Origin of the sequence: Agromyces sp. NPDC052230, from assembly GCF_040679595.1 — a bacterium.
Taxonomy (GTDB): Bacteria; Actinomycetota; Actinomycetes; order Actinomycetales; family Microbacteriaceae; genus Agromyces.
The window spans coordinates 227575-342917 of sequence record NZ_JBFAVC010000004.1 but is presented as its reverse complement, the minus strand read 5'-3'; the positions used below and the strand labels follow the sequence as shown (position 1 = coordinate 342917).

At 69.8% G+C, this 115343-nt stretch carries 101 protein-coding genes (2 of these 101 only partly in view); 38 read left to right on the top strand and 63 right to left on the bottom strand.

Features of this window, described 5'->3' with window-relative positions; all coding sequences use genetic code 11:
* Positions 1-621, bottom strand: the 5' portion of a protein-coding gene (locus AB0K73_RS11565; protein ID WP_360512408.1) for an SAF domain-containing protein. The gene continues 9 nt to the left of window position 1, outside the view; 621 of the gene's 630 nt are visible here — the first part of the coding sequence; it begins with the start codon at positions 619-621; its stop codon lies beyond the left edge, outside the window.
* Between the two features lie 120 nt (positions 622-741).
* On the opposite strand from AB0K73_RS11565, the gene AB0K73_RS11560 reads away from it, so the two are divergent.
* Positions 742-1035, top strand: a complete 294-nt coding sequence (locus AB0K73_RS11560; protein ID WP_360512410.1) for a helix-turn-helix domain-containing protein — start codon at positions 742-744, stop codon at positions 1033-1035.
* Positions 1036-1093: 58 nt separating this feature from the next.
* On the opposite strand, the gene AB0K73_RS11555 is transcribed toward AB0K73_RS11560, so the two are convergent.
* Complete coding sequence (locus AB0K73_RS11555; RefSeq protein ID WP_360512412.1) at positions 1094-1693, bottom strand: hypothetical protein; 600 nt, start codon at positions 1691-1693, stop codon at positions 1094-1096.
* 178 nt (positions 1694-1871) lie between these two features.
* Between AB0K73_RS11555 and AB0K73_RS11550 the strand changes: the two genes are divergently transcribed.
* A complete protein-coding gene (locus tag AB0K73_RS11550) occupies positions 1872-2318 on the top strand; it encodes an Rv3235 family protein (protein ID WP_360512414.1) in 447 nt (148 codons plus the stop codon).
* Positions 2319-2408: 90 nt separating this feature from the next.
* Here the strand turns inward: AB0K73_RS11550 and secA are convergent, their stop codons facing one another.
* From secA to mtrA, 6 genes are all read right to left on the bottom strand, one after another.
* Positions 2409-5213 (bottom strand): preprotein translocase subunit SecA, encoded by a 2805-nt coding sequence (secA, locus tag AB0K73_RS11545; RefSeq protein WP_360512416.1) that lies wholly within the window; start codon positions 5211-5213, stop codon positions 2409-2411.
* 219 nt (positions 5214-5432) lie between these two features.
* On the bottom strand, positions 5433-6137 hold the full coding sequence (gene raiA, locus AB0K73_RS11540; RefSeq protein WP_360512418.1) for a ribosome-associated translation inhibitor RaiA: 705 nt from the start codon (positions 6135-6137) through the stop codon (positions 5433-5435).
* A gap of 91 nt (positions 6138-6228) precedes the next feature.
* Positions 6229-6936: a phosphoribosyltransferase family protein gene (locus AB0K73_RS11535; RefSeq protein ID WP_360512420.1), complete on the bottom strand. Its 708-nt coding sequence runs from the start codon at positions 6934-6936 to the stop codon at positions 6229-6231.
* A 95-nt stretch (positions 6937-7031) separates the two neighbouring features.
* Positions 7032-8705 carry a GerMN domain-containing protein gene (locus tag AB0K73_RS11530; RefSeq protein WP_360512422.1) on the bottom strand — a complete coding sequence of 558 codons (1674 nt, stop codon included), beginning with the start codon at positions 8703-8705 and terminating at the stop codon, positions 7032-7034.
* Positions 8698-10398, bottom strand: a complete 1701-nt coding sequence (gene mtrB / locus AB0K73_RS11525) for an MtrAB system histidine kinase MtrB (RefSeq protein ID WP_360512424.1) — start codon at positions 10396-10398, stop codon at positions 8698-8700. Before mtrB ends, AB0K73_RS11530 begins: the two co-directional genes overlap by 8 nt.
* Positions 10399-10406: 8 nt before the next feature.
* Positions 10407-11087, bottom strand: coding sequence for an MtrAB system response regulator MtrA (gene mtrA, locus AB0K73_RS11520; RefSeq protein WP_360512426.1), 681 nt, complete (start codon positions 11085-11087; stop codon positions 10407-10409).
* Positions 11088-11266: 179 nt separating this feature from the next.
* Between mtrA and AB0K73_RS11515 the strand changes: the two genes are divergently transcribed.
* Genes AB0K73_RS11515 through AB0K73_RS11495 form a run of 5 tightly spaced genes read left to right on the top strand, consistent with a single transcriptional unit; the run spans position 11267 to position 16775 of the window.
* Positions 11267-12508, top strand: coding sequence for a hypothetical protein (locus AB0K73_RS11515; protein ID WP_360512428.1), 1242 nt, complete (start codon positions 11267-11269; stop codon positions 12506-12508).
* The gene (locus tag AB0K73_RS11510; RefSeq protein ID WP_360512430.1) at positions 12499-13197 is read left to right on the top strand and encodes a DUF4129 domain-containing protein; all 699 of its coding nucleotides are present in this window, start codon (positions 12499-12501) and stop codon (positions 13195-13197) included. The genes AB0K73_RS11515 and AB0K73_RS11510 overlap by 10 nt, the downstream gene beginning before the upstream one ends.
* Positions 13194-14465: a DUF4350 domain-containing protein gene (locus AB0K73_RS11505; RefSeq protein ID WP_360512432.1), complete on the top strand. Its 1272-nt coding sequence runs from the start codon at positions 13194-13196 to the stop codon at positions 14463-14465. The genes AB0K73_RS11510 and AB0K73_RS11505 overlap by 4 nt, the downstream gene beginning before the upstream one ends.
* Positions 14462-15436, top strand: coding sequence for an AAA family ATPase (locus tag AB0K73_RS11500; protein WP_360512434.1), 975 nt, complete (start codon positions 14462-14464; stop codon positions 15434-15436). The genes AB0K73_RS11505 and AB0K73_RS11500 overlap by 4 nt, the downstream gene beginning before the upstream one ends.
* A 1-nt stretch (position 15437) precedes the next feature.
* Complete coding sequence (locus AB0K73_RS11495) at positions 15438-16775, top strand: DUF58 domain-containing protein (RefSeq protein ID WP_360512436.1); 1338 nt, start codon at positions 15438-15440, stop codon at positions 16773-16775.
* 241 nt (positions 16776-17016) lie between these two features.
* Here AB0K73_RS11495 and AB0K73_RS11490 read toward each other — a convergent pair whose 3' ends face one another.
* Complete coding sequence (locus AB0K73_RS11490; protein WP_360512438.1) at positions 17017-18012, bottom strand: stage II sporulation protein M; 996 nt, start codon at positions 18010-18012, stop codon at positions 17017-17019.
* A 17-nt stretch (positions 18013-18029) separates the two neighbouring features.
* Here AB0K73_RS11490 and AB0K73_RS11485 point away from each other — a divergent pair, with 17 nt between their 5' ends.
* Positions 18030-18872 (top strand): RDD family protein, encoded by an 843-nt coding sequence (locus AB0K73_RS11485; RefSeq protein WP_360512440.1) that lies wholly within the window; start codon positions 18030-18032, stop codon positions 18870-18872.
* A 27-nt stretch (positions 18873-18899) separates the two neighbouring features.
* On the opposite strand, the gene ahcY is transcribed toward AB0K73_RS11485, so the two are convergent.
* The 3 genes from ahcY to AB0K73_RS11470 all read right to left on the bottom strand — a co-directional run bounded on the left by ahcY (position 18900) and on the right by AB0K73_RS11470 (position 22181).
* The gene (gene ahcY, locus AB0K73_RS11480; RefSeq protein WP_360512442.1) at positions 18900-20378 is read right to left on the bottom strand and encodes an adenosylhomocysteinase; all 1479 of its coding nucleotides are present in this window, start codon (positions 20376-20378) and stop codon (positions 18900-18902) included.
* Positions 20379-20535: 157 nt separating this feature from the next.
* Positions 20536-21969, bottom strand: coding sequence for a phosphomannomutase/phosphoglucomutase (locus tag AB0K73_RS11475; RefSeq protein WP_360512444.1), 1434 nt, complete (start codon positions 21967-21969; stop codon positions 20536-20538).
* The gene (locus AB0K73_RS11470) at positions 21966-22181 is read right to left on the bottom strand and encodes a DUF3499 family protein (RefSeq protein WP_360512446.1); all 216 of its coding nucleotides are present in this window, start codon (positions 22179-22181) and stop codon (positions 21966-21968) included. Before AB0K73_RS11470 ends, AB0K73_RS11475 begins: the two co-directional genes overlap by 4 nt.
* Positions 22182-22226: 45 nt before the next feature.
* On the opposite strand from AB0K73_RS11470, the gene AB0K73_RS11465 reads away from it, so the two are divergent.
* Positions 22227-22667 carry a hypothetical protein gene (locus tag AB0K73_RS11465; RefSeq protein ID WP_360512448.1) on the top strand — a complete coding sequence of 147 codons (441 nt, stop codon included), beginning with the start codon at positions 22227-22229 and terminating at the stop codon, positions 22665-22667.
* A 49-nt stretch (positions 22668-22716) separates the two neighbouring features.
* Here AB0K73_RS11465 and AB0K73_RS11460 read toward each other — a convergent pair whose 3' ends face one another.
* The 5 genes from AB0K73_RS11460 to AB0K73_RS11440 all read right to left on the bottom strand — a co-directional run bounded on the left by AB0K73_RS11460 (position 22717) and on the right by AB0K73_RS11440 (position 29157).
* Positions 22717-24168 carry a DUF5719 family protein gene (locus tag AB0K73_RS11460; RefSeq protein ID WP_360512450.1) on the bottom strand — a complete coding sequence of 484 codons (1452 nt, stop codon included), beginning with the start codon at positions 24166-24168 and terminating at the stop codon, positions 22717-22719.
* Positions 24158-27223: a glycosyltransferase gene (locus AB0K73_RS11455; protein WP_360512452.1), complete on the bottom strand. Its 3066-nt coding sequence runs from the start codon at positions 27221-27223 to the stop codon at positions 24158-24160. The genes AB0K73_RS11460 and AB0K73_RS11455 overlap by 11 nt, the downstream gene beginning before the upstream one ends.
* Before the next feature lie 161 nt (positions 27224-27384).
* Entirely contained in the window at positions 27385-27705 is a 321-nt protein-coding gene (locus tag AB0K73_RS11450) for a WhiB family transcriptional regulator (RefSeq protein WP_360512454.1), read from the bottom strand.
* A gap of 237 nt (positions 27706-27942) precedes the next feature.
* A complete protein-coding gene (galE, locus tag AB0K73_RS11445) occupies positions 27943-28911 on the bottom strand; it encodes a UDP-glucose 4-epimerase GalE (protein ID WP_360512456.1) in 969 nt (322 codons plus the stop codon).
* A gap of 96 nt (positions 28912-29007) precedes the next feature.
* On the bottom strand, positions 29008-29157 hold the full coding sequence (locus AB0K73_RS11440; protein WP_360512458.1) for a hypothetical protein: 150 nt from the start codon (positions 29155-29157) through the stop codon (positions 29008-29010).
* Positions 29158-29242: 85 nt separating this feature from the next.
* Between AB0K73_RS11440 and AB0K73_RS11435 the strand changes: the two genes are divergently transcribed.
* Positions 29243-30199 (top strand): helix-turn-helix domain-containing protein, encoded by a 957-nt coding sequence (locus AB0K73_RS11435; RefSeq protein WP_360512460.1) that lies wholly within the window; start codon positions 29243-29245, stop codon positions 30197-30199.
* Positions 30200-30240: 41 nt separating this feature from the next.
* Here the strand turns inward: AB0K73_RS11435 and manA are convergent, their stop codons facing one another.
* Positions 30241-31494, bottom strand: a complete 1254-nt coding sequence (gene manA, locus AB0K73_RS11430) for a mannose-6-phosphate isomerase, class I (protein WP_360512462.1) — start codon at positions 31492-31494, stop codon at positions 30241-30243.
* A 115-nt stretch (positions 31495-31609) separates the two neighbouring features.
* Here manA and AB0K73_RS11425 point away from each other — a divergent pair, with 115 nt between their 5' ends.
* The 6 genes from AB0K73_RS11425 to AB0K73_RS11400 all read left to right on the top strand — a co-directional run bounded on the left by AB0K73_RS11425 (position 31610) and on the right by AB0K73_RS11400 (position 38362).
* On the top strand, positions 31610-32971 hold the full coding sequence (locus AB0K73_RS11425) for an O-antigen ligase family protein (RefSeq protein WP_360512464.1): 1362 nt from the start codon (positions 31610-31612) through the stop codon (positions 32969-32971).
* On the top strand, positions 32968-34269 hold the full coding sequence (locus tag AB0K73_RS11420; RefSeq protein WP_360512466.1) for an O-antigen ligase family protein: 1302 nt from the start codon (positions 32968-32970) through the stop codon (positions 34267-34269). Before AB0K73_RS11425 ends, AB0K73_RS11420 begins: the two co-directional genes overlap by 4 nt.
* Positions 34270-34357: 88 nt before the next feature.
* Entirely contained in the window at positions 34358-34966 is a 609-nt protein-coding gene (locus AB0K73_RS11415; protein ID WP_360513012.1) for an acyltransferase, read from the top strand.
* Complete coding sequence (locus tag AB0K73_RS11410; protein ID WP_360512468.1) at positions 34967-36043, top strand: DegT/DnrJ/EryC1/StrS family aminotransferase; 1077 nt, start codon at positions 34967-34969, stop codon at positions 36041-36043.
* Positions 36043-37023 carry a Gfo/Idh/MocA family oxidoreductase gene (locus AB0K73_RS11405; protein ID WP_360512470.1) on the top strand — a complete coding sequence of 327 codons (981 nt, stop codon included), beginning with the start codon at positions 36043-36045 and terminating at the stop codon, positions 37021-37023. The genes AB0K73_RS11410 and AB0K73_RS11405 overlap by 1 nt, the downstream gene beginning before the upstream one ends.
* 22 nt (positions 37024-37045) lie before the next feature.
* A complete protein-coding gene (locus AB0K73_RS11400; RefSeq protein WP_360512472.1) occupies positions 37046-38362 on the top strand; it encodes a nucleotide sugar dehydrogenase in 1317 nt (438 codons plus the stop codon).
* A gap of 25 nt (positions 38363-38387) precedes the next feature.
* Here the strand turns inward: AB0K73_RS11400 and AB0K73_RS11395 are convergent, their stop codons facing one another.
* From AB0K73_RS11395 to AB0K73_RS11380, 4 genes are all read right to left on the bottom strand, one after another.
* Positions 38388-40484: an acyltransferase family protein gene (locus AB0K73_RS11395; RefSeq protein WP_360512474.1), complete on the bottom strand. Its 2097-nt coding sequence runs from the start codon at positions 40482-40484 to the stop codon at positions 38388-38390.
* A 56-nt stretch (positions 40485-40540) separates the two neighbouring features.
* Entirely contained in the window at positions 40541-41683 is a 1143-nt protein-coding gene (locus AB0K73_RS11390; protein WP_360512476.1) for a glycosyltransferase, read from the bottom strand.
* A gap of 196 nt (positions 41684-41879) precedes the next feature.
* Positions 41880-42662, bottom strand: a complete 783-nt coding sequence (locus AB0K73_RS11385) for a class I SAM-dependent methyltransferase (protein ID WP_360512478.1) — start codon at positions 42660-42662, stop codon at positions 41880-41882.
* A 10-nt stretch (positions 42663-42672) separates the two neighbouring features.
* Positions 42673-43980, bottom strand: coding sequence for a hypothetical protein (locus tag AB0K73_RS11380; RefSeq protein WP_360512480.1), 1308 nt, complete (start codon positions 43978-43980; stop codon positions 42673-42675).
* Positions 43981-44117: 137 nt separating this feature from the next.
* Between AB0K73_RS11380 and AB0K73_RS11375 the strand changes: the two genes are divergently transcribed.
* Positions 44118-45320 carry a glycosyltransferase gene (locus AB0K73_RS11375; RefSeq protein ID WP_360512482.1) on the top strand — a complete coding sequence of 401 codons (1203 nt, stop codon included), beginning with the start codon at positions 44118-44120 and terminating at the stop codon, positions 45318-45320.
* The gene (gene wecB / locus AB0K73_RS11370; protein ID WP_360512484.1) at positions 45317-46390 is read left to right on the top strand and encodes a UDP-N-acetylglucosamine 2-epimerase (non-hydrolyzing); all 1074 of its coding nucleotides are present in this window, start codon (positions 45317-45319) and stop codon (positions 46388-46390) included. The genes AB0K73_RS11375 and wecB overlap by 4 nt, the downstream gene beginning before the upstream one ends.
* 21 nt (positions 46391-46411) lie before the next feature.
* Here the strand turns inward: wecB and AB0K73_RS11365 are convergent, their stop codons facing one another.
* Genes AB0K73_RS11365 through AB0K73_RS11350 form a run of 4 tightly spaced genes read right to left on the bottom strand, consistent with a single transcriptional unit; the run spans position 46412 to position 51598 of the window.
* A complete protein-coding gene (locus AB0K73_RS11365) occupies positions 46412-47596 on the bottom strand; it encodes a hypothetical protein (protein ID WP_360512486.1) in 1185 nt (394 codons plus the stop codon).
* Entirely contained in the window at positions 47593-49476 is a 1884-nt protein-coding gene (gene asnB, locus AB0K73_RS11360; RefSeq protein ID WP_360512488.1) for an asparagine synthase (glutamine-hydrolyzing), read from the bottom strand. Before asnB ends, AB0K73_RS11365 begins: the two co-directional genes overlap by 4 nt.
* Positions 49477-49517: 41 nt before the next feature.
* A complete protein-coding gene (locus AB0K73_RS11355; protein ID WP_364775257.1) occupies positions 49518-50636 on the bottom strand; it encodes a DegT/DnrJ/EryC1/StrS family aminotransferase in 1119 nt (372 codons plus the stop codon).
* Complete coding sequence (locus AB0K73_RS11350) at positions 50633-51598, bottom strand: NAD-dependent epimerase/dehydratase family protein (protein WP_360512492.1); 966 nt, start codon at positions 51596-51598, stop codon at positions 50633-50635. The genes AB0K73_RS11355 and AB0K73_RS11350 overlap by 4 nt, the downstream gene beginning before the upstream one ends.
* Before the next feature lie 97 nt (positions 51599-51695).
* Here AB0K73_RS11350 and AB0K73_RS11345 point away from each other — a divergent pair, with 97 nt between their 5' ends.
* Positions 51696-52130, top strand: a complete 435-nt coding sequence (locus AB0K73_RS11345; protein WP_360512494.1) for an acyltransferase — start codon at positions 51696-51698, stop codon at positions 52128-52130.
* Entirely contained in the window at positions 52127-53155 is a 1029-nt protein-coding gene (locus AB0K73_RS11340) for a hypothetical protein (RefSeq protein ID WP_360512496.1), read from the top strand. The genes AB0K73_RS11345 and AB0K73_RS11340 overlap by 4 nt, the downstream gene beginning before the upstream one ends.
* On the opposite strand, the gene AB0K73_RS11335 is transcribed toward AB0K73_RS11340, so the two are convergent.
* The 4 genes from AB0K73_RS11335 to gmd are packed head-to-tail and all read right to left on the bottom strand — an operon-like array spanning position 53120 to position 57689.
* Complete coding sequence (locus tag AB0K73_RS11335; RefSeq protein ID WP_360512498.1) at positions 53120-53590, bottom strand: FdtA/QdtA family cupin domain-containing protein; 471 nt, start codon at positions 53588-53590, stop codon at positions 53120-53122. The two genes, AB0K73_RS11340 and AB0K73_RS11335, sit on opposite strands and share 36 nt — an antisense overlap.
* 26 nt (positions 53591-53616) lie before the next feature.
* On the bottom strand, positions 53617-54723 hold the full coding sequence (locus tag AB0K73_RS11330; RefSeq protein WP_360512500.1) for a DegT/DnrJ/EryC1/StrS family aminotransferase: 1107 nt from the start codon (positions 54721-54723) through the stop codon (positions 53617-53619).
* Between the two features lie 58 nt (positions 54724-54781).
* The gene (locus AB0K73_RS11325) at positions 54782-56623 is read right to left on the bottom strand and encodes an ABC transporter ATP-binding protein (protein ID WP_360512502.1); all 1842 of its coding nucleotides are present in this window, start codon (positions 56621-56623) and stop codon (positions 54782-54784) included.
* 34 nt (positions 56624-56657) lie between these two features.
* Positions 56658-57689: a GDP-mannose 4,6-dehydratase gene (gene gmd, locus AB0K73_RS11320; protein WP_360512504.1), complete on the bottom strand. Its 1032-nt coding sequence runs from the start codon at positions 57687-57689 to the stop codon at positions 56658-56660.
* Positions 57690-57819: 130 nt separating this feature from the next.
* Between gmd and AB0K73_RS11315 the strand changes: the two genes are divergently transcribed.
* Positions 57820-58554, top strand: a complete 735-nt coding sequence (locus tag AB0K73_RS11315) for a glycosyltransferase family 2 protein (protein WP_360512506.1) — start codon at positions 57820-57822, stop codon at positions 58552-58554.
* Entirely contained in the window at positions 58551-58949 is a 399-nt protein-coding gene (locus AB0K73_RS11310) for a DUF2304 domain-containing protein (RefSeq protein WP_360512508.1), read from the top strand. The genes AB0K73_RS11315 and AB0K73_RS11310 overlap by 4 nt, the downstream gene beginning before the upstream one ends.
* A 37-nt stretch (positions 58950-58986) precedes the next feature.
* Here the strand turns inward: AB0K73_RS11310 and AB0K73_RS11305 are convergent, their stop codons facing one another.
* The 3 genes from AB0K73_RS11305 to AB0K73_RS11295 are packed head-to-tail and all read right to left on the bottom strand — an operon-like array spanning position 58987 to position 62518.
* The gene (locus AB0K73_RS11305) at positions 58987-60207 is read right to left on the bottom strand and encodes a hypothetical protein (RefSeq protein ID WP_360512510.1); all 1221 of its coding nucleotides are present in this window, start codon (positions 60205-60207) and stop codon (positions 58987-58989) included.
* Positions 60207-61811, bottom strand: coding sequence for a DUF2142 domain-containing protein (locus AB0K73_RS11300; RefSeq protein ID WP_360512512.1), 1605 nt, complete (start codon positions 61809-61811; stop codon positions 60207-60209). The genes AB0K73_RS11305 and AB0K73_RS11300 overlap by 1 nt, the downstream gene beginning before the upstream one ends.
* The gene (locus AB0K73_RS11295; protein ID WP_360512514.1) at positions 61742-62518 is read right to left on the bottom strand and encodes a glycosyltransferase; all 777 of its coding nucleotides are present in this window, start codon (positions 62516-62518) and stop codon (positions 61742-61744) included. The genes AB0K73_RS11300 and AB0K73_RS11295 overlap by 70 nt, the downstream gene beginning before the upstream one ends.
* 102 nt (positions 62519-62620) lie before the next feature.
* Between AB0K73_RS11295 and AB0K73_RS11290 the strand changes: the two genes are divergently transcribed.
* Both AB0K73_RS11290 and AB0K73_RS11285 read left to right on the top strand, forming a co-directional pair.
* On the top strand, positions 62621-63598 hold the full coding sequence (locus AB0K73_RS11290) for a GDP-L-fucose synthase (protein ID WP_360512516.1): 978 nt from the start codon (positions 62621-62623) through the stop codon (positions 63596-63598).
* A 92-nt stretch (positions 63599-63690) separates the two neighbouring features.
* The gene (locus tag AB0K73_RS11285) at positions 63691-66660 is read left to right on the top strand and encodes a hypothetical protein (RefSeq protein ID WP_360512518.1); all 2970 of its coding nucleotides are present in this window, start codon (positions 63691-63693) and stop codon (positions 66658-66660) included.
* 35 nt (positions 66661-66695) lie between these two features.
* On the opposite strand, the gene AB0K73_RS11280 is transcribed toward AB0K73_RS11285, so the two are convergent.
* Genes AB0K73_RS11280 through AB0K73_RS11270 form a run of 3 tightly spaced genes read right to left on the bottom strand, consistent with a single transcriptional unit; the run spans position 66696 to position 72193 of the window.
* Positions 66696-68702: a glycosyltransferase gene (locus AB0K73_RS11280; protein WP_360512520.1), complete on the bottom strand. Its 2007-nt coding sequence runs from the start codon at positions 68700-68702 to the stop codon at positions 66696-66698.
* Entirely contained in the window at positions 68702-69850 is a 1149-nt protein-coding gene (gene glf, locus AB0K73_RS11275; protein WP_360512522.1) for a UDP-galactopyranose mutase, read from the bottom strand. The genes AB0K73_RS11280 and glf overlap by 1 nt, the downstream gene beginning before the upstream one ends.
* 42 nt (positions 69851-69892) lie before the next feature.
* Positions 69893-72193, bottom strand: a complete 2301-nt coding sequence (locus tag AB0K73_RS11270; RefSeq protein ID WP_360512524.1) for a hypothetical protein — start codon at positions 72191-72193, stop codon at positions 69893-69895.
* A 119-nt stretch (positions 72194-72312) separates the two neighbouring features.
* Between AB0K73_RS11270 and AB0K73_RS11265 the strand changes: the two genes are divergently transcribed.
* The 3 genes from AB0K73_RS11265 to AB0K73_RS11255 all read left to right on the top strand — a co-directional run bounded on the left by AB0K73_RS11265 (position 72313) and on the right by AB0K73_RS11255 (position 75792).
* Positions 72313-73680 (top strand): glycosyltransferase, encoded by a 1368-nt coding sequence (locus AB0K73_RS11265; protein WP_360512526.1) that lies wholly within the window; start codon positions 72313-72315, stop codon positions 73678-73680.
* Positions 73681-73783: 103 nt separating this feature from the next.
* Positions 73784-74827 carry a glycosyltransferase gene (locus AB0K73_RS11260; protein WP_360512528.1) on the top strand — a complete coding sequence of 348 codons (1044 nt, stop codon included), beginning with the start codon at positions 73784-73786 and terminating at the stop codon, positions 74825-74827.
* Positions 74824-75792 (top strand): NAD-dependent epimerase/dehydratase family protein, encoded by a 969-nt coding sequence (locus AB0K73_RS11255; protein ID WP_360512530.1) that lies wholly within the window; start codon positions 74824-74826, stop codon positions 75790-75792. The genes AB0K73_RS11260 and AB0K73_RS11255 overlap by 4 nt, the downstream gene beginning before the upstream one ends.
* Before the next feature lie 6 nt (positions 75793-75798).
* Here AB0K73_RS11255 and rfbA read toward each other — a convergent pair whose 3' ends face one another.
* Together rfbA and rfbC are read right to left on the bottom strand one after the other, a co-directional pair.
* On the bottom strand, positions 75799-76662 hold the full coding sequence (gene rfbA, locus AB0K73_RS11250) for a glucose-1-phosphate thymidylyltransferase RfbA (protein WP_360512532.1): 864 nt from the start codon (positions 76660-76662) through the stop codon (positions 75799-75801).
* 1 nt (position 76663) lies between these two features.
* Complete coding sequence (rfbC, locus tag AB0K73_RS11245) at positions 76664-77278, bottom strand: dTDP-4-dehydrorhamnose 3,5-epimerase (RefSeq protein WP_360512534.1); 615 nt, start codon at positions 77276-77278, stop codon at positions 76664-76666.
* Between the two features lie 73 nt (positions 77279-77351).
* On the opposite strand from rfbC, the gene rfbB reads away from it, so the two are divergent.
* Entirely contained in the window at positions 77352-78347 is a 996-nt protein-coding gene (rfbB, locus tag AB0K73_RS11240) for a dTDP-glucose 4,6-dehydratase (RefSeq protein ID WP_360512536.1), read from the top strand.
* Between the two features lie 5 nt (positions 78348-78352).
* Complete coding sequence (gene rfbD / locus AB0K73_RS11235) at positions 78353-79201, top strand: dTDP-4-dehydrorhamnose reductase (RefSeq protein WP_360512539.1); 849 nt, start codon at positions 78353-78355, stop codon at positions 79199-79201.
* Between the two features lie 7 nt (positions 79202-79208).
* On the opposite strand, the gene AB0K73_RS11230 is transcribed toward rfbD, so the two are convergent.
* The 4 genes from AB0K73_RS11230 to purE form a co-directional block, all read right to left on the bottom strand.
* On the bottom strand, positions 79209-80048 hold the full coding sequence (locus tag AB0K73_RS11230) for a glycosyltransferase (RefSeq protein WP_360512541.1): 840 nt from the start codon (positions 80046-80048) through the stop codon (positions 79209-79211).
* Entirely contained in the window at positions 80045-80995 is a 951-nt protein-coding gene (locus AB0K73_RS11225) for a glycosyltransferase (RefSeq protein ID WP_360512543.1), read from the bottom strand. Before AB0K73_RS11225 ends, AB0K73_RS11230 begins: the two co-directional genes overlap by 4 nt.
* Positions 80996-81082: 87 nt before the next feature.
* The gene (locus tag AB0K73_RS11220; RefSeq protein ID WP_360512545.1) at positions 81083-82453 is read right to left on the bottom strand and encodes an LCP family protein; all 1371 of its coding nucleotides are present in this window, start codon (positions 82451-82453) and stop codon (positions 81083-81085) included.
* A complete protein-coding gene (purE, locus tag AB0K73_RS11215) occupies positions 82450-82953 on the bottom strand; it encodes a 5-(carboxyamino)imidazole ribonucleotide mutase (protein WP_360512547.1) in 504 nt (167 codons plus the stop codon). Before purE ends, AB0K73_RS11220 begins: the two co-directional genes overlap by 4 nt.
* Before the next feature lie 132 nt (positions 82954-83085).
* On the opposite strand from purE, the gene AB0K73_RS11210 reads away from it, so the two are divergent.
* On the top strand, positions 83086-84225 hold the full coding sequence (locus AB0K73_RS11210; protein ID WP_360512549.1) for a glycosyltransferase family 1 protein: 1140 nt from the start codon (positions 83086-83088) through the stop codon (positions 84223-84225).
* 46 nt (positions 84226-84271) lie between these two features.
* Here AB0K73_RS11210 and AB0K73_RS11205 read toward each other — a convergent pair whose 3' ends face one another.
* Positions 84272-85447: a 5-(carboxyamino)imidazole ribonucleotide synthase gene (locus AB0K73_RS11205; RefSeq protein ID WP_360513014.1), complete on the bottom strand. Its 1176-nt coding sequence runs from the start codon at positions 85445-85447 to the stop codon at positions 84272-84274.
* Positions 85448-85487: 40 nt separating this feature from the next.
* Here AB0K73_RS11205 and AB0K73_RS11200 point away from each other — a divergent pair, with 40 nt between their 5' ends.
* Complete coding sequence (locus AB0K73_RS11200) at positions 85488-86177, top strand: GtrA family protein (RefSeq protein ID WP_360512552.1); 690 nt, start codon at positions 85488-85490, stop codon at positions 86175-86177.
* Here the strand turns inward: AB0K73_RS11200 and AB0K73_RS11195 are convergent.
* The 3 genes from AB0K73_RS11195 to AB0K73_RS11185 form a co-directional block, all read right to left on the bottom strand.
* Positions 86113-86970 carry a DarT ssDNA thymidine ADP-ribosyltransferase family protein gene (locus tag AB0K73_RS11195; protein ID WP_360512554.1) on the bottom strand — a complete coding sequence of 286 codons (858 nt, stop codon included), beginning with the start codon at positions 86968-86970 and terminating at the stop codon, positions 86113-86115. The genes AB0K73_RS11200 and AB0K73_RS11195 overlap by 65 nt on opposite strands.
* Positions 86971-87065: 95 nt before the next feature.
* Positions 87066-87623, bottom strand: coding sequence for a PH domain-containing protein (locus AB0K73_RS11190; protein ID WP_360512556.1), 558 nt, complete (start codon positions 87621-87623; stop codon positions 87066-87068).
* Between the two features lie 7 nt (positions 87624-87630).
* Positions 87631-88488 carry a biotin--[acetyl-CoA-carboxylase] ligase gene (locus tag AB0K73_RS11185; protein ID WP_360512558.1) on the bottom strand — a complete coding sequence of 286 codons (858 nt, stop codon included), beginning with the start codon at positions 88486-88488 and terminating at the stop codon, positions 87631-87633.
* A gap of 110 nt (positions 88489-88598) precedes the next feature.
* Between AB0K73_RS11185 and AB0K73_RS11180 the strand changes: the two genes are divergently transcribed.
* Together AB0K73_RS11180 and AB0K73_RS11175 are read left to right on the top strand one after the other, a co-directional pair.
* Positions 88599-90197, top strand: a complete 1599-nt coding sequence (locus AB0K73_RS11180; protein ID WP_360512560.1) for an acyl-CoA carboxylase subunit beta — start codon at positions 88599-88601, stop codon at positions 90195-90197.
* Positions 90198-90205: 8 nt separating this feature from the next.
* Positions 90206-90478, top strand: coding sequence for an acyl-CoA carboxylase subunit epsilon (locus tag AB0K73_RS11175; RefSeq protein WP_360512562.1), 273 nt, complete (start codon positions 90206-90208; stop codon positions 90476-90478).
* A 284-nt stretch (positions 90479-90762) separates the two neighbouring features.
* Here AB0K73_RS11175 and AB0K73_RS11170 read toward each other — a convergent pair whose 3' ends face one another.
* From AB0K73_RS11170 to AB0K73_RS11155, 4 genes are read right to left on the bottom strand one after another with little or no spacing between them, the layout of a single operon-like run.
* Positions 90763-91773 (bottom strand): hypothetical protein, encoded by a 1011-nt coding sequence (locus AB0K73_RS11170; RefSeq protein ID WP_360512564.1) that lies wholly within the window; start codon positions 91771-91773, stop codon positions 90763-90765.
* A complete protein-coding gene (locus AB0K73_RS11165; protein WP_360512566.1) occupies positions 91770-93005 on the bottom strand; it encodes an ATP-binding protein in 1236 nt (411 codons plus the stop codon). Before AB0K73_RS11165 ends, AB0K73_RS11170 begins: the two co-directional genes overlap by 4 nt.
* Positions 92992-93678 carry a response regulator transcription factor gene (locus AB0K73_RS11160; RefSeq protein ID WP_360512568.1) on the bottom strand — a complete coding sequence of 229 codons (687 nt, stop codon included), beginning with the start codon at positions 93676-93678 and terminating at the stop codon, positions 92992-92994. Before AB0K73_RS11160 ends, AB0K73_RS11165 begins: the two co-directional genes overlap by 14 nt.
* Before the next feature lie 21 nt (positions 93679-93699).
* Positions 93700-95070 carry a TRAM domain-containing protein gene (locus AB0K73_RS11155; RefSeq protein ID WP_360512570.1) on the bottom strand — a complete coding sequence of 457 codons (1371 nt, stop codon included), beginning with the start codon at positions 95068-95070 and terminating at the stop codon, positions 93700-93702.
* A 46-nt stretch (positions 95071-95116) separates the two neighbouring features.
* Between AB0K73_RS11155 and AB0K73_RS11150 the strand changes: the two genes are divergently transcribed.
* Together AB0K73_RS11150 and AB0K73_RS11145 are read left to right on the top strand one after the other, a co-directional pair.
* Entirely contained in the window at positions 95117-95755 is a 639-nt protein-coding gene (locus tag AB0K73_RS11150; RefSeq protein ID WP_360512572.1) for a Maf family nucleotide pyrophosphatase, read from the top strand.
* 110 nt (positions 95756-95865) lie between these two features.
* Positions 95866-97635 (top strand): biotin carboxylase N-terminal domain-containing protein, encoded by a 1770-nt coding sequence (locus AB0K73_RS11145; protein ID WP_360512574.1) that lies wholly within the window; start codon positions 95866-95868, stop codon positions 97633-97635.
* 337 nt (positions 97636-97972) lie between these two features.
* On the opposite strand, the gene AB0K73_RS11140 is transcribed toward AB0K73_RS11145, so the two are convergent.
* Together AB0K73_RS11140 and AB0K73_RS11135 are read right to left on the bottom strand one after the other, a co-directional pair.
* Positions 97973-98872 (bottom strand): type IV toxin-antitoxin system AbiEi family antitoxin domain-containing protein, encoded by a 900-nt coding sequence (locus AB0K73_RS11140; protein ID WP_360512576.1) that lies wholly within the window; start codon positions 98870-98872, stop codon positions 97973-97975.
* Positions 98873-99213: 341 nt separating this feature from the next.
* Positions 99214-100644 (bottom strand): NAD(P)H-quinone dehydrogenase, encoded by a 1431-nt coding sequence (locus AB0K73_RS11135; RefSeq protein ID WP_360512578.1) that lies wholly within the window; start codon positions 100642-100644, stop codon positions 99214-99216.
* Between the two features lie 85 nt (positions 100645-100729).
* Between AB0K73_RS11135 and AB0K73_RS11130 the strand changes: the two genes are divergently transcribed.
* Positions 100730-101557 carry a purine-nucleoside phosphorylase gene (locus AB0K73_RS11130; RefSeq protein WP_360512580.1) on the top strand — a complete coding sequence of 276 codons (828 nt, stop codon included), beginning with the start codon at positions 100730-100732 and terminating at the stop codon, positions 101555-101557.
* Positions 101558-101567: 10 nt separating this feature from the next.
* On the top strand, positions 101568-103289 hold the full coding sequence (locus tag AB0K73_RS11125) for a phospho-sugar mutase (RefSeq protein ID WP_360512582.1): 1722 nt from the start codon (positions 101568-101570) through the stop codon (positions 103287-103289).
* Positions 103290-103311: 22 nt separating this feature from the next.
* Here AB0K73_RS11125 and AB0K73_RS11120 read toward each other — a convergent pair whose 3' ends face one another.
* From AB0K73_RS11120 to AB0K73_RS11070, 11 genes are all read right to left on the bottom strand, one after another.
* Positions 103312-103596, bottom strand: coding sequence for a PTS sugar transporter subunit IIB (locus tag AB0K73_RS11120; RefSeq protein WP_360512584.1), 285 nt, complete (start codon positions 103594-103596; stop codon positions 103312-103314).
* Complete coding sequence (locus AB0K73_RS11115; protein ID WP_360512586.1) at positions 103593-104069, bottom strand: PTS sugar transporter subunit IIA; 477 nt, start codon at positions 104067-104069, stop codon at positions 103593-103595. The genes AB0K73_RS11120 and AB0K73_RS11115 overlap by 4 nt, the downstream gene beginning before the upstream one ends.
* A 46-nt stretch (positions 104070-104115) precedes the next feature.
* The gene (locus AB0K73_RS11110; RefSeq protein WP_360512588.1) at positions 104116-105237 is read right to left on the bottom strand and encodes an adenosine deaminase; all 1122 of its coding nucleotides are present in this window, start codon (positions 105235-105237) and stop codon (positions 104116-104118) included.
* Between the two features lie 97 nt (positions 105238-105334).
* The gene (locus tag AB0K73_RS11105; RefSeq protein WP_360512590.1) at positions 105335-106636 is read right to left on the bottom strand and encodes a thymidine phosphorylase; all 1302 of its coding nucleotides are present in this window, start codon (positions 106634-106636) and stop codon (positions 105335-105337) included.
* On the bottom strand, positions 106633-107052 hold the full coding sequence (locus tag AB0K73_RS11100; protein WP_360512592.1) for a cytidine deaminase: 420 nt from the start codon (positions 107050-107052) through the stop codon (positions 106633-106635). The genes AB0K73_RS11105 and AB0K73_RS11100 overlap by 4 nt, the downstream gene beginning before the upstream one ends.
* Positions 107053-107086: 34 nt before the next feature.
* Positions 107087-108376 carry an ABC transporter permease gene (locus AB0K73_RS11095; protein ID WP_360512594.1) on the bottom strand — a complete coding sequence of 430 codons (1290 nt, stop codon included), beginning with the start codon at positions 108374-108376 and terminating at the stop codon, positions 107087-107089.
* Entirely contained in the window at positions 108373-109758 is a 1386-nt protein-coding gene (locus AB0K73_RS11090; RefSeq protein ID WP_360512596.1) for an ABC transporter permease, read from the bottom strand. Before AB0K73_RS11090 ends, AB0K73_RS11095 begins: the two co-directional genes overlap by 4 nt.
* Positions 109755-111272 (bottom strand): ABC transporter ATP-binding protein, encoded by a 1518-nt coding sequence (locus AB0K73_RS11085; RefSeq protein ID WP_360512598.1) that lies wholly within the window; start codon positions 111270-111272, stop codon positions 109755-109757. The genes AB0K73_RS11090 and AB0K73_RS11085 overlap by 4 nt, the downstream gene beginning before the upstream one ends.
* Before the next feature lie 167 nt (positions 111273-111439).
* Positions 111440-112525, bottom strand: a complete 1086-nt coding sequence (locus AB0K73_RS11080) for a BMP family ABC transporter substrate-binding protein (protein ID WP_360512600.1) — start codon at positions 112523-112525, stop codon at positions 111440-111442.
* A 182-nt stretch (positions 112526-112707) separates the two neighbouring features.
* A complete protein-coding gene (locus tag AB0K73_RS11075; RefSeq protein ID WP_360512602.1) occupies positions 112708-113721 on the bottom strand; it encodes a BMP family ABC transporter substrate-binding protein in 1014 nt (337 codons plus the stop codon).
* 74 nt (positions 113722-113795) lie between these two features.
* Positions 113796-114920: a mannose-1-phosphate guanylyltransferase gene (locus AB0K73_RS11070; protein ID WP_360512604.1), complete on the bottom strand. Its 1125-nt coding sequence runs from the start codon at positions 114918-114920 to the stop codon at positions 113796-113798.
* A 207-nt stretch (positions 114921-115127) separates the two neighbouring features.
* Here AB0K73_RS11070 and sdhC point away from each other — a divergent pair, with 207 nt between their 5' ends.
* On the top strand, positions 115128-115343 hold the 5' portion of the coding sequence (sdhC, locus tag AB0K73_RS11065; RefSeq protein WP_360512606.1) for a succinate dehydrogenase, cytochrome b556 subunit. It continues 207 nt past the right edge of the window; only the first 216 of its 423 coding nucleotides appear in the window; it begins with the start codon at positions 115128-115130; the stop codon falls past the right edge of the window.

Sequence of the window (115343 nt, the reverse complement as noted above, 5' to 3'; positions counted from 1 at the left end):
GCCCACGCGAGCCGGGACGAGGTCGATCACGTCTCCCGCCGCAAGGGCCTCGAGCAGCGCCGCCACCTTCTCGCGAGGGACGAGGAGCTCGACCGACGGGCCGCCGGCGTCCACCATGCCCTCGGGCTCCTGCACAGCCGCGATCTCGGCGTCGGCGACGAGGACGGTGGGCGGTTCGTACGTGTCGCGGTCGGCACGATGCGCCGCCCACACGTCCACCGTCGCGCCCGGTCCCAGGCTGCCCGGCAGGGCGGCCCGGCTCGACACCACGACGGTCGCGAGTCCGGCTCGGTCGACCGTGTCGACCGCGGACTCGGGGATGAGCTCACCGGCCTCGATCGTGCGCACGACCACGAGGCCGCCGTCGGGTAGGTCATCGGGCGTCAGGTATTCGCCGGCGTGCGCGCCGAGCCGCACCGATGCGACCTCGAGATCGTCGGCATCGATGCGCGTGCCGGGCGTCAACGTGTCTCGCGTTGCATACGTCGCTGCCGAATCGTCGAGACCGTCGACCAGTGCCCAGACGCCGGTCGTGGATGCCGCGATGAGGACGATGCCGATGAGCAACCTCGGGTCGAGCCGAATGGCGCCGCGGTCGGTTCGCTCGGGTCGACGCGCCATCCTGCTCCCTCCAGACGGCGCCGGGTCGCGCCGGGCTCAATCGTGACGCGAAACCGAAAGGATGCCTCGAAGTTATCCACACCCGTGATCGCCTTTCCATCCCGGGTCGATAATCGACACATGACCCCACACGGCCCTGGCGACGAGATCGGCCGGTTCCTCACCGTCGCCGACGCGGCGGAGTTGCTCGCCGTCGATGTCCAGACCGTGGACGACCTCATCCGGTCGGGCGAGCTCCCGGCCATCCGCGTGGGCAGCACCGGCCCCTGGCGGGTCGAGCGCACCCAGCTCGAGGTCTGGATCGAGGAGCAGTACGAGCAGACCCGCCGGCAGGCCCTCTGGCACCAGGGCGAGTTCGCGAGCATCCTCGAGCTGTCGGGCGCCAGGTCGGGCCGGCTCCGCCCGGTCGACTGAGCCGGGCACGTCTCACCCGAAGTCGAGGGCACGCCTCACCCGAAGTCGACGGCACGCCTCACCCGAAGTCGACCACGAGCACTCGTTCGAGTGGGATGATCCGGTAGCCACGCACCTCTCGGTCGCGGCGAGGCACGCCGGGTTCGTGGAGCGCGAGGTCGACATGGTCGCGGGCCACGCGATCGAGCGTTCCATGCAGACGGCCGTCTTCCGTGGTGACATGCACCGGCATCCGGCGTCGGCACAGGTCGCGCAGCACGAAGGTGAGCCCGATGCGCTCGGCGAGGCGGGTGGAGGGCTCGACCGCCGGCAGGAGGCTCGTCTCGAGCTGCGCGGGCGTGGGGAGGAGCGCGGCGATCGCGGCGAGCGGCACGATGCACTGACCTCGACCTCTCCCCGCCCCGTGGACCGTAGCGCTCATCCAGTCGCGCCCGAAGGAGAGCGGCCTGAGCTCGAGCATGCGACCGCCACGGAGCTCCACGCGGACGATGTCGGTGGGGTCCTCCCCTGCCGCGGCGGCCATGGCTGCGAGACGATCGCGCAGCACGAGCCGACCCAGCCGAAGCCGTTCCTCCTCGAGCGCCAGCGCGCGCTCCTCGTCGCGCTGCTCCTGGTCCAGCTGCGATTCGAGGTCGTCGAACAGCAGATCCCAGCGCATGCGGGCACGTTACCCCGGGTCTCCACACCGGGAGTTCGTTGTCCACAGGTGACGAATTTCCTTGACACCGTTCCGGCCCCCTGAATACCGTTCACTCAGGGATCGCCCGAACGTCCCCCGATCGGGGGTGATCCCGTCGTCGGCCGAACAGCCGTCGCTCACCCCTCATGGAGCACAGATGACCGCACGCCCTGCTCTTGCACGCCCGATCGCGCGAGGTTCCAGCCTGCAGTACCTCGACGACGAAGACGACTACTTCGGCCGACAGCCTGCACGCCGCAGCGAGCTGCCCGACCCCGAGCCGCTGCTGCGCAACCTCACGCATTGCGTCATCGAAGTCCTCGCAGGGGCCCGCGATCTCGACCAGCTGGCGCGCTGGGTGACCGACGACGTCTACCGCAACCTGTCGAAGCGCGTCGTGCTCGCGGCCCGGGCACGACGGGTGAAGGGGCAGGCGCCGCGTCGGCCTGCGTTCACGATCGGCCACGTCCTGACCTGCGAGCCGGCCGACGGCATCCTCGAGGCGGTCGTCATGGTCCACCAGCGGCCGAGGTCTCGAGCCGTCGCGATCCGCCTCGAGGGGTTCGACCAGCGCTGGCGCGCGAGCGCGATCAGCGTGCTCTGACCCGCGGCGAAGCCCCCGACCACGCCGCAGAGACGGCACTCGAGGGCTCAGCGGGCGTGTGGCCCCTGCCTGAGCTCCTCGAATGCGTCGTCAGCGGCCTTTGCGCTCCTGTGCCCGGCGCTCCGCCCGGTTCTGCGGTGCCGGTTGCACCGCGCCGCCGTCCGTGCGCTGTCCGAAGGCCCCGCGCGACGGCTCGGCCTGGGGCGCCGCTGCCGGCGCCTGGGCCTGCGCGACGGCGCGTCGTGCGCGTTCGGTTGCGGCCTGCTGCACCTGGCCGCGCTGGTTGCGCACCTCGACGCCGCCGGAATCACTCGGCGCGGAGTAGCTGAGTCGATCGTCGGGAGCAGCCTGACGCCCGAGCCCCTTCGCCTCGATCGTGGCCCCGGCTCCGGCTTGCGGAGCGACCTCGACCTCGAGGTTGAAGAGGAACCCGATGGTCTCTTCGCGAATCGATCCCATCATCTGCTGGAACATCGCGTAGCCCTCGCGCTGGTACTCGACCAGCGGGTCGCGCTGGGCCATGGCGCGAAGGCCGATGCCGTCCTTCAGGTAGTCCATCTCATAGAGGTGGTCGCGCCAGCGACGGTCGATGACCGAGAGCACCACCCGGCGCTCGAGTTCGCGCATCGCCGGGCTTCCGAGCTGCTGCTCGCGGCGCTGGTAGGCGAGCCTCGCGTCGGAGAGGATCTCGCGGCGGATGAAGTCACGGTTCACGCGACCCTTCTCGCCGGCCTCGGCCACCACCTCGTCGATCGTGATGCCGATCGGGTAGAGCGTCTTCAGCTCGGTCCACAGGGCGTCGAAGTCCCACTCGTCGGGGCTGCCCTCAGCCGTGTGCGCGTCGAGCACCTCGTCGACGACGTTCTCGAGGAACGTCTGCGTGCGCTCGTGCAGGTCGTCGCCCTGGAGGATGTGGCGGCGGTCGCTGTAGATCGCCTCGCGCTGACGGTTGAGGACGTCATCGTACTTCAGCACGTTCTTGCGGATCTCGGCGTTGCGCGCCTCGACCTGCGACTGCGCCGAGCGGATGGCACGAGTGACGACCTTCGACTCGATGGCCACGTCGTCGGGAACCCCGCGGGACATGATGCTCTCGGCGGCGCCGGCATTGAACAGGCGCATGAGGTCGTCGGTGAGCGACAGGTAGAACCGGCTCTCACCCGGGTCTCCCTGACGTCCGGAGCGACCGCGCAGCTGGTTGTCGATCCGACGGGACTCATGCCGTTCGGTGCCGAGCACGTACAGCCCGCCCGCGGAAAGGACCTTCTCGGCCTCGGAGGCGGTCTCGGCCTTGGTCTGCTCGAACACCGCGTCCCACGCCGCTTCGTACTCCTCGGGCGTGTCGACCGGGCTGAGGCCGCGCTCGTGCATCCGCTGCACCGCGATGAACTCGGCATTGCCGCCCAGCATGATGTCGGTGCCTCGACCGGCCATGTTCGTCGCGACGGTGACCGCGCCATGACGGCCGGCCTGCGCGACGATCGCCGCCTCACGGGCGTGGTTCTTGGCGTTCAGCACCTCGTGCCGCACGCCCTTCTTGGCGAGGAGACGTGAGAGGTACTCGCTCTTCTCGACGCTCGTCGTGCCGACGAGCACGGGCTGGCCCTTGCGATGGCGCTCCACGATGTCCTCGACGACCTGGGCGAACTTCGACTCCTCGTTCTTGTACACGAGGTCGGCCTGGTCGATGCGGATCATCGGCTTGTTCGTCGGGATGGCGACGACGCCGAGCTTGTACGTCGACATGAACTCGGCGGCCTCGGTCTCCGCCGTGCCCGTCATGCCCGAGAGCTTGTCGTAGAGGCGGAAGTAGTTCTGCAGCGTGACGGTCGCGAGGGTCTGGTTCTCGGCCTTGACCTGCACGCCCTCCTTCGCCTCGATGGCCTGGTGGATGCCCTCGTTGTAGCGACGGCCCACGAGGATTCGGCCGGTGTGCTCGTCGACGATGAGCACCTCGCCATTCATGACGACGTAGTCCTTGTCGCGCTTGAAGAGGGCCTTCGCCTTGATCGAGTTGTTGAGGAAGGAGATGAGCGGGGTGTTCGCCGCCTCGTAGAGGTTCTCGATGCCGAGGTAGTCCTCGACCTTCTCGATGCCGGGTTCGAGCACGCCGACGGTGCGCTTCTTCTCGTCGACCTCGTAGTCCTCGCCGGGCACGAGCCGCTTGGCGAGGCCCGCGAACTCGGTGAACCAGCGGTTCGCCTCGCCCGAGGCCGGGCCCGAGATGATGAGCGGGGTGCGAGCCTCGTCGATGAGGATCGAGTCGACCTCGTCGACGATGGCGAAGTTGTGTCCGCGCTGCACCATGTCGGAGGACTGCCATGCCATGTTGTCGCGCAGGTAGTCGAAGCCGAACTCGTTGTTCGTGCCGTAGGTGATGTCGGCGGCGTACTGCTCCCGGCGCACGGCCGGGGTCTGGCCGGCAACGATGCATCCGGTGGTCATGCCGAGGGCACGGAAGACGCGACCCATGAGCTCCGACTGGTAGCTGGCAAGGAAGTCGTTGACCGTGACGATGTGCACGCCTCGGCTGGTGAGGGCGTTGAGGTAGGCCGCCGTCGTCGCGACGAGGGTCTTGCCCTCGCCGGTCTTCATCTCGGCGATGTTGCCGAGATGGAGCGCGGCCCCACCCATGAGCTGCACGTCGAAGTGCCGGAGGCCAAGCGTACGACGGCTCGCCTCGCGCACCGCGGCGAATGCCTCGGGCAGCAGGTCGTCGAGCGACTCACCGTTCCCGTAGCGCTCGCGGAGCTCCACGGTCTCGTGCTTCAGCTCCTCGTCGCTGAGGGCGTGGAAGTCGTCTTCGAGGGCGTTCACCGCCGCGGCGTAGTTCTCCAGTCGCCTGAGGGTTCGGCCCTCGCCGACGCGGAGGACCTTTTCCAGAATCGAAGCCACGAATGTTCTCCTGTAGTCGTCGGGCGCCACGTCCCTTGGGTGGTACGTCCTCGGTGGAACGCCCGGGCACACCCGGTACCGCCGTGCAGACGGTCATCATAGCCATGCTAGCGGCCAGCAGGCTGGGCAGGGGCGGCGAGAAGACTGGGTGGAACCGGCATGCCGGTGGGCACGGACCGACGTCCGTGCCCACCGGTGAACCGAGCGGATGCCGCGGCGTCAGGCCGTGACGCGCTCGAGTCGCGGCTCCGAGGGGCCGGACTCCGCGTCGGTCTGCTCGTCGAGGCCGATGAGGCCGTAATCCCATCCCTTGCGTCGGTACACGACGCTCGGCCGGCCGGTCTCGGAATCCACGAAGAGGTAGAAGTCATGTCCGACGAGCTCCATGTAGTAGAGCGCGTCGTCGACGGTCATCGGGTTCGAGGCGAACACCTTGCGGCGGATGACCACGGGGCAGTAGTCATCCTCCTCCTCGGCCGCGGGCTGCTGCTCCTCGATGACCGGGATGCTGCCGGTGCGCACCCGCTCGATCACCTCGGGGGCTGCGGCCTGGACCCCCACCTCGTTGAATCCGAGGTCGGTCGCCTCGCGCAGCGAGGTGGGGCGGCGCTGGCCGCGGTGGACCTTGCGACGATCCTTCGCACGGCGGATGCGCTCGAGCATCCGCCCGAGGGCCACGTCGAACGCGGCGTACTTGTCGGTTCCGTCGGCCTCGGCCCGCACCACGGGGCCCTTTCCGACGAGCGTGAGCTCGACGCGATCGAGGCCGTTGTTGTTCCCGTTCTTCTCATTGTGACGGGTGACTTTCACGTCGAGGGAGATGGCTCGTTCGGCGAGCGTGGCGATCTTCTCCGACTTCTCGGCCGCGTAGGCGCGGAATCGGTCGGTGACCCCCAGGTTGCGTCCGACGATGTTCAATTCCATGACGACCTCCATCTACCGGCGTGTCACCCGGGTCTGGAAGGGTGGATCGACCACGCCTGTCCTGCCACCGTAGCCCCCCGGTCGGGCAATGTCACGGAGAGTTTCCCGTGAGCTTCACGTCCGGCGTCGAGCCCCGCAACGGGGTCTCCGCAAGCACGGCGATCGCGGCGACGGAGCCGCCTGCCGCCGTCACGGCCCGTCGTGCCTCGGCGAGCGTCGAGCCCGTCGTGAGCACGTCGTCGACGAGCAGGAACCGCCGTCCGACGAGCGGCCGCCGCGCCTCGAGCGCACCATCGACGTTCGCCCGGCGGGCGGCCGCCGTGAGCTCGGCCTGGTCCTCGTGCGCCCGTGTGAACTGCAGCACCTTCGACGAGCGGATGCCGCAGCGCGCGAGCAGCAGCTCGACGGGAGCGTAGCCGCGCGCACGCATGGCGGCCGCCGTGGACGGCACGGTGCAGACCTCGATCGTGCCGGGCGGGAGGGGGTCACCGAGCGACGCCGCAATGGCCGCACGGAGGGCTCGAGCGAGCGTCGGCGCGGCATCCGTTCGCCCGCCGTCCTTATACGCGCCGATCGCGCCCGCGACCTCACCCCCGTACCGGAGTGCCGCCCACGCCCCGAGACCAGGCCGATCGACGAGGTACGGGCTGCCGAGGAGGCGCGGGCGGCAGCTGTCGCACACCGACCGGTCGGCTGTCCCGCAGCCGACGCAGGTCACCGGCAGCACCACGCCGAGTGCATCCGCGATGGCGCGCCGCACGGCACGGCCGCCGGCGCGGAGGGTGTCGGACCTCGTCATTCCGCCAGCGTGGCGCACCACGCCCGACGAAGGCGGGGGGTTCCGTCGGTTCGTGGGCCGGTGACACCGCCGGCCGCCGATGAGGACGGGTCGGGTCAGTCGGACTCCTGCGACGCGATGAAGCGGATGCCGGTCGCACGCACCTGCCAGCCGACGCCGCTGCGCACGACGAGCTCGCCGTTGGCGGTGAGCGCCCGCAGGTCGTTGTTCCCGCCGTCGATCGCCACGGCTCCCGCGGGTCCGTCGAACCGGCGCGCGAAGCCGCCGAGCTCCTGCGTGACGATCCGCGTCGTGCCGTCGGCGAGTCGGGTGAGCGACGCGACGGTGCTCGCGTCGAGCCAGGCGACGTCGAGCGGAGTGCCATCGAGGTCGTCGAGGCGCAGCGTGACGGGGCTCAGACCGATGGGCTTCCCGTCGGCATCGCGTTGGATCGACGCCGCGACGAAGTTCGTGCGCAGGCCATCGGCGAGCAGGGCGAGGATGCGGGTGGAGTCGCGCGACACCTCGATCGCCGCGATGGCCGTGCCGGTCCACGGTGCGTCGACCTGCGCGGAGGCTCCATCGGGGGCGTACCACGCGAGCTGGTCGGGCGCGTCGGCCGGAACCGACCAGACGATTCCCTCGCCGTCGATCGCCGGTGTCACGGGGTTCGCTCGCGGATCGAGCACGACCGGGTCCTCGTCGACACGCAGGAGCGACACGCCGTTGGACGTTCGGATGGCCGCCGACTCCCCGGCGGGGCCGAGGGCCGCACCGCTCGGCGCCAGCGCCGCGACCTGTTCGCTGAGCCCGGGAACGGGCTCGATGCCCTCGCCGGAGGTCGCGAGGTGGCCGAACGTCTCACCGTCGAACACGACGGTGCGGGGGTCGACTCGGGGGTTCGACTCGGGCCGCGGGTCGGTGAGGTCGGGAGCGTCGGCGTCGGCGCCGTTCAGTGCCAGGTCGACCTGCTCGATGGTGCGCACGCCGACGAGGCTCTCGTCGAGCTGTGCCTGGATCCGCTGCGCGGTTCGCAGGTCGCCGAGCCCCGCCCCCGCGAGCGAGACGCTCGCCGTGTCGCCTGCGACCGTCACGGCCGCCGGGGTGAGCTGCACCCCCTCGGGGAACGCCGACACGACGCCCGGCGCGAGCCACTCCGCCGGACCGGCGATGAGCGACTGCACCACGCTCGTCTGTGCCGACTCGCGTCCGGCGAACCATCGCACGTCGGGTACCAGGTAGCGGTAACTCGGGTCGAAGAAGTACAGGGTGTACGAGCGGAACACGCCGGTGAAGCTCACCTCGTCGATGACGATGCCGGGTGGCGCGGCCGAGATGCGCCACTCGCCGTCGACCTGCTCGAATCGGTACTCGAGCGAGATCGGCGTGCGCGATTCGGGCTCCTCGTACTGCCCGTTGCTGCCGAGGGATGCGGCCGGCGTCACTTCGAGGCGGAGCATCGTCTCGTCGACCGTCTCGACGTCCCGCTCGCCGAGCACGTCGATGGTCGCCGCCGCATCGGCCTCCCACTCGTCGGCGAATTCGGGAGTGAGATACTCGCGCGCCACCTCGTACCTCCCGCGCGGGCTCTGCGCCGCGGCGATGAAGCCGTCGAGGATGTCCGCCTGCGTGGCACCGTCCGCCGGGCCCTGCACGAGGATGTCGAGGTCGACCGGGTCGGCGGGCGCCGGCTCGCCCCGTTGCACCCCGCCCGAGTCGGGAATGGACGCGCACCCGGTGAGCACGACGCACACGAGCGCCACGGATGCCGCCACCACGCGCCTACGCATCGCGCACCCCCTCGGAGTCGGTCTCGTGGTCGATCTCGACGACCGTCTCGGGCTCGACGGAGCCCATCGACTCCGTGGGCGGCGGCCCCTCGGCGCCGGCGTCCTCGGGCTCGAGCGGGAGGGGCGAGACGAGCGTCGCGACATCCGCCGACCTCGGAAGCGTCAGCCGGAACACGGTGCCCTCACCGGGCCGCGACCAGACGTCGAGCGTGCCGCCATGCGCGACGGCGTCCTCGAGCGAGATCGCGAGGCCGAGTCCGGTGCCGCCGATCGTGCGGGTCCGGCTCGGATCGGCGCGCCAGAACCGGTCGAACACCCGGGCCGCATCCTCCTCGGTCATCCCCATCCCGTAGTCGCGCACCGAGAGCGCGATCGCCGACTCGTTGCTGTCGACGGACACCACGATCGGGCGACCCTCGCCGTGCTCGATGGCGTTGCCCAACAGGTTGCGCACGACCCGCCGGATGCGGCGCGGGTCGACCTCCGCCTCGAGGTGACCGCCCGGGGCGACCAGCCGGAGCTCGCTCCCCCGGTCGCGCGCGAGCTCGTACATCGATTCGATGGCGTCGCCCGCGAGGTGCACGAGGTTGGTGGGCTCGGTCGCGAGGGTGACCGAGCCTGCGTCGTAGCGGCTGATCTCGAGGAGGTCGCCGAGCAGCCGCTCGAACCGATCCGTCTGCGTGTGCAGCAACTCCACGGTGCGCGAGGTCGGCGGCGGGAAGTCCTCCCGCTGCCCGTAGAGCACGTCGCCCGCGAGCCGGATGGTCGTGAGGGGGGTGCGGAGCTCGTGCGAGACGTCGGACACGAAGCGCTGCTGCACGACCGAGAGCTCGGCCAGTTCGCGGATGCGCGCCTGCAGGCTGTCGGCCATGCCGTTGAACGACGCCGCGAGCGTCGCGAGCTCGTCCTCGCCGCGCACGGGCATGCGCACCCCGAGATCCCCGGCGGCCAGCCGACGACTCGTGGCCGCGGTGGTGCGGATCGGCTCGATCACCCAGCGCACGACGATGAGCGTGATGGCGCTGAGCAGGGCGAGGAGCGCGGCCGCGCCCACGATGCCCGTGAGTTGCATGAACGAGAGCGTCTGCTCGGCCTCGGTGAGGTCGTAGCCGATGTAGAGCTCGTAGCGGCCCGCGGCCGGCACGTCGAGCGTGCTGCCGACGATGATGCCGGGCACGGTGTCGTCGTCGGGGTCGGGCAGGGCGACCGACTGCCAGTACTGCCCGTCGGGGTCGCCCTGCACCTGGTCGCGCAGGTCGTCGGTGATGATGGCCCCGCTCAGGCTGGGGCTCCGCCGGCCGGGTGGTGCATTGGGGTTGGCTGGGGCATCCGGGTGGCGGAAGATCGCGAAGTCGGTGCTCCCCGAGACGCTCGAGATGGTGCCGATCACCGAGTTCATGAGCAGCTGCAGCGAACCGGGATCGGACGCGTCGGAGGACTCGACGAGGCCCTGCGCGGCGGCCGTGGCGTTGTTCGAGGCCTCCAGCACGCGCTCGCGCTGGTCCTGGAAGAGGTTCGACGCGATGCTCAACGAGATGTAGAGACCGATCAGCAGAATGGCGAGCCCCGACAGTCCCAGGGTGATGATGACCGTGCGGAACTGCAGCGACCGGCGCCAGAGCGTCGCGAGACGACGCGGGAGCTCACGCCACGAGCCGGCGAAGGGAGAGGGGGCGTCGGCGGCCTGAGACATCCGCTGGCCTACGTCGTCGCGCCGGCCCGGTAGCCGACGCCGCGCACGGTCATCACGATGCGCGGATTGTCGGGGTCGTACTCGACCTTCGCGCGGAGCCGCTGCACGTGCACGTTCACGAGCCGGGTGTCGGCCTTGTAGTGGTAGCCCCACACCTGCTCGAGCAGCATCTCTCGCGTGAACACCTGCTGCGGCTTCGACGCGAGGGTGAGCAGCAGGTCGAATTCGAGGGGCGTGAGGTTGATGCGCTCGTCGCCGCGGCGAACCTCATGGCCGGCGGCGTCGATGGTGAGGTCGCCGATCGCGAGGGTCTCGACGACGGGGTCGGGCGCCGGCCGCAGTCGGGTGCGGATGCGCGCGACGAGCTCCTTCGGGTTGAACGGCTTCACCATGTAGTCGTCGGCGCCCGACTCGAGGCCCTTCACGACGTCGGCGGTGTCGTTCTTCGCGGTGAGCATGATGATCGGGGTGCCGGACTCCGCGCGGATGCGCCCGCAGATCTCGATTCCGTCCATGCCGGGGAGCATGAGGTCGAGCAGCACGAGGTCGGGCCGCGTGTCGCGGAATGCGGCGAGCGCGCTCGTGCCGTCGGTGCAGAACGTCGGATCGAAGCCCTCGGTGCGCAGCACGATGCCGATCATCTCGGCGAGGGCCGTGTCGTCGTCGACGACGAGTACGCGTGGAGTCATCCGTTCATTCCTGTCGACGCCGCGGGCGCGCGGCCGAAATCAGTATGCCAAGCGTAGTCGGTCATGCCGGGAGGGCGGTGGAGGCGTGGAAGCGCTCTCCGACGCGGTGGGGACGGGTCCAGCGGGCGCGAACCGAATGTGAAAGCATGGGGAGACCCCGCACGAAGGAGCACAGCACGGTGTCCGATCACGAGTGGCAGGCGCCCGGTGGAACACCGCAGGTGCCGCGACCGGATGCTGCGCCCGCACCGGGCGGGGCCGCAAACTCGGGTGCGTACGGCCCGCCGCCGCCACCGTTCACTGACGGCTCGGCTCCACCGCCGCCTTCCCCCGTACCGGCCGTGCCAGGTGCCTGGACTCCCCCGCCGAAGCCCGGACTGCTCCCCCTCCGACCGCTCGGGTTCGGGACGCTCCTCTGGGCGCCGTTCCGCACCCTGCGGCGCAATCCCGCCCCGACGTTCGGCAGCGGACTCGTGGTGCAGCTCGTCTCGGTCGTGGCGACCGCGGCGGTCTTCGTGCCGTTCCTCGTGGTGACCTTCAGCCGACTCGAGAGCGCCGCAGAGGCCGACGCCGACGCCATCCTGTCGGGCACGATCGGCGGTCTCCTCCTGCTCATGCTCGTGCCGATCGCGATCTCGATCGTCGCGAGCGCGTTCCTGCAGGGCGTCATGGTCATCGAGGTGGCGACCGGCACGCTGGGCGACCGGCTCGGATTCGCCGCCCTCTGGCGTCGAGCGGCGAAGCGAATCTGGCCGCTCATCGGATGGACCCTGCTCGTCGCCGCGGCGCTCCTCGTCGCCCTCGTGATCATCTTCCTGATCGTGCTCCTCGCCGGATCGATCTCGCCGGTCGGGCTCGCGGTGGGCATCGGCGTCGCCATCCTGCTCGGGGTCGGGCTGCTGGTGCTCGGCGCCTGGCTGGGTGTGAAACTCGCGCTCGTCCCGAGCGTGATCGTGCTCGAGCACGCCGGCATCCGGGCGGCCATGGCTCGCTCGTGGCGGCTCACCGACGGGTTCTACTGGCGCACGTTCGGCACGCTCATCCTCGTCGCGGTCATCCTCAACGTGGCCGCGAACGTCGTCGTGCAGCCCGTGTCGCTCGTCGGCACGCTGCTCGCCGTCATCGTCGACCCCACGGGCACGGGTGCCGCGATCACGATCACCATCATCACCACCGTGGTGACGCTCATCCTCTCGCTCCTCATCGGTTCCATCACTGCGGTCGTGCAGGCGGCGCTCATCGCCGTCATCTACATCGACCTCCGCATGCGCAAGGAGGGGCTCGACCTCGAGCTCGAGCGGCACGTCGAAGCGCGCGGGGCCGGCCTGCCCGTCGGCGACCCGTATACGCCGCCCGCCGACGGTGCGCCCTCCGCCGCCACGCCGACGCCGGGAAGCGAGCGCCCCGCCACGTGGTCGTGATCCCGCACGGCGACGTCCCGGTGGATCCCGATGCGCCCGAGGCGCGGCGGTGGCTGCAGGACGAGCTCTCGAAGCCCGAGTACCAGAGTGCCCAGCCGACCGCGTTCGACCTCGCGATGCAGGCCATCCGCGACTGGATCGCGAGCCTGTTCGAGGGCGCGACCGGCCTCCCGGGGCCGCTGCTCGCCCTGCTCGCGATCGTCGCCGTCGCCGTCCTCGTGGTGATCGGGCTGCTCGTCTTCGGCCTCCCCCGCCTGCGTCGGCGGCGCGCGCCCGCGGCACCGCTCTTCGACGACGCCGACCGACGCGATCTCGCGACGCTTCGCCGAGCCGCCGCCGCGGCAGCGGCCGCGGGTGACTGGCCGCTCGCCATCGAGGAGCGGTTCCGCGCACTCGCCCGCGGGCTCGTCGAGCGGGACCTCATCCGGGTGCATCCCGGCACCACGGCGCGGGGTGTCGCGGATGCCGCGACCGAACGATTCCCCGATCACGATCCCGCGCTTCGCGACGCCGCCGCCGACTTCGACGCCGTGCGGTACCTCGGGCGGGCCCGATCCCCGGAGCGCTACGAGGCGCTGACCTCGCTCGAGCGCACCCTCTCCGACACGGCTCCGGCCGGCTCCGATCCCGACGCCACGGCCGCCGCCGGCACAGCCGGCGACCTCACCGCCGCGGAGCCGCGACGATGACCGTCACGTTACCGGCCGCCGCGCCCCAGGCCCCCTCGCCGAGCTCTTCGCCGTCGGCCGCCACGGCCATCACCCCCACCCTGCGCGCTCACCTGCGGCGGCGGCGGGCGTGGCTCGTCATGGCCGCCGTGCTCGTGCTCGGCGCCATCGTGCTGCTCATCGTGCAGGGCGGCATCCGGGCACCCGGCCCCGCCCTCGGCGCCGAGAACCCCGCCCCGGTCGGGTCGAAGGCGCTCGTCGAGGTGCTCCGCGCCCAGGGCGTGACGGTGACCGAAGCCGCGACCTCCGCCGAGGCGATCGACGCCGCCGGCGGTGGCGCCACCGTGTTCCTGTACGACGAACTCGGACTGCTCGGCGACCGACTCGACGACCTCGCGGCGGCGGCCGACCGGCTGGTCGTCGCCGAACCGGGCTTCTCGGCGCTCGAACGTCTCGCCCCGGGCGTGCGGCTCGCGGGCGCCGCCCGGGGCCCGCTCGACGACGTCGCGTGCGACCTGCCGGCAGCCGAGCGCGCCGACACCCTCTCCGACGGGCAGCGCCTGCTCACGATCGACGATGCGGCGTTCGCCGACGGATGGACCGGCTGCTTCGCCGACGGCGAGCTCGGCTTCGCCGTGACATCCGGGCCGGGAGCGGCCGGCGGCGAGCTCGTCCTCGTCGCCGCGACCACGGTCTTCACGAACGAGCGCATCGACGAGGAGGGCAACGCCGCCCTCGCCCTCGGCCTGCTCGGGACATCCGACGAACTCGTCTGGTACCTGCCCTCTCCCGCCGACGCCGACGAGGCGGCCGCTCCCACGATCGCCGAGCTCACCCCCGGTTGGGTCAGCCCCGTCATGGTGCTCGCCATCGTGGTGGCGATCGTCGCGGGCGTGTGGCGAGGACGCCGGTTCGGTCCGCTCGTCGTCGAACGGCTCCCGGTGCAGGTGCCCGCCGGTGAGACGAGCGAGGGCCGGGCGCGACTGTACGCCCGCAGTGGAGCCCGCACCCATGCGCTCGACCAGCTCCGCATCGGCGCCGTCGAGCGACTCGCGGCGCTGCTCCGGCTCCCGAGGCCGGCCCATGCCAGCGCGGTCGTCGAGGCGGTGGCGACGGCGACGGGGCGCGACGCGGCATCCGTCGCCCACCTGCTCGTCGCCGGCGATGCCGCCCACGATCGCGAGTTCGTCGATCTCGCCGTGGAGCTCGACCGCCTCGAGCAGAATGTGCGCCGCTCGATCCGCCCCGACCCCGACGATCCCACCCGCCACCCAGGAAGGCGACCATGACCGACACCATGCCGAGGACCGACGACGACCTGCGTGCCGCGCTGAACCGCGTGCGCACCGAGGTGGGCAAGGCCGTCGTCGGCCAGGACGGCGCGGTGACCGGCCTCATCATCGCCCTCCTCACGCGCGGTCACGTGCTGCTGGAGGGCGTGCCGGGCGTCGCGAAGACCCTGCTCGTGCGCACCCTCAGCCGCACCCTGCGCCTCGACACCCGGCGGCTGCAATTCACGCCCGACCTCATGCCGGGCGACGTCACGGGGTCCCTCGCGTACGACCCGCGCAGCGGCGAATTCGCCTTCCGCGAAGGGCCGGTGTTCACGAACATCCTGCTCGCCGACGAGATCAACCGCACGCCGCCGAAGACGCAGTCGGCCCTGCTCGAGGCGATGGAGGAGCGGCAGGTCTCGGCCGACGGCGTGACGCGGCCGCTGCCCGACCCGTTCATGGTCGCCGCCACGCAGAACCCCATCGAGTACGAGGGCACCTACGCGCTCCCCGAGGCGCAGCTCGACCGGTTCCTCATGAAGCTCGTGCTCGAGGTGCCCGAGCGCGACGCCGAGATCGACCTGCTGCGCCGTCACGCCGACGGCTTCGATCCGCACGACCTCGCGGCCGCTGGGGTCACGCCCGTGCTCGGGGCCGAGGAGCTCGCCGCCGCACGCGCGGCCGCGGCATCCGTTCGTGTCTCCGACGACGTGCTGGCCTACGTCGTCGACCTCGCCCGGGCGACGCGTCGCAGCCCCTCGATGCGGCTCGGCGTGAGCCCGCGCGCGACCACGGCACTGCTCGCGGCGGCGAAGGCGTGGGCGTGGCTCACGGGCTACGACTCGCTCACGCCCGACCACGTGCAGGCGATGCTGCTGCCCGTGTGGCGGCACCGCGTGCAGCTGCGGCCCGAGGCCGAACTCGAGGGCGTCGCCGTCGACGCCGTGCTGCGCTCGATCGTCCAGCAGGTGCAGGTCCCCCTCTGACATGGCGGTCACCGGTCGGTTCGTGCTCCTGGTCGCGCTCGGCGTCGTCCCCGTCGTCGCCGCGGGACTCTCGGGCGCGGATGCCGCGTGGCTCGCCCTCGTGGGCTGGCTGGTGCTCGCCGTCGGCGCGGGCGCGCTCGACCTCTCGATGGCGGCGTCGCCGCGCCGTGTGGCGCTGACCCGCGAGCTGCCCGACCGCGTGCGGCTCGGCGAGACGGTCACCGCCGAGCTCGCGGTGCAGAACCTCGGCGGGCGGATGCTGCGCGCCGTCGTCCGCGACGGCTGGGAGCCGTCGGCGGGGGTGGCCGGCCCCAACCGCACGTCGCTCCGCATCCCGTCCGGCGAGCGACGACGGATGACCCTGCAGCTCGCGCCATGGCGACGCGGCGACCGCCGAACCGAACAGGTGACGATCCGCTCGGCCGGGCCGCTCGGGCTCTGGGCGCGCCAGGCGACCCTCGCGGCGCCCGGACGGCTGCGCGTGCTGCCGCCCTTCCACTCGCGTGCGCACCTGCCCTCGCGGCTGACCAGGCTCCGCGAGATCGACGGGCGCACGCCGCTCCTCATCCGCGGGCAGGGCACCGAATTCGACTCGATCCGCGAGTACGTGCGGGGCGACGACGTGCGCTCGATCGACTGGCGGGCGACGGCGCGGCATGCCGACCCCGAGGTGCCCGGCAGCATGAAGCTCATGGTGCGCACCTGGCGTCCTGAACGCGACCGGCGCATCGTGATCGTCGCCGACACGTCGCGCACCGCCGCCGCGCGCATCGCCGACGAGCCGCGCCTCGACACGGCGTGGGAGGCGGCGCTCCTGCTCGCGGCGCTCGCTTCACATGCGGGCGATCGCGTCGACTTCCTCGCGTGGGACCGACGCCTGCGCGGCCGGGTGCACGGCGCGAGCGGCGCCGAGCTGCTCGCCCGCATGGTCGACACGATGGCCGACGTCGAGGCCGAGCTCATTGAAGCCGACTGGACCGCCGTGCCCGGCCAGGTGCGCCGTGTCACGAGTCGGCACGCGCTCGTCGTGCTGCTGACGGCGGCCGACTCGCCGGGCAGCGCCCGCGGCCTGCTCTCGGTGCTGCCGCAGCTCACCGCGCGGCACACCGTGATCGTGGCCTCGGTCGCCGACCCGGCGCTCGTCGCCGCCGCGCGGGATCGCGGGTCGCTCGACGACGCCTACCGCGCGGCCGCCGCGGAGCGAGCGCTCCTCGACGCGGAACGCGTCGGCGCGGCCATCCGCCGACTCGGTGCGATGACGGTGTCGGCGGCGCCGCAGGAATTGCCCCCTGCCCTCGCTGATCGCTACCTCGAGCTCAAGGCAACCGGCCGGCTCTGAGGCGCGGACCAGCTGCGTCCAGGGCCCAGCGCCGACCGCGCTCCGGCCCGGCCCCGTACCCGGTCCACCTTCACAGGAGATCGAACGATCTGTCGGACGTTCGATCACTCACGCTCCTGCGAATCCGCCGCTCTCCTGCAAACGGATGCCGCGGGCGCGCCGAGCGGATGCCGCGGGCGCGCCGAACGGATGCCGCAAGGCGCCGTGGGCACCCCAGCGCCGCGGCATCCGGTCGCTCTGGTCAGCCGGCGGCGATGCGCGTCGCGCCGGCGTCGAATTCGACGAGGTCGCCCGTCTCGCCGGCACGTGCCGCCCGGCCGCCGAGCACGAGCATGTAGGCGAGGAATCCGCCGAGCGCGAGCGCGCCGATCCCGATCTTCACGGGCCACGGCCACGGCGCCGGGGTGACGAAGCCCTCGATGAGCCCGGAGACGAAGAGGAAGAAGATCAGGCCGATCGCGACCGAGAAGAGCGAACGGGCGTCCTCGGCGAGCGCGAGCCCGCGGGAGCGCGGGCCGGGTGCGACCCACGCCCAGAAGATGCGGAGGCCTGCGGCGGCGGCCACGAACACGCACGTGAGTTCGAGGAGGCCGTGCGGCGCGATGTAGAGGAAGAAGGTGTCGGCCTCGTCGAAGGCGAACATGACCGCCGCGGTCATCCCGAGGTTCTGCGCGTTCTGCAGCACCACGTACGGCACCCACACGCCCGTGATGCCGAACGCGACGCACTGCGCCGCGATCCAGGCGTTGTTCGTCCACACGGCGCCGGCGAACGACGCGGCGGGGTTCTCGGAGTAGTAGGCCACGAAGCCCTCCTCCGCGAGCTGCCGCAGTTCGCGCTCGCTGCCGAGGGTCGCGAGCACACGCGGGTCTCCGCCGATCCACCAGGCGTAGAGTGCGGCCACCGCGACGGTCGCCACAGCGACGGCGAGGGTGAGCCAGCGCAGTCGGTAGAGAGCGGCGGGGAGACTCACGATCACGAACCTCGTGAACTGCCGGAGCGGGTTCTCGGGCGCCCCGGTGAACCGCAGTCGGGCGCGCGCGAGCGAGATCGACAGGCGATCGCCGAGCGCGGTCGAGCCGGCCGTCGTCTGCACGAGCGAGAGGTCGGATGCCGCGCCCTGATACCGCTCGATGAGCTCATCGGCCCCTGGGCCGTCGAGGCCTCTCGAGCGCGCGAGCACGTCGAGTCGCTCCCAGTCGTCGTGGCGGGCGGTGGCGAGCGCGTCGAGGTCCATCTGCTTGAATACTACCCATGGCCGACGCGACCGGAACCCGGAGCCGGGCCGCCCGATTCGACGACGAGGGCGTCGTCACCGGCGAGGCCGTGACCCTCGATGTCCGCCCCGCGAGCGCCCTCATCCGGGCCGGCGGCGCCGCGATCGACGTGCTCGTCACCGTGGCGCTCATCATCGGGCTCCTCCTCGCGCTGTCGGGCCTGCAGGTCGATGAGGCCGCGGCGCGCGCCATCATCATCGGAGGCCTCGTGTTCTGCGTCGTGGTGCTGCCCACCGCAGTCGAGACCACCTCGCGGGGCCGGTCGCTCGGCAAGCTCGCACTCGGCTTGCGCGTCGTGCGCGACGACGGTGGTGCGATCGGGTTCCGGCACGCGTTCATCCGCGCGCTCACAGGCGTCATCGAGACCTACCTCACGTTCGGCGGCCTCGCGGTGCTCGTCGGATTCCTGAACCCCTCGTCGAAGCGCCTCGGCGACCTGCTCGCGGGCACGCATTCCCAGGTGGAGCGAGTGCCGAGGCTGCCGCAGACCGCGTTCGGCGTGCCGCCAGAGCTCGCGGGCTGGGCGACGGTTGCCGACGTCGGCCGGCTGCCCGACCCCGTGGCGCGGCGCGTCGCCGCGTTCTTCGGCAACGTGCAGCACCTCACGCCCGAGAGCCGCGGACGCGTCGCGGTGTCGCTCGCCGCCGAGGTGACGCCATTCGTGTCCCCGGTTCCGGATGCTCCGCCCGAGCTGTTCCTCGCCGCCGTCGTCGCGCTCCGCCGCGACCGCGATCTCGCCGCCCTCGCGATCGAGGACCGCCGCATGGCCACCCTCGCGCCGCAGCTCACGGCGAAGCCGGTCGGCTTCCCCGAGCGCTGAGGCGCGGCATCCGCCGATACTCGCCGGTCAGTACCGGTAGTGGTCGACCTTGTACGGACCCTCGACCGGCACCCCGATGTACGCGGCCTGCTCGGGGCTGAGCTCGGTGAGCTCCACGCCGAGCGCGTCGAGGTGCAGTCGTGCGACCTTCTCGTCGAGGTGCTTCGGCAGCACGTAGACGCCCACGGGATACGCGTCGGGTCGCGTCCACAGCTCGATCTGCGCGAGCACCTGGTTCGTGAACGAGTTCGACATGACGAACGACGGATGCCCCGTCGCGTTGCCGAGGTTCATGAGCCGCCCCTCGCTCAGTACGAGCACACTGCGACCGGTGGGCAGGCGCCACTCGTGCACCTGCGGCTTGATCTCGATGCGCTCGGCGCCGGGGAGCGACTCCAGCCCGGCCATGTCGATCTCGTTGTCGAAGTGGCCGACGTTCGCGACGACCGCGAGGTGCTTGAGCCCGAGGAGGTGCTCGACGCGCACGACGTCCTTGTTGCCCGTGCCCGTGACGAGGATGTCGATTTCACCGAGGACCGACTCGAGACGCGACACCTGGTAGCCGTCCATGGCCGCCTGCAGTGCGCAGATGGGGTCGACCTCGCTCACGATCACGCGGGCACCCTGCCCGCGGAGCGCCTCGGCGGCACCCTTGCCCACGTCGCCGTAGCCGGCGACGAACGCGACCTTACCGCCCATGAGCACGTCGGTCGCACGGTTCAGCCCGTCGGGCAGCGAGTGGCGGATGCCGTACTTGTTGTCGAACTTCGACTTGGTCACCGAGTCGTTGACGTTGATGGCGGGGAAGAGCAGCTCGCCCTTCGCGTGCAGCTCGTACAGGCGGTGCACGCCCGTGGTGGTCTCCTCGGTGACGCCCTTGAGCTCGGCGGCGATGCGCGTCCACCGGTCTGGGCTGAGCTCGAGGGAACGGCGCAACGTGTCGAGGACGACGCGGAACTCGTGGCTCGTGGCATCCGTCGCCTCGGGCACTTCGCCGGCGGCTTCGAACTCGCGACCCTGGTGCACGAGCAGCGTGGCGTCGCCCCCATCGTCGAGGATCATGTTCGGGCCGATCCAGTCGGCTCCGGATGCCGCGGCCTCCGCGCTCCAGTCGAAGATGCGGTCGGTGCACCACCAGTACTCCTCGAGCGTCTCGCCCTTCCAGGCGAAGACGGGCACGCCCTTGGGATCGTCGACGCTGCCATCGGGGCCGACGACGACGGCCGCGGCCGCTTCGTCCTGCGTCGAGAAGATGTTGCAGCTCGCCCAGCGCACCTGCGCGCCGAGGGCGACGAGCGTCTCGATGAGCACCGCGGTCTGCACGGTCATGTGCAGGCTGCCCGCGATGCGCGCGCCCGCGAGCGGCTTGGACTCGCCGAACTCGGCGCGGAGGGCCATGAGGCCCGGCATCTCGTTCTCGGCCAGCCGCAGCTGGTGGCGGCCCGCCTCGGCGAGCGAGAGGTCGGCGACCTTGTACGGGAGGGCGGTGGTGACGGCGGCATCCATGCCGACCATTCTGTCACTCCCTCCGGATCGCGTCCCTGCGTTCGGACCTGCGGAGATACGATCCGACACCCCGCGCGCGGGCGCGACCGCTCGGCGCGGCGGATTGGATTTCCGCAGAATCGAACCATGCGCGGGCACAGGCCGCGGCGCGCCGAGGTCAGCCGCGGATGAGGGCGAGCACCTCGTCGCGGATCGACGCCATGGTCGCGGCATCCTCACCCTCGACGTTGAGGCGCAGGAGGGGCTCGGTGTTCGACGGCCGCACGTTGAACCACCAGAACGGCTCGTCGCCCGCCGTGATGCCCGTCACCGTGAGCCCGTCGAGCTCGTCGAAGTCGGCGCGGCCCGTGAAGGCCTCGACGATGCGGGTGTAGGCGGCGGGCACGTCGTCGACGGTCGAGTTGAGCTCCCCTGAGAGCGCGTAGGGGTCGAAGCGGGCTGCGAACTCCGACAATGGGGCGTTCTGCGCGCCGAACTCGGCGAGTACGTGCATCGCGGCGAGCATGCCGTTGTCGGCGCCCCAGAAGTCGCGGAAGTAGTAGTGCGCCGAGTGCTCGCCGCCGAAGACTGCACCGGTCTCGGCCATCCGGTCCTTGATGAGCGAGTGCCCGACGCGAGTCCTCACCGCGAGCGCGCCGGCCTCCTCGATCGTCTCGGGCACGATGCGCGAGGTGATGAGGTTGTGGATCACGACGACGTCGTGCTCGCCCGCCGCTCGCACGCGCTCGATCTCGCGAAGCGCCACGATCGCGGCGATCGCCGACGGGGTGACCGCGGCGCCCTGCTCGTCGACGACGAAGCAGCGGTCGGCGTCGCCGTCGAAGGCGAGCCCGAGGTCGGCGCCGTGCTCGACGACCGCGCGCTGCAGGTCGACGAGGTTGGCGGGCTCGAGCGGGTTCGCCTCGTGGTTCGGGAATGTGCCGTCGAGCTCGAAGTAGAGCGGCACGATCTCGAGGGGAAGCGCGGGAAGGCCGGCGGCGTCGCCGAGCACCGCGGGGACCGTGAGCCCGCCCATGCCGTTGCCCGCGTCCACGACGATCTTCAGGGGCCGGATGCCGCTGAGGTCCACGAGCGAGCGGAGGTGCGCCGCGTAGTCGGCCAGCACGTCGGCCTCGACCACCGAACCCGGTGCGGCGGCATCCGCGATGCCCTGCTCGAGGGAGTCGGCGGCACGGTCGCGGATCGCCGCGAGCCCGGTGTCGAGCGAGATGCCCTGGGCGCCGGCGCGAGAGAACTTGATGCCGTTGTACGCGGCGGGATTGTGGCTCGCGGTGAACATGGCGGCGGCCGCGTTCATCGAGCCCGACGCGAAGTACGTCTCGTCGGTCGAGCAGAGGCCGATCGCGACGACGTCGGCTCCCCGCCGGGTGGCGCCACGCGCGAAGGCCGCCGCGAACCCGGGCGACGAGTCGCGCATGTCGTGTCCGACGACGACTCGGCCGCCCGCGGCGCCGACCTCGTCGACGAAGGCCGCACCGAGCGCCTCGACGGTCGCGTCGGTGAAGCCCTCCCCCACGATTCCTCGGACGTCGTAGGCCTTCACGATGGCGTCGAGGCGCGCACGGGCCTCGGAGGGTGCAGCGGGATTCACGCCTTGAAACCTACCCCACCGAGTGAGACGTGCCGCACGACCTGCCAGCCCACCGGTGCCGAGGTGCGCTCGGCGTGCCGGGCGCACAGGTCGTATCCGTGCGGCTCGCGGTTGATGGCGAGGGGGCCCAGCACGGCCATCGAGTCGGCATAGTCGAACGTGAGCGTCGCGACCGCCTCAGCGGCGCATGCGGTGCGCGAACAACGTCTCATGGCTCCACCAGAGTAGCGACGGGCTGGGACATTACGATGGAAGGCATGCCCCGATCCCGTCGTGTCGCGACGCCCCGTTCACCCCGGCGACTCGCTCGGGACCGGCACGGGCGCGGCATGCGCTCGGCCGTGACCGGCCCGCACCTCGAGCCGCTGCGCACGAGGCTCGACGAGTTCGACTTCACCATCGCGACGACCGCCGCCTATCTGCGTGGGCTCTGGCCCGAGCTCGAGGGTGTCGTGTTCGAGGTTGCGCAGGGCCCTGCCGAGGCGATCCACGGCGACCACATCGACCGGTGGAAGGTCTGGCACGACGAGCGTCGCATCACGTTCTACCGCCTCCCGATCGTGCGCTTCCTGCGGCTGCAGGAGGGCGAGGATCGCGACGAGAAGCTCCTCATCGAGAGCTGCGTGTTCCGCGCGGTGGCCGAGCTGCTCGACAAGGACCCCTGGGAGCTCTCACCCGGGCGCTACCGGCACCTCTGAGGACCGCGGCGCACGAAGCGCGCCGCGAATCAGCGCGGCTCGGCGCAGCTCAGCGCGGATACACCTGGATCGGCGAGTCGAGAGGGCTGGGCGGCTGCACGCCGAAGGACGCCAGCTCGTCGTCGCCCGCGAACGACACCGTGCCATGCAGGCCCTCGGTGCCATCGAGCACCACGGATGCCCCGGCGTCGAGCGACACCGAGGCCGCGCCCGCCGGCGGCACCGTGACGACCCGCTCCGAGCCGCCGCTGACGACCCTGACCTCGGCCGCCGTCTCGGCGTCGGGATTCACGAGATGGAGCATGGGAGATGGTCCACGGGGCACCGCGACGACCGCCCCATCGAGCAGCGGCGCGGTGGCGACGGTCCATGCGAGGTCCGACGGCGCCGAGGCATCCGTCTGCCCCTCGGTGCCGCCCACGGTTGTGCGTGCCGCGGCGACGACGGGGGCGTCGGCCTCGATGCGGATCGTGTAGGCCCCGGCGTCGAGCACACCGAGCGGGACATCGACGACCCGGCCGGGCTCGAGGGCCGCCTCGATCGTGGTGCCGCCCGATCCCGACTCGGGGACGACGCCGATGGAGACGGCGACCGGCTCATCGCCGGGCGCCAACAACCGAACGACGGGATGGTCGTCGCCGTCGGCGTGATCCTCGGTCGCCTCGACCCCGCCCGCCTGCGGCACCAGGACGCCGGGGATCACCTGGCGAGTCGACGGGCCGGCCGTCGCGCCCGTGAGCTCGATGCCCGCCGGCGCGAGCCCGACGACGACGGAGTGCTCGAGGCTCGCCGCGATCGCGCCGCCGGCGCTCGTGACGTGGATCACGGGTGAGGTGAGGTTCGGTGCGAGGCCGGCGAGCGAGAGCACCCGCTGCGTCCCGGGCGGCACGATGATGCCGAGGGCCGACGGCGCTTCGACGGCGCCCGTCTCGCCGATCACTCGCACGTCGACGGTCGCTGCGACCGCCGAGGGATTCGAGAGGAGCACGATACCGCTGCGGCCGAGGTTCGTTGCGCCGGCCACGAGCCACGACTCGGCGACGGCCTCGCCGCACGCTGCGGCGGTGAAGCCCGAGAGGGTCTCGCTCTCGACCGACTGCGACTGGGCGGCCGCGAGCAAGCCGGCGTCGACGCCGCCGGGCTCCGCCGCGATCGCGATGGGCGCGCCGTCCTCGGCGGCCCGCGCGTTGGCGGGGGCAGCGAGCGGAACCTGCTCCAGCGCCACTCCCGACGGCTCGGTCGCAGTCACGATCTCGGCCGGCCCGACGGATGACACGGCGGTCGCCGCGGCGGGGTCCTCGCCGATGGCGAACAGCGGCCCGGGGCACACGCGCAGCTGCCGGCTCTCGGCGGGCTGCACCTCCTGCGACGGCACCTCGACCCGGTGCTCGGGCCAGGGCACGAGAGCGGCCGCGGCGACGCTGCCAACGGCCAGTGCGGCCGCAGCAACGAGGGCGAGGACCCGTGCCCCGATCCTGATCAGCTTGGGATCAACGGCCATCGTCGTCTCCTTCCCGAGCATCGGCGGGGCCCGTATCGACGGTGCGGTCGGTCACGGCGGGGATGGGGGTCGGAACGCGGTCATCGGATGCCACGGCCGATGCCCCGACATAGGGTGCCTCGGCCGCCTCGGCGGCCTCGGGGTCCACGGCTGGAGCCTCTGCATCCGTCGCCTCCGCGGGCGTGACCGGTTTGTCGGCCTTGACGGCTTTCGGGCGTCGCCGCCTCGGGAGCCGCCACGCGGGCCGACGGCGCGGTGCCCGCCGTACCGGCCGCCGGTCCGCTTCGCGTCCGGCCCCCGTCGGGATCGAGAGGAGCAGCGTCGCGCCGACGATGACGAGCTGCACGATCGTGATGAGCGTTGCGAGCCACCCTCCGGCACCGGCGGGAATCCGGGCGGCCGCGGCATCCGGCTCGGCGTCGGTGAACCGCCAGAGCGTGCCGAAGTCGGTCTCGCCGACGGGGACGAGCGCCGGGTTGCCGTCGAGCGCGGCGCGCGCGCGTCCCTCGGCCTGCGTCGCCTCGCGGCCGTCGCCTGCGGCAGGTGCGAGCAGCACGAACGCCACGCCGAACTCCTGCACGGCGGCACCCGGGTCGAACCCGCTTCTCGAGGCGAGGTTGCCCGCGACCGTCGCGAGTTCCTCCTCCTCGGCGGTGAGTCGGGCGCGGGTTTGGTGCAGCGTGGACTGGTCATCGAGGGTGGCGCCCGCGCCGTGCTCGAGGGTGGCACGGATGCCGCCGTCGGACTCGGGCTCCATCCTGAGCGTCGTGATGCGCGGATCGGCGTCGGCCTGGGCGATCACATAGGCCGGAAGGTTCCGTTCACCGGCCGGACCGAGCGGTACGGCGCCGGTCGCGATCGCCACGATCGAGGGAACGATGGCGACGATCGTGAAGATCGCCACGACACTCGACACGATGGCCGCGCCACGTCGCAGCGCGTGGAGGAAGGCGACCGCGGCCATGATGAGTCCGAGCCAGGCGAGGCTCAGCCCGGCACCCGACCAGAGGGGCACGGCTTCGAGCCCGACGGTCGCGACGGAGAGCTGCGTGGCGGCGACCGCGGTGGCGAACCCGGCGAGCGCCGTGGCGAGCGTGAGCACGGTGCGCCGGATGTCGGAGGTGAGCACCGCCGCGAGGGCGGCGAGCACGAGCGGTACGAGGAGCGCGGATGCCACGAGCCGGGGATCGAGCGGAGTGACCGCGCGCACGATCTCCTCCCAGCCGCCCCAACCGCCACCGGGGAACCCGAGCGCGAGCTGCCACGCCGACGGCACGGGCCCGACCACCGGAACGCCGGGGTCGGCGAGGAGGCCGAACGGCGTCCCGCGCCGCACCTGCTCGACGACGAGCGGAAACGCGAGTGCGAGCGCGGGGATCGGGAGGCCGACGAGACGCACGGCGGCGCGGCCGCTCACGGCGATGCCGACGAGCCATCCGACCACCAATGCCGGGGCGAGGCTGGGCGCGGCCGCGACGACGCCGGCGAAGAGCAGGGAAGCGGTCGCCGCAGCCGCCCACGACGTGGCGGCACCGAGGACCGCGAACACCAGCCACCCCAGGAGCACGTGGGCGAGGACGGCCCCCGGCCGCCCTTCGGCGAGCGCGCTCAGGAACATCGGCGCCACGGCCCACACGGTGGCGGCGAGCGCCCGGACCGAGCCGCGCTCGGTGAGCCGCGACGCCGCGAACCAGACACCCATCGCCGCGGCCGGCATCGCGACGAACCAGAGCAGCAGCATGGCGAACGACGGGGACCAGAACGTGAGCGAGCCGAGCACGGCGAGGGCTCCCGCGAACGGGTCTGCGGCTCCGACGAATCCGGTGCCGACGTCGCGCCAGCCGTAGGCGGCGTTTCGCCAGAGCTCGGAGAAGCCGGAGAGTGGAAGGAGACCCCCGCCGCCCACGCCGGTGGATCCGATCAGCCAGGAGAACATGCCGATCGACGCGGCAACGGTGGCGAGCAGCACCCAGCCTCCGCCCGCCCCCAGGAACTGGAGTTCCTCGGTTCTGCCACGCGCCCGCACCCGTCTGGCCTCGGCGGCCGCCTGATGTCGCCGGCGCGCCTCGTCGGGCTGCAGCCGGAGCGGGGCGATCGACGACCACCCGGTGGTGCGCGACCCCGCCAGCACCCGACGTGCCCGGCTCACGCTCCCCAGGGCGAACATCGTTCCGATGGCCGCCGCGAACTCGCCGAAGATCGCGCCTGGACGCTTCACGAGCAGGTGCCGGATGGATCGCAGCAGCGCGAGCGGGAGGAAGCTGAGCCAGTGCAGCGGCACCAGGGCAGGCGGCGCGTACACGAGTCGGCGATGGAGCTCGGCGGCTCGCGCCGCTCGGGCCCCTCGGCGCACGGCGCGCCCACGGCCGCCACCCTCGGCTCCGGCGATCCCGTCGGCGGCGAATCGCACCCTGGCCTCTGGCACGACGGCAACGCGGTGCCCGGCCAAACGTGCGCGGACGCCGAGATCGAGGGCGTCGTCCACCGTGGGCAGGCCGGGGTCGAACCCGTCGAGCGCACGCCACACGGTGTGCCGCACCAGGATCGCGGCCGGGTCGAGGCCCAGCACGTCGCTGAGTCGATCGTGCTGGCCCTGGTCCAGCTCGCCGGCGACGACGGGCACGCTGCGGCCGAGGCGGGTCGACGTTCGACCCAACCCGGCGATCCGCTCGGGTTCGTCCCACTGCATGAGCTTCGGCCCCGCGATGGCGACCGATCGGGCGGTCTCGAGGGTGGCGGCGAGGGCGGCGAGCGCACCGGGGTCGGGTGCCGAGTCCTCGGCGAGGAGCCAGAGCGCATCGGCCTCGGAGCCGGGTGCGTCGAGCGCCTGCTCACCGGCGCGGATCGCCTCGCCGAAGCTCAGCGCCTCCTGCAGCTCGACGACCTGCGTCGGTCCCGCCGCGCCGACCTGCTCCTTCGCCTGAGCATCGGCGGCGGTGAGCACGACGACGAGCGCGTCGGGCGTCCGCACCTGCGCGCGGATCCCCTCGAGCGTGCGGTCGAGGTGGTCGCCGCCGTGGCGAACGACGAGGACGGCGGTGACTCTGGGGAACATCGGGGCCAGCCTAAGCGGCCCTCAGCGTGGCATCCGCAACCCGCCGGGCGTGCCACGAATCGGGCCGACTGCGTTCTCGACCCTGCCGACGGACCCCGTGCTCGGCGGTCGGCAGGCGCGACCTCGACCCGGTGCGGGCTGGCACCCGCACCGGGTCGACGTCACACTGCGCGCTTGCGGAGCTTGCGGCGTTCGCGCTCGGAGAGTCCGCCCCAGATGCCGAAGCGCTCGTCGTTGGCGAGTGCGTACTCCAGGCACTCGCCGCGCACTTCGCATCCCGTGCAGATCTTCTTCGCGTCGCGGGTCGACCCACCCTTCTCAGGGAAGAACGCCTCCGGATCGGTCTGTGCACATAATGCGTCGCTCTGCCATGCCAACGGATTCTCGTCGCCCGCCCCCGGACGAACCCCTGGAACGCCGAGCCTCACCGGATCGACGAACCAATCCTCAGGTACTCCAGAACGATATTCAGGATTTCCCATATCGTCTCCCACCCAGTTGTACCGACCACCCAGAGGGTGTGTCATGACCAATTACACCGGTGTAATTCGTGAGAGTCAAGTCGCAGATCGTAAACCCTCAGGCGCCCCTCGAGGCTTCAACCCGCACGCGACACGCCGACGGTGTTCCGGAGACGTTATGTTCCCCGACCGTTCCACTGTCATCCCCCAGTGCGAGGGACACCCGAAACGCCGGGAACGGACTCGATGGCACGGGCATCAGACGACGGATGCCGCGCGCCGCGCTTCCCAGGCACTCGCCACCATGTCCGCCAGCGTGTGCCGCATCTCCCAGTCGAGGTCGCGCGCGGCGAGCTCGCCCGATGCGACGATCCGGGCGGGGTCGCCGGGTCGGCGCGGACCGATCTCGGGCGTGAAGTCGATCCCGGTGACGGCGGCGACGGCGCGCATGATCTCGCCGACCGAGACGCCGTCGCCGGAGCCGAGGTTGTAGACCGGCTCGAGCGGCTCCCCCGCGTCGAGCCGTCTGGCCGCGACGACGTGCGCGGCGGCGAGGTCGGCCACGTGGAGGTAGTCGCGTACGCACGTGCCGTCGGGCGTCGGGTAGTCGTCGCCGTTGATCCGCGGCATCCGGCCCTCGATGAGCGCGTCGAAGACCAGCGGGAAGAGGTTGTGCGGACTGACGTCGAACACCTCGGTCGTTCCCGACCCGACGACATTGAAGTACCGCAGGCTCGTGTGGCGGAGGCCGGCAGCCCGGCCCTGGTCGGCGATCAGCCATTCGCCGATGAGCTTGGATTCTCCGTACGGCGACTCGGGGTGCCGCTCGGTGTCCTCGGTGACGAGGTCGACGTCGGGCGTGCCGTACACGGCGGCGCTCGAGGAGAAGACGATGCGGTCGACCCCGGTGGCCTCCATGGCGGCGAGCAGGGTCGCGGTTCCCGTGACGTTCTGGTGGTAGGTGTGCAGGGGGCGGCTGACGGACACGCCCGCGTACTTGAACCCCGCGAGGTGCACGACGCCCTGCACGTCGTGGCGACGGAAGGCCGTCTCGAGCAATTGTCCGTCGAGAATGGTTCCCTGCACGAACGGGGTGGCCGGCGGGAGGAACGCGTGCCGGCCACTCGAGAGATCGTCGACGACGACCGTGTCGATGCCCTGTTCGGCGAATGCCCGAACCACGTGGGCCCCGATGTATCCGGCGCCTCCGGTGACCAGCCAGCTCATGTTCCCGCTCTCCGCGCGGGGCCGCTCCCCGCGCTCACTCGATCGTAGTGAGCGGGCGCGGGGGCACGATCACGGATGGCGTGGGGCGGGCCTCGCTCAGGCGGACCGGGTCGGCAGCTTCTCCGCGTGCCGGTTGCGGTCGCGGATCTCGGGCCGTCCGTAGCCGTCGCCCTCGAGGCGCAGCACGGTGGCGAGGACGCCCCACACGGCGAGCCCGGCGATGACGAGGAAGACGAGTGTGCTCATGGCAGTTAATGTACGCCTTGCGAGATCCTGCCGCTAGTGGCAGAGTATCGGCAGATCGAATCTTTCCTGCCATTCGGAGGCTCCTGTGCTCCAGACCATCGCCTGCATCGCCATTCCCCAGATGGCGCCATTCGAATTCGGGGTCATCTGCGAGGTGTTCGGCATCGACCGCACCGAGCACGGGGGCCCGACGTTCGACTTCCACGTGGTGGCAGCCGACCCTGGCCCGATCCCCACGAAGCTCGGCTTCGACATCGTCGTCACCGAGGGACTCGAATACGCCTATCAGGCCGACCTCGTGGCCGTGCCGGCCTCGCTCATCGGCACGCCGCCCGACGAGCGGGTGCTCGACGTGGTCCGGCACGCCGTCGACCGTGGCGCCTGGGTGCTCTCCGTCTGCTCGGGCGCCTTCACGCTCGGGCACGCCGGCGTCCTCGACGGGCGACGGGCGACCACGCACTGGATGTACACCGACAAGATGGCGCGCCAGTTCCCGAAGACCGAGGTCGACCCCGACGTCCTCTTCGTGCAGGACGGCAAGGTCGTCACCGGTGCCGGCACCGCCGCGGGCATCGACGCCGCGCTGCACGTCGTGCGCACCGAGCTCGGCGCGAGCGCCGCCAACATCGTGGCGCGCCGCATGGTGGTGCCACCGCAGCGTGACGGCGGCCAGTCGCAGTTCATCCAGACCCCCGTGCCCGACCGCGGCAGCGACTCGTTCGCCAAGGTCACCGAGTGGATGGTGGAGCACCTCGACCAGGACCTCACGGTCGACCTGCTCGCCCGCAAGGCGCTCATGTCGCCGCGAACGTTCGCGAGGCGCTTCCGCGCCGAGACCGGTACCACGCCGAACGCGTGGCTCAACCGCCAGCGCCTGCTGCGCGCGCAGCAGCTGCTCGAGGAGACGTCCTTCACGCTCGAGGAGATCGCCCGCGAGACGGGCTTCGGCGCCGCCGCGGTCATGCGCCACCACTTCCTCAAGGTGCTGCAGACCACGCCCACGCAGTATCGGCGGCTGTTCGGGGTGCGCGCGGCCGGCTGACCGTTCGCGGCATCCCTGCGTTCAGTCGGCGTCCGTGGGCCTCAGTCGGCGGATGCCGCCTCCCCGCCGGTCGTCGCGATCCACGCGATCCCGTCGCCATCGAGGAGGAGCTCGCGCTCCTCGGGCGTGACGTAGACCGCGGCACCCCGAGCGAGACTCGCTTCCCCGGCCGTGCCGCGCACGTGCAGGGCGCCCGCCTCGGCGAGCACGATGGCCGGTCCGTCGATCGCGACGCGCGCGGCATCCGACCCCGGCTCCGCCCGGTAGAGCACGAAGTCGGGCACATCGGGACGGAACGCGACCACGCCGGGCGCAACCGGCTCGGGCGCCAACCGCGGCGGGTCGACGGGCGTGAAGTCGAGCACCTCGACGAGCTCGGTGACGTCGATGTGCTTCGGCGTCAGCCCGCCGCGGAGGACGTTGTCGCTCGCCGCCATGAGCTCGATGCCGAGTCCGTCGAGGTAGGCGTGGATGTTGCCCGCGGCGAGGTAGAGCGCCTCGCCGCGGCGTAACCGCACCCGGTTGAGGAGCAGTGAGATCACGACGCCCGGATCGCCGGGATACGCCTCGGCGAGCGCGCGCACCGTCTCGAACGACAGCTCGTACGGCGAGCGTCGCGCGTCATCCGACCCGGCGAGCGCGGTCACCCGCTCGACCACCCACGCGGCCTCTCCCGTGTCCTCGCCTCTCCCGTCGCGGAGGAGCCACTCGACGGTGTCACGCAGCGGATCGGGGCCCGAGAGGTGCAGCTCGAGCAGGTCGAGGGCGCCGGGCTCGGGCGAGGCGGATGCGGCATCCGCAGCCCTGAGCGCCCCGAGGATGTCGCGGACCTCGCCGAGCGGACGGAACCCCGACAGGGCGTCGAAGGTATCGCTCAGCGCCACGATGAGCTCGGGCTTGTGGTGCCGGTCGCGGTAGTTGCGATCGTAGGCGTCGAGCGGAATACCGTCGGCATCCTCTCGCGCGAAGCCCGCCCGCGCCTGCTCGGTGGTCGGGTGCGCCTGGAGCGACAGTGGCGCCCCCGCCGCGAGCAGCTTCAGGAGGAAGGGCAGCCGCGCACCGCGGGCGGCCAGCTCTGCGCCCAGCGCGCGCTCGGGCTCGGCCGCGATCCACGCTGCCAGGTCGCCATGGTCGACGGATGCCCCGCCCACGACCCGTGCGGGCGAGCCGGCGTGTGCGCCGAGCCAGAGCTCGGCCTCGGGCACGCCCGAGGGCGTCATGCCACGGAACTCCGCGATCGCCGTCGTCGATCCCCACGCGTAGTCGCGCGGGGTGTTGTCGATCGCCACGAACATGCCCCATGGCCCCTTTCCGGTCGTCGGTTCCAACCTAGCAACGGGCTTCTGCGCCCACCGGGGCGCGCGGCATCCGTCAGCTTCCGGCAACCTCGCGCGCGATAGCCTTGGACGCATGACCCCAGGCCGGCGCCGCTCCCTGATCGGTGCGTACGCGACCTTCGCCATCTTCACGGCGCTCGCGGGACAGTTCTGGCGCAACCTGCTCGGCTGGTGGGGCTTCGGCACGATCGCGCTGCTCGCCATCGTCGGGGCGGTGGCGATCGTGATCGCGGTGCGGCCGACGTGGCAGTGGCGGCGGGTGCCGAAGTCGACCATCGCGTTCCTCATCGTCGCCGCGGCCTCGATCGCGTGGTCGGCCTACCCCGCCGAGTCGGCGGTCGCCGTGCTGATCACGCTCGCCACCACGTTCGTCGCCGTGACCCTCGTGTTGGTGCTCGGCTGGACCCGGTTCGTGCGCTGCCTCGGCGGTGCGATCAAGTGGATCCTCGCACTCTCGCTCGCCTTCGAGCTCGTGATCGCGACCTTCGTCCGCCACCCGGTGATCCCCTTCTTCCCCGACTTCGATCCCGACGGCGGCAAGCTGCCCATGGCCTTCTACTGGTCGCGGGGCCTCCTCTTCGAGGGCGGGCCCATCGAGGGCATCGTCGCCAGTCGCAACCTCCTCGCCATGGTGGCACTGCTCGGCCTCATCGTGTTCGGCACGCTGCTCGCCGCCGGAAGCGTGCGTCGCGCTCAGGGCGTGGGCTGGCTGGTGGTCGCCGGCGTCGTCATGCTCCTCACGCGCTCCGCGACCGTCATCCTCGTGGGTGCGGTCGTGCTCATCGCGCTCGGGTTCGTGCTCTGGGCACGCCGGGCCGGGCCCGACCGTCGTCGCGGTGTGTACTGGGCGGCCGGCGGCGCAGTCGTGGCATCCGTCACGCTCCTCACGGTGTTCTGGCAGCAGCTGCTCGCCGTCTTCGGGAAGAGCGAGGACGTCACCGGACGCTTCGACATCTGGGGCGCGGTGATCGGGCTCGCGCTCGAGCGTCCCTGGTTCGGCTGGGGGTGGGTGAGCTACTGGGCGCCATGGGTCGAACCGTTCGACGGACTCGCGGTGCGCAAGGGCGTGCAGTACCTGCAGGCGCACAACGCGTGGCTCGACGTGTGGCTCCAGCTCGGCATCCTCGGCATCGTCGCGTTCGCGTCGATCGTGATCGGGGCGCTCTGGCGTTCCTGGTTCCTCGCCGTCGATCGGCCTGTGGACCCCGCCGGGCAACCGCTCCCCCACTCGGCCGCCGCGCTCGCGCCGCTCCTCCTGCTGGTCGCGCTGGTCGGACAGAGCCTCGCCGAGAGCCGCATCCTCATCGAAGGCGGCTGGCTGCTGCTCATCGTGATCGCCTGGTCGACGAAGCAGCGGCAGTGGATGCACGAACCACTGCCAGCCGAACTGCCTCCGCTGCCCGCACGCCGCCGTCGGCCCGAGGAGGCCCGGTGATCGCGAGCCTGCTGCGCGACTTCGTCGGCTCCGCCCGATTCGCACAGGCGCTCACCCTCCTCGCGGTCGGACTCGCATTCTCCACGCACGCCATCCGAAGCCTCATCGGCTGGCCGGGTCTGCTCGCCGCCCTCGCCGGGCTGCTCGTGCTCTGCGGTCTCTCGCTCGTCGCCCGGTGGCGGGCCGTCGAGTGGTACGGGATCCTGCCCATCACGATCCTCGTCTTCGTCGGCTGGGCCGCGGCATCCGTGCTGTGGAGTGCGCCCGGCGCTGCGGCACCCGGGATCACCGCCACCCGCGTGCTCTACCTCGTCGCCTTCGCGTTCCTCGGGGTGTACGTCGCGCTCATGCGGGACACCATCCAGATCGTGCGGGCCTTCGGCGACGTCATGCGGATGCTCCTCGGAGTCTCCATCGCGCTCGAGGTGCTGTCGGGCGTGCTCCTCGACATGCCCATCGTGTTCCTCGGGATCCAGGGGAACCTCGCCTCGCTTGGCCCCATCCAGGGCCTGTTCGGATCGCGGAACCTCCTCGGCTTCGTCGCGCTCGTCGCCCTGCTCACCTTCATCGTGGAGTGGCGAACCCACATCATGAAACGGGCGGTGGCGGTCGGATCGGTCGTGCTCGCCTCGGCGTGCATCGTGCTGGCGGGCTCCCCCACGACCTGGTCGGCGCTCGGCGCCTCGCTCCTCGCCATGGCCGCCCTCTACGGGTTGCGCCGCGCCACCCCCGCCAATCGTTGGCGGTGGCAGCTGGTACTGCTCGCCGTCGGGGTCGTTGCACTCGCCATGGCCTGGATCTTCCGCATCCGCATCATCGAACTCCTCGACGCCAGGGACGAGTTCGACGTGCGTCTCGACGTGTGGCGCGAGCTCAGCCGGTACCTCAACCACAACCCCCTGCAGGGCTGGGGCTGGGTGGGGACCTGGCCGGATGCCGCGCCCTATACGTGGATCGAGATCGCCACCGGACGACCGCACGCGTCGGCGCTCAGCGGCTACGTCGATGCCTACTTCCAGGTGGGCGTCATCGGGGCGATGGCCTTCGTCGCGCTCATCGGGGTCGCGCTCGTACGCGCCTGGCTGCTGGCGTCGAGCCGACGCAGCGTCGTGTACGTGTGGCCCGCGCTGATGCTCGTGGCGGTCGCGGTCACGAGCTTCGCCGAGAGCTTCGCGCTCGTCGACGGCGGGTGGCTGCTGCTCGTGGTGTGCGCGGTGAAGGCGGCTCGAGACATGAGCTGGCGGGATGCGCTGGCGGCGGGGCGTCCGCCGGCTCCGACCGTGGAGCGGATCGACTGATCCGGCATCCGACGTGGATTGGAAGGGCACGTGGTTAGCGCCTAGGATGATCGGGTTCGTTACCGCAGACCTGAATATCGGAGACTGGATGAACTCGCGTGTCGACCATATCCACGCAACGGCCGACGTCGCAGAATCCGCGTCGATCCCATCGAGTTCGAAGGTCTGGCACTACGCCCAGGTACGTGAAGAGGCCGTGCTCGGCGAAGGGTGCGTGATCGGTCGAGGCGCGTACATCGGAACCGGCGTGCGACTCGGCGACAACTGCAAGGTTCAGAACTACGCCCTCGTGTACGAGCCCGCCGTGCTCGAGGATGGCGTCTTCGTCGGCCCGTCCGCCGTGTTCACCAATGACCAGTACCCACGCGCGGTGAATCCCGACGGATCGCTCAAGTCCGCATCGGATTGGTCGGCCGTCGGCGTTCGTGCGCTGACCGGCGCGTCGATCGGTGCGGCCAGCGTGTGCATCGCTCCCGTCACCATCGGGCGGTGGGCGCTCGTGGGCTCCGGCTCGGTCGTGGTCAAGGATGTCCCCGACTTCGCAGTCGTTGTCGGCAACCCAGCCCGCCGTGTGGCCTGGGTGGGGCGTGCCGGGCGCCCGCTTGAGCGGCAGGCGGACGGACGTTGGCGCTGCCCCGAGACCGGGGAGATGTACGAACAGACCGGTGTTGACACGCTCATCGAGGTGGAGAAGTAGATGATTCCCGCAGCAAGACCCATCATCGGGGACGAGGAGCGCGAGGCCGTCGACCGCGTCATGCGCAGCGGCATGCTGGCTCAGGGCCCCGAAGTGGCCGCCTTCGAGTCCGAGTTCTCGGCCCTGGTCGCAGGCCGCCACAGCATCGCGGTGAACTCCGGCACGTCAGCGCTGCACATGGCGTTCATCGCGGCCGGTGTCGGTGCCGGCGACGAGGTCATCGTGCCATCGTTCAGTTTCGCCGCGACCGCGAACGCGGTGGCCCTCGCCGGGGCCACTCCCGTGTTCGCCGACGTCGAGGAGGACCACTTCTGCCTCGATCCCGCGTCGGTCGAATCGCTGATCACGCCGAAGACCCGGGCGATCATGCCGGTGCACCTGTATGGTCACCCGGCGGACATGCCGGAATTCACGCGCATCGCGGAGCGGCACGGGCTGATCCTCTTCGAGGACGCCGCACAAGCGCACGCCGCGTCGATCGACGGCACTCCCGTCGGCGCGTGGAGCGCCGCCGCGTCGTTCTCGTTCTATCCGACCAAGAACATGACGAGCGGCGAAGGAGGCATGGTCACCACCGCGTCGGAGGAGATCGCACGCCACGTCCGCCTGCTCCGCAATCAGGGCATGGAGAAGCGCTACGCCAACGAGATCATCGGCTTCAACACGCGGATGACCGACCTGCACGCCGCGATCGGTCGAGTCCAGCTCACGAAGCTCGCCGGATGGACCCAGCAGCGACAGCGGAACGCCGCGTTCCTCAGCGAGAACCTGCGCGGCGTCGTGACGCCCCCGACCGCCGCCGGGCGCACGCACGTCTTCCACCAGTACACCGTGCGCGTGGTCGACACCGATCGCGACGCGTTCGCTGCGGAACTCGCGGCGCGTGGCGTCGGCAGCGGCGTGTACTATCCGACCCCCATCCACGAGCTACCGTCGTTCGGGCGGTCGCTCGATCTGCCCGTCACGACCCGTGTGGCCGCCCAGTGCCTCTCGCTCCCCGTGCATCCGGCCCTCAGCGACGGAGACCTCGAGACGATCGTCTCGGTTGTCAACGCCGTGGCCGAGGCGGGTTCCTGATGCTCCGCGCCGGAGTACTCGGGCTCGGCGTGATGGGCCGGCACCACAGCAGGGTGCTCGCCTCGCTCGAAGGGGTCGAGTTCGCAGGCGTGTACGACCCTGCACCCGCCGTACCCTCCACGATCGAGGGTCGGGACGTCATCAAGGAGCTCGAGGCCTTCCTCGATCTCGGTCTCGACTACTGCGTCGTGGCCGCCCCGACCGTCTATCACCTCGATCTCGGCCGTACTCTGGCGGAACGCGGAGTCCATGCGCTGATCGAGAAGCCGGTCGCCTCCGACTCGGATTCCGCGAGAGAACTCGAGCGGGTCTTCAGCGCGGCCGGCCTCATCGGTGGCGTCGGCCACATCGAGCGGTTCAATCCCGCGCTGCAGTCGATGCGGCAGCGGCTCGAAGACGGGCTGCTGGGCGAGATCTACCAGATCGCGACCCGCAGGCAAGGCCCGTTCCCCGGCCGGATCGCCGACGTCGGGGTCGTCAAGGATCTCGCGACCCACGACATCGACCTCACGGCATGGGTGAGCCAGCAGGACTACGTCACGGTGAATGCGCGCACCGCGCACCGCAGCGGGCGCCTGCACGAGGACCTCGTGATCGCCGTCGCGACCCTCAGCAGCGGCACGATCGCCACCCACACCGTCAATTGGCTGAGTCCGTTCAAGGAGCGCACCACCGTCGTGACCGGTGAGAACGGCGCCCTCGTCGCCGACACGCTCACGGCGGACCTGACGTACTTCCAGAACGGGGTCGCCCAGAACTCGTGGGACGGAGTATCGTCCTTTCGCGGCGTGTCCGAGGGCGACGTGGTCCGGTTCGCGCTGAACAAGCGGGAGCCGCTGAGGACGGAACACGAGGCGTTCCGCGACGCCGTCCTCTCCGGCGAAACCTCCGGCATCGTCACCCTCGCCGAGGGCACGAAGGTCGTCGAGATCGCCGAGCAGTTCGTCGCTGACGGACTCAACCACAAGCTCCAGCCCTAAACGCAGAAGCAGGCAAATCGAGATGAAGATCACCGTCGTCGGAATGGGCAAGATCGGGCTCCCGCTGGCCGTCCAGTTCGCCAGCAAGGGCCACACCGTGTATGGGGCCGACGTGAACCAGCGCACGGTCGAGCTCATCAATGCCGGAACGGAGCCCTTCCCGGGCGAGGTTGAACTGGACACCCGACTCGCCGACGTCGTCGGCAGAGGCCTCCTCGAGGCCACACTCGACACCACCGCGGCCGTCGCGCAGAGCGACGCGGTCGTGGTCGTGGTGCCGCTGTTCGTCGATCGGGAGGGCGTGCCCGACTTCGCGTGGATGGACAATGCGACCGAGCGCATCGGGCGTGGCCTGCGCACGGGCACGCTCGTGTCGTACGAGACGACACTGCCCGTGGGCACGACGCGGGATCGGTTCACGCCCGCGCTCGAGTCGTTCTCGGGCCTGGAGGCCGACCGTGACTTCCACGTCGTGTTCAGCCCCGAACGCGTGCTCACCGGCCGCGTGTTCGAAGACCTCCGCAAGTATCCGAAACTCGTCGGAGGCATCACCGAAACCAGCACCGCTGCCGGCATCGACTTCTACGAATCCGTGCTCGATTTCGACGCACGCCCAGACCTTCCCCGCCCGAACGGCGTCTGGAACCTCGGCACCTCCGAGGCGAGCGAACTCGCCAAACTCGCCGAGACGACGTACCGTGACGTCAACATCGGTCTCGCCAACCAGTTCGCGCGATTCGCGGACACCAGGGGCATCGACGTGTATGCCGTGATCGAGGCGTGCAACAGCCAGTTCTTCAGTCACATCCATTCGCCCGGAATCGCCGTGGGCGGGCACTGCATTCCCATCTACCCGCAGATGTACCTGTGGAACGACCCAGAGGCCACCATCGTCCGGGCCGCCCGGGCGGCGAATCGCGCAATGCCGCAGTACGCCGTCTCACTTCTGGAGGAGAAGCACGGCAGCCTCCACGGCCAGCGTGTGGCGGTGCTCGGAGCGGCGTACCGCGGCGGGGTGAAGGAGACGGCCTTCTCGGGGGTGTACGACGTCGTCGCCGCGCTCACGGCCGCGGGCGCGACGCCACTCGTGAACGACCCGATGTACACGAAGTCGGAGATCGAGGCCCTCGGCTTCGCCGACTACGAGTTCGGGCAGACGATCGATGCGGTGATCATCCAGGCCAATCACGACGAGTACCGTCGTGTCCTCCCCGAGCACATCCCGGGCGCGCGCACGATCATCGACGGACGGGGCATTGCGAGCGCGGACTTGCGGGACGCGATCCCCACGTACGTGCTCGGCGCGATCGCCGAGACCTCCTCCGGGGTCCGTCTCTGATTCCGGCCTGACGTCGAGGCCGGGGTCACCCGGTCGACGTCAGCCCGGCGACGACCGCCGCGTCCGAGCCCGACTCGTCGAGCACCGACGCGAGATCCCGCTCGAGGTACGGACTCAGGGTTCGCGCGTACGTCTCGGTGAGATGGTAGGGGTCGGTGTAGAGCGCGACGCCGCCGACCACGGCTTCACAGACCATGGACGTGCAGATTCGATCCGACATGTCCAAACGGACGGCGCCGGGGGTCGTCGCCGCCGCGGCGGCCTGGAGGTCCTTGCGTTCGAACGCCTCGTCGCGCGGGACCGCGCACGAGTCGAAGGAACCCTTCGCCGTGGCGACGCAGACCGTCGTCTCCTGGCGCATGTGGGGGGTGTCGGTGATCGCCACGATGGTGCTGCCGCGGTCGATGAGGGGCTCCCACACCTGGGCGAACCCCTCCATCGCCTCCTCCTCGGAGAGGATCCCGGCATCCACCTCGAGTCCGAGGTTATCGGCGAAGAAGCTCGTGAGCACGAGATCGTACGGCTCCTCGTCGGCCAGCACGCTCTCGAGCTCGTCCGACCAATCCGCACAGGAATCGTACGCGACTCCGCGCTCGGCAGCGGTGAACGCACAGTTCGTCTTGAGATACAGGTCGAGCGACCAATCGTGCCGCTCAGCGATCCCAAGCAGCGCGGGCTGCCACTGGGCGGCATGTGAATCGCCGATCAGGGCCACCCTCACCGTCGAGTCGGGCTGGCCGAAGGCGCAACTGCGGACCCCAGAGTCCTCGGCGAAGCACGGCGGATCCGTGAAGTAGATGCCGGGGCTGTCCTGCGGGGCGAGCGCGGGGTCGGGACTGATGACGTCGAACTCGGCATCGGAGCAATCCAGCGCGGGATCCAGGGATGCCGCCCCGAAGCACGGCACCGACGCGAGCGCCACGCGCTCACGATCGTCTTGGGCGACACGTTCCTGCAGCGCCACGCCCGCGAAGAGCGACGGGACGACGACGAGCGCCATCCCCCCCATGGCCGCGAGCAACGTCCAGCGCGGCTTCCGGGCGGAGAGCAACCTGCCGCTCCGAACCGGGTCCTCCACCCACCGCTTCGTGAACCACGCGAGCACGATCGTGAGCAGGAGCAGCGGCGCCTTCACGACGATCGACAGCTGCGCCTGCCCGATGACGTACGGGGCGATGACGACGAGTGGCCAGTGCCAGAGGTACATCGAGTACGAGACGTCACCGATCCACTGCACGGGTCGCAGTCCGACGAGACGCGTCGGGGCCCACCATCGGTCGGGCGCGCCTGCCCAGATCACGGCCGCGGTCCCGAGGACAGGAACGAGCGCGGCGGATCCCGGGAAGGGTGTGGCCGACGAGTACGTCACCGAGGCGAAGACGATCGCCGCCCAGCCGATCCATGCCGCGACGATACGGATGGTGACGAGGCCGCCGCCGGCAAGGGCCGGGAGGCACGCGAGCAGGCCGCCGAGGCCGAACTCCCACGCTCGGGTCGGGGTTACGAAGTACGCACTCGCAGGGCTCGTCGACGTGGCGATCACGGAGTAGGCGAGACTGGTCGCGGTCACCAGTCCGAGCATGAGCACGATCGCAGGCCGACGGCCGATGCGTTCGGTCCGCGCAGCGATCCAGACGCCTGCAAGGATCAGCAGCGGCCAGACGAGGTAGAACTGCTCCTCGACCGAGAGCGACCAGTAGTGCTGGGCGGCAGTCGCCACGTTGTTCGCTGCGAGGTAATCGACGGAGTCGGCGGCGAGCACCCAGTTCTCGACGTACAACGCCGACGCGACCGCCTCCCGGAAGAACTGCATCCAGAAGACCTGAGGCACCCAGATGAGCACACCGATCGCCGAGACGAGGAGTACGAGGAGCGACGCCGGAAGGAGCCGCCGCGCGCGCCGGGCCCAGAATTTCGGCAGCGCGATCCGCCCGCTCCGATCGACCTCGCGGAGGAGATGGTCGGTGATGAGGAAACCCGAGATGACGAAGAAGACGTCGACGCCGACGAAACCGCCCGTGAGCACCTCGGGCCAGAGGTGGAAGAGGACGACGACCATGACGGCTGCGGCCCGCAGCGCCTGGATCTCCGGTCGGATGAAGCGCGCGCGTGAGTCGGGCATCGGCGCGCTCCAGGACCGGCCCGCGTCGATCACCGGGCTCGAACCGGTGTCAGAGGTCACAGGCGCCCGGCCTCCGCGTCGTCGATGGTCTGCGTGAGGAGCTCCGCCCGGTGTCGGTACGTGTGCTCGGCGAGTGTACGTCGCTGGCCGGCCGCGGCGATCGCGTCCAGACGCACCGGGTCGGCGAGCAGACCCGCAGCGAGCTGCGCCGCGACATCCGGACTGCGATAGCTCAGCACTTCCGTGCCGACGTCGAACAACTCGCCCAGATTGCTCTTCTCCTCCGTGATCAGCGCCGCTCCGCTACCGGTCGTCTCGAACATCCTCATGTTGACGGCGTACGGGCCGGCGACCGACCCGTGCCGGTTGATCACCATCTTGCTGCGAGCGAGCAGGTGGAACATGTCGCGCCCCCATGCCTCACCGCGGTAGTGGGCGTCCAGTCCGGCGTCAGCGAGCACGCCGGGCGCTGCCGGACCGTAGATCTGCAGTCCGGGGACCGCCGCGGCGACCTCGCGCAAGAGCGGCGCGGTGGCCGGCTGCAGGCGCGAGAAGCTGCCCACGAAGATGGCATCGATCTCACGTTCGGAGGCAGGGGTGGGCGCCTCCCAGCGGTCATCGAATGCGAGCGGGATGTACCTGCTGGGGATCCCCCACGCGCGAGCGGTCTCGACGATGGACGGCAGGGCGGAGACGATCAGGTCGTACGAGGTGAGGAATCGCTTCGGTGGGAGGGGCGACGCGATCTCCCCCACGAGCAACCGCGTGTGCGCGCGGACGGCCCGGGCGAGCCCTGGTGGAACGAGGTTGAGGTCCTGGACCATCACCACGTCGGGCTTGGCGTCGACGATCTGATCCAGCAGTACCGAGTGGAGATGCGGGAACTTGTGGAGCAGGTTCCGTGCCACAGGAAGCCGGGACAGGTGCGGACCGTACCGCCATGCGAGCGGAATCGGTGAGGAGGCGCGGTGAGATCTTGCCCAGAGATCCTGCAGGGCGAGCGAGTTCGCGACGGCGATGCGGGCGTCCCACCCCAGGTCCCGCAGGTTCCGCACGTACGCTCCGCCCGTGCCGAACCCGAACCCGAGGGCTTCCTCGAGGCGGCGTTCGTAGTCCGTCGACACCAGCACCTTGTCGAGCCCGAGAGACTCGAGTACCGCGTAGTAGAAGGTGTCGACGAGGAAGATGGAGCGGCTCATCGCCGCGACCTCACCATGTCGGCCACTCAGTCGCCCACCTGCATCGGATGGCGGGGGGCCAGATCCTTCGAAGATGGCAGAGCGGCGCCGGGGGAACGCAACGCGTGGGGAGACGAAGGCGCGATGGTCATCCCTCGATCGTAATCGCACGAGTCGACCGGCTCGCGCATCGCCCTGACCAGCGGCCGCGGACGGGTCACTCCGTCGGAGGGGTCACGTGGGTGAGCACCCAGGTCTCCGAGGTGGACGGGATTCCGAGATACCGCTTCAGGTCGTAGTCGAGTCCCGGTAGCACGGTGGTGAGCTCGAGGCCGTTGGCACGGCACTCCGCGAGGAGCTCATCGCGGGCGAGCACCAGTTCCCGGGTGGGCTGCCCGTAGGCGTACTTGGCGAAGAGCGTCGTGGGTGCGGCATCCGTCAGCGTGAGCCCGTGCAGGATCACGGCGGATGCCGCGACCCGGGAGTACTCGGCGATGGACCGCTTCCAGCGGTCCATGTGGATCAGTGCGACGCCGTCGAACACGACATCGAAACTGGCGTCACCGAACTCGAGCGAATAGGCGGACCCGACGCGGATGTCGCGGTCTGGGTAGGCCTGCCGCGCGACCTCCACCATCGACTCCGAGATGTCGACACCCGTGTAGGCGAGGCCGGGACGGCGCATCGCGATCATCTCGGAGTTGTGCCCTCCACCGCAGCCGACTTCGAGGAGCGCGGTGGCCCGTGCGGCGGGCGGCGTCTCGAGCGCGTCGAACATCGCCTGGACGTCCGCTCGCGGATGGCCGGCTGCGGCGGCGGCGATGATCGGCTGCCACGCGGTCTGCTGGCGCTCGGCGGTCGATCGATCCCAGATGCGGAAGGAGTCGGGGCCACCGAAGCGATCCAGATCGGTGGTGTATCCGGCCGATGCGAGGACTCGGCTCGAGAGGCGCGGCGTGACTTGGGAGGCGATGTACACGAGGACCGACGTCAGCGACATACTGATCCCTTCATCGGTGAGGCGGGAGCGGGGCGGGCGCTCGGCCGAGGTCGTATACGTCCACAGCGGCGGGCCAGTGGAGGCTGCCCACGCCGTATGCGTCGACCAGTGCCGCCACCATGGACTCGACACGATCCCGCCCGACGCCGACTCCCCAACCGTATCGACATCCCGCCGGGTCGACGACCCATTCCGGCGGGACGTCGTCCACCATGAGCCGTAGGTAGTTCCGTGCCACGGTCTCGGGGCTCCATCTCGTCGCGACGAATGCGCTGGCAGCTGCTCCGACGGTACGGGTCGATTCGGGGTCGGCGAGTGCGCCCTCGATGTCGGACTGCAGGGTGTCGGGTGTCGAGAGGATCGTGGGCGGTAGGTCCTCGCTCGTCCAACGGGAGTGCCACTCCGGCCACGCGTAACCCGAGATCACGGTCGCCGTGCCGAGGCTCGCCGCCTCCGTGCCGACCACCGCCATCGGGATGTCGGACCAGAGCTGGTCGACGACGAGCGTGGCCGAGGCCAACGCCTCGAGGACCTCGGCGTGCGGACGATTGCTGACCTCGACGTAGCGGACATTCGGATTCGCGGCCATGATCCGTTCCATGCACGACCGGATGAACACCGTCCCCTTGACCGCCGGGTTGCTCGGTACGTGAACCACCACGAGCTCGCTGTCGACGGACTCTCGCGGGATGCCGTCGCGTTCGCGCTGCGTGGTGGGAAGGCCGAGTCGGTAGAAGTCCACGAAGGGGCGGCGGAAGAACTGCGCCGTGGTCGTCAGTCCGACGGCACGGGTCGACCAGCGCTCGAGACGTCGTACCTTCCTCGCGGTTGCCGCCGTCGCATCACGCAGCGCCCTCAGGTCCGTCTGCGACAACGGCAGTTCGGCAGGCGGAGTGGACATGTACGGAGGGCGAGCTTCCGATCCATGTCCCAGCACCGAGATCACCTGCTTCCGGAACAGGCGGAGCACGGGGATGTCGACGTTCCCGGGGAGGATGCTGATCCCCCAGCCGAACACGAAGACATCGAACCTCGGCAGGGACCAGAGCAGGAGCAGGATGGAGGCGGCGACGTACGCGGCGGCCGCGAGCACGCGGACCACTCCCGACGAACGGCGGTGCAGGAGCACGGCACGCGAAGCCCATGCCGCCGGCCGGGGGTTGGCGCGGGCTTGGGTGTATCCGAACGGGTGCGGGTGCGTGGTGACCAGCCTGGCCCCGACGCCGATCGCGAGGAGACCGGCCTCGAGGCCGCCGTAGTAGCCTGAGATCTCCTGGGTTCCGAGGAATACTCTCGGCGTACGGCTCCGCGTGGTCATGACTCCATCCTGTGGCATCCGAGGGTCGGTGTCCGCAGCGCTCGACATCGACCACCCCTCTGGGCAAGTAAGTTAGTAGACGATCGCGTCCGCGCCGCGGCCGGATCGTCGCCATTCGAACTGAGGAGCACAGCGACTTGAACGACCGCCCCACGAAGGCCGCGCTGGTCGTCTGCTACTCCAACCTCGCGACCGACCCTCGGGTGGTACGACAGATCGACTGGCTGGTCGGAGCTGGATGGCAGGTCGACACGCTCGGGCTCGGGCCGACGCCGCGCCCCGACGTCCGGCACCACTTCCCGATGACGGAGCTGCCTCGTCTCCTCACCTCCTCGCTGATTCGCGGAGTCGTGCACGCCCTGCTCCCGAAGCCGACCCGTTTCGACGTGCTCCTCGGAAGCCGGATTCCCGCCCAGCTGCGACCTCGTCGTGGTGTCCGCGGGTCGGGACCGTACGACCTCGTGCTTGTGAACGACATCGACCTGCTCCCCTGGGCACTCGCCCACGGACCGGCGCTTGTCAGCGACGACCCCGGCGCCCGTATCCATCTCGACGTGCACGAGTACCACCGCTGGGCGCCGTCCCCCGAGACCCCGTTCGCGACGCGCGCACTCATGGGCGGCTACCATCGGTGGACCACGGCGATGATCGGGTCGCCCGCCATCACTTCCCGATCCACCGTCGCCGACGGTATCGCGGACCTCTACGCCGCGGATTTCGGCATCGACCGGCCGTCGATCGTGCGGAACAGTCCCGGTTATGTCGAGCTCGCGCCCCGGGCGGTCGACCCCGAACGGATCGAGTTGGTCTACCACGGGAATGCGGAGATGGCGCGCGGGCTGGACCTGCTCATCGATGCGGTGCGCTTGCTCGACGAGCGGTACCACCTCAACCTCATGCTCACCGGTTCGGCCGACGGTCGCGCGCGGCTGCGAGAGCTCACGCGTGACCTGGGCGATCGCGTCGAGTTTCACGACCCCGTCCCGATGGCGGACGTTCCTGCGAAACTCAACGCGTTCGACCTCGAGGTCATCTTCTACCCACCGACGAGCCCGAACTTCCTCCACTCGTTCCCGAACAAGTTCTTCGAAGCCGTGCAGGGACGCATCGGCGTGGTCATCGGCGGCAGTCCGAGCATGGAGGCGATCGTGCGCCGGTACGGCAATGGGATCATCGTCGACGGCTGGACGGCCGCCGACCTCGCACGGACGTTGAACGAGACGACCGTCGACCGAATCGACGCCGCCAAACGTGCCGCCGATGCCTGTGCGCACGACCTGAACTCCGACGTCGAGGGTGCGGTCTTCCTGCGCGAGGTCACCGGGGAGGTACGGCGATGAAGGTGTTGAGCGTGGTCGGTGCTCGTCCGCAGTTCATCAAGCTCGCGCCCGTCGACCGGGCGCTGCGGGAAGCCGGACACGACCACATCATCGTCCACACCGGACAGCACTACGCGCCCGAACTCAGCGACGCCCTGTTCGCCGACCTCCGGATCCCCGCGCCCGACGTGAACCTGGCCATCGGCTCGGCCACTCACGCGCAGCAGACGGCAGCCATGATGGTCGGCTTGGAACGAGTGTTCGAGGAGGCGGCACCCGACTGGGTACTCGTGTACGGGGACACGAACTCCACCGTTGCCGCGGCGCTCACCGCGGTGAAGATGTTCCTGCCGATCGCGCACCTGGAAGCCGGCCTACGGTCGGGCAATCGTAGGATGCCGGAGGAGCACAACCGGATCGTGACCGACCACGTCGCCGACCTCCTTCTCGCCCCCACCGGCACGGCGATGCGCCACCTCGCGGAGGAGGGGCTGTCGGGCCGCTCGGTCGACGTCGGCGATGTCATGACCGACGTCTGCTTCACGGTCCGCGATCGCGTGCTCGCGTCGGCCCCCACGATGCCCGTCGAGTGGTCGGCAGAGCGCGGAAGCGTGCTCGCCACGATCCATCGGGCCGAGAACACCGACGACCCCCGCCGTCTCGGCCTGATCCTCGACCGACTGGATGCGCTCGGATCCCAGGTGACGCTCGTGGCGCACCCACGGCTGATCGCGCGGGCCGAGGAATTCGATCTCCCGCTCGAACGGGCGAACCTCACGCCGATCGCCTCGCTCGCGTATTCCCAGATGGTCTACGCCATCCTCCGCGCGCGATGCGTCGTCACCGACTCGGGTGGTCTGCAGAAGGAGGCGTTCCTCCTCCGGACCCCATGCATCACCGTGCGCACCGAGACCGAATGGCCCGAGACACTCGTCGACCGTTGGAACGTCATCGACCCCGAACTGCACACGGATCTCGACGAGCACGTTCGGCAGGCACGGTTCGACGGCGATTCGGCTCCGTTCGGCCGAGGGGACGCGGCCGTCCGAACGGTCGCCGCGATGGCGACGCACGAGTCCGATCCCGTCTGAATGCGCCCGCTCCGCAGCGGATCAGGACGCGGGACGGCGAAGCACCTCGTCGAGCGCCGTGACGACGTACTCGGCGGAAGCGGATGCGGATGCGTAGCGCATCGCCCACTCGAATCCCCGCCGCGCCTGCTCCGCAAGCGACTCCGGGTGCTCGAGCAGCGTCCGGGTGTGCTCGTAGACCTCATCGGGTCCGGTGACGACCCACGCGTCATTCGCCCCTGGTCCGAGGATGAGCGGCTCGATACGCTCGTCCGCGCTGCACAGCATGACGCAGCTGGATGCGAGCGCCTCGATGCCGAACACGCCGGGAAGGTACGCATAGAACTGGTTCAGCACGAGGTGAGCACGTGAGAGCACCTGCCGCACCTCGTCGTTCGAGACATCCGTGAACTCGTGGTACTCGAAGTCGTAGCCCTCGCTGCGAAGGCGTTCGATCGCCTCCCTGACGAACTGCGTGCCCTTGAGGACTGGTGCCGAGGGAGCGTGCACGAGGACCAGCCGCTCCGGACGGACGTACTTCTCGAGGTCCAGGCGGAAACGGTCGTCGGGATAGAAGTAGCGGAAGGCGCGCACGTCGGACGTGAGGTATCCCCGCTGGTCGACCGGTGCCGTGAAGATGACATCGGCGAAACGGTCGGCGATCGCTCCGATGCGGCGTTTCAGCGCGTCGTACTCATCACTCTCGAACAACGGATCGAGGGTTCCCACCACCGTGCTCAGGTTCGGACGTCCGTAGACCTGCTCGAGCTCGTGCATCAGTCTCGGCGCTCGGATGTCGTCCCCGGTGAAGTAGCACGCGATCTTCACGCCGTGTCTCCTGAGGAACGCGAACTCGAACTCACGGTCGTCGACCGAGGACACCAGGAACCCGACCGCCCCGACGTACACGACGCCGCCCGCCCTCCTGGACAGGGCGCCGAGGATCCAGGGTCCCGCGATGAGACGCCGCAGGGAGGCGATGCGCGGACCGCCGGCCGACGACAGGAGCCGATCGTACGTGCGCGGGTAGAACCGATGGGGCGAGAGGGACACCGAGTACGACCCGGGCACGGCGTCCGCGATGTTCCCGACCATCGAGGCGAGCTCGTCGGGACCGACGACCCAGGTGATGTCGCGGCGGGTCGTCCGATGCACCGCGTGGCTCACCACGAGGAGCACGCGCTGCACCGCGAAGGCGATGCGCTCGACCCACCCCGCGCGCATCATCGGGCGTCGACGTCGAACACCCGCACCCAGCGTGCGAGATTCAGGAGCCGCCACTGGCCGCCCGCACCGAGGCCGAGCGCCGTCTCCGACATCGTGTGCCAGTCGCGTGAGGCCGTGGCATCGAGGAATCCGATGTTCGCGGAGACGAGCTCGTCGCCGCGGAGTTCCTGCAACCACTCGGCCTCGGGTGTCACGAAGCCGATCTTGTCTCGCCGGTCCAGGACGGCGTCGGGGACCACCCCGCGCATGGCGCTGCGCAGGAGGTTCTTGGTGACGCCGTCGTCCGTCACGAAGAACCGTTCCGGCAGGCGGAACGTGAACTCGGTGAGCGCACGGTCCAGGAACGGGACTCTGCTCTCGACGGAGAACCGCATCGAATTCCGGTCGCCGTGGCGCAGCAGTGACCCGAGGCCGCGCAGGAGGAGGTCGTTCCGGAGTTGGCTCTTCACCCGGATGCCACGGACGGCTCGCTCATCGATCCGCGGGAAATCGACGCGCACCCCCCGCTTCGTGAGCGCGTCCTGATCGAGGATCGGCGATCCGGGCCGGCTCATCCGTCCGGCCATCGATCGGATGCCGCCCGGCACGGTGCGGGCCGCCGCGGCGGCGAGCAGTGCGGGCGCCGAGGCACCATCGACCGACGCTGACCACGAACGAGCGAATGCGGATGCCGCGGGAAGGCGACCCCGATCGAGCAGGCTGTGAAGTCGTTGCACCGGATAGCCGTCGTACCCGGCGAGGAGTTCGTCGGCGCCCTGCCCGTCGAGCGTCACCACCACGCCGTGTTCCCTGGCCAGTCGGAACACCCGGTACTGGGCATAGATGCTCGTGGAACGGAACGGTTCGCCCTGTGTGCGGATGAGGTCGTCGAGGTCGTCGCCGAGGTCCGTCGCGGCGGGCTGGACGTGGTGCGGCTGCGCGCCGATCGCGCCGTTGACGAGATCGATCCACTCGTGTTCCGATTGCGCGAAGCCAGGTGAGACGAAACTGAACGTCCGGATCGGATAGTCGGGCTCGAGCTGCCTGATCGAGCAGGCGATCGCCGAGGAGTCGACACCGCCCGACAGTGCGACACCCACCGGGACGTCGCTGCGCAGGTTCCGGCTGACGCTGTCGAGGAAGAGCTGACGCACGCCGTCCACGGCCTCGGTGAACGTGATCGACTCATCGGTCGCGATCTCGGGCCACCAGTAGCGCGTCTGCGGACCGATCCGCCCCGATCGGAGGTCGAGTTCGACGAGGTGAGCCGGAAGGAGCTGGCGGATGCCCTCGACGAACGTGTCCACGCCGCCGTCGTAGACACCCCAGCGGACGTAGTCGTACGCGGTCTGCCAATCGAGCCGGGGCGACGTCGGCATGACGGTCATGAGGGCAGGGACCTCGCTGCCGTAGTAGAGGTGCCGGCCATCCTCGACCGTGAAGTACAGCGGCTTGATACCGAAGGCATCGCGCACGAGGGTGAGCGTCTCCGCCTGCTTGTCGAGGATCGCGAACGCGAACATGCCCTCGAACCGCCCGAGGGATGCCCGGCCCCACTCCCGCCACGCCGCGAGGAGCACCTCGGTGTCGGTGCCCGAACGGAACACGTGGCCGAGATCGATGAGCTCCCGCCGCAGTTCGAGGTAGTTGGTGACCTCGCCGTTGTAGGCGAGGACGAACCGATCGTCATCCGAGACCATGGGCATGTGGCCCGCAGAGGACAGGTCGAGGACGGCGAGACGAGTCGACCCGAGTCGAACCACCCCACGATCGCCGTGGTCGGACATCACCGCCCCACGATCGTCAGGACCTCGATGCCTGATCTGATCGAGGCTCGCGTGGAGCCGCGGCTCGAATGCTGCGGACGGGCTCCGTTCCCAGCCGCCGGCGATTCCGCACATGCCCGTCGTCCCCTCGGTGTTGGTTGCCGTTCGGTCGCGCTTCAGCTCGAGCGCGCCCCGGATGCCGCGATGGCTTCGACGAGGCGCTCGACGATGAGCTCGAGGTCGGCGGTCCGCAGCTGCGGGTACAGCGGGAGCGTCAGCGCCTGTCGGTGTGCACGAGTCGCGTGCGGCAGGGCCTCGTCGTCGATCGAGAACCGACCGCGGAAATAGGGCTGGAGGTGCATGGAATACGTGCCCAGCGTCGTCTCGATGTCGCGCCGCTTCATCTCGACGATCACGCGATCGCGGTCGATGTCGTCATCGAGCAGCACGACGTACGATTGGAAGCTGTGCGTGTAGCCATCGGGAACGATGGGAGCACGCACGCTCGCCACGTCCGCGAGCAGACTTCCGAGTTCCGCGGCCAGTCGCTGCCGCGCCTCGAAGATCGTGTGGAGCTTGCCCATCTGCGCGATTCCGATCGCGGCATGCACGTCGCTCAGCCGGTAGTTGTAGCCGGCGTCGATGAAGTCCATGTACAACTCGCCCCGGACGGCACCGTGCGTGCGCAGCACGCGGAGCCGATCGGCGAGAGCGCCGTCGTTGGTGGTGATCATCCCGCCCTCCCCCGTCGTGATGATCTTCCGAGGATGGAACGAGAACACCCCGGCGGTGGCCAGGGAGCCTGCCTGTCGTCCGTGGTAGGTGGCGGTCAGCGCGCACGCAGCATCCTCGAGGACCGGCAGGCCGAGCCGGTCCGCGATGGCATTGATCGGTTCCATGTCCGCCGTCAGCCCGAATGCGTGCACCGGCATGATCGCCTTCGTGCGTTCGGTGACCGCCGCCTCGACCAGCGCGGGATCCATGTTGAACGTCTCGATGTCGATGTCGACGAAGACCGGGACCGCGCCGAGCTGTACGACCGCGTTGGCCGTCGCCGGGAAGCTGAAGTCGGGGATGACGACCTCGTCGCCGGCGCGAACGCCGAGGGCGTCGAGGGTGAGGTGGAGCCCCGTCGTCGCGGAACTCACCGCGAAGGCGTGCGACGTGCCGACCTGGGAGGCGACCAGGGACTCGAATTCGGCGGCCCGCGGGCCCTGGGTCAGGAATCCGGACTCGAGGACGCGCTCCACCGCCTCCGCCTCGTCTCTGTCTAGCAGCGGGACATTGAGCCTCACGCGAGGACCTTCAGGTACCACTCGACGGTCTCCGCGAGCTCGTCGTCGGTCAGCACCTTGGGCTGCGAGCCGAGCAATCCGGTCAGCCTGGTGACGTCGGCGAGGTGGCGACGGACGTCGCCCGGCCTCGGGTCGGTGTGCACGACCGGGTGATCGGGCTTGCCGAGCACCGAGAGGAGCCGCGAGACGAGCTCGTTCATCGAGGTCTCGCGGCCGGTGGCCACATTCAGCACCTGGCCACGGCAATCTGGGGAGGCGTGGATGCGCACGGCCATGTCGGCCGTGTCGCGGACCCACGTCAGATCGCGGGTCTGCTCTCCGTCGCCATGGATCTCCACCGGTTCGCCGGCGAGGACCCGCTTGATGACGATCGGCACGATGCCGGCGTACGAACCGGGATTCTGGCGCGGTCCGATGTTGTTGAACGGTCGCACGACCGTGGCGTCGATGCCGAACGTCTTCACGTACGAGGAGATGATGTGGTCCTCCGCCGACTTGCTGGCGGCGTACGGCGTGATCGCGTCGTGCGGATGTCCCTCGTCCATGGGCACGTAGCGCGCCGAGCCGTACGCCTCCGAGCTCGAGAAGTGCACGAGTCGCTCGATCAGGCCGCGACGCGCGATCTCGCAGAAGGTGGTCGCGATGCCGATGTTCGTCTGCACCGTCCACGCCGGGTACGTGAGGGAGGTCGGCAGGGGCACGACTGCGAGGTCGAAGACGGTGTCGATCTCGTGGGTGGTGACCACGTCCTGCATGGCGGCGAGATCGGATGCGTCGAGCCGGATCACCTCGAGATCCGACCGGGCCCCGCGCGCGTCGTCGAGGTTGTGGTTCTCACCGAGGAAGAAGTTGTCGACGACGACGACCTTCTCCGGGTCGTCAAGTATGAGCCGATCTACGAGGTGGCTGCCGATGAACCCGGCTCCACCGGTGACGAGGACCGACTTGGACTTGACTGACATTCGGATTCCCCTGCGTAGAGTTATGTGGGCGCGCCGGACGCGCGCCGTGCAATCGTATCAATCTTCCGATCGCCGGAACCTGACCGCTGGGCAGCGAGTGACAGACGTACCTTTCAACCACGGATTCCCTCCGAACCCCTACAACCCGCACGCCTGGATCGTCGGGGAGCCGACCATCGGGACGGGGGTGTGGATCGGCGCGTTCACGGTGATCGACGGGAGCGGCGGACTGAGCATCGGACCCGATTGCGACATCTCCTCGGGGGTCCACATCTACTCGCACTCCACGGTCGCGCGATGCATCTCGGGTCGACGCCGAGACATCGAACGAGCGGCCACCGAGATCGGGAACAACGTCTACATCGGTGCCAACGCCGTCGTGCTGATGGGGACGACGGTGGGCCACCACAGCGTGATCGGTGCCGGTGCGGTCGTGAAGGAGCACACGAAGATCCCTCCCTACAGCCTGGTCGTCGGGGTTCCTGCTCGCGTGATCCCCGGCGGTGCCTCGCGGCTTGCGGAGGCGGAATGACGTCCTCGTCGTCCGTGGGCGAGCGGATTCCGCACGCCTACGCGACGTATTTCGACAGCGGCTATCTCTCCCGCGGGCTCACGCTCATCGAGGGCCTTCGGGCGTTCGGAGACGACGCCGACGTCTGGGTCATGTGCCTCGACGACGCGAGCCGCGAGTTCCTCGACGGGCTGGACGACCCGTCGATCCACACCCTCGCGATCGCCGACCTCGAGGCATCCGAACCCCGGCTGCTCGACGTCCGGTCGGGCCGCTCTCGTATGGAGTACGTGTTCACGTGCACGCCGTTGCTGCTGCGGCATGTGATGCGCGCGCAAGGTGATACCAGAACCGTGGTCACGTATCTCGACGCCGACCTCGGCTTCTTCGCCGATCCGCTGCTGGTGCACCGCCGTCTCGGGGAGGGGTCGGTCGGGATCATCGAGCATCGCTACCCCCCGCGACTCGCGCGCCGGCTCGGGAAGTACGGACGCTTCAACGTGGGCTGGGTCGGGATCCGAGCGGACGCGGCGGGCTTCGAGTGCGTCGACTGGTGGTCGGAACGGTGCATCGAATGGTGCTTCGACACGCCCAGCGAGGGACGGTACGCCGACCAGGGCTACCTGGACGAGTTCCCCTCGCGCTTCGCCGGCGTCGTCGTGCTCCCGGATGCCGGTTTCGACGTCGCACCGTGGAACACCGGTCGCCACGTCCTCTCCAGGTCTTCGGATGGCACCGTCGTCGTCGACCACGCCGACCCGCTGGTGTTCTTCCACTTCCATGGGATCAAGCGCCGCGGCCGGTGGTTCGTGACGAGCCAGCTCGTGTATCGGAGCCCGATGCGACGGGTGCTGCGACGGGACGTCTACGTGCCGTACCTCGAACGGCTGGACCACTGGGATGCGGTGTTGGCCTCGAAGATCACCCCCGTCGTCGCGCGGCGCGGAAAGGGACTCCGCGGCCTGGCGTTCAACGTCGCCCGCGGACTGCTCGACCTCGGCTCGATCCTCTCAGGCAACGCCATTCGTTCTCGTCGGCCCGGCTGAGTCCCGGCCGGCGACGTCGCTCCCGGGCACCGGGAGGGCGGTTACTCGGGACCGCGGTGCGGCGAGAGCGAGGAACTCCTCGTAGTCGTGGATGTAATCGTCCGCGTCGTACGGGTGCGACGCCAGAACGGCCAGTACGGCATCCGGCGAGTAGTCGTACTGCGTACCCCAGGTGAGCGGCGGCATGTACAACCCAACCGACCGTCGGTCCAGTCTGACGACCTCCCTGCGGTCGCCGTCGTCCACCATGGCCTTCACGCTCCCGCGAAGGCAGATCAGGAACTGGTGGCACTCCCGGTGCGCATGGATGCCGCGGGGCTCGCCCTCTGGCACGTCCGAGATGAAGAACACCCGTTCGACCGCGAACGGTAGCTGGCGAGACGTCTCGGCGATGACCAGGGCGCCGCGTGCGTCGACGACCTCGTGCAGGTCCACGAGGCCCGGCCAGGCGGGACGTCCCGTCACAGCTGCTCCAGTGCACGGCGCACTCGGTCGATCTCGTCGTCGCGCATCTCGGGGAAGATCGGCACCGAGAGCACCTCGGCTGCCGCGGCTTCCGTGACCGGCAGCGGCGGCCCGTCGTAGCCGCCCGGGTATCGCTGCCGGTGGTCGGGGATCGGATAGTGCACGTCGCTTCCGACGCCCGACGCCGACAGCGACTGCTGCGCCGCCGCCCGGTCGGACGTGCGGATCACGCCGAGGTGGGCGATGAAGGACTCCGATGCCCGGTTCAGCAGGGAGAAGCCGGGATGCTCGACCCGTTCGTAGGCCCGGTGGATCTCTCGGCGTCGTTCGTTCCACCGGTCCAGGTACGGGAGCTTCACCCGGAGGATCGCCGCCTGCATCTCATCCATCCGACTGTTCCTGCCGTGAGGGACCGCGATGTCGTACTTCCCCACCCATCCGTACTGCCGCATGCGACGCACGGACTCCGCGACGTCCTCGCGGTCGGTGATCACCGCACCTCCGTCTCCGAGTGCTCCGAGGTTCTTCGTCGGATAGAAGCTGACCGTGGCGGCGTCGCCGAACGTGCCGCCTCGGCGCCCCTCGATCGTGGCGCCGAACGACTGGGCGCAGTCCTCCACCACGGCGATGCCGCGATCGTGCGCGGCCCGGACGATCGATTCGATCGGCGCGAGCGCGCCGTAGAGGTGCGTGACCACCACGGCTCGAGGGGGCCGCGACAGCCGGTCGACGGCGTCTTCGAAGGTGGCGTGGCTCATCAGGAGCGTCGTGGGATCGACGTCGGCGAACACGGGCTCGGCGCCGAGCAGGCGCGCGGCGACGCTCGAGTACGCTCCGGCGTTCGCGACCGTGAGCACGGTGTCGCCGGGCACCACCCCGACGGCCGAGAGCGCCAGTTCGAGGGCGTCCGTACCGTTGCCTACGAGGACCGCGTGGGCGGTGCCCACGTACTCGGCGAGTTCCACCTGCAGTGTGTCGTGCTGCGGGCCCATGACGTACCAGCCGCTCGACACGACGTCGTCGATCGCGGCCGCGAGCTGCGCTCGCAACTCGGGCGCGGTACGTGACAGGTCGTTGAATGGGACGTTGACGGGGTGATTCACGTGGTTGCCGCCTTCGCGTGGCGGACTCCGCGACGGGCGGAGCCGTTGGATGTCGACCTCACGATTGGGCCTCGTCCTTCTGGTCGTCGAACGACATCAGTCTGACGTACTCGGCGACCATCGGGTTGTTGCGCATGAGGTGCTTGAAGGTCCCCTGGGCCACGACCCTTCCGTTGTCCATCAGGTACACGTGATCGGCGTGCTGCACCGTCGACAGGCGGTGGGCGATCACGATGACGGTGACCTGACCGTGCAGGCGCGCCAGGCTCTCGCTGATGAATGCCTCGGAGCCGGCGTCGAGCGCGCTCGTCGCCTCGTCCATGATCAGCAGTCGAGGCCGCGTGTAGAGCGCCCGTGCGAGGCCGATGCGCTGGATCTGGCCGCCGCTGAGGGAGTTGGACTGCTTTCCGACCGAGGTCTCGGCACCCTCGGGGAGCGACTCGATGAAATCGGCGAGGAAGGCCGCATCGATCACCTCCTGGAGCCGCTCTCGATCGATGCGCTCGGCGTCGACGCCGAGTGCGATGTTCTCCGCGATCGTGCCGGCCACCATTCCGGGCCGCTGCGGAACGTATGAGACCACGCCCGGCGAGCTCACCCTGAGATCGAGCGGTCGGCTGTCTCCGATCCGCACATCGCCGCTGTCGGGGGTGAGGAGGCCGAGGAGCAGGTCGACGAGCGTGGTCTTCCCGGAGCCCGATGGTCCGATGATGGCGACGAACCGGCCACTGGCCGCCTCGATCGAGACGTCGTCGAGTGCGCGCCGGGTATCGCCCGGATACGCGAAGCATGCGCCGTCGATCCGTACCGACAGGCCCCGGCCGGGCGTCGGGATCTCGTCGCTCGAATGCTCCGGTATCGGTGCCGGGTTCACGTGCGAGGCATGGTAGTCGGACAGCAGGGAGTGCGCCAGGGTCGCCTGCCCGGTGTACAGACGCACGAGTGCCACCGAGTTCTGCAGGGGAAGCAGCGACGCCATGATGCGCATCCCGCCCGTCAGGAACACGCCGATCACGACGACGCCCTCGGCGAGTCCGTTCGTGACGAACTGCTGGGCGACCAGCGCCACCACGCCGACGATGAGCGCGGTCTCGATGATGTAGCGGGGCAGGCCGGACATGAATGCGGCCGTGGCACCGCTCGCGGCGACCTGGTTGCGCGCATCCGACAGCTTCCGCAGGAAGAACGGCTGCTTCGCCATCACCGACACCTCCCGGAACGTGTCGAGCGAATCGCTGATGATGTTGGTCGTGTCGACCGTTCCCTGGGCGACGGCTTCACCGGCTCGTTTGAGCGACCGCCCCATGAAACTCTGGATCAGGACTCCGATTCCGGCGAAGTAGACCAGTGCGAAGATCGCGGCGATGGGGTCGACGACGAGGAACGACACCGAGATGAGGAGCAGCAGGAAGCTCTCGCTCACGATGATCGCGAAGGTGTTGAGGAGCCCCCCGAAGGCCGCCGTCGTGGAGCCGACGACCGCGAACTGGAACTCCGCCTTCGAGTGCCGCCGGATGTCGTCGAGCGATCCGTACATGAGGTGCTCGGCGATGATGAGCGCGTTCCGCGCCTCGATGGAGGCGACGAAGAAGGCCAGCTTGCGGGACAGCAGCACGGCGAGCACGGACTTGCCGACGAAGACCACGAGCACGATCGCGGCGAGGACCGGTACCTCGTCGAGGCCGATCGCGGGCAACTGGATCGAACCGACCTGCATGGGTTCCGCGCTCGATCCGGCATCGCTGACGATCGTCGTGCCGAGGCTGGCGATCAGACCGATCAGGAAGACCCCGACGACGTCGAGCAGCCCCGAGAGGGTGCGCGCGATGAGGAGCGCGAGATAGGTCACGCGTTCCCGGACGGTCATGAACCGGAACGAGATGCGGACGGCGGCGATCATCGGCGCACCATCGCTCCGTCGACGACGACGACGATCATTCGGCGTTGACGGCGACGTCGATCCACGGCGTGCCGCTCGCCTCGAGGGCGGCGATGTCGGCGTCGACCATGATCTGGGCCAGCTGCGGGGTCATCACCCGAGGAGTCCAGCCGAGCAGCTCCGCGGCGCGCGACGAATCGCCCACCAGCGCGTCCACCTCGGTCGGGCGCAGGTAGCGCTCGTCGAAGCGCACGTAATCCTGCCAGTCGAGCCCGACGCGCTCGAACGAGAACTGCAGGAAGTCCCGCACGGTGTAAGCCGTCCCGGTGGAGACGACGTAGTCCGTCGGCTCGTCGTGCTGCAGCATCCGCCACATCGCCTCGACGTACTCGGGTGCATAGCCCCAATCGCGAACGGCGTCGAGGTTGCCCATGAACAGCTCCGACTGCACCCCCGCCCTGATGCGCGCGACGGCTCGGGTGATCTTCCGGGTCACGAACGTCTCACCGCGACGAGGCGATTCGTGGTTGAAGAGGATGCCGTTGACCGCGAACATGCCGTAGCCCTCGCGGTAGTTCCGCGTGACCCAGTAGGCGTAGAGCTTCGCCGCGCCGTACGGGGAACGGGGATAGAACGGCGTGTCCTCGCGCTGCGGCGGCGGGGTGGCGCCGAACATCTCGGAACTCGAAGCCTGGTAGAAGCGGCAGTCGAGGCCGATCATGCGGATCGCCTCGAGGATCCGGATGGTGCCGAGGCCGGTCGAGTTCCCGGTGTACTCCGGCTCGTCGAAACTCACGCGCACGTGCGACTGGGCGGCGAGGTGGTAGACCTCGTGGGGGCGCACGGAATCGAGCAGCGTGACCAACCGCGACCCATCGCTCAGATCGCCGTAGTGGAGGAACAGCCGGGTGCCGGCGACGTGCGGGTCGTTGTAGAGGTGGTCGATCCGCACCGTGTTGAAGGTGGAGGCACGACGGATGATCCCGTGCACCTCGTAGCCCTTCGAGAGCAGCAGTTCGGCGAGGTAGCTCCCGTCCTGCCCGGTGATCCCGGTGATCAGGGCGCGCTTCGGCGCGTTCTCGGTCATGTGCTGCAGCCTCCAGAGTCTTCTCGGCGTCCGATCCCCCGTTTCGCCGCAGTCGAGCCTAGCGCAGCGTGCCTGAGCGCGACCCCGTGCGGCCGGGGCACCCCCAGTGGGGTCTTGTAGGATTCAGGCCATGCCGGCTGATCTCCAACACACGCTGATCGTCATGCCCGCATACAACGAAGAGGCGTCCGTCGGTCACGTCGTGCAGGAACTGTACGAGAAGATCCCGGGCGTCGCCTGCCTGGTCGTGAACGACGGTTCGTCGGACGCCACCTCGTTCGTCGCCCGCGAGGCCGGTGCCCTCGTTGCGGAACTCCCCTACAACCTCGGGGTGGGCGGCGCCATGCGGCTGGGGTTCAAGTATGCGCTGGCGAACGGCTACACGTCGGTCGTGCAGGTCGACGCCGACGGCCAGCACGACCCGGCCGACATCCCGTCACTGCTCGACGAGCTGTCGAGTGCAGACGTCGTCATCGGTGCCCGCTTCGCCGGCGGCGGCCACTACGACGCGCGCGGGCCGCGTCGCTGGGCGATGACGGCGCTCGCGGCGATGCTGAGCCGCACCGCACGCGTCAAGCTGACCGATACGACGAGCGGGTTCCGCGCGTCCGGCCCCCGGGCCGTGCGCCTGTTCGCCGAGCACTACCCCGCCGAATACCTCGGTGACACCATCGAATCGCTCGTGATCGCCGCCCGGTCCGGATGCGTCATCCGCCAGGTGCCCGCCTCGATGCGTCCGCGCACCGGGGGCACACCGTCGCACAACCCGTTCAAGGCGGCCGTATTCCTCGCACGGGTGGGCATGGCGGTCGCGTTCGCCTTCCTTCGGCCTCGTGTCGACATCCCCGAGAGGATCGCACGGTGAACCTTCCGCTGACCCAGTACATCTTCGGCATCGTCGCGGCCCTGTTCGTGCTCGGTGTGGTGATCGAGATGCTGCGTCGCCGACGGCTCCGCGAGCGGCATGCCGTCTGGTGGCTCCTCGCCGGCGTGCTGGCACTCGTCATCGGGATCTTCCCGCAGACGCTGCGCTGGGCGTCGGATCTGGTCGGAATCGAGATCCCGACGAACCTCGTCTTCTTCGTGAGCCTGGTGCTGCTCTTCTTCGTCTGCCTGCAGCACAGCGCGGAGCTCACCGAACTCGAGAGCGAGAACCGGGCGCTCGCGGAGCAGCTCGTGCTGCTCGACCTCCGGCTCCGAGAGGTGGAGGCCGGCACGCCCGGTGTACCGACGAACCCGTCGAGCGGCGACGTCCGGTAACGGGAGCCGACCGTGGTCGAGGAGGACCGCTCCGCGATCAGGACAGTCGGGTGAGATGCGGTCGCAGCTTCACGAGCTGCACGGCGAGGACCGCGAGCTCGGAGGCGGCCAGCGCCCACGCGAGCCCCTCGACTCCGAACACGATCGCCGCCGGCACCATGGTGATCGCGCCGAGCACCGCACCCACCACGGTGCTCTGCGCCAGCGTGCGGGCGAGGCCGAACGCAGTCAGGCAGGCGAACCCGGTCACCTGCGAACCGAGCATCGCAGCCAGGGCGATTCCGAGCGGTATCGACAGGGGGAGGGTCATCGGCAGCGTGCCGCCTGAAAGGAGGTCCGAGGCGAACGGACCGCCGATCGCGTAGGCCGCGCCGCCGAGCACGCCCGAGGCCAGCGCCAGGGCGGTGACCCGCGTCGCGCGGACGGACTGCCGGGACGGGTCGGGATCGGGCACGTATCCCTGCGAGAACTGCACGAACGGCCTGGTCGCGTACAGGGTCATCCGCAGCAGCCGCTCGGCCAACGCGTAGTACGCGGTCGCTGCCGGGATGAACACCTGCACGATGACGATCGGCAGGTTGACGTAGACCGCGGCGGTGGCGGCCATGGTGATGGCCGACGACTGACCTCGCAGCCGCCCGAACGAGGTGATCGGCCGCATGACCCATCGCCCCGCCGGGTACCGGCGCAGGATGTCCACCGTGGCCACGACGCAGGCGAGCAGCGCGCCGATGAACTGAGCGGTCACGAACCAGAGCGCGTCGCCGGTGCCGAGGAGCACGATCGCCCCGACCACCGTGGCGACATTCCGCGGAAGCGTGTCGATGAGCAGGAAGCGGATGGGGCTCGACTCCCCCACGTAGAACCACCCGGCGGACAGCGCCGCCATCAGGCCTCCGGCGACCGTCATCGCTGCCAGCCATGGCTGGTCCTGCGTGAGGAGGACTGCGATGGCGCTCGCCGGACCGATGATCGCGACGAAGAGCCAGCCACGCGTGGCGACCGAGTCCCGGTAGTACTGGCCCCGCTCGGCTTCGGGCAGCGCGGCGGTCGCGGTGGGACCGGTGACGCCCCACCCTCCCGCGACGAACACGAACGCGAAGCCGCCGACCGCCTGCGCCACGGCGATCGTCGCCCAGCTCTGCTCGCCGGCGGCGAGGATCACGACGGGGATGACCGCGATGCTGAGGACGCCGCCGGTCACCACGGCGAGCCCGTATCCCCCGCCGAATCGCAGGAGCGCGCGCGCGCGGGACATCACAGACCTGAGGGGGCCGCGAGGGGACGCGTAGGCCGGCGGACCTCGAGCAGCAGGACCACCACGAGAGCGGCGAACGCGAGCGAACCCACGATCCAGACCACCATGGGCGCGGGCGCACTCGACCACCACCAGTCGGCGTCCGCATTGAGGTTCCAGCCGCCGTTCCCGACACCGCTCGTGTAGCGACGGATGTCGGCGTGCAACGCGGCCGTGAACGCGACGACGAGTACCAGTCCGACGGCGATGAGCTGGACCTCGCCGAACCGCAGGCGGTGCCGGTCGACCCGGAGGAGTGCGATGCCGATGAACAGGATGATCAACGGCAGGAGGTACCTCGGCTGCACGTTCACGCCGACCAGGTCGCGGCTCTGCTGCAGGATGTAAATCGGGAAGGCCGCCAGAGCCAGCCCGATGACGACGAGCGCGACCGTCTTCCGCCACGACTGCGATCTGAGCCCGGCGAAGACGAGAGCGGCCGCGACGGCGAATGCTCCGGTCGAGACCACGTACGGCATGGGCGTGTCGAACCACCCGAGGCTCCACGATCCGAAGACGCCCTCCCACAGCGACGGCACGTTCAGCAGGTTGTGGAGCAGCACCGACGCGGCACTCGGCTTCTCCTCCTGGGATGTCGCTCCGTCGCCGACGCCGGTGGTCGACACCCCCGACTGGGCCGAGGAGAAGTACATCAGGACGGCGACGACGACCATCCCGATCGGCAGCAGCGCGCGAAGCCAGTACTCGCGATCTCGTCGCATCGTCAACAGCACCACCGCGGCGGACGCGATCACCGAGTAGACCGCGGCGTCGCCCCGGGCGCCTGCCGCCATCACGAGCAGCGCGACGGCGAGCACGCCCGAAGCGATGCGCCGCCAACCGGTCGACTCGAAGTACGCGAGCAACGCCAGCCACAGGCTGCCGCCGGAGATGACGGCCCAGGCGCTCGGATTCGTCGACGCGATGAGGAACACCCCGAGCGGGACGGAGCCGGCCAGCCAGGCCAGCAGCAGTGTCGTCCTCCTCGTCACAGGAAGCAGCGCGTAGAGAAGCGTCGTGATGCCGACGAAGAGGACGATGTTCACGGTCCTGATCGCGATGACGGATGCCTCGACCTCGACACTCGCGAACGGGCTCATCACCGCGTAGTACACGGGCGGGTAGTTGTTCTGGAAGTTACCGCGGTCGGTCTCGTCGAGCTCGGCGGCCGCTCTGCCGCTCAGGTCCTCCGCGCACGCCGCGCTGGTCTCGGGTTCGTGGCGATAGCACTCCGAGGCGGACGCGACCTCGGCCGGCACCGCACGGGTGGAGGGATCACCGGTCTCCTCGCAGAGACCTGGTCGCTCGCCGACCCCGCACCAGATGCTCGGGAGGTGGAAGTCGTCGTCGGGGCTCGATCCGACGGGCGAGGCGAACGCCCACGCGAGGAGGGCGATGACGGCGAGGAACGGAGCGAGCGCGAGGAGCGGGGCGCGACGCCGGCGACGAACCGGCTCCGTCGGCTCGGTCGCCTCCGCGGCGGGATGCCCGACGTTCATGCGCGCGCCCGCGAACTGACCCGATCGGCTGCCACCGCCGACGCCCACCGCACCGGATAGATCCATAACGGACTGAGCGGCTGGAGCCACCGCGGCAGGTGACGTCGCTTCACCGCCTCGGACTCGAGCGAGGAATTGCGTCGGTTCGCGACCGTGAGCGAGTCGGGATGCCACCGGAACGCCGAGACGGATTCCCGCGTGAAGACGAACCGACCGTGCGAGCGGAGCGTCAGGAACGCATCGAGATCCATCGCGAAGCGGAGTTCCACGTCGAAGCCCCCGATCGCCTCCAACGCGTCGAGGCGGACGATGGTGCCGGGGTGCGGGATGAGGTCGGGCCCCCATGGCAGCAGGAACTGCGCGAGGCGACCGGCGTTGCTCACGGCGAGGGTGCGCCCGGTCGGGTCGATGTAGTCGCATCCGCCGTACGCGAGGACCGCGTCGGGGTGCTGCTGGAGCAGCGAGCGGAGGCGTGCAAGGCCGCCGGGCCGGAAGAGGTCGTCGTCGCCGATCCACGCGTAGTACAGCTCGGTGGTCCTTGCCGACAGCCCGCGATTGATGGCGGCGGAGATGCCCTCCTTGGGGTCGTCGATGACGACCGCTCCGGCCTCTGCCGCGAGGCTGCGGGCGTCGACGGCCGTGGGAGGTGCGACCACGACGAGCGTGAGCGGCACATCGCGACGCTGGGCGTCGACGGAGGCGAGGGTTTCGGCAAGGGTGTCGAGTCGGTCGCCGAGGGTCGGCAGGACGACGAGGATCTCTGAGGGAAGCATCGAGAAGAGTGTACGGGGCCTCACTCCGGGGACCCGGCCCCGGCGCCGGGCTATCCTGTCCTGTGGCGCATCCGCCGCAGCCGACCTGAGGAGCACCGAACGGTGAACAGCACAGCCGAGACCGACGTCCGACCCCTCGACCGGGCCGCGAGGGTGTTCGTCGCGGGTCACACCGGGTTGGTCGGAGGAGCGATCTGGCGGCAACTCGTCGATCTCGGCTTCACCGATCTCATCGGTCGCCGTTCGACCGAACTCGACCTCCGCGACAGGGACGCGGTCTTCGCGTTCATGGAGCGGGAACGGCCCGCCGTCGTGATCGACGCGGCCGCCCGGGTCGGCGGGATCCTTGCCAACAACACGTACCCCGCGGAGTTCCTGAGCGACAACCTCCAGATTCAGGTGAACCTCATGGATGCGGCGAACGCGGTCGACGTCGACCGGCTGCTCTTCCTCGGATCGTCGTGCATCTACCCCAAGTTCGCCGAACAGCCCATTCGGGAGGACTCGCTGCTCACCGGCGCCCTGGAGCCGACGAACGATGCCTACGCGATCGCGAAGATCACCGGGATCATGCAGGTCCAGGCAGCACGCCGGCAATACGGCCGCAAGTGGATCTCGGCGATGCCGACGAACCTGTACGGGCCGGGTGACAACTTCCATCCCGAGCATTCGCACGTCCTGCCTGCGCTCATCCGGCGTTTCCACGAAGCCAAGCTCGCCGGGGCCGGGGAGGTCGTCATCTGGGGCACCGGCACACCGCTTCGCGAGTTCCTCTACGTGGACGACCTCGCCTCGGCCGCCGTACACCTCCTCGAGCACTACGATTCGCCGCAGACCATCAACGTTGGCGTCGGCGAAGACATCTCGATCGCCGACCTGGCCGCGAAGATCGCAGCCGTCGTGGGCTACGAGGGACGTGTGACCTACGACACCAGGAAGCCCGACGGGACTCCGCGGAAGCTGTTGGATGTCTCGAGGATCAACGCACTCGGGTGGCGCGCCACGACCACCCTGGATGCCGGCCTGGCCGCCACGTACGACTGGTACCTCTCCCACCTCGACGCGCTTCGCTCGAGCTGAGGCGATTCGCGCCCCGGGGCGTGGCGACCAACCCTGCGGGTGAGCCTGTGCGATCGTGAGGCATGGGGTTCGGGCGGGGACGGAACTCGCGGGTGCGACGACTGCTGGTGTCGCTGACCGTCGCGTGCCTCGCCGCCTCGGCCCTGGTATTCGTTTCATCGACCGGTCTCGCGCCGCCTCAGACTGAGGCGCAGGCAGCGGACGCCTCGCAGTTCCGGGCGGGGAACCTCATCAGCGATGCGAACTTCTACAACGGCTCGGCGATGACCACCGAGCAGGTCCAGGCCTTCCTCACGGCGCAGGTGCCAACGTGCCGAGCCGGATACACCTGTCTGAAGGACTACGCCGCGGCGACGCCGTCCAAGCCCGCCGAGAGCGGCAACTGCGCGGCGTACTCCGGTTCGGCACGGGAGTCGGCGGCGAGCATCATCACGCGGGTCGGACAGGCGTGCGGAATCAGCCAGAAGGCAATGCTCACCCTGCTCCAGAAGGAACAGGGACTCGTCACGGACTCCTGGCCGACGGATCGCCAGTATCGAAGCGCAACCGGGTACGGCTGTCCGGACACCGCGGACTGCGACGCGACGTACTACGGGTTCTTCAATCAGGTGTACATGGCGGCGCTGCAGTTCAAGCGCTACGCGGCGAACCCGACGAACTGGAAGCACGTCGCCGGCCGCACCAACTCCATCCTGTACCACCCGAACGCGGCATGCGGGTCGAGTTCCGTCTTCATCGAGAACACGGCCACGGCCGGACTCTACAACTACACGCCGTACCAGCCGAACGCTGCCGCCCTCGCCAATCTCTACGGCACCGGGGACGCGTGCTCCGCGTACGGGAACCGGAACTTCTGGCGCATCTACACCGACTGGTTCGGCTCGCCCACCGGGGTGCCGCCGAGGGGCGCCTGGAACACGGTCTCGGGCGACGGCGGCGTGACGGTCACGGGCTGGGTCGCCTACCCCGATGCCCCGACCGAGGTGGGCAACGCGATCGTGCAGATCGGCTCGAACAGCTACACCCTCCGCGCGGATGGACCGAGCCCGGGGGTGAACGGCGTCATCCCGGGCGCGGGCGACAACCACGGCTTCGCCGGGACCATCCGGACTCCGCCGGGCGACTACTACGTCTGCGTCTCAGCATCGACGCGATCAGGTGGTCAGCTCCTGCTCGGATGCCTGAACCTGACGGTCCTTCCCGCCCCGGTCGCGGAATGGACCACCTCGCATGGGGATGGCGGCGTCACGGTCACCGGGTGGGCGGTCTACCCGAACGCCCTCGCGGAGACGGCCCGTGTGTCCGTCGCCGTCGGCCCGACGCGTTTCACGCTCACTGCGGACAAGCCTTCGGATGCCGCGGCTGCACGCTTCCCGAGCGCCGGCCGCATGCACGGGTACTCGGGGACCGTTCCGGTGCCGCCGGGAACGCATCCGGTCTGCGTGTACGTCCTGCACCGAAGCGTCGGCGAATCGCTCGTCGGATGCCTCACCCAGACGGTGACCCAGGGTCCCATCTCCGAGTGGTCGACCTCGACCGGGACCGGCGGCGCCGTGCGGGTCACCGGGTGGAGCTTCTATCCCGACGCACCGACGACGACGGTGCCCATCTCCGTGGACATCGACGGCACGCGGCACAAGGTGTCGGCCAACTCGCCGAGCCCCGGCCTGGACGCCCGGTACCCGGGTGTCGGGGATCGACACGGGTACACGGCTTCGATCCCTGCGACGGTCGGGAACCACCGGGTCTGCGTGTACTCGACGCACCGTTCGGTCGGAGAGACACTGCTCGGATGCCTCACCCAGTACGTCGAGCCGGTGAGGGCGACGGCGGAGTGGTCGACGTCGACCGGCGTGGGCGGTGCCGTGCAGGTGTCGGGCTGGGCGTTCTACACCGACGACCCGACCAGGACGGTCTCCGCGGCGGTGTACATCGACGGGGTCCGCACGCTCGTGCCCGCCGATCAGCCAAGCCCCGGACTCAACTCGAGATACCCGGGCGCCGGCGACAACCACGGCTACCGCGCATCCATCCCCGCCTCACCAGGCAACCACCGGGTCTGCGTCTACGCGGTGCATCCGACCGCCGGCGAAACCCTCCTCGGATGCCTCACCCAGAACGTCACCACCGGACCGGTCGCCGAATGGTCGACCTCCACCGGCACCGGAGGTGCCGTCACCGTCACCGGTTGGGCGTTCCACCCCGACGCACGAACCGAGACCGCGACCGTCACCGTCTCCATCGACGGCGTCCGCCACCCGCTGACCGCGAACCAGCCCAGCCCCGGACTCGACGCCAAGTACCCCGGCACCGGCGACAACCACGGCTACCGCGGATCGATCCCCACCACAACCGGCAACCACAACGTCTGCGTCTACGTCCTCACCCGAGCCGGCGCCGAACAACTCGTCGGATGCCTCACCCAGTACGTCGAGCCGGTGAGGGCGACGGCGGAGTGGTCGACGTCGACCGGCGTGGGCGGTGCCGTGCAGGTGTCGGGCTGGGCGTTCTACACCGACGACCCGACCAGGACGGTCTCCGCGGCGGTGTACATCGACGGGGTCCGCACGCTCGTGCCCGCCGATCAGCCAAGCCCCGGACTCAACTCGAGATACCCGGGCGCCGGCGACAACCACGGCTACCGCGCATCCATCCCCGCCTCACCAGGCAACCACCGGGTCTGCGTCTACGCGGTGCATCCGACCGCCGGCGAAACCCTCCTCGGATGCCTCACCCAGAACGTCACCACCGGACCGGTCGCCGAATGGTCGACCTCCACCGGCACCGGAGGTGCCGTCACCGTCACCGGTTGGGCGTTCCACCCCGACGCACGAACCGAGACCGCGACCGTCACCGTCTCCATCGACGGCGTCCGCCACCCGCTGACCGCGAACCAGCCCAGCCCCGGACTCGACGCCAAGTACCCCGGCACCGGCGACAACCACGGCTACCGCGGATCGATCCCCACCACCACCGGCAACCACAACGTCTGCGTCTACGTCCTCACCCGAGCCGGCGCCGAACAACTCGTCGGATGCCTCACCCAGTACGTCCAACCCTGATCGCGAGCGATCACCCGCGACGCCGGCCCGGTGCCTCAGCCCTTCGCCACCTCGTCGAACGTGCGCTGCCATCGCTCGCTCGAGGTGATGCCGCCGAGCGCGGCGCGGTACTCGCGGGAGAGCTCGGGCCATCGTCGCCGCATGAGGCGAGCCATCCGGATGCTCCGGCTCAGGAGGGTTCGGAACCGACGCGGATTCCGTACGTGCCAGCTCACCGCCGAGCCTTCGGCGTTCGTGATCAGGACGCTGTCGTACGCGGGCACCGAATGCCAACGCGCGTCCTGGTAGGGGAGGTGCGCGTCGGGCCGCTCGGACGCACCTCGATGCGGTCGGCTCCATGAATGCCGGACCACCTGACGCGCCAGCCACCACACGAACCCGAGCCCCGTCGGTCCCGTCTCGACGGTGCCCAACTTGACGGACGGGACCTCTCGGGCAGCGAAATGCGGGATCGTCGCGAAATCCCGGATCGGTTGCGCCTCCGTGAACCCGGCAGCCGACGCGCGCACACGGGCGAGGCGATCCACCATGTCGGTGTGGAGGCGCTCGGGTCCATCCAGAACGCTCTGGATCGCCGCATGTTTCATGGCCACGGTGTAGTAGTCCATGGTGAGCAGGTTCTTGAAGTCCTGAGCGAGGAACGCCCGGCCGAGCCGCCCGCCACGGGCATGCGGCGAATGCAGGAGCGCGGCGATGAGGCGATTGCGCGCGTGGAAGAAGCCCTGCCAGTCGTGGGAGTCGTCCTTGTCCACCCATGAGACGTGCCAGACGGCGGCGCCGGGGAGGCTCACGGTGGCGTATCCGGCCTCACGAGCGCGAAGCGAGTACTCGGCGTCGTCCCACTTGATGAACACCGGCAACGACAGCCCGATCTCCCGGACGATGGACACCGGGATCAGCGACATCCACCAACCGTTGTAGTCGACATCGAAGCGACGATGCATCCACCGGGTCTGGCGGAGGTTCGACTCGGCGAAGTCGTGTCGATCGGGCGTCAGGGGCCCCCAGATGAACGGGCTCCACTGGATCCCCTCCGCGAAGGCGTGCAGCTTGGCCTTGTCGTACATATCGAACATGTGCCCGCCGATGATGGTGGGCGTACGGCAGTGGTCGGCGAACCTCACGGCGCGCCGGATCGCCTCGGGCTCCACCTCGACGTCGTCGTCGAGGAGGAGGACGTAATCGGATTCCCCCGCCTCGCTCGTCTCGAGCATGCCGCGGGCGAAGCCTCCCGAACCTCCGAGGTTGGCCTGCTCGATCACCTCCAGGCGATCGCCCAGGATTCGTCTCGCCTCCGCATACCCTGCGTTGTCGACGATCTTCTGGCTGCCCTGGTCGACGACGATGATCCGGTCGATCAGTTCCATCACGACCTCATCGCTGCCGATGGCCGAGAGCAGCGCGGTGCAGTAGTCGCCACGGTTCAAGGTCGTGATCGAGATCGTCGCGCCCCCACGCTTGGCCGCTTCGCCCGCCGGTGCGCACCAGTCCGCCTCGAGGAGCTCGAACGGAATCTCCTCGGCGTGAAGGTCGAACCAGAGCCAGCCACCGTCCAGGAACGATGAGAAGGGGATGCGGAACACCGATTCCGACTCCCCCGACACGTTCGCACCATCGACGCGCTGGATGACCCCGCGCGCATTCGACCGGTAGACGACGATCTGGCCGGAACCGCGGGTGCGGACGCGGAGTACGACACCGCTCAGCGAGGTCCACGCGTTCCAGTAGCTCGCAGGGAACGCGTTGAAGTAGGTCGCAAGCGACAGTTTCTCGTGCGCAGGCACCCGGAGACCACGCCGTCCTTCGAGCCATCCGCTACCGGATCTGCTCGTGAGACGGAGGGGGGCGCGCGCGTGCCCGTCCTCGAGGAAGCCGCGCGCCCTCGCGAGGCGCTCCTTGGCGGCGTCCGCCACTGGGAGCACGGCCCATGCCTCGGGGTCGATGTACAGCGGGAGCGCCTGCGGGTCGCCGTGTTCGGGGAACACGACCCGCTGGAGCACCTCGAGCGGTTCGACGGATCCGGCCGCCCTCGTGCGCGCCATCAGAGCGCTTGCCTCAGCTTGTTCTCGAACATCGAGAGCGCCGAGCCGATCGCCATGTGCATGTCGAGGTACTGGTAGGTGCCGAGCCGGCCGCCGAAGAACACGCCCGGCTCCTCCTTCGCGAGCTCCCGGTAGGAGAGCAGGCCCTCGCGATCGGCTGCCGTGTTCACCGGGTAGTAGGGTTCGTCGCCACGTTCGGCGAACCGTGAGAACTCCCGCATGATGATCGTCTTGTCGCGCGGATACTCGCGCTCGGGGTGGAAGTGCCGGAACTCGTGGATCCGGGTGTAGGGCGTGTCGAGATCGGCGTAGTTCATCACTGGGGTTCCCTGGAAGTCGCCTACTTGGAGCACTTCGCGTTCGAAGTCGAGGGTGCGCCATGTGAGCGCGCCGTTCGCGTAGTCGAAGTAGCGGTCGACCGGTCCGGTGTAGACGACCGGGACCTGCCCGACCGTCGCTGCCTTGTTGATCGGCTGCGAGACATCGAAGAAGTCGGTCGACAGGCGGACCTCGATGCCGGGGTGATCGGCCATCCGCTCGATCCAGGCGGTGTACCCGTCGGTCGGCAGGCCTTCGAACGTATCGTTGAAGTACCGGTTGTCGTAGGTGTACCGCACGGGCAGCCGACTCACGACCTCGGCCGGCAGGTCCTTCGGATCCGTCTGCCATTGCTTCGCCGTGTAGTCGCGGAAGAACGCCTCGTACAGCGGCCTCCCGATGAGCGAGATCGCCTTCTCCTCGAAGTTGCGGGCCTCACCGGTCTCGAGTTCGGCGGCCTGCTCCTGGATCAGGGCCCGCGCCTCCGCGGGGCTGTAGGCGCTCCTGAAGAACTGGTTGATGGTGCCGAGGTTGACCGGCATCGGGAACACTTCGCCCCGGTGCGTGGTGTACACCTTGTGCTGATATCCGGTGAACGTCGTGAACCGGTTGACGTAGTCCCAGACCGACGGGTTCGAGGTGTGGAACAGGTGCGCGCCGTAACGGTGCACCTCGATCCCGGTCTCGGGATCCACCTCGCTGTACGCGTTGCCGCCGATGTGGTCGCGGCGATCGATGACCACGACCTCGAGCCCGAGCTCACTCGCCGCCCGCTCTGCGATCGTGAGCCCGAAGAACCCGGATCCGACAACGACGAGGTCAACGTTCACATTCATCCTTCACAGCGAGATCGGGCGAGCCGAATGGCAATCCTACCGTGGAGCCGGCTCCAGCTCGGACGCGTCCGTTCGCGGAGCAGTCGCTTCGGGGCCGTCTCCGTCGCGCGATACGGCGGCCAGCGCCAGCGCATCCATCCGCCCGGCCGGCGACCCGTCCTGCGAGGTCCGGCGCCGGCGACCGTGCCTCGTGAACAGGATCCACGCACCGGCGAAGATCACGATCGACGCACCGGCGGCGACCTGGAGTTGCCAGCCCGGCGCCCAGTACGAGACCGTCACGACGCGACCCTTTGTGCCCTCGTCCAGGTCGAGGGTCATGAGGAAGTCCTCGACGCGTTCGTCGGCGATGGTCGCGCCGTCGACGCGGTACCCGGGCCAGGTGATCCGACTGAGGGCCACGCTTCCACCGGCGTCACCGATCTCCTCGACGCGGAAGGAGGCGCCCATGGCGTCGTTGTGCAGCATCTCGATCGTCGTTCCGGGCGAGGTCCAGACCACTCCGCCCGAACCGTCGACGGGCGACTCCCTCACGATGAGCCGGGTGTCCTCGGTGTCCTCCGCGATGCGCCAACCCTCGGGCACCGGCTTCCAGACGCGCTCCGACACCCCGATCTTCACGACCTGGACCGAGCTCACGCTCAGCAGGTCGACCAGGGGCAGGCCGGTGTCGGGCTGGCGGTCGAACAGCGTCTCGTAGAGTTCCGTGCACGTCACGCCGTTGTAGGCCATGCACGTGGCCTCGGCGTACGGCGCATAGAACACGGACGTGTAGGCGTTCTGGACCGGCTTCCCGGTCACATACCAGAGGTTCGATACGACGGATTCCGACCAGGGGAACGTCGTCTCCTCACCGACGCCGGGCCCGCCGACCACCAGGATGTCGCCGTGGACGGCCGTCGTCAGCTGGGTCCGGTAGTCGGCGATCTTCGTCGGAACCCCGTACTCGCGCACCGGAGCCTGTCGGTGCGTCGAATGCTGCGGGAAGAGCAGCACGAGCCCCACCGCCACGATGCCGATCGCCGCGACCACCGTGGCATGCCCCTGGAGCGGACCGCCTCGGATCCCACCGAGGAGGGGAAGCCCGCGCTCGCCGAACATCCGGTAGAGCACCCAGATGCCGACCAGTCCGAGCACGGTGATGGCGAGGTACACGTTCCGGAACTGCGGCGCCTGGGTGAAGGCGAACCACACGCTCAGCGCATACCACGCGGTTGCCGCGAAGTAGCGACGTCGGGTGACGACCTCGAGACGCGCCGACGACATCGCGATGGCGAAGATGACGAGCACGCAGAGCGCAAGGTAGGGCATGAGCCGGACGGGGAAACGGAGGGGCCCGACATCACTCGGGAGTAGCACGGCGAACGTCGCGACGCCGAGGACGATCACGACGCTGATCCGCGAGCGCAGCAGTCCGACGAGGCGCGACCACCGTACGAACGCGAGCAACGGGAGGAACCAGGCGATGTAGAAGATCGGCGCGTTCGGCCCGCCTTCGAAGAAGTACCGCATGGTGGGAAAGGCGACGGCGCTCGCCGCCGCCGCGAGATCCGTCAGGTCGACCGTCAGCAGACCGGTGTTGAACAGCCCGCTCGACCGCCCGCTCACGGGCGACGTGAGCAATGCCGGGAGATGCACGATCACCGCGAAGAGCCCCGCGAACACAGCGGTCATGAGCGTACGGAGGACTGCGCCTCTTCCGTGCACCAGCGCCGACTCGATCAGGGTCGCGATGAGCACGACGGCGAGGAAGAGCGTCCCATGCACGTAGCCGATGCCGATCATGGCGAACGCCGCGGCGACGGCCGGGAACACGGAGGCACCGCGAACCGCGGCTCGCCGGATGAGCCACCACGTCAACGGCAGCAGCGACCAGGCCATGAGGCCGTTGACCCACGAGGGGGCATCCATGTAGAGCGTGAAGCCGGCCAGCGGCGCCGCGACGGCCACGACGGCCGCCCACGGACGACTGGCGCTGAACTCGCGAGAGAGGAGGTAGACGCCCAGACCTGCGACCAGCATGCACGTCCACTTCACGATCGTCGAGAAGACGACGATGTCGGGAAGCAGATGCGAGGCGAGTCCGACGGCCCAGAGCACGGGACTGAAGATGCCCCAGGCTCCTTCGGCCAGGTAGTTGCCCGACTGCCACACCGTCGGATTGATGAACGACCAGTCGCCCTCGAGGATGCGGTCGCCGATCTTGTACCACTGCCCGAATGCTCCGGCCTGGGTGTCGTCGGCGAAGTAGAAGGTCGGGTAGTAGAGGAGGGGGATCGCGGCGCCGACCAGGATGGCCGCTAGGGCGGCGAGCGGCCAGGCGAGTTTCGGCTTCACCCGAGGATTATCCCGCACCTCCGACCGGGTCAGCGTCCGCCCAGCGGACCGCGGGTATCCTGTCGGTCGAGCGTTCGCAGAGCAGGAGTCCCTTTCCGATGAGTTCCGAGGTGTCCAGCATGGCCGTCGAGACCCCTCAGCCACCGGCGGGCATGCAGGGTTCGCCAGGCCCACTCCTGCGACTCATCCGCAACCAGAAGGTCGCGTTCCTCCTCGTCGGCGGCACCAACACGGTCGTCGGCTTCCTCTTCTTCGTGTTCTTCGAATACACGATCGGCCAGATCTGGGGCTACCTCGCCACCCTGGCGTTCGCCCACGTGTTCAGCGTGCTGTGCGCCTTCGTCCTGTACCGGACCTTCGTGTTCAAGGTGCGCGGTCATGTGTTCCGCGATCTCGGGCGATTCGAGCTCGTGTATCTCGTCTCGCTCGGCATCAACGCCGCGCTCCTGCCGTTGCTCGTGGAACTCGGTGGATTGGCGGTGATCCCGGCGCAGGCGCTCATCGTGGTCGTCACGACCCTCGTCAGCTACTTCGGGCACCGCGGCTTCTCGTTCCACCGGCCGGGCTCCCTCACTGGCGAACGGCCCTCCGAAAGCCCTGCCGCATCCGGGGATGCGGGCGCCGCGAAGCCGCTCGTCTCGATCGTGATCCCGGCGTACAACAACGCCGAATACCTCGCCGACACGATCGATTCGGTGCTCGCCCAGACGTACCCGAACCTCGAGGTGATCATCGCAGACCACGCGTCGTCCGACGGGACGCTCGCGGTCATGCGCCGGTACGAGGACGACGAGCGCGTGACCCTCCTGGAAACCCCGGCCGGCGGCGGGGCACTGCGGAACTGGAACCGCGTGAGCCGAGCGGCGAACGGCGAGTACCTCAAGCTCGTCTGCGGCGATGACCTGCTCGATCCCGAGATCGTCACGGCACAGGTGGCGGCGCTCGCCGGTACTCCCGGGGCCGTGCTCGCAGCGTCGGCACGCGACATCGTCGATGCGAATGGGCAGCCGGTGATGACCGGGCGTGGCCTCCCCGGCCTGCTGGGCCGGCACCGGGGAGTCGATGCGATCCGGTCGACGGTCCGTCATGGCACCAACGTCTTCGGCGAACCAGGATGCGTGCTGATGCGCCGAGACCAGCTCGAAGCGGTCGGCTGGTGGGACTCGCGCTGGCCGTACCTCATCGACGAGGCGACCTACGCGAAGGTCCTCCTCCGAGGCGACTTCGTCGGTGTCCCCGGATCGCTTGCGGGGTTCCGCATCTCCGACAGCCAATGGAGCGTACGTCTCGCGAAGCAGCAGGCCGAGCAGGCGATCGGGTTCCACCGCTGGCTCCACGAGCAACATCCCGACGTCGTCGGACGCGTCACCCTGACCGTCGGCAACGCACGCGCGCGCCTGATGGCGACGCTTCGACGGTTCGCCTACGTCTACCTCGCTCGACGGATGTCGCGGGCCGGCGAGTCGACGCCCCGAGGTGCCTCATGAGCGCTGTCGGGTTCGGATGGGGCGAGGTGTCGCTGTGGTAACGTCGCCTTCCGTGACGGATGGTGCTCCCCTGCCCGCTGACGTGGATCACCGAATCTCCATCGTGGTACCGGTATACCAGGGCGAAGCGACCCTCCCCGGGCTTCTCGACGAGATCGCACCGCTGACGCACCCCGCTTCGACGGCCGAAGGACATCGGTTCCGGGTCGAGGAGGTGCTCCTCGTCTTCGACAACGGGCCGGATGGTTCGGCACGGGTGATTCGCGACCTCGAGGCCCGGTTCGATTTCGTCCGCGCGGTCTGGCTGAGTCGCAATTTCGGCCAGCACGCCGCAACGCTCGCCGGCATGGCCTCTTCCGGGGGGGACTGGATCGTCACGCTCGACGAGGACGGACAGCACGATCCGGCCATGATCGGGGACCTGCTCGACACGGCGATGCGGGAGCAGGCGAGCGTGGTCTATGCCAAGCCCACCAACACGCCGCCGCACGGTGCGCTCCGCAACACCGCGTCACGAGGCGCGAAATGGCTGCTCACGAAGCTGTTCGCGGGATCGAACGCACCTGACTACCAGAGCTATCGGCTCGTCCTCGGCAGTATCGGCCGGAGCGTCGCGGCGTACTCGGGATCCGGCGTCTACCTCGACGTGGCCATGGGCTGGGTGTCGAACAAGACGGTCTCGTCCCCGGTGGAGCTCCGCCACGAGGGCGCCCGCACCTCCGGCTACTCGACGCGCCGGCTCTTCTCCCACTTCTGGCGCATGATCCTCACGAGCGGCACGCGGGGCCTCAGATTCGTGAGCCTGCTCGGCGTGGCGTTCGCCGCGCTCGGCGCGGCCATGGCGGTCTACGTGCTCATCGAACGCCTGACCGGGCAGATCGATACGGCCGGCTGGGCGTCGACGATCATGATCGTGCTCATCACGTCGGGGGCGATCCTGTTCTCGCTCGGCATCATCGCCGAGTACATCGGCATCAACGTGAACATGGCCATGGGCAAGCCGCCGTACCTCATCACCAGCGATCCCGACCGCGGTCCCCTCGGCCGGCGCCGGCCTCCGGTACCCTCACCCGACCGCCTGCCCCAGGGCCGTCCGCACGAGCCCGCCCACGGTCCCATCGGACAGAGCCGTCCCGAGAAGCCGTGACCACCCACGCCTGGGTGATCGGTGCTCGCGGTCTGCTCGGTGGCGCCATCGCCGGAGCGGCACGGCAGCGTTCCGACTGGAACGTACGAGACGCCGCGCCCCTGCCCTGGGGTACCGGCACATCCCTCGCCTCGGCGGTCGAACGCGAAGCGTCAGCGCTCTTCGAAGCGTCGGACCGGCCCGGCGACCGATGGGTCATCATCTGGGCGGCGGGGGTTGCCGTCACGAGCAGCCCGCAATCCGTACTCGATGCGGAGCTCGCCGAGTTCAGGGCGGTGATCGACGCCATCGCCGGACCACTCGATGCGACGGGCGCGGGGCGACGGGGCACCGTGTTCTTCGCCTCGTCGGCTGGTGGCGTCTACGCGGGGTCCGACCGGCCTCCGTTCGACGAGTCGACGCCGCCGGTCCCGATCTCACCGTACGGAAGGTACAAGCTCGCCTGCGAACAGGCATTGCGTGGATTCGCCTCCACTCACCCGGTGACCGTCGTGCTCGGCCGAATCGCCAACCTCTACGGACCCGGCCAGCGTCTCGACAAGATGCAGGGCCTCATCTCGCATCTGGCGCGCGCGCAGTTCTCGCCCACGCCGGCGTCGATCTACGTGTCCCTCGACACCATGCGCGACTACATCTTCACGAGGGACTGCGGCCAACTCATCTGCGACATCGTGGAGCGCTCATTCCTCGAATCCGAACCGGTGACGGTCGTGAAGAACGTCGCATCAGGGCAAGCGGTCACCATCGCCGACCTTCTCGGCTATTTCCGGATCCTCGCGAAGCAGCATCCGCACGTCATGCTCGGCAGTTCTGCTGCGGCGGCGCTCCAGGCCCACGATCTCCGCCTCACGTCGACCGTGTGGCCCGAGGTCGATCGCCGGGAGTTCACCCCGCTGCCCGCCGGAATCCACGCCACCATGACGGACCTGCTCAGCGCCATCCAGTCGGGTGCCGCAGGCCCGTGATCGCGCTCAGTCCCGCGTGAGCGCGGCGAGGTACTCGCCGTACCCGCTCTTCACCAACGGCGCCGCGAGGCGCTGCAGCTGCGCGTCGTCGATCCACCCCGCCCGCCACGCGATCTCCTCGATGCATCCGATCTTGAATCCCTGGCGCTGCTCGATCACGCGGACGTAATCGCTCGCCTGCATCATGGACTCGAAGGTTCCCGTGTCGAGCCAGGCCGTTCCACGATCGAGCACCTGCACCCTGAGGTCGCCGCGTCGCAGATAGGCCTCGTTGACCGAGGAGATCTCGAGCTCGCCGCGCGCGCTCGGCGTGATCGACTTCGCGATCTCGACGACGCTGTTGTCGTAGAAGTAGAGGCCGGGGACCGCATAGTTGCTCTTCGGCGCTTTGGGCTTCTCCTCGATCGATTTCGCCACCATGTCCCTATCGAACTCGACCACGCCGTAATCGGCGGGGTTCGAGACGTGATAGGCGAAGATGAGCGCCCCGGAGATGGTGGAGTTCCGGCGCAGTGCCGTACCGAGTCCGGCGCCGTGGAAGATGTTGTCGCCGAGCACGAGCGACACGTTGTCGTCGCCGATGAACTCCTCACCGATGAGGAATGCCTGAGCCAGCCCGTCTGGCGAAGGCTGCACCGCGTACTGCAGGTCGATGCCGAGGTCGCTTCCATCGCCGAAGAGCGCCCTGAACTGCTCCTGGTACTCGGGCGTCGTGATGATCAGGATCTCCCGGATGCCGGCCATCATCAGCGTCGAGAGCGGGTAGTAGATCATCGGCTTGTCGTAGATCGGCATCAGTTGCTTCGAGATGCCACGGGTGATCGGCCACAGCCGCGTTCCGGTTCCGCCTGCCAGGATGATTCCGCGCATGTCAGCCCTTCACCCTCGCGTCGAGCTCGGCGTACCAGGCGCGCGCCTTCTGCCAGTTGGGAAGGATCCCGCGTTCCAAGGCATCTGCGAGTGACGGGGCCTCGCGGTCCTTCTCGGAGAGGAACAGCTCGGCCGCGGGAATCGGGAGCTCGAGGCCGATGGACTCGTCGAGGGGATCGACCGCGTGCTCAGCGCTCGGGTTGTACACGTCGCTCACGAGGTAGGTCACGACGGTCTCGTCTTCGAGGGCGAGGAACGCATGCCCGAGCCCCTCGGACAGGTAGACCGCGCGTCGTTCCACATCGTCGAGCCGCACGCCCTCCCAGGCGCCGAACGTCGGCGATCCCACCCGAAGATCGACCACGAAGTCCATGACGGCGCCGCGGACGACGGTCACGTACTTCGCCTGGCCCGGTGGGGTATCGGCGAAGTGGATGCCGCGGAAGGTGCCTCGACGGGAGATCGACGTGTTCGCCTGTCGCAGGTCGAGTGCGTGCCCGACCACCCCGGCCAGGCGGTCGTGCCGGTAGAACTCGAGGAAGCTGCCCCGGTCGTCGGTGTGGATCCGGGGTGTCACGACGTAGGAATCGGGCACCGCGAGTTCTCGGATCTGCACGCCACGATCCTACCAACGGCTGCGGGGCTAGAATTGCGGGGTTGTCCGAGCAGAGATTGGCCCGTTCCGTAAAATGCACCTCCTCGTCACCGGCGGCGCCGGGTTCATCGGTTCCAACTTCGTGCACCACGTGTTGGAGCACACCGACCACACCGTCACCGTGCTCGACAAGCTGACGTACGCGGGCAATCTCGCTTCGCTGGCCGGGCTGCCCGCCGATCGGTTCAGGTTCGTGCGGGGCGATATCGGCGACGCGTCACTGGTCGACCCGCTGGTTCGCGACCACGACATCGTGGTGCACTATGCGGCGGAGAGCCACAACGACAACTCCCTCGCCGATCCCCGCCCGTTCGTCGAGACCAATATCGTCGGCACCTTCACCCTGCTCGAGGCGGTTCGCCGTCACGACCGCCGGTTCCACCACATCTCGACCGACGAGGTGTACGGCGATCTCGAACTCGACGACCCATCCCGATTCACTGAGGAGACGCCGTACAACCCGTCGAGCCCGTACTCCTCGACGAAGGCCGGCAGCGACCTGCTCGTTCGAGCGTGGGTTCGCTCCTTCGGTGTGAAGGCGACCATCTCGAACTGCTCCAACAACTACGGCCCGTATCAGCACGTGGAGAAGTTCATTCCGCGGCAGATCACGAACGTGCTCCGCGGTGAGCGTCCGAAGCTCTACGGCACCGGCGAGAACGTGCGCGACTGGATCCACGCCGATGACCACTCGTCGGCGGTCCTCACCATCATCGATCGCGGGGTCATCGGCGAGACCTACCTCATCGGCGCCGACGGCGAACGGAGCAATCGCGACGTCGTCGAGCTCATCCTCACGCAGCTCGGGCGACCCGCGGACGCGTACGACCACGTGATCGATCGCCCCGGCCACGACCTGCGCTACGCCATCGATTCCACCAGGCTCCGCACCGAACTCGGCTGGGTTCCACGGCTCGACCACTTCGAGGACGGGCTGGCCGAGACCATCGCGTGGTACCGCGACAACGAGGACTGGTGGGCGCCGCAGAAGGAGGCCACCGAGGCCCGCTACGTCGCCCAGGGACAGTAGCCCCGATGCGCATCCTGATCACCGGCGCGTCGGGCATGCTCGGACGGGACCTCCGTCGGGCGTTCCAGCGTCACGAGGTGACCGCGCTCGACCGAGCCGGACTGGACGTGACGGATGTCGCGGCCGTGATGGAGGCCGTCATCGGCCACGACGTCGTCGTCAACGCCGCCGCATACACGGCCGTCGACGCGGCGGAGACCGACGAGGACCGCGCGTTCGCGGTCAATGCATCGGGAGCCGGGCACGTCGCGGCCGCGTCGGCCGCCCACGGCGCCCGCATGGTGCAGATCTCGACCGACTACGTCTTCGACGGCACCGCCACGGAAGCGTACGCCGAAGACGCGCCGAGGAACCCCGTCTCGGCGTACGGCCGAACGAAGGCGGCGGGCGAGGAGCTCGCGCTGGCCCGGAACCCCGGCCGCACCTACGTCGTGCGGACCGCATGGCTCTACGGCGCCGAGGGTCGGAGCTTCGCATCGACGATGCTGCGCCTGGCGGGTGAGCGCGACACGTGGCCTGTGGTCGACGATCAGATCGGCCAGCCGACCTGGACGCGCGATCTCGCCGAGAAGCTCCTGGAACTCATCGAGCGGGATGCTCCAGGTGGCATCTACCACGGCACCAATTCCGGTCGGACGAGTTGGTACGGATTCGCGCGCGAGATCCTGCGGGAAGCGTCGCTCGATCCGGAGCGCATCACCCCGACCACGAGCGACGCCTTCCCCCAGACGGCACGGAGGCCGTCGTTCAGCGTGCTCGGGCACGATGCCTGGGGGCGCGTCGGCATCGAGCCCATGCGCCACTGGCGAGAAGCCCTGCATGCATCCGGCATCGCTCGGCCGGCTGCATCCTGACCGCAGGTCAGCGCGCCCCCAGGGTCGACCCGCGGGCGATGAACCGGCGGTACGCCACCTTCCGGATCGGCTCGGGGACGAACCGGTACAGGCCGCGAACGCACACGTTGCGCAGGAACTCCCCGCGTGTCGTGAACCGGATCCTCCGCAGTTCCCGTTGCAGCGCCAACTCGCTGCGCCACTGCGCACGACCGCCACGACGCGCATACGCACCAGCGCCGACGCGGTACATCACCAGCGGGTCGGCGAGATTGCCGACGGCGGCGCCGCTGTCGATCATCCGTGCGAACAGCCAGTAGTCCTCCATCAGGCCGAGGGCCTGATAACCTCCGGCTCGCTCGACTGCACGGCGCCGGTACACGACGGTCGGATGGCTGAACGGGTCGTGGAATCGGGCGTAGCGGGCGATCTCAGCCGGATCCACCCGGGGCACCCGACGCCCGACGATCGAGCCCACGTCGTCGAGGAATTCGAGCATCCCGGTGCCCACGAGATCGAGGCCGGCTTCGATGAGCGGAACCTGCTTCGCGAACCGGTCGGGCAGCGAGATGTCGTCGGCGTCCATCCTGGCGATGATGTCGTGATCGCTGCGCGCGAGCCCTTCGGTGAGCGCGCGGGCAAGCCCCACATTGTCCTTGATGCGGTGATGCACCACGGGAACCGGTGACGACGACACCGCGGCGTCGATTGCCGACGACAGGTCATCACCGACCGGGCCGTCCTGCACGAGCACCACCTGGTCGGGCCGTCGGGTCTGCCCCGTCACACTCGAGGTGAACGCCTTCGAGAAGTGCGCCGGGTCGTCTCCGCGGTAGACGGGCATGAGCAGGGTGAAGGGTTCGCTCATTGTCCCTCCACCCTCGCGACCGCAGCGCTGACCTCGTCGAGACCGGCGAGCGCCATCGAGTTCGGACGAGGACGGGTGCGCATGCCGTCGCGTCGCCCTCGACGCCAACCGTCGCGGAGCACCGCGCGATCGGTCGAACGCAGGAAGGTGCGGATCCATCGCAGGACACTGGCGGCGCCGTAGATCGCCTTCTCGAGCGGAGAGAGGCTGCGTGATCGGCGGAACATCCACAGCTTGTTCCGAACCTCGTAGTAGAACCGCGGGCCCGGATCGGCGTCGGTCGAGCCGAGCACGCGCGTCTTGTGCACGACGACGGAGGTCGGCACGTGCAGGCCGCGGCGCCCGCGGAGCACGCGCGTCGAGTATTCGAAGTCGTCGTTCCAGATGAAGTAGTCGGCGATCGGGAGACCCACTTCGCGCACCACGTCGGCGCGGACCAGCATCGAGACGAAGGACGTGCTCCGAACGGGGATACCGCCGGCACGTGCCGCGGCCGCTCGTTCCCCCGGTGTGGCGAAGGGGTTGGGGCGCGGTGTGTTCATCGGATGTTCGCTGCCGTCGGTCCAGAGGACCCGGGAACCCGCCGCGACGAATCCGGTGCCGTCGACGGCTGCCAGGAGCGACCGAAGCGCGTCTTCGGTCGGCACCGTGTCGTCGTCCATGAGCCACAGCCAGTCGGGCTCGTGCCGGTCGAGTGCCACCGCCATTCCGGCCGCGAATCCTCCGGCGCCACCGGTATTGCGCGAGAGGGGGACGAGGTCGACGAGATCGCCGGCGGCACCGGCGACCTCCGCCGTGTCATCCGTCGACGCATTGTCGACCACGACGACACGCGACACCGGCTCGACCTGGGCTGACAGCGCATCGAGCACCTCGATGAGCAGATCGCGCCGGTTGTATGCGACCACGACGGCGACGACGCGCGGGCGCGTGGATGATGGATTCATATGACTCTCGGGGGCTGAGCGGAGGTGACACTCCATCTTGCCGTGTCGCGCGCCTTCCCATCTGCAGGGGCGGCACCGGGCCAGCCATCAGCCCTCGCTGGGCTCTTCGGTGGGCGGCGTGATCGCCTCGGTGATGAGGGCGCGGATGTACTCCCAGTCGGGATCGGTCGGGTCCACGCCGTTGTCGGGGACGAGTTCGACCGAGGTGATGGGCAGTTCCTTCGTCTTCATCGACAGGTTCACGAAGTAACCCAGCATGGACTGGGGTATATCCGTCTTCACGGTTTCCGCTCCGGCGGTCGCCACCTCCTGGAACTTCGTGAGCACGTTCGCCGGCGTGAACTGGCGCAGGATCGCCTCCTGCAGCACCGCCTGTCGCTGCATTCGCGCGTAGTCGCCTCCGGCGACGCCGTAACGGGCACGCCCATACCAGAGCGCGTGGTACCCGTCGAGGCGCTGCAGTCCCGGCTCGACCCAACCGTCGACGCCCTCGTTGTCCTCGTCGCCGCCGATCGGGATCCGCGTCTCCACGTTGATCTCCACACCGCCCAGCGCGTTGATGAGCTGCTCGAACCCCTGCATGTCGATGAGCACGTAGTACTGGATCTCGAGCCCGGTGACGCCCTCAGCGGCGTCGCGCATCGCCTCGATGCCCGGCTCGCTTCCCTCGGCCACGGCATCGGGGTACAGGTCGGGGCTCTTCACCTCGACTTCGGTGTAGATCGAATTCAGCTGGCACACGTCGACGTCGCATCCGTCGATCGCGCCGTAGCCCTCGGGGTAGACGTCCGCGAGCGGTGAACCCTCGGAGAACGGCACATATTCGAGGTCACGGGGAAGGCCGATGGAGACCGCCTGCCCGGTGTCGGCGTCGATGCTGAGGATCCTCGTGCTGTCGGGGCGCATGCCCTCTCGGTCGGGACCGGAGTCGCCGCCGAGGAGCATGATGTTGTACCGCCCGTCGACGGGCGGCTCGGTCGGTCCGGCGACGAACACCGAAGAGAGGAATCCGCTCGCGGACGTCGCCAGGTAGGCGCCGTAGGCGGCCGTACCGGAGACGGCGACCATCACGACCACCGAGGTGGCGGCGACCCATGCCCGCGCCGACGGTTGCGTCTTGACGAGTCGCACGAGACGCAGGGTGTCGAGCGTCAGGATCGCCCACAGCACCGCGTAGAAGACGAGCACGGCGGCGACCACCCAGAGCGTGACCGTCGTCGAGAACACCGTGTAGAGCACCGTCGGCCAGAGCAGCCACAGCACGAACCCGACGAGCGCGATCGTCCAGAGTGTCAGTGTCGCGCCGAGGCCGAAGCGGCCGAGCTTCCGGTCGCCGGCGAGCACCTGCACCGACCCGGGGATGAGGAGATTGAGCACCACCAGCCACCACGCGCGACGCGTCATGAACGGGCGCGAGGCGAGGTCGGGGAAGCGGATGGGGCTTGCGGCGAGGCTCATCGGTTCGACTTGAGGCGTTCGTTCTTCTCCTCGACCGAGGCGGCGAGGGCGGTGGCGTAATCGGCGAGGGCAGTGGTCAATCCGGCATCCGACGTCGCGAGGATCTTGACGGCGATGAGCCCGGCGTTCTTCGCGCCACCGATGGAGACCGTGGCGACCGGCACGCCGGCGGGCATCTGCACGATCGAGAGCAGCGAATCGAGGCCGTCGAGTCTCGACAGCGGCACCGGCACGCCGACGACCGGCAGCGTCGTCACCGACGCCAGCATGCCGGGCAGGTGGGCGGCGCCTCCGGCGCCCGCGATGATGACCTTCAGGCCCCGAGCGGCCGCCTCCCTGCCGTAGGCGATCATCTTCTCGGGCGTGCGGTGCGCGGAGACGACCTCGACCTCGTGCGCGATGCCGAATTCATCGAGGAGGTCGGATGCCTCGCGCATGACGTTCCAGTCGGAGTCGGAGCCCATGACGACGCCGACGAGGGGGGCGGTTGCAGCGGTCACCCGACGATCTTAGAGCCGGGCGCTGGGAGAACCCGACAGGGCGCGCACGTGAGGTGGTGATGTGTCCACAGGCCTCCGGGCGTGCTCGGTGCGGACCAGTAGATTGGAGGAACGGACAGGAGGCGAACCGCAATGACCACTCGACTGCGCGTCGTCGTCGACCAGATCACGGCTCCCGTTCCCGGGCCGGTCGGCCGCTACACGGAGGACCTCACCCGCGAATTGATCGCCGCCGCGCCGCCGAACTGCGAGGTCGCCGGGATCGTGTCCTCGTCGCCGCCCACCGACTACGAGCGCATCAGGCAGTCGCTGCCCGGGCTCGCCGACCTCTACCCGACCTCGCTCGCCCGGCGCGAGCTCGCGGCCGCGTGGCAGATGGGCCTGACGACATCGCCGGGAGGCGGGATCATCCACTCCCCCAGCCTGTTCGCTCCCCTGCGCAAGCACGATCGCGAAGCCGGCAACCAGGTGGTCGTCACGGTGCACGACACACTCGCCCATACGCACCCCGAATCGCTCTCCGCGTCCGAGTCGGGGTGGCGTCGCGCGATGCTGAAACGCGCCTGGAAGCACGCGGACGCCGTGGTCGTGTCGACGCACGCCCTCGCGGCACGGGTCGCGGAGCATCACGATTTCGGCGACCGCATCCGGGTGATCTCCACGGCCGCACGCTCACGACTCCGCATCCCGGCCGATGCCGCCGAGCGCGCAGCCGCCCTCGAGCTCCCGCGCGACTACCTCGTCACGGTCGGGTCCCTGGCGCCGCACCACGGCGTGGTGGAGGTGCTCGAGGCACTCGGCCGCCCCGGCATGCCCGACCTGCCCCTCATCGTGCTCGGGCCCGCGGAATGGGGCGAACAACAGGTGCTCGCCGTCGCCGAGCGATCCGGAATCCGAAGCGGACTCGTTCGCTCGATCGACGACATCTCCGACGAGGATCTCGCGGTCGTCATCGCCGGCGCAACCGCCTTCATCGCACCGGGGCACGAGGAGGGCGACCCGGCGACCTTGATCGAGGCCTTCGCCCTCGGCACGCCGGTCATCCACGCCGACATCCCCGAATACGTCGAGACATCGGCGGGGTCGGCCCTGTCCATCCCGCTCGGGGTCGCGGGCGACGGGTACGTGAACCGTCTCGCGGCCGCGATGTCTACCGTCGTCACCGACGATGCACGAGCCGAGCACCTCTCGGTGGCCGGGCAGGATCGGGCCCGGGCGTTCAGCTGGCGGGATTCGGCCGAACGAGTCTGGCAGCTGCACGCCGACCTCTGACGACGTGGCCGATGCGGGGCCGGGTCGCCGGCACCGCGCCTCGAGCTCAGTCCTGGAACACCGCCGCGGCCGCCCGCGCCTCGTACACCACGTCGTCGAGGTTGTCGCCGATGGCCGTGACGTGACCGACCTTGCGGCCGGGACGCGGCTCCTTGCCGTAGTTGTGGAGCTTCACGGTCGGGTGTCCCGCGAGGGCCTCGTCGTAGCGGTCGGCGAGGGTGCCCTCCTCGGGGCCGCCGAGGATGTTCACCATCACCGACCATGGGGCGTGGCATCCGGTCCCGCCGAGCGGCAGATCGAGCACCGCACGCAGGTGCTGCTCGAACTGGCTGGTGGTGGACCCGTCCATCGACCAGTGGCCGCTGTTGTGGGGGCGCATGGCGAGCTCGTTCACGAGGAGGCGGTCGTCGGTCGTCTCGAACAGCTCGACGGCGAGCACGCCCGTGACGCCGAGGCCTTCGGCGATCGAGATGGCCACGTCGGCCGCGACATCCGCGAGTCGCCCGGCCGACCTCGGAGCCGGCGCGATGACCTCGCTACACACGCCGCCGACCTGCACGGTCTCGACGACGGGCCACGCGGCCACCTCGCCCGACGGGCGACGTGCCACGACCTGGGCGAGCTCACGGCGGAAGTCGACGAGCTCCTCGACGAGGAGCGCCCCGCCGCGGCCGTCCTCGGCGATGGTGGCGAACCACTCGGCGACCTCGGAAGCCCCGCGCACCATGCGCACGCCCTTGCCGTCGTACCCGCCCCGCGGGGTCTTCACGACCGCGGCACCGCCGTGCTCGCCAATGAAGTCATCCAGTTCGCCGGCCGACTCGACGCGCGCCCAGTCGGGCACGGGAAGCCCGAGTTCCGAGAGTCGGCGGCGCATGAGCAGCTTGTCCTGCGCGACCTTCAGCGCATCGGGACCCGGATGCACCGTCACACCGGCGTCGACGAGGGCGTGCAGCACGTCCTGCGGCACGTGCTCGTGGTCGAACGTGACGACGTCGACCTCGCGTGCGAACGCGAGCACCGTCTCGGCGTCGGTGTAGTCGCCGACCTGCCGCGCGGCGAGCTCCGCCGACATGCCCTCGGCCTCGGCGAGCACGCGGAGGTCGACTCCGAGCTCGATCGCCGCGGGAATCATCATCCGAGCCAGCTGCCCGCCGCCGATCACTCCGACCCGCACCCGTGCCTCCGTTCGCCTGCGTTCGGCGCACCGTCGAGCGCCCAGTTCAGTCTAGGCGGCGACCCCCGCAGCATAGGATGTGCCGGTGACCACACGAGCCGGCAGCGCCCTCGCCCGGCTCTGGCATGGTCTGCTCACGTACGCGGTGAAGTTCGGCGTCGTGGGGCTCATCGGGCTCGTGATCGACGTGACGCTGTTCAACCTGTTGCGGCTCGGCGTGTTCGGCGAGGGCCACTGGGCGCAGTCGGCCATCGGCGCGAAGACGATCTCGACGTCGATCGCGATCATCTTCAACTGGCTCGGAAACCGGTTCTGGACATTCCGCCGCCATCGCCGCCGCAACTACCTTCGCGAGTTCGCCGAGTACGTCGTCGTGTCGCTCGGGGGCATGGGCATCGCACTGCTCTGCCTCTGGGTGAGCCACCACGTGCTCGGCTTCACGAGCCTCCTCGCCGACAACATCTCGACGAACGTCGTGGGGCTCGCGCTCGGCACGGCCTTCCGCTTCTTCCTGTACCGGTACTGGGTCTTCGGCCATCACCGTTCCGACGGGCTGTCGAACCTCGCCCGCGTGGAGGAGGCGCAACGCAGCATCTTCGAGGAGCCCGAGCGGCGTACGACGGATGCCCCGGCGGCGATTCGTGGGAGGGATGCCCCGGCAGCGCCTCGTGCCGCGGGTGCCCCGGCAGCGACGCGTCCCGCTGCGCCGCCTACTCCCCCGCCGACTCCTGGGTCGGCTGGAACCACGGCGGGTAGACCGCCACGCGGGTCCTGAGTCCCACGGCGTCGAGCGCCGCGCGCACGCGATCGCGCACCCGGTCGTTGCCCACGGCGATGAGCAGCACACGTTCGAGTGGGAGCGACTCGCGAACGAGCACCTCGGCCGAGAGCAGCCGCGACCCCTCGTCTTCGCGGTGGAGCCGCTGCAGCATGCGAAGCACCTCGGGCCACGCGGATGCCGCGCCCACGCCACCGGCCGCGGCATCCGCGTCGGTGACGACGACGGTGCCCTCGACGTCGGTGCGTGCCCCGGCGGCCCCGGCGACCGAGCTCACGAGGATGACGTGATCGGCGGGCTGACGCTCGACCGCGGCGTCGGTGAGCCGGGGGTCGGGCGTGCCGGTGCGCACGGCGTTCCACACGTGCGCGTCGGTCGAGAGGAGGAACGGCACGTAGTCGGCGACCACCGAGCCGTTGCCCGGCACGGGCGCCGAGCGACGGAACTCCCGCGCGGAGGGAGCGGAGACATCGACGGTGGGCTCCGCACCGGCGCGGTCGGCCAGCAGCGCGCCCTCGCCGAGGATCGACGCGAGGTTGTCCACGTGCGTGACGTGGTAGATCCGCACGGTCTTTGGGTCGACGGGTGCCTCGTGGAGCGTGCGTGCACTCGCGGCACCGGCGACGCGGCGCGGCGCGCGGGTGGGCCGGCTCGGCCGGGAGGAGGAGAGCGGCCCGCTCGAACGGCTGGGACGGGGAGGGGCTACCACCCGCTTCGCCTCGGGCTCGGGTGGTGGGAAGCAGATGGCGCAGAGACCGTCATCGAAACCGTGGATGCATTCGTCGGCCACGTGGAACCCTTCATCGCTCGGCACGTGCTCGAGGGCGCACGACCGAACTTCTAGGTTACGCGCTTCCGGCGGATCCCGTGGCCGTCTCGGGACACTCAGCGTCCGCGCCGGACGCCGGCACCACGTTCGACGGTCGATCCGCCGCCCCACCCGTGGTCCGCGTCGAAGTGCTGCTCGAGGGCCATCAGCTCATGCAGGGCGGCCTGCAGGAGGATCGGATCGGGCACGTCACGAAGCACGATCGGCTGGTCGTGACCGCTGTCGAGGCGCACATCACCCGAGCCCAGGGCACGCTGCGCCCATGAGCGCCGCACGACGATGTCGTACCCCCGGGCGTGCACGAGTTCCTGCCGCACGCGTACGAAGACCCCCCGGCGCACGATGACGCGGCGCGTCGTCACGGTCGTGCGCTGCGACAGCCACGCGAGGAACGGCACGAGGCTCCCGGCGACCACGACGACGAGGGCGATGCCCACGGCGACGAGCTGCATCCACCACTCGGCGACGAGGGCCATGGCGTAGCCGGTGGCGCCCGCGACCGCGATGAGCAGCAGCGCCGGGAGGGCGAGCACGCGAGCGTGGCGCCGCAGGCGGGCGACGACCTGCTCAGGTGCAGCAGGCCGGCCGGCAGCCTGGCTCGCGGCTCGGCTCATACGCCCATTAATACCGCAGGTGCGTCACGTCCCCGGCCGCGACAGCCTGTGCCTCGCCGTTCCGGTCACGCACCACGAGGCGTCCGTCGCGGTCGATGCGTTCGGCAACGCCGAGGAGTTCGCGATCCCCGGGCAGCTCCACCCGCACCTCGGAGTCGAGGGTGCCGCAGAGCGCGGTGACGCGGCTCGCGATGCCGCTGGCCTCGGCGTCGCCGCCGTGCTCGGCGAAGGCGCGGACGAGCCCGAGGAAGTCCGAGAGGTAGTCGGCGAGCACGACGTCGGCATCGGGCCGCACACCCGTGACGAGCAGGAGCGACGTCGACGTGAGCGTCGGCAGGTCGTGTTCGTCGAGCGTCAGGTTGAGGCCAGCCCCGACCACCACGGCGGCGCCTGAGCCCGTCGACGGGGGCAGCAGCTCCGAGAGGATGCCGCAGATCTTGTAGTCCGAGACGAGCACGTCGTTCGGCCACTTGAGCACGACCTCGACGCCGCCGCTGCCGTCCTCCTCTTCGGGTTCGTGCCGAGCGGATGCCGCGGCGTCGACGGCCCGGCGTACGGCCTCCGTCATGGCGGCCCCCGCCATGAGCGGGATCCATCCGTACGCCTCGGGCGGGAACGGCCGCCCGCCCGGCAGCTCGGGACGCAGGAGCACTGAGATCGCCAGGGTCTTGCCCGTCGGCGCCAGCCAGGTGCGCCCCATGCGTCCGCGACCGCGCGTCTGGTCGTCGGTCACGATGACCGATCCGTGCGGCCACGCCGCCGCCTCGGGGCCGGTGGCGGCTGCGCGCAGGTCGTCGTTGGTCGAGCCGGTGGTCGCCACGAACTCGAGGCGGGGCACGGCGGCGCGGCTCAGCGGAAGATCCATGCCGACAGTCTCCCAGTTCGCCGCGTCACGGGAAGGCACCACGTCATCGGCCGGATTTGTAGGAAACCGTCAACGAAGTGGGCGCGAGGCTCGCCGGTAGAGTGAACGGCGTGACCGAAGCGACTGACGGCCCAGACCTCTCCACGACCGCCGGCAAGCTCGCCGACCTCAAGCACCGCTATCACGAGGCCGTGACCGCGTCGGGTGAGGCGGCCATCGAGAAGCAGCACGCCAAGGGCAAGATGACCGCGCGCGAGCGCATCGCGGAGCTCCTCGACCCGGGCTCGTTCGTCGAGCTCGACGAGTTCGTGCGCCACCGCACGCACGCCTTCGGGATGGACGCGAAGCGTCCGTACGGCGACGCCGTGGTCACCGGCACCGGCACCATCCACGGGCGCCAGGTGGCCGTGTACTCGCAGGACTTCACGATCTTCGGCGGCTCGCTCGGCGAGGTGGCCGGCGAGAAGATCATCAAGGTCATGGAGCTGGCCCTGAAGATCGGCGTGCCGATCATCGGCATCCTCGACTCCGGCGGCGCCCGCATCCAGGAGGGCGTCGTCGCGCTCGGCAAGTACGGCGAGATCTTCCGCCGCAACACCGCGGCATCCGGAGTCATCCCGCAGATCTCGATCGTCTGCGGGCCTGCCGCCGGCGGCGCCGTCTACTCCCCCGCGCTCACCGACTTCGTGATCATGGTCGACAAGACGAGCCAGATGTTCGTCACCGGCCCCGACGTGATCAAGACGGTCACCGGCGAGGACGTGGGCATGGAGGAGCTCGGCGGCGCGCTCACGCACAACACGGTCTCGGGCGTGGCGCACTATCTCGCCAGCGACGAGTCCGACGCCCTCGACTACGTGCGCACGTTGGTCGCGTTCCTGCCCGATAACAACATGACGGATGCCCCGGTGTACGACGCCGAGGTCGAGCTCGAGATCACCGACGGCGACCGTCGCCTCAACACGGTCATCCCCGACTCGCCGAACCAGCCCTACGACATGCACACCGTGATCGAGGGCATCGTCGACCACGGCGACTTCCTCGAGGTGCAACCGCTGTTCGCGCCGAACATCGTGGTCGGCTTCGCCCGCATCGAGGGCCGCTCCATCGGCATCATCGCCAACCAGCCGAGCCAGATGGCGGGCACCCTCAACATCGCCGCGGGCGAGAAGGCGTCGCGCTTCGTGCGATTCTGCGATGCGTTCTCGATCCCGATCCTCACGCTCGTCGACGTGCCGGGCTACCTGCCCGGCACCGACCAGGAGTGGACGGGCGTCATCCGCCGCGGTGCGAAGCTGCTCTACGCGTACGCCGAGGCCACTGTGCCACTCGTCACCGTGATCACCCGCAAGGCCTACGGCGGCGCATACATCGTGATGGGTTCCAAGCAACTGGGCGCCGACATCAACCTCGCCTGGCCGACCGCCGAGATCGCGGTCATGGGCGGGCAGGGCGCCGTGAACATCCTCTACCGCCCCGAGATCAAGCGCGCCGAGGAGGCCGGAGAGGATGTCGCGGCGGTGCGCACCAAGCTGGCCAACGAATACACCTACAACGTCGCCTCACCGTTCCTGGCCGCGGAGCGCGGCGAACTCGACGGCGTGATCGAGCCGGCCGCCACCCGCGTCGCCGTGACGAAGGCGCTGCGCGCCCTGCGCACCAAGCGCGCGAGCCTCCCGCCCAAGAAGCACGGGAACATCCCCCTGTAGGGGCGACCATGGACGAGACGAAGGCATCCGGGTCCGCCGAGGTCCTCCCCGCAGCCGAGGCCGAGGCCGACGCCCGCGCGGCCGAGCTTCGATTCGTCACGCGCGCCGTGACGCACGAGGAGGCGGCCGCGGTGACCGCCGTCATCCTCGCGGCGGTCGACGAGCAGGCCACGCAGACCTCCGTCACCGAACCGGCGAGGAACCGGTGGGTGCAGAGTTCCGGCGCGCTGCGCTCACCCATCACCGTGGGCCCCGGAAACTGGGGCCGCTCGGCCTGCTGAGCGACGGCGTGTCCCCCGGAACACCGCCGGTCCCGACCCTGCCGGCGTGACATTCCCTCGGCTTCGGGGCCGCACCGCCGCGGAGGGGGACATCCGATGTCCCCCGAAATGACGACTGCGCGACTTGGACCGGTACGTCAGGATGGGAACTGCAGACTCCACGTGAGTCGCCACCGTCACCGGTCGGGTAACCGGTGACCGTTGGGGGCGAGTCAGGGCGATATTCGGGTTGTCGCCGTGGCTCGGGCTTGTTGGGGGGTCGATCATCGATCGGCCCCCCACCTTCATGTCCGGGGGATCTCCAGCCAGAACTCGACCTCGAGGTCGTCGGTGTCGTCGGCGGGCATGCCACCGCCCGCGGGCTCGCGGAGCCCCACGACGGTGACGGCGACGGGTGAGCCCTCGGCCGCCGTGCGCGCGATGATCCGGTCGGCTCTCGAGTCGGCGATCGCCTCCGCCAGGCGCGAGAGCACCCGGTCCCGCGTGGGCTCGTCGAGGTCGTCGATGCCACCCTCGTCGAGGAGCATGACGATCGTCCCGCGTTCGCGAGCGAGCTGCACCTCGGTGCGCACGACGTCGGTGAGCAGCATCCGCCCCCGGATCTCGTCACGGATCGCCGCCTCGAGCATCCGGCACTCCTGCCGCTCCGCCTCGGTCAGCTCACTGCCCTTGTCGGCGATGCGACGCAGCATGGGTGCCGCGATGCGATTGGTCTGGGCGAGGCGCATCCGCCCCTCGAACAGGTGCGCGTCCTGCGCGGCCTGCCATGCCGCTGCCTCGCGCTCGGCCTGCGCGTAGCGCCGGGTCTCGCGCGCGGCCGCCGTGAGGGCGGATGTCAGCATGTGCGCGATGGCCACCCAGACGATGCTGCCGATGACACCGAGCGCGCCGAGCGCGAGCGGCCCCGCCCAGGCCACGGTCTGCACGGCGAGCGCCAGGACCCCGAGCCATGCGGCGACGAGCTGGCGCCGCGCCGCGGCGATCGTCATGAGCGTGCCGACGGCCGCGACGTACCAGGTGGCGTAGCCGTTGTCGGCGTCGGCATCGAGCTGGCTCGTCACGAGCAACGGCAGCACGATGCACACGGCGAGGTCGAACGCGGCGAGCCAGTCGGGCATGCGAAGTCGCTTGGCGGGCCACAGACTCGCGACCGTCGCGATCGTGTAGAGCGCGAGCGCCACGACCGTCGGCCACGGCGCGGCGGGCACGTTGAGCGAGTAGATGCCGAGCACGACGTGGTAGGTCGAGAAGAGCGCCCCCAGCACGAGGAGCAGCCAGCGGGGTACGCCGATCATGCGTCGCCCTCCGCCGCGCCCGCCGGCCAGGCGACCGTCACGGTGGTGCCCTGCCCGGGACTCGACTCGATCTCGGCGGCACCGCCTGCGCCCGCCATCCGTTCCTCGATCGAGACCCGCAGGCCGAGCCGCTCGAGCGGCACCTCGCGACGGTCGAAGCCGACGCCGTTGTCGGCGATCTCGATGACGCATCCGCCCGCCCGCACTCCGCGGATGCGCAGCTCCCGACGCGTGCTGCGGTTCGGTTCGTCGGCGTGCTGCATGCTGTTCACCATCGCCTGCACGGCCGCCGAGTAGAGCGCATCGACCGCTTCGACCGGAAGCTCGACACCGCCGGCGTTCACGACGCGCACCGTGAAGGGCGCCGAGAACGTCGTGAGCGCCGCGCGCAGTCGGCGCACGAGCACGGGCAGCCCGACTCGCTCGAGCGCACGCGGGCCGGATGCCCCGGCCTGATCGAGGCGCTTGATGGCGTCCTTCGCCATCCGCGAGGCAAGCGCCCGCTCATCGGGCGAGCCCGCCGCGGCCGCCGAGAGCAGCGTCGTCAGCACACTGTCGTGCACGAGTGCGTCGACCTTCACGCGCTCGCTCTCGGTGGCATGCTGACGCGCGGCGACGTCGTAGCGCTCCAGCGCGGCGTCCTGTGCGCCGTCCACGGCCTCGGCGGCCTGGCGGAGCATCGTGACGATGATGAGCACCACCGCGCCGAGGATCACGGCGTACATCGCGTCGAGCACCGCGAGCAGCGGGAGCGCACCGCCGCCCTCGGGAAGCAGCCGGATGATGCCGTACGCCGTCGGCACGACGAGCGTGTACGCGGTGGCGACGGGCACCGACACCGCCACGACGGCTGCGGCCGTGGCGACCGTGCAGAGGTAGTAGAGCCACGGCGTGCCGCCCTGGAGGGAGGCCGCATCGTCGATGAGGAACGGCCAGGCGGCGAGCGCGACGGCGTACAGCGCCGCGAACGCGAGCGCGGCGCCGCGAACGGCGACCTTCGCGACGCTCGCCACGGCGAGCACGGCGAGCGCGCCGTAGAGGATGGCCATCATGGCGGTGCCTGCGCCGTCGACGAACGCCGACGACTGCTCCAGAGCCCCTGGGAGCGTCTGCGCGCCGAACACCAGTCCGAACAGGCCCAGCGCGCGTGCCGTGACGGTCTCGACCTGCGCGCGGGTGACGGCGGCTCGCTTCGTGCTGAGCCGCGGGACCCGCCACTCAGCGGCGGGCATCCCCGCCTTCGCCGTCGAGTCCCGGCAGGATCCCGTCCTCCACGGCCCGGCGCAGCAGGTCGACCTTGGTGGGAGCCGGACGACCGACCTCGACGTACTTGGCCCGGATCCGGTCGAGGTACTCGCGCGCCGTCGAGTGCGCGATGCCGAGCTGCATCGCCACGAGCTTGAGCGGCAGCCCCGACGCGTACAGGTGCAGCACGTCGCGCTCCCGGCGGCCGAGCTGCGCCTTCGCGAACTCGCGGTCGGCCTCGATCGCGCTCGCCCATTCGACGTTGTTCAGCACCTCGCCCTTTGCGACGGTCGCGATCGCGGAGATCACGGTCGACATGGGCGACGCCTTCGGGATGACCCCTGCGGCGCCCGCCGCGAGCGCCTCGCGCACCGCCGCGACGCGGTCGGCGATGCTGTGCACGAGCACCGCGCTTCCGGTGTCGAGCACGGCGCGCACATTCTCGGTGACCGACGAGCCATCGCCGAGCGACAGGTCGAGCACCACGACATCGCACGGCGAGCCGCCGAGCGCCTCGAGCAGCTCGGGCACGTTGGCGGTCTCGGCGACGACCTCGTAGCCGGCATCACGGCAGGCCGCGCGCAACCCGAGGCGCACGGCTTCGTGATCATCGACGATCGCCACGGTTGCGGCGGCACCCGTCGCGTCTGCACCCGTCACGTGTCCCTCATTTCCCGTCAGTCACACGATAGCGGTGAGTCTCGCCACGGCCTCGAAGTGGTGGGTGTTCGGGAACAGGTCGAACGCGCGCACCTCCACGAGTTCGTAGCCGCGCTCCCGAAGGAGCCCGACGTCCCGCGCGAGCGCCACCGGATCGCACGCCACGTACACCAGCTGGCGCGGCGCCAGCTCGGCGAGCCGATCGACGACGTGACGGCCCGCGCCCGAGCGCGGCGGGTCGAGCAGGACCGTCGCATCGCGGAGCCGGGCGCGTTCGCCGGCACCGTCGCCGCCTCCGGCATCCGCCATCAGGCCATCGAGGAACCGGTCGACCCGCGCGGTGATCGCCCGTGCGCCGACCCAGTCCGCGAGGTTCGCCCCGGCGTGCTCGGTCGCCCGCGCATCGGCCTCCACCGACGTGATGCGCACGGTGTCGCCGAAACGATCGCCGATCGCCGCCGCGAGGAGGCCCACGCCCCCGTAGAGATCGAGGTTCCCGGCGCGCGGGTCGAAGAGGTCGGGATCCACGAGCTCCTGCACGGCACGCGTCAGCGTCGCCGCAGCGCCGCGGTGCACCTGCCAGAACCCGTCGCGGTCGAGGCGGAACCGGCGGTCGCCGACACGTTCCTCGATCGTCGGCCGGGCGGCTCGCGGCATCCGCTCGCTCGAGACGATGATGGCTTCTGGATCGCCGACGCTCGGCGCCACGAGGTCGACGGCGCGCGCTCCGGGGAACCGTTCGGCGATCGGCGCGATGGCGGCGAGCTCGGGCACGGCGAGGGGCACGGATGCCACGGGCACGACGGTGTGGCTGCGGGCCGCGTAGGGCCCGATCGTGCCGTCGTCGGCGACGTGCAGCCGCATGCGCGTGCGCCATCCCGTGCCGAGCTCGACGGAGGCGCCGGGAGCGAGCGACGGATCGACGGGACGCACCGGGGTTTCGAGCTCGACCCCGCCCATGCGCGCCAGCGCGTCGCGCAGCACCTCGGCCTTGAGCGCGAGCTGGCGCTCCACCGCGATGTGGCCGAACTCCGCCCCGCCGGCCCGCCGCTCGGGCGCCCGGTCGACGGATGCCTCGGGCCAGACGTGCGGGCGGCGGTCGGCCGATGCTCGCAGCACCTCGACCGTCTCGGCCCGCCAGTACCGGTCGTGCTGCACGTCGGTGACCCGCGCGGCGACACGTTCGCCGGGGATCGCGTCGGCCACGAAGACCACGCGACCTTCGTGGTGGGCGACGAAGACGCCGCCGTGGGCGACGCGCTCGATCTCGAGCTCGATGACCGGCGCATCGGCGGCCGGCTCGGAGCGGTGGACCGGCGCCGGCCGCGCGGGGCCGCGGGGCGTACCGCGCCTCCGTGCGGCGGGGCGGCGGGGTCGACGGGGCTCAGCCATGATTCGAGCATTCCACAGCCCGCGTGCCGGACGGCAGGATGGGAGGATGCGCCTCTACCTCGCCTCGACCTCGCCCGCACGCCTGCAGACGCTCCGGGCGGCCGGGATCGAGCCGATCGCGATCGCCCCCGGGGTCGACGAGGAGGCGCTCGTCACCGAGCGGGAAGCGGCATCCGGCCCGCTCGCACCCGCCGAGCTGGTGCAGCTGCTCGCCCGCGCCAAGGCGGAGGCGATCGTCGGCGCGACGGTCGAGGGGGAGCCCATCGACGGGCTCATCCTCGGCGGCGACTCGGCGTTCCTCACCGGCGGCGAACTGCACGGCAAGCCGTACCTGCCCGAGGTCGCGAAGGCTCGCTGGCTCGAGCAGAACGGCGACCACGGCGACCTGTGGTCGGGCCATTGGCTGATCGACCACCGCGGCGGCTCCGTGCGGGGCGCGGTCGGGCGTCCGGATGTCGCGACGGTGCGGTTCGCGGCACTCGACGAGGCCGAGATCGACGCGTACATCGCCACCGAGGAGCCGCTCCTCGTCGCCGGGGCGTTCACGATCGACAGCCTGGGCGGTCCGTTCATCCGTCGCGTCGAGGGCGACCCGTCGACCGTCATCGGGCTCTCGCTCTCGACGCTGCGCGACCTCGTGCGCGAGCTCGGCGTCGAGTGGCCGTCGCTCTGGAACCGTCGCTGACGCCGCGCGCCCGAGCGGCGACGCCATTGTCGGCGTCCGCAAGGGTCGCAGGACTTTTTTGTGGAAGCATCCCAAATGGGCGTCGGGGCCGCCCAATAGGCTTGAGCATTATGCCGCGCATCACCAAGGTCCTCATCGCCAACCGTGGAGAGATCGCCGTTCGCGTCATCCGCGCCGCTCGCGACGCCGGGATCGGCTCGGTCGCGGTGTACGCCGACCAGGATCGCGACGCCCGGCACGCGAAGCTCGCCGACGAGGCGTACGCGCTCGACGGCTCCACGAGCGCCGAGACCTACCTCGTGGCCGACAAGCTCCTCTCGGTCGCCCGTCGCGCCGGCGCCGACGCCGTGCACCCCGGCTACGGCTTCCTCGCCGAGAATTCCGACTTCGCCCGCGCGGTCATCGAGGCCGGCCTCATCTGGATCGGGCCGTCGCCCGACGCCATCGAGCGCCTCGGCGACAAGGTGTCGGCGCGTCACGTCGCCGAGAAGGTCGGCGCGCCGCTCGCGCCCGGCACCCTCAACCCGGTGGCGGATGCCTCGGAGGTGCTCGACTTCGTCGACGTGCACGGGCTGCCTGTGGCGATCAAGGCCGCCTTCGGCGGAGGCGGGCGCGGCCTGAAGGTCGCCCGCACGCGCGAGGAGGTGCCCGAGCTCTTCGACTCGGCCACCCGCGAGGCCGTCGCGGCGTTCGGTCGTGGCGAGTGCTTCGTCGAGAAGTACCTCGACAAGCCCCGCCACGTCGAGACCCAGTGCCTCGCCGACGAGCACGGCAACGTGGTCGTCGTGTCGACCCGCGACTGCTCGCTGCAGCGACGTCACCAGAAGCTCGTCGAGGAGGCCCCGGCGCCGTTCCTCACCGAGGAGCAGAACCGCCTGCTCTACGACGCGTCGAAGGCGATCCTCCGCGAAGTGGGCTACGTCGGGGCCGGCACGTGCGAGTTCCTGGTCGGTCAGGACGGCACGATCTCCTTCCTCGAGGTGAACACACGCCTGCAGGTGGAGCACCCGGTCTCCGAGGAGGTGACCGGGCTCGATCTCGTGCGCGAGCAGTTCCGCCTCGCCGAGGGCGGCGTGCTCGACTACCCCGACCCCGTCGCCACGGGCCACTCCATCGAGTTCCGCATCAACGGCGAGGACCCGGGCCGGGGCTTCCTGCCCGCACCCGGACCGGTCCACCAGCTGCGCTTCCCCGGTGGCCCCGGAATCCGCATCGACTCCGGGGTGACCACCGGCGACGAGATCTCGGGCGCGTTCGACTCCCTGCTCGCGAAGCTCATCGTCACCGGGGCGACCCGCAAGGACGCCCTGGAGCGCGCCCGTCGCGCCCTCGACGAGTTCGAGATCGCGGGCCTGCCGACCGTGCTGCCGTTCCACCGCGACATCGTTCGGAACGCCGCGTTCGCGCCCGACGGCGACGAGCCGTTCTCCGTCTACACGCGCTGGATCGAGACCGAGTACGACAACGGCCTCGAGCCGTGGTCGGGCGAGCTGGCCGAGGCCTCCGGACCTGCCGCGCGTACGGGCGTCGTAGTCGAGGTCGGCGGGCGCCGCATCGAGGTGACGCTGCCGAAGCGGCTCGTGGGCGGGGCATCCGCCGACCGCACCGCAGGTCACGCACCGCGCCGCCGCGCCGCGCACCACGCGGTCGACACCGCGACCGGCGACGCCGTGAAGGCGCCCATGCAGGCCACGGTCGTGAAGGTCGCCGTCGCCGAGGGCGACAAGGTCGTCAAGGGCGACCTCGTGCTCGTGCTCGAGGCGATGAAGATGGAGCAGCCGATCCTCGCCCACAAGGACGGCGTCGTCGGGCTCGTGAACGCCGAGGCCGGCGCGACCGTCTCGAGCGGGCACCTGCTGCTCGCCATCACCGACGCGTAGCGCGGGCCCACGCCGCACGGCGCCACCTCCGATGCACAGAATTCAGGAGCGCCCGCCGATCCGCCTGCGCAGAATTCAGGAGCGCACGACCGCGTGCTCGCCGCTGCGTGGCGTTCACGCACCCTGGACCCGTGCTCCGGGGCATCCGTGCCTGAATTCTGCTCAGCCATGCGGATGCCCCGGAACTCAGGTTCCTGAATTCTGGACGCTATCCCGGCGCCACGACGCCTGGGTTCCTGAATTCTGGACCATGAAGCTGCCGTCGAGATGCCACGACACCCGGGCCGCTCGAGGAGCGTGGTGACGGCATCGTGGCGATCGGACGCGATGGGCAACGTCAGGCCGCAGGCAGGGCATCGATGGCCAGGACCGCTCGCCGGATCATCGCGGCGGCACGTTCAGGCTCACGGAGCACGACCCTCGCGGGAATGCGCACTGTCGGGTAGCCACGACCGAGGAGCGCGGCATCGCGGAGACGGTCTGTCTCGAACTGTTCGACCGAACGATGGAACTCGTACCCGTCGACTTCGATGACGAGCCGCCCTCCTACGAGGAAGTCGACACGCCCGATCCCTTCGAACTCCACCTGCTGCACGAACGGCAGCCCCTGATCGAGCAGTTCCTCGACAACGTGCGACTCGGCACCTGATCCCGAGAGGCCACTCAGCCGCATGGGCGCCGAGCCCCGTGGGAGCGCATCGTCGAGAAGTCGCTGCGCCGCGTCGGAGCTGAGCAGGCCTTCGTGGATCGCGGATTCGAATACAGCGCGTATGTCGCGTCGACCGGCGCACCGCGCAGCATCCCCGAGCGCGGTGACCAGATCGACGCGCCACGCGTCGCCGCCGACTCGCTGCCCGACCCGGAGGTCGCGCCAGTGCAGCGTCACGGGCAGCCCGAACCGATCGGGGGTGAGCGTCTGCAGTCCTGCGGGCAGGGCGAGGTTGGTGCGCAGGCGCGCCGCGTTCGACGGGAGGGTCACATGGACGAGCGATTCGCTGCCCTCCCAGAGACCGAACGACTTCGTGGCACTGAGGCATCCGAGCCGGCCGCCGATTCGAACGGCGGCGAGGCGGTCGAGGCCGGCGCTCGGCGACGCGTAGTGCCCCTGTCGGACGCGGCGGACAGAGCCCGCGCGCACAGCCGCAGTCAGCTGACGGCCGGTGAAGCCGCGTCGCAACAGCTGCCGTCGCGTCGCGATTCCGCCCAGCTCATCGAGCACCTCCGAGAGACGTGACATTCCGGGATCATCGAATGCACCGACGCTCGCGTGGGCGCCGGAATCGCCGCCCGTGAGTGCCTCCCTGATTCCCACCCTGTGGAGGACGACTCGATGTCCAGAATTCAGGAGGACAAGCCCGCGACATCCGATCGCTGCGTTCATGATTCAGGAGGCGACCACATGTCTCGCGTGATCAGCCGGTGATTCTGGCGAGCGCCTGCGCCATCCGTGCGGCGGGTTCCTGAATTCTGAGCATGACGACGACGGGCACGGCCCACCCGTTCCTGAATTCTGAGCATGTCGTGCGGCAATTCTGAACATGTCGTGCGGCGCCGGGGCCGCGGCGCGCAGCCGCGGGGTCAGCGCACGATGTGCATCGCGCGCGCGGCATCCGTCAGCGAGCCCGTGAGCGACGGGTAGACGGGGAACGCCTCGGCGAACTGGTCGACGGTGAGCCGGTGCTCGATCGCGAGCGCGAGCGGGAAGATGAGCTCCGACGCCTTCGGCGCCACGATGACGCCGCCGATGATGGCACCCGAGCCGTTCGACGCGAAGAGCTTCACGAAGCCGTCGCGGATCTCCATCATCTTCGCGCGCGGGTTCGAGACGAGCGGCAGCTTGTAGATCACCCCTGGAACCACGCCTTCCTCGATGTCCTTCTGCGTCCAGCCGACGGTCGCGATCTCGGGTTGCGTGAAGATGTTCGAGGTGATGTTGCGCTCTTCGGGCGGGTTCACGATGTCGCCCATCGCGTGGAACACCGCGGTGCGTCCCTGCATCGATGCGACCGAGGCGAGCGGCAGGAAGTTCGTGCAGTCGCCCGCCGCGTAGATGTTCGGCATCGACGTGCGCGCGACGCGGTTCACCCGGATGTGCCCGCTCTCGGTGAGCTGAACGCCGGCGTCCTCGAGGCCGATGCCGTTCGTGTTCGGCACCGAGCCGACCGCCATGAGGCAATGGCTGCCACGCACCTCGCGGCCGTCCGACAGGGTCGCGATCACCGAGTCCCCGTCTCGCACGACGGACGCCGCACGCGACTTGTTCAGCACCTTCATGCCGTTGCGTTTGAAGACCTTCTCGATGACGGATGCCGCGTCCGCATCCTCACCGGGCAGCACCTGGTCGCGGCTCGAGATGAGCGTGACCTTCGCCCCCAGCGCCCGGTACGCCGAGGCGAACTCCGCGCCGGTGACGCCGGAGCCGACCACGATGAGGTGCTCGGGGATCTCGGGCAGGTCGTAGACCTGGGTCCACGTCAGGATCCGCTCGCCGTCGGGAACGGCGGTCGGCAGGATGCGCGGCGTCGCGCCGACCGAGATCACGAGCGTGTCGGCCTCGATGCGGTCGAAGTCGGTTCCGCCCTTCGCGGTCGACACGATGATGGCGTTGGATCCGTCGAGGCGCCCCTCCCCCTGCACCAGCCGCACGCCCGCGTCGAGCAGGTTCGAGCGCATGTCCTCCGACTGCTGGGCGGCGAGGCCGAGGAGCCGCTTGTTGACCGCGGCGAGGTTGATGGCGACGTCGGGCTTCACGGCCTTGTCGGCGGCGCCCTTCGCGTAGAACTGCACGCCGAGATCGGCCGCCTCCTTCACCGCGTTGGAGGCCTCGGCGGTGGCGATGAGCGACTTCGAGGGCACGACGTCGGTGAGCACGGCCGAGCCGCCGACGCCCGCGCGCTCGACGAGCGTGACCTCCGCGCCCAGCTGCGCACCCGCGAGGGCCGCTTCGTATCCGCCCGGCCCACCCCCGAGGACGGCGATCCGTTGCGTGCGCTCGAACTCGTAGGCCATGCTCATATTCTGTCGCATGCGCGACGCCCGCCCGCAAACGAGCAGCAGCGGCTGCGGCATCCGTGTCCCTCATTAGAGTGGTGGGATGCATTCCGCGAACCCCCTCGACGACCCCACCGCAGACCCCTTCGCCATCGCCGCCGAGGCTGCCGCGCGGATCGCCGTACTCACGGGCGTCGAACGCCACGACATCGCCCTCACGCTCGGCAGCGGCTGGGCCCGCGCCGCCGACCTCATCGGCGAGACGACGCACACGTTCCCCGCGACCGAGGTGCCCGGCTTCTCGGCTCCCGCACTCGAAGGGCACGGCGGCACGCTCCGGTCGGTCACCCTGCCGAGCGGCAGGCGCGCGCTCGTCATCGGGGCGCGCACCCACTTCTACGAGGGCCACGGCGTGCGCCGCGTGGTGCACTCGGTGCGCACGGCGGCTGCCGCGGGCGCCACGACGATGATCCTCACCAACGGCGCCGGCGGCATCAAGGACCACTGGAAGCCGGGCACGCCCGTGCTCATCAGCGACCACATCAACCTCACGGCCGCGTCCCCGCTCGAGGGCGCCACGTTCATCGACCTCACCGACCTGTACTCGGCGCGACTGCGCGAGCTCGCCCGCTCGATCGACCCCACCCTCGACGAGGGCGTGTACGTGCAGTTCCGGGGCCCGCACTACGAGACGCCCGCCGAAGTGCAGATGGCGAAGACCATCGGCGGCCACATCGTCGGCATGTCGACCGCGCTCGAGGCGATCGCGGCGCGCCAGGCCGGCATGGAGGTGCTCGGCATGTCGCTCGTCACGAACCTCGCAGCCGGCATCCAGCAGACGCCCCTCAGCCATGGCGAGGTGCTCGAGGCGGGCCGGGCAGCCGAGCCCGTGATCTCCGCACTGCTCGCGAAGATCGTCGGCAAGCTCTAGGAGGCACCGGATGTCGCAGCCGAACACCGTCGACACCGACGACACCGGGCGCATCGCCCTCGCCGAGGCGTGGATCGCGCAGGATCCCGACCCCGAGACCCGGGCCGAGCTCGCCGCGCTCGTGGAGGCCGCCCGCGCGGGCGACCCCGCGGCATCCGCGGACCTCGCCGACCGCTTCGACACGCGGCTCGCGTTCGGCACCGCGGGGTTGCGGGGTGAGATCGCCGCGGGCCCGAACCGGATGAACCGCGTGCTCGTGTCGCAGGCGGCCGCCGGGCTCGCGCAGTACCTGCTCGAGCATGCTGGGCCGGGCACGACGCCCTCGGTCGTGATCGGCTACGACGGTCGGAAGAACTCGGCCGTGTTCGCGCGCGACTCGGCCGAGGTCATGGCGGGCGCGGGCCTGCGCGCCGTGCTCCTGCCGCGGATGCTGCCGACGCCCGTGCTCGCGTTCGCCGTGCGGCACCTCGATACCTCGGCGGGCATCATGGTGACCGCGTCGCACAACCCGCCGAACGACAACGGCTACAAGGTGTACCTCGGGGGCGCCGACCACGGGTCGCAGATCGTCGCGCCCGCCGATGCCGAGATCGCCGCCCACATCCTGCGGGTCGCCGACACGACGACCGTGCCCGACCTGCCCCGCGGCGAGTTCGAGACCGCGCCCGAGGCGGTCGTCGACGAATACGTGCGTCAGACGGCGGAGGTCGCCGATGCCCCCGCTGCGCAGCCCAGGGGCGTCTACACCGCCATGCACGGCGTCGGGTGGGAGACGACGGCGCGCGTGCTCGGCACGGCCGGGTTCGACGCCCCGGCCGTCGTCGACGACCAGATCTCGCCCGATCCGGCGTTCCCGACGGTCGCGTTCCCGAACCCCGAGGAACCCGGCGCGATGGACCTGAGCTTCGCCCGCGCCCGCGAGGCCGACGCGGAGCTCATCATCGCGAACGACCCCGACGCCGACCGGCTCGCCATCGCGATTCCCGACGCCGAGTCGCCCGAGGGATACCGCCGCCTGACCGGCAACGAGGTGGGACTCCTCCTCGGCTGGCGTGCTGCGCGACGAGCTGCCGCGACGGCGTCCGGCGAGGGCGGCCCGAACGGCACGCTCGCCTGCTCGATCGTGTCATCGCCGGGGCTCGAGGCCGTCGCGACCGCATACGGACTCGACTTCGAGGCCACCCTCACGGGCTTCAAGTGGATCTCACGCGCGCCTGCGCTCGTGTTCGGCTTCGAGGAGGCGCTCGGCTACCTGGTGAACCCCGAGACCGTGCGCGACAAGGACGGCATCTCCGCCGCCGTCGCGTTCCTGTCGCTCGCCGCCGAACTCAAGGCCGCGGGCAGGACGGTCGCCGACCACCTCGACGAGTTCATCGAGCGATTCGGATGCTACGCCTCCGCGCAGATCTCGCTGCGCGTCACCGACGTCGCACGCATCGGCGAGATCATGGCGCGGCTGCGCGCCGAGCCGCCCGCCGCCGTCGACGGCATCCCCGTGGAGCGCATCGAGGACCTCGCCGCGGGCTTCGGCGCGCTGCCGCCGTCCGACGTGCTGCGCATCGTGCTCGAGGGCGGTGGTCGGGTGATGGTGCGTCCGAGCGGCACCGAGCCCAAGCTCAAGGTCTACATCGACGCGGTCGGCACCGAGGGTTCCGTCGAGGAGCGTCGGGCCGCGGCATCCGATGCCGTCTCCCGCATCGAGGCCGGCATGCGGGAGCTCGTCGGCGGTTGAGCGGCGAGCGATCTGCCAGGCGTCAGCCGAGGGACGCCTCGAGCTTGCCGCCGATCTCCTCGACGTCGAAGTAGTTGACGACCTCGATGATCTCGGCGAAGCTGCGTCCGATCGCCGCCCTGACGGCGCCGGCGAGCTCGGTCGACGTGAGGATCACCTGGGCGTCGGCCGCGGCATCCGCCACATGCTCGAGGTCGCTCGCGCTCACGTCGGCCGAGAGCCCCAGCCGCGACAACGCCCGCTCGGCGTTGACCTGCAGGATCGCGGACGTGCCGATGCCCGCACCGCACACGGCGACGATCCTCATGCGTCGCCCGCGCGGTGGATCTCGCCGTCGTCGAGCCCCAGCAGTTCCCGCACCTCGCCCGGCGTGGTCGCGCGAGCGATGCGCCCGACGATGCGCTGATCGTTGAACGCGTTGGCGAGCCGGGCGACGGAGGCCACGTGCTCCTCGGCGCTCGACACCGCGAGCCCGACGATGACCCGCACGGGGTCGTTGTGGGGGTGCCCGAAGGCCACGGGCTTGGCCAGCGTCACGATGGCGAGTCCCTCGTGCCGAACGTCAGGGCCGGGGCGCGCGTGCGCGAGGGCCAGGCCAGGCGCGATCACGACGTAGGCCCCGAACTCCTCGATCACCGCGATCATGCGCTCGGCGTACTCGGCTCGCGTGGCACCCGAGCGGACGAGCGCCCGACCGACCTCGCGCACGGCGGCACGCCAGTCGGCTGGACGCGCGCCGAGCACCACGGCGTTGTCGGGAAGCGGCGGGAGGGGGGTCATGCGGATCCGATCAGGGCGGCGAGGAGGGGATGCCCGGCTGGTTCGTTCAGGCTCGGTCGAAGCCGTCCTGGATGAGCTCGGCGAGCTCCTCCCGGTCGTCGAGGGGAAGGAAGGCCGCAGCGGCGGCGTTCAGCTGGAACGTCTCGAAGTCCTCGAGGTCGTATCCGAACGCATCGCTCAACAGGGCGAGCTCGCGCGTGAGGGTGGTGCCGCTCTGCAGGCGGTTGTCGGTGTTGACGGTGACGCGGAAGCCGAGCTGGTAGAGGAGGTCGAACGGGTGGTCGACGAGCTCGTCACCCCACGCGGCGATGGCGCCGGTCTGCAGGTTGGAGGACGGACTCGTCTCGAGTGCGATCTCGCGGTCGCGCACCCACTGCGCGACCGGGCCGAGCGACACGTACGTGTTCTCGTCGTCCTGCCGTTCGATCACGAGGTCTTCGGCGATGCGAACGCCGTGACCGAGGCGCAGCGCCCGGCCGTCGAGCAGCGCACTGCGGATCGAGTCGAGCCCGTCGGCTTCGCCCGCGTGCACCGTGACCGGGATGAACTGCTCGGCGAGGTAGTCGAACGCGGTGCGGTGGCGGCTCGGCAGGAAGCCCGCCTCGGGGCCGGCGAAGTCGAAGCCGACGACCCCGCGCTCGCGGTGACGCACGGCGAGCTCGGCGATCTCGAGTCCGCGGTCGTTGTGCCGCATCGCCGTGATCAGCTGGCCGGCGCGGATGCTCCGCCCATGATGCCGCGCGTCGTCGATGCCCTGCTCGATGCCGGTCTGCACCGACTCGACGACGTCGTCGAGCGAAAGGCCCCGCGTGAGGTGCTGCTCGGGCGCCCACCGGATCTCGCCGTAGATCACGCCGTCGGCGGCGAGGTCCTGCACGAACTCGCGCGCGACACGAGTGAGTCCGGAGCGCGTCTGCATGACCGCGGTCGTGAGGTCGAAGGTCTTCAGGTACTCCACGAGCGAGCCGGAGTTGGACTGCTCGGCGAACCACGTCTCGAGGCCCTCGGTGTCGGCTGCGGGCACCTCCAGCCCGAGTTCATCGGCGAGCTCGAGGAGGGACTGCGGGCGCAGGCCGCCGTCGAGGTGGTCGTGCAACGAGATCTTCGGCAGGTCCTGGATGCTCGTGCCGTCGCCCTCGAGGCGGTACTCCGTCGGAATCGTGTTCACGACTCAACGATAGCGGCGGGTCCGCCGCGAAGTCTCGGCATTCTCGAAGCCACGCCGCGCGCCTCCGGTTCGTGAGGACCGGGCGCCGGCGGCGACGTCATCGACCGATGCGGTCGGCGATGAGCGGCCCACCGTCGTCGATCGGGTCACCGGCATCACCGATCCGGTATGCACCCGTGAGCGCCTCGAGTGCGCGCGCGAATCGCTCGGGCTCGTCGGCGTGCAGGGTGAAGAGGGGCTCGCCCCGGCGCACCTCGTCGCCGGGCTTCGCGTGCAGGTCGATGCCGGCGGCGTGCTGCACGGGATCCTGCTTGCGAGCTCGCCCCGCTCCGAGGCGCCAGGCCGCGATGCCGAACGGCAGGGCCTCCTGGGCGACGAGGACGCCGTCGCGCTCGGCGGTCACGACGTGCTGCTCCCGGGCCACCGGGAGAGCGGCGTCGGGGTCTCCGCCCTGAGCCTGGATCGCGCGCCGCCACGTGTCCATGGCGCGGCCGTCGTCGAGTGCCGCCTCGACGTCGGCGTCGCGTACACCCGCCAGGGCGAGCATCTCGCGGGCGAGCTCCACCGTGAGCTCACGGACATCGGGCGGACCGCCGCCGGCGAGCACCTCGACCGACTCGCGAACCTCGTTGGCGTTGCCGATCGTGCGGCCGAGGGGCACGTTCATGTTGGTGAGGAGAGCGGATGTCGCGACGCCCGCGTCCTCGCCGAGCTCGACCATCGTGCGGGCGAGCTCACGCGACCGCTCGATGTCCTGCAGGAACGCGCCCGACCCGAACTTCACGTCGAGGACGAGCGCCCCGGTGCCCTCCGCGATCTTCTTCGACATGATCGACGACGCGATCAGCGGAATCGCCTCGACGGTGCCCGTGATGTCGCGCAGCGCGTACAGCTTCTTGTCGGCCGGGGCGAGGCCCGAGCCAGCGGCGCAGATGACGCCGCCGACGTCGCGCAGCTGCGCGAACATCTCCTCGTTCGTGAGGTCGGCGCGCCACCCGGGGATGGATTCGAGCTTGTCGAGCGTGCCGCCGGTGTGGCCGAGACCGCGGCCCGAGAGCTGCGGGACCGCCACGCCGAAGGTGGCGACGAGGGGCATGAGCGGCAACGTGATCTTGTCGCCGACCCCGCCGGTGGAATGCTTGTCGGTCGTCGGCTTGCCGAGCTTCGAGAAGTCCATGCGCTCGCCCGAGGCGATCATGGCCATCGTCAGGTCGCGGATCTCGCGACGGGTCATGCCGTTGAGGAAGATCGCCATGGTCATGGCCGACATCTGCTCGTCGGCGACGTAGCCGCGCGTGTAGGCGTCGATGAGCCAGTCGATCTCTGCGGTCTCGAGCTCGCGTCCGTCACGCTTCGCGCGGATGAGGTCGACGGCGTCGAAGCGCTCGACCGCGCTCACGAACGCGCCCCGTGGAACTCCGCGAGCTGGCGCGGACCGAACGCGTCGGGGAGTACCTCGTCGATGGTCTTCACGCCCGACACGGTCTCGAGGAGCATCCCCGCGGCGGAGTGCTCGTAGAGCAGCTGTCGGCAGCGACCGCACGGCATCAACGTGCCGCCGTGGCCGTCGACGCACGTGAACGCGACGAGCTTGCCGCCGCCCGACATGATGAGCGCCGAGACCAGGGAGCACTCGGCGCAGAGCGTGACACCGTACGACGCGTTCTCGACGTTGCATCCGCTCACCACCCGCCCGTCGTCGACGATGGCGGCGGCGCCGACGGGGAACTCGGAGTAGGGCACGTAGGCCTTCGCCATCGCCTCGCGGGCACGCTCGCGCAGCAGGTTCCAGTCGATCGCATCCGTTGCGGTCATGGTGCTCCCCCGTTCAGGATGAGTCGGTTCGTGGTCAGGACTTGATGTACGGCTTCCCGTCGGCGGCCGGAGCGCGGGACCTCCCCACGAAGCCGGCGACGGCGAAGATCGTGACGACGTAGGGCAGCATGAGCATGAACTCGCTCGGCACCGGCGAGCCGATGACCGACAGCGTGTTCTGCAGGTTCGACGCGAATCCGAACAGGAGGGCCGCGAGGGTCGCCTTGATCGGGTCCCACTGGCCGAAGATGACGGCCGCGAGGGCGATGAAGCCCGCGCCGGCGGTCATCTCACGGTTGAACGCGATGCCGGATCCGATCGTGAAGAAGGTGCCGCCGAGGCCCGCGATCGATCCGGCGAGGGCGACGTTCCAGAACCTCGTGCGGTTCACGTTGATGCCGACGGTGTCGGCGGCCTGCGGATGCTCGCCGACCGCGCGGACGCGCAGGCCCCACCTGGTCTTGAAGAGCCCGAACCAGACGAGCGCGACGGCGATGTACATGAGGTACACGACGAGCGTCTGGCGGAAGAGCACGGGCCCGATGATCGGGATCTCGCTGAGCACCGGGATCGGCAGGCGGTCGAATCGGGGCGGCGTGTTCAAGGTCGCCGCATTGGGCGCGAGCACCTGCGAGAAGAAGAAGCTCGTGAGGCCCACGACGAGCACGTTCAGCACCACACCGACGATGACCTGATCGACGAAGTACTTGATCGCGAATGCCGCGAGCACCATGCCCACGAGCATGCCCGCCACCATGGCGGCGACGAGCCCGAGCAGCGGCTGGCCCGTGACCGAAGCGACGATCGCGGCGGTGAACGCGCCGGCGAGCAGCTGACCCTCGATCGCGATGTTGACCACGCCCGCTCGCTCGCCGATGACGCCGGCCAGCGAACCGAAGATGAGCGGCACCGCGAGGCTCAGCGAGCCGAACAGGAGGCCGATCATGGGGAGCGAGGCGCCGGCACCGGCCCAGGTGAGGAAGCCGAAGACGAACAGGATCGCGAAGACGACGATGAGCCACAGTGGCACCCGGCGTTTCGTGCTGACGATGAAGGCTGCGAAGGCGGTGGCCGCGGCGAGCAGCACGACCACGATCCACAGTGCGGGCATCGTGGGGACCACGAGCTCTGGGAGCTGGATGACGTCGTTCGGCAGCGACAGCCGGTAGGTCGTGTCGCCGGGCCGCGGCGCGAACACCGCGAGCGCGAGGAGGAGGAGGGTGAAGATGCCGAGGGCGATCGGCGCTTTCCAACTCGTCACCACGGTGGTGTCGAGCGCCTGGGGCTGGGGTGCCAGGCTGCGGTCGTCAGCGGTGGTGCTCACTTCGCCGTCACCTCCTTCATGGCCTGCTTGCGCGCACGCTTCTTCCGGCGCTCGGGATCTGGCAGCCCGAAGATCGTGCGGACGAGGGGCGGCGCTGCGATGAAGAGCACGATGAGCGACTGCACGACGAGCACGATCTCGATCGGCACGCCCTCGGCCGCCTGCATCGAGAAACCGCCCGCCTTGAACGCGCCGAACAGGATGCCGGCCGCGAACGTGCCCCATGGCGTCGAACGTCCGAGGAGCGCCACCGTGATGGCGTCGAACCCGATGCCCGCGTCGATGCCGGCCGTGAACCCGGTCGTGACCTGGCCGAGCACCTGGCTGACGCCCGCGAGTCCGAGGAGCGCACCGGCGATGAGCATCGCGTAGACGTACATGCCCTTCACGTTGATGCCGGCCACGCGCGCCGCATTCGGGTTGATGCCCACGGCCCGGAACTGGAAGCCGAGGTTGGAACGGCTGAGGATCCACCACACGATGACCGTTGCGAGCACGGCGAGGATGAAGCCGAAGTGCAGGTTGAACTGGGGCCCGAGCAGGTCGGGGAAGATCGCCGTCTCCTTCATGGGCGGCGTCTTCGGGTTCGACGAGCCCGGCGCCTGCAGCAGGCCTGGGGTGCGCAGCATCCACGAGACGAGGTAGAACGCGACGTAGTTCAGCATGATCGTCACGATCACCTCGTGCGCACCGGTGCGCGCCTTCAGGAATCCGGCGATGCCGCCCCAGATCGCGCCGCCGACGAGGCCGCCGAGCAGGGCGACGAGCATGTGGATGCCCGGGGGCAGGTCGAACCCGAAGGCGATCCACCCGGCGACGGATGCCGCGATGAGCATCTGGCCCCGACCGCCGATGTTGAACATGCCGACGCGGAACGCGAGCGCGACACCGAGGCCACCCGCGATGAGCGGCGTCGCGAAGGTGAGCGTCTCGGTGAGCGGCCGGATGCCGGCGATGAACGTGTCGCGCCGGAAGTTGTAGATGGCGCCCTGGAACAGCGCCGAGTACGCGCCCGCGACGGAATCCCAGATCGCCGCGATGGTGTCCAGCGGGCGGGCGAAGAAGTACGCGCTCGTCTCCTGCACGCGCTCGTCGGTGAACGCGATCATGATCGCGCCGACCACGAGGGCGATGACGACCGCCAGCACCGAGATGATCGCGTTGCCGGTGGCGATCTGGTTGAGCGTCGTGTGCCACTTCGACGGCGGCGGCACGTCGGCGCCGCCTGCTTCGCTCGGGCCCGGCCCGGAGGAGGTCGCCTCGGCGTCGCGAGTGGCGGTGCCCTTGTCGTCGGATGCCGCAGCCGGCTCCTGCACGACGACGACGTCGTCGGGTTCGTTCGCACGCGGCGCGTCGCCGCGCGGCTCGTTGGGGTCGCTCATGCGGCGGCTCCTTCTGCGGGGGTCTCTCCGGCCATCATCAGGCCGAGGACGTCGCGCGGCGTGTCGCCCGGCACGATGCCGACGATGCGGCCGCGATACATCACCATGATGCGGTCGGCGAGCGCGGCCACCTCGTCGAGTTCGGTCGACACGACGACGACGGGCACCCCCGAGTCGCGAGCCTCGACGATGCGCTTGTGGATGAACTCGATCGAGCCCACGTCGACGCCGCGCGTGGGCTGCGCGGCCACGAGGAGCCGCAGCTCGCGACTCAACTCGCGGGCGAGCACCACCTTCTGCTGGTTGCCGCCGGAGAGCCGATTCGCCCACTCGTCGATGCCCTGGGTCCGGATGTCGAACTCCTTCACCTTCTCGCGCGCGAACTCCGCAAGCGCGCCGCGCTGCAGATTGCCCGCCCGGACGAAGGGTGGCCCCGAGCTGCGGTCGAGCATGAGGTTCTCGGCGATCGTGAACTCGCCGACGAGGCCGTCTTCCGTGCGGTCCTCGGGCACGAAGCCCACCCCCGCGTCGAGGATGTCGCGCACGCCCGCTCCGCTGAGCTGCTGCCCGTCGAGCGTAATGGAGCCCTGGACCCGAGGCTGGAGGCCGAGGAGCGCCTCGGTGAGCTCCGTCTGCCCATTGCCCTGGACGCCGGCGACCGCGAGGATCTCACCGCGGCGAACCGTGAAGCTCACGTCGTTCACGACGAGGTGCCCGATCTGGTCGATGACGCTGAGGCGGTCGACGACGAGGGCCTCGTCGCCGAGGTTCGGCTCCCCCTTGTGCACCGTGAGCTCGACGGCGCGGCCGACCATCATGGACGCGAGCTCGGCGTTGGAAGCCGTCGGGGCCGCCTCGCCAACCACCTTGCCCAGGCGGATGACCGTGATGCGGTCGGCGACCTCGCGGACCTCGCGGAGCTTGTGCGTGATGAAGACGATCGAGGTGCCGCTCTGCTTGAGCTGGCGCATCATGCCCATGAGCTCGTCGGTCTCCTGCGGGGTGAGCACGGCGGTGGGCTCGTCGAAGACGAGCACGCGCGCGTCACGCGAGAGCGCCTTGATGATCTCGACGCGCTGCTGCACGCCGACGGGCAGGTCTTCGACGATGGCGTCGGGGTCGACGTGGAAGCCGAACCGCCTGGAGATCTCGTTGACCTTCTCGCGGGCTGCGGCGAGGTCGAGCACGCCCCCGGCCTTCGTCGACTCGTTGCCGAGCATGACGTTCTCAGCGACGGTGAAGACGGGGATGAGCATGAAGTGCTGGTGCACCATGCCGATGCCCGCGGCCATGGCGTCGCCCGGCCCCGTGAAGTGCTGCACCTTGCCGTCGAGGAGCACCTCACCCGAATCGGCCTGGTAGAGGCCGTAGAGCACGTTCATGAGCGTCGACTTGCCCGCGCCGTTCTCGCCGAGGAGGGCGTGGATCTCGCCGGCCTCCACGGTGAGGTTGATGTGGTCGTTGGCGACCAGGCTGCCGAATCGCTTCGTGATGCCGCGAAGTTCGAGCTTCATGTCCCCGATCCTACTGACGAGGCTGCATTCGTTGGAGATGCTGCGCGAATGTTGAAGGGCCCGGATCGCGTGCGCTCAGATGTTGCTCGAAGTGCGCCGATCCGCATCCGGACGCGGATCGGGGAGGTCGACCATAGCCGACCTCCCCGATCAGTGTGCCGTCCTGACTACTCGGCGAGGTAGGACTTGACCTCGATGTCGCCGGCGATGATCGCCGCCTTGAGGTCGTCGAGCTCGCCCTGCAGCGTGTCCGAGATCTTCGCCTCGAAGTCGTGGAACGGAGCCACGCCCACGCCCTCGTTCTCGAGGGTGCCGATGAACGGTGTCGGATCGAAGTCGCCCTCGCCCGCGGCGAGCACGGCCTCGTAGGTGCCGACGTCGATGCCCTTGAGGATCGAGGTCAGCATGAGGTCGGCCACCGACGGGTCGGTCTCGGTGAAGTCGGCGTCGACGCCGATCATGGCGATCTCACGGCCCGCCTCGCGCATGGCGGCGGCAGCCGACTGGTAGATCGGACCACCGACGGGCAGCAGCACGTCGACGTTCTGGTCGATCAGGCTCTGCGCGGTCTGGCGTGCGGTGTCGTTGGCCTCGAAGCCACCCGTGAAGAGACCGTCTTCGCCGGTCCAGCCGAGGACGGTGACACCCTTGCCCTTCTGCTCGTTGTAGTAGTCGACGCCCTGCTTGAAGCCGTCCATGAAGATGGAGACGGTCGGGAAGTTCATGCCGCCGAAGGTGCCGACCGAGTTGGTCTTCGTGTAGTCGGCCGCCGCGTAGCCGGCGAGGAACGCCGCCTGCGCGGTGTCGAAGAGGATCGGCTTGATGTTCTCGGCGTCGATCTCACCGTCGAAGTCGTTGTCTGCGGCGTCGTCGATGATGACGTACTCGATGTCGGGGTTCGCGGTGGCCGACTCGACCGTCGCTGCCGACAGGGCGAAGCCGACGGTGACGATGAGGTTGCAGCCCTGGTCGACGAGGCTCGTGAGGTTCGGCGAGTAGTCGGTCTCGGACTGCGACTCGACCTCGACGGTCTCGACGCCGAGCTCCTCGGCGGCGCGCTGCAGGCCCTCGAAGCTCAGCTGGTTGAAGGACTTGTCGTCGAAGCCGCCCGCGTCGGACACCATGCAGGGCAGGAAGTCGAGGGCCTCGCCCCCGTCGCCGCCGTCGGATTCCTCGGGGGCGGATGCGCAGCCGGCGAGCAGCACGGCCGCGCCGAAGATGGCAAGGCCGCTGAACGCGGCCTTCCTGGTCATGAACGTCACTGTGTCCTCCAAAGACTTCGTTCCCAACCTCCGTGGGACTCGTGCAGTCACGTTACCGAATGTTGCGCCGAGCACTCAGGGCGCAGCCGTCAGGACGCGCAATGGTTATGAAGACGCGACATTCTGCTCATATGAGCAGCAGGAACTGCCGATACTCGTCGGCGAGGAGCCGATCAGGGCGCGCTCGGCGATTCCACGACGAGCTCACCCGAGATGATCCGCTGGCGCAGTTCCTCGATCTCCGCGTCGAGTTCGGCACTCACGAGCGGCGAGAGGTCGTGGTACGGCGCGATCTCCACGCCGCCGTTCTCGAGCGTGCCCACGTAGGGGTCGTTCGTGAACGAGTCGTCGAGCACCGCACCGACGATCTCGACCATGGCGTCCTGCGTGTTCTTCAGCACGCTCGTGAGGAGCACCGGCCGGAACTCCTCGGCGAGCGACTCGTAGCCGTCGCTGTCGACCCAGATGACCGACACCCCGCCGCGCTCGAGGGCGGCGGAGGTCGTGCCTTCGCCGACCTGGCCGGCGACCGGCAGGATCACGTCGGCGCCCTGGTCGATGAGGCTCTCGGTGAGCGCCTTGCCCTTGTTGATGTCCTCGAAGTCGCCCGTGAAGGCGCCGTCCTGGGTCGCCTTGTCCCAGCCGAGCACCCGCACCGCAGTGCCGTGGGCGCGGTTGTACTCGGCGACCCCGTCGACGAAGCCGTCCATGAAGAGCGTCACCGGCGGCTGGTTGCTGCCGCCGAAGGTCGCCACGATCCCGGTCTTGGAGACGCCCGCCGCGAGGTAGCCCGCGAGGAACGACGCCTGCGCCGTGTCGAACACGACGGGCTTCACGTTGTCGGCCTCGACGGTCTCGTCGACGATGGCGAACGCCAGGTCGGGGTTGTCCTCGGCCTGGCTCAGCGTGGCGTCGGCGAGCTCCCAGCCGACCGTCACGATCAGCTCGCAGCCCGAGTCGACCGCCTGCTGCACATTGGGGGCGAGGTCGGTCTCGCCCGTGGAGACGATGGCCTCCGCGCCGATGCCGTACTCGGACTCGGCGTCCTGCAGGCCCTCCCAGCTCGCCTGGTTGAACGAGCGGTCCTCGAGGCCGCCCGAGTTCGTGACCATCCGCACGCACGAGTCGCTCGCCGCCTCATCGCCACCGCCCGACTCGGGCGCGGGCCCGCATCCTGATAGGACCACGGAGGCCGCGACCAACGTCGCTCCAACCCCGAACCACCGACGCACAGTCATCCGCTGCCCCGTTCTCTCGCGTGCTAGAGCACGTCGTTCGATCCGCCGAGCCGGAGGGCGTCGACGACCGCCTTGACCCGCTGGGCGTGCTCGCTCGTGGTGACGAGGAGCGCGTCGGGCGTGTCCACCACGACGATATCGTGCACGCCGATCAGGCTGATCACGCGATTCGACCGGCTCACCACGATGCCGCTGGAGGCGTCGGCGAGAACGCGGGCGTGCTCGCCGAGGATCGCGAGCTCCCCCGAGCGGCCCGCGGTGGCGAGCTTGGCGAGCGACGCGAAGTCGCCCACGTCGTCCCACTGGAAATGACCGCGCACGACGGCGAGCCGGCCCTCGGCCGCGGCGGGCTCGGCGACCGAGTAGTCGATGGCGATCTTCTCGAGCTTCGGCCAGATGCGGTCGACCGCGGGACCGCGGGCATCGGGGTCGTCCCAGGCCGCGGCGAGCTCGATCAGGCCGGCGTGCAGCTCGGGCTTCGTGCGCGCGAGCTCGTCGAGCAGGGTGGAGGCCTTCGCGATGAACATGCCGGCGTTCCAGAGGTGGCGTCCGCCCTCGAGGTATCCCCTCGCCGTGTCGAGGTCGGGCTTCTCGACGAAGTTCGCCACCCGCTCGACCACCTTGGCGCCGGGAACGTCGACCGGCCCGCCGCACTCGATGTAGCCGAAGCCGACGGCGGGCTCGGTGGGCGTGATGCCGATCGTCGTGATGTACCCGGCGCGCGCGGCGGCGACGGCGTCGCGGACCGCCGAGCGGAACAGCGTCTCGCCCGAGATCACGTGGTCGGCGGCGAACGAGCCGATCACCACGCCCGGCTCGCGCCGCTCGAGGATGGCGGCGGCGAGGCCGATCGCGGCGGTGGAGTCGCGCGGCTCGGACTCGAGCACGATGTTGGCATCGGTGAGTGCGGGCAGCTGCTTCTCGACCGCCGCCCGGTGGGCGCGCCCGGTCACCACCATGATGCGCTGCTCGCCCGCGATGGGTGCGAGACGATCCCACGTGTCCTTGAGGAGGGTCTGCCCCGATCCGGTGAGGTCGTGCAGGAACTTCGGCGCGTCGGCGCGAGAGAGCGGCCAGAGCCGGGAGCCGACGCCGCCGGCCGGGATGACCGCGTAGAAATCGTCGATCGGGAGGGGTGCGTCGGACATGCGTTCGAGAATAGCGGCCACGCCGTGGATCGGATCGGACGGTGTGCACGGGCTCGCGGCATCCGGAACCGAGATATCTCGACGTCGAGAGAACGGGGGCCGACGACACGACGGCATTCCCGGCGCCGGGCTAGACTCAGGACCGGGCTTCCGCCCCGTCGCGCCCGCATGTCACGGGCCATCTCACACAGCCAGGGAGGGTTGTTCATGCCAGAGAACTCGGCAGGAACCCTGACCACAGCCGCGAAGCCGGCGAAGCAGAAGCCGGGCGGCACGCTGTATCGCGGCCGTGAGGGCATGTGGTCGTGGGTGCTGCACCGCATCACCGGTGTCGCGATCTTCTTCTTCCTCCTCGTGCACGTGCTCGACACGGCCCTCGTGCGGGTGAGCCCCGAGGCGTACAACGCCGTCATCGGCGCCTAC

Coding starts and splice junctions, on each gene's coding strand:
- AB0K73_RS11560 (WP_360512410.1), top strand. CDS start 742: ATGACCCCACACGGCCCTGGCGACGAGATCGGCCGGTTCCTCACCGTC.
- AB0K73_RS11555 (WP_360512412.1), bottom strand. CDS start 1,693: ATGCGCTGGGATCTGCTGTTCGACGACCTCGAATCGCAGCTGGACCAG.
- AB0K73_RS11550 (WP_360512414.1), top strand. CDS start 1,872: ATGACCGCACGCCCTGCTCTTGCACGCCCGATCGCGCGAGGTTCCAGC.
- raiA (WP_360512418.1), bottom strand. CDS start 6,137: ATGGAATTGAACATCGTCGGACGCAACCTGGGGGTCACCGACCGATTC.
- AB0K73_RS11535 (WP_360512420.1), bottom strand. CDS start 6,936: ATGACGAGGTCCGACACCCTCCGCGCCGGCGGCCGTGCCGTGCGGCGC.
- AB0K73_RS11530 (WP_360512422.1), bottom strand. CDS start 8,705: ATGCGTAGGCGCGTGGTGGCGGCATCCGTGGCGCTCGTGTGCGTCGTG.
- mtrB (WP_360512424.1), bottom strand. CDS start 10,398: ATGTCTCAGGCCGCCGACGCCCCCTCTCCCTTCGCCGGCTCGTGGCGT.
- mtrA (WP_360512426.1), bottom strand. CDS start 11,087: ATGACTCCACGCGTACTCGTCGTCGACGACGACACGGCCCTCGCCGAG.
- AB0K73_RS11505 (WP_360512432.1), top strand. CDS start 13,194: ATGACCGTCACGTTACCGGCCGCCGCGCCCCAGGCCCCCTCGCCGAGC.
- AB0K73_RS11500 (WP_360512434.1), top strand. CDS start 14,462: ATGACCGACACCATGCCGAGGACCGACGACGACCTGCGTGCCGCGCTG.
- AB0K73_RS11495 (WP_360512436.1), top strand. CDS start 15,438: ATGGCGGTCACCGGTCGGTTCGTGCTCCTGGTCGCGCTCGGCGTCGTC.
- AB0K73_RS11490 (WP_360512438.1), bottom strand. CDS start 18,012: ATGGACCTCGACGCGCTCGCCACCGCCCGCCACGACGACTGGGAGCGA.
- AB0K73_RS11485 (WP_360512440.1), top strand. CDS start 18,030: ATGGCCGACGCGACCGGAACCCGGAGCCGGGCCGCCCGATTCGACGAC.
- ahcY (WP_360512442.1), bottom strand. CDS start 20,378: ATGGATGCCGCCGTCACCACCGCCCTCCCGTACAAGGTCGCCGACCTC.
- AB0K73_RS11470 (WP_360512446.1), bottom strand. CDS start 22,181: ATGAGACGTTGTTCGCGCACCGCATGCGCCGCTGAGGCGGTCGCGACG.
- AB0K73_RS11465 (WP_360512448.1), top strand. CDS start 22,227: ATGCCCCGATCCCGTCGTGTCGCGACGCCCCGTTCACCCCGGCGACTC.
- AB0K73_RS11460 (WP_360512450.1), bottom strand. CDS start 24,168: ATGGCCGTTGATCCCAAGCTGATCAGGATCGGGGCACGGGTCCTCGCC.
- AB0K73_RS11455 (WP_360512452.1), bottom strand. CDS start 27,223: ATGTTCCCCAGAGTCACCGCCGTCCTCGTCGTTCGCCACGGCGGCGAC.
- AB0K73_RS11450 (WP_360512454.1), bottom strand. CDS start 27,705: ATGGGAAATCCTGAATATCGTTCTGGAGTACCTGAGGATTGGTTCGTC.
- galE (WP_360512456.1), bottom strand. CDS start 28,911: ATGAGCTGGCTGGTCACCGGAGGCGCCGGATACATCGGGGCCCACGTG.
- AB0K73_RS11440 (WP_360512458.1), bottom strand. CDS start 29,157: ATGAGCACACTCGTCTTCCTCGTCATCGCCGGGCTCGCCGTGTGGGGC.
- manA (WP_360512462.1), bottom strand. CDS start 31,494: ATGTTCGTGGCGATCGACAACACCCCGCGCGACTACGCGTGGGGATCG.
- AB0K73_RS11425 (WP_360512464.1), top strand. CDS start 31,610: ATGACCCCAGGCCGGCGCCGCTCCCTGATCGGTGCGTACGCGACCTTC.
- AB0K73_RS11415 (WP_360513012.1), top strand. CDS start 34,358: ATGAACTCGCGTGTCGACCATATCCACGCAACGGCCGACGTCGCAGAA.
- AB0K73_RS11410 (WP_360512468.1), top strand. CDS start 34,967: ATGATTCCCGCAGCAAGACCCATCATCGGGGACGAGGAGCGCGAGGCC.
- AB0K73_RS11405 (WP_360512470.1), top strand. CDS start 36,043: ATGCTCCGCGCCGGAGTACTCGGGCTCGGCGTGATGGGCCGGCACCAC.
- AB0K73_RS11400 (WP_360512472.1), top strand. CDS start 37,046: ATGAAGATCACCGTCGTCGGAATGGGCAAGATCGGGCTCCCGCTGGCC.
- AB0K73_RS11395 (WP_360512474.1), bottom strand. CDS start 40,484: ATGCCCGACTCACGCGCGCGCTTCATCCGACCGGAGATCCAGGCGCTG.
- AB0K73_RS11390 (WP_360512476.1), bottom strand. CDS start 41,683: ATGAGCCGCTCCATCTTCCTCGTCGACACCTTCTACTACGCGGTACTC.
- AB0K73_RS11385 (WP_360512478.1), bottom strand. CDS start 42,662: ATGTCGCTGACGTCGGTCCTCGTGTACATCGCCTCCCAAGTCACGCCG.
- AB0K73_RS11380 (WP_360512480.1), bottom strand. CDS start 43,980: ATGACCACGCGGAGCCGTACGCCGAGAGTATTCCTCGGAACCCAGGAG.
- wecB (WP_360512484.1), top strand. CDS start 45,317: ATGAAGGTGTTGAGCGTGGTCGGTGCTCGTCCGCAGTTCATCAAGCTC.
- AB0K73_RS11365 (WP_360512486.1), bottom strand. CDS start 47,596: ATGATGCGCGCGGGGTGGGTCGAGCGCATCGCCTTCGCGGTGCAGCGC.
- asnB (WP_360512488.1), bottom strand. CDS start 49,476: ATGTGCGGAATCGCCGGCGGCTGGGAACGGAGCCCGTCCGCAGCATTC.
- AB0K73_RS11350 (WP_360512492.1), bottom strand. CDS start 51,598: ATGTCAGTCAAGTCCAAGTCGGTCCTCGTCACCGGTGGAGCCGGGTTC.
- AB0K73_RS11340 (WP_360512496.1), top strand. CDS start 52,127: ATGACGTCCTCGTCGTCCGTGGGCGAGCGGATTCCGCACGCCTACGCG.
- AB0K73_RS11325 (WP_360512502.1), bottom strand. CDS start 56,623: ATGATCGCCGCCGTCCGCATCTCGTTCCGGTTCATGACCGTCCGGGAA.
- gmd (WP_360512504.1), bottom strand. CDS start 57,689: ATGACCGAGAACGCGCCGAAGCGCGCCCTGATCACCGGGATCACCGGG.
- AB0K73_RS11315 (WP_360512506.1), top strand. CDS start 57,820: ATGCCGGCTGATCTCCAACACACGCTGATCGTCATGCCCGCATACAAC.
- AB0K73_RS11305 (WP_360512510.1), bottom strand. CDS start 60,207: ATGTCCCGCGCGCGCGCGCTCCTGCGATTCGGCGGGGGATACGGGCTC.
- AB0K73_RS11300 (WP_360512512.1), bottom strand. CDS start 61,811: ATGGATCTATCCGGTGCGGTGGGCGTCGGCGGTGGCAGCCGATCGGGT.
- AB0K73_RS11295 (WP_360512514.1), bottom strand. CDS start 62,518: ATGCTTCCCTCAGAGATCCTCGTCGTCCTGCCGACCCTCGGCGACCGA.
- AB0K73_RS11280 (WP_360512520.1), bottom strand. CDS start 68,702: ATGGCGCGCACGAGGGCGGCCGGATCCGTCGAACCGCTCGAGGTGCTC.
- AB0K73_RS11265 (WP_360512526.1), top strand. CDS start 72,313: ATGGCCGTCGAGACCCCTCAGCCACCGGCGGGCATGCAGGGTTCGCCA.
- rfbA (WP_360512532.1), bottom strand. CDS start 76,662: ATGCGCGGAATCATCCTGGCAGGCGGAACCGGAACGCGGCTGTGGCCG.
- rfbB (WP_360512536.1), top strand. CDS start 77,352: ATGCACCTCCTCGTCACCGGCGGCGCCGGGTTCATCGGTTCCAACTTC.
- rfbD (WP_360512539.1), top strand. CDS start 78,353: ATGCGCATCCTGATCACCGGCGCGTCGGGCATGCTCGGACGGGACCTC.
- AB0K73_RS11230 (WP_360512541.1), bottom strand. CDS start 80,048: ATGAGCGAACCCTTCACCCTGCTCATGCCCGTCTACCGCGGAGACGAC.
- AB0K73_RS11225 (WP_360512543.1), bottom strand. CDS start 80,995: ATGAATCCATCATCCACGCGCCCGCGCGTCGTCGCCGTCGTGGTCGCA.
- AB0K73_RS11220 (WP_360512545.1), bottom strand. CDS start 82,453: ATGAGCCTCGCCGCAAGCCCCATCCGCTTCCCCGACCTCGCCTCGCGC.
- AB0K73_RS11210 (WP_360512549.1), top strand. CDS start 83,086: ATGACCACTCGACTGCGCGTCGTCGTCGACCAGATCACGGCTCCCGTT.
- AB0K73_RS11190 (WP_360512556.1), bottom strand. CDS start 87,623: ATGAGCCGAGCCGCGAGCCAGGCTGCCGGCCGGCCTGCTGCACCTGAG.
- AB0K73_RS11185 (WP_360512558.1), bottom strand. CDS start 88,488: ATGGATCTTCCGCTGAGCCGCGCCGCCGTGCCCCGCCTCGAGTTCGTG.
- AB0K73_RS11175 (WP_360512562.1), top strand. CDS start 90,206: ATGGACGAGACGAAGGCATCCGGGTCCGCCGAGGTCCTCCCCGCAGCC.
- AB0K73_RS11170 (WP_360512564.1), bottom strand. CDS start 91,773: ATGATCGGCGTACCCCGCTGGCTGCTCCTCGTGCTGGGGGCGCTCTTC.
- AB0K73_RS11165 (WP_360512566.1), bottom strand. CDS start 93,005: ATGCCCGCCGCTGAGTGGCGGGTCCCGCGGCTCAGCACGAAGCGAGCC.
- AB0K73_RS11155 (WP_360512570.1), bottom strand. CDS start 95,070: ATGGCTGAGCCCCGTCGACCCCGCCGCCCCGCCGCACGGAGGCGCGGT.
- AB0K73_RS11150 (WP_360512572.1), top strand. CDS start 95,117: ATGCGCCTCTACCTCGCCTCGACCTCGCCCGCACGCCTGCAGACGCTC.
- AB0K73_RS11145 (WP_360512574.1), top strand. CDS start 95,866: ATGCCGCGCATCACCAAGGTCCTCATCGCCAACCGTGGAGAGATCGCC.
- AB0K73_RS11140 (WP_360512576.1), bottom strand. CDS start 98,872: ATGTCACGTCTCTCGGAGGTGCTCGATGAGCTGGGCGGAATCGCGACG.
- AB0K73_RS11135 (WP_360512578.1), bottom strand. CDS start 100,644: ATGGCCTACGAGTTCGAGCGCACGCAACGGATCGCCGTCCTCGGGGGT.
- AB0K73_RS11130 (WP_360512580.1), top strand. CDS start 100,730: ATGCATTCCGCGAACCCCCTCGACGACCCCACCGCAGACCCCTTCGCC.
- AB0K73_RS11125 (WP_360512582.1), top strand. CDS start 101,568: ATGTCGCAGCCGAACACCGTCGACACCGACGACACCGGGCGCATCGCC.
- AB0K73_RS11120 (WP_360512584.1), bottom strand. CDS start 103,596: ATGAGGATCGTCGCCGTGTGCGGTGCGGGCATCGGCACGTCCGCGATC.
- AB0K73_RS11115 (WP_360512586.1), bottom strand. CDS start 104,069: ATGACCCCCCTCCCGCCGCTTCCCGACAACGCCGTGGTGCTCGGCGCG.
- AB0K73_RS11100 (WP_360512592.1), bottom strand. CDS start 107,052: ATGACCGCAACGGATGCGATCGACTGGAACCTGCTGCGCGAGCGTGCC.
- AB0K73_RS11090 (WP_360512596.1), bottom strand. CDS start 109,758: ATGAGCGACCCCAACGAGCCGCGCGGCGACGCGCCGCGTGCGAACGAA.
- AB0K73_RS11085 (WP_360512598.1), bottom strand. CDS start 111,272: ATGAAGCTCGAACTTCGCGGCATCACGAAGCGATTCGGCAGCCTGGTC.
- AB0K73_RS11080 (WP_360512600.1), bottom strand. CDS start 112,525: ATGACCAGGAAGGCCGCGTTCAGCGGCCTTGCCATCTTCGGCGCGGCC.
- AB0K73_RS11070 (WP_360512604.1), bottom strand. CDS start 114,920: ATGTCCGACGCACCCCTCCCGATCGACGATTTCTACGCGGTCATCCCG.